This window comes from Streptomyces flavotricini (assembly GCF_020639365.1).
Classification (GTDB): domain Bacteria; phylum Actinomycetota; class Actinomycetes; order Streptomycetales; family Streptomycetaceae; genus Streptomyces; species Streptomyces flavotricini.
The window spans coordinates 6282687-6377935 of the sequence record NZ_JAINUL010000001.1; the positions used below are offsets into that span (position 1 = coordinate 6282687).

The window sequence follows — 95249 nt, forward strand, 5'->3', positions numbered from 1 at the left end:
GGCGCATCCCGCGCTGGTCGTGCTCCTCTACGACGAAGAGGTGGTCGCGCGGGTCCCGGAGGAACCGCACGACCACCCCGTTCAAGCGGTGGCCATCCCGGCCCGCGCGCGTGCGGCGTTCGCGAGGGCCCGCGCAGCGGTCAGAACGCCGGGCGTTCCGGGTCCAGGGCGGCTCGGCCCGCGGTGGGGGAGGAGGCTTCCGCGAAGCGGCGCTGGGGGATGCGGCCCGCGCGGTGCGCCAGCCGGCCCGCCGAGACCGCGTCACGCATGGCCGCCGCCATCAGGACCGGGAACTGGGCCCGGGTCACCGCGGACGCCAGCATCACCGCCGCGCACCCCAGCTCCATCGCCAGCGCCACGTCCGAGGCCGTGCCCGCCCCCGCGTCCAGGATCACCGGAACCCCGGCCCGTTCCGCGATCAGCTCGAAGTTGTGCGGGTTCCGGATGCCCATCCCCGAGCCGATCGGCGACCCCAGCGGCATGATCGCCGCGCAGCCCGCGTCCTCCAGCTTGCGTGCCAGCACCGGGTCGTCGTTCGTGTAGGGCAGCACCGTGAAGCCCTCGTCGACCAGCGTCTCCGCCGCGTCCAGCAGCTCCACCCCGTCCGGCAGCAGCGTCCGTTCGTCCGCCACCACCTCCAGCTTGATCCAGTCCGTGCCCAGCGCCTCCCGTGCGAGGCGCGCCGTCAGCACCGCCTCGCCCGCGGTGAAGCACCCCGCCGTGTTGGGGAGCACGGAGATGCCCAGGCGCGTGAGCACCGACAGGACGGAACCCTGCACCGTCGGGTCCAGCCGCCGCATCGCCACCGTCGTGAGCTCGGTACCGGACGCGACCAGCGCCCGCTCCAGGACGTCCAGGCTCGGCGCCCCGCCCGTCCCCATGATCAGACGGGACGAGAAGGTCCGGCCGCCCAGCTCGAAAGCGTCGTCCGCCATCGCGCTCAACCCCCCTGCACCGCGGTGAGGACCTCGACCCGGTCGCCCTCGCCCACCGCCGTGAGCGGCCACTGCCGGCGCGGGACCACGGTCTCGTTCAGTGCGGCCGCGACGCCGGACGGGGCCGCGGTCAAGGTGGCGACCACCGCGTCGAGCGTGGTGCCGGCCGCGATCTCGCGCGGCTCGCCGTTGACGGAGATGGTCATGCGTACGACTCCTGACGTGCGGTGGAGAACCGGCGCGGGGTGAACGGGCGGGCGATCTCGGGCAGCGTGCCGGTGGTCAGCAGCTGCGCCATCACGTCGCCGGTGAGCGGGGTCAGCAGTACCCCGTTGCGGTAGTGCCCGGTGGCCAGGTGGAGGCCGGGCAGGTCGGTCGGGCCCAGCAGCGGGGCGTTGTCCGGGGACCCGGGCCGCAGCCCGGCCCGGGTCTCGGTCAGTGGCAGCTCGGTGATGCCGGGCACCAACTCGTGTGCATCGCGAAGGAGTTCGTACACCCCGCCCGCGGTGACCGTGGTGTCCCAGCCGAGCTCCTCGCTGGTGGCCCCGATGACGAGCTCGCCGTTCTCGCGCGGCACCAGGTACACGTGGCTGCCGCGCACCACCGCCCGTACCGTCCGCGACAGGAACGGCGCGTACGCCCGCGGCACCGAGAGCCGCAGCACCTGGCCCTTCACGGGCCGCACGGGAGGCAGCACATGCGGTGGTACGCCGGCCAGCCGGCCGCTGAGCGAGCCCGCGGCCAGGACCACCTGGTCCGCGCGCAGCTCGGTACCGTCGTCGAGCCGTACGCCGACGGCCCGGTCGGCCGCGGTCAGCAGCCGCTCCGCGGCCGCCCGGCGGATCTCCACGCCCGCGCCCTCGCAGGCGGCCAGCAGCGCGGCCGCCAGCCGGCGCGGATCGACCTGGTGGTCCCCGTCCACGCGCAGGCCGCCCCGTACGCTCGGGGCCAGCATCGGCTCCAGGCGGCGGCACTCGCGGCCGGTGAGCCACTCGGACTCCAGGCCGCAGCGTCGCTGGAGGGCGTGCAGCTCGCGCAGGTGCAGCCGGTCGTCGGCGTCGAGGGCGACGGCGAGCGTGCCGCAGGCGCGGTATCCGATGTCCGCCACGCCACTGGCCTCGGCCAGCTCGGCGGCGAACTCCGGGTAGCGGGCGGCGGAGGCGAGGTTGAGCCCGAGCAGGGTCTCCTCGCCGTAGTGCAGCTCCGTGACGGCGGCGAGCATGCCCGCCGCGACCTGCGCCGCGCCGCCGCCGGGCGCGGGATCGGCGAGTACGGTCCGCAGCCCGTGCCGGGCCGCCCGCCAGGCGGTGACCAGGCCGATGATCCCGCCCCCGATGACGAGGACATCGGACCCTGCGGACCTGGTGGATCCGGTGGATCCGGTGGATCCCGCGTCGGATCCCTTTCGAGATGAGTGCATGGGCGTCCAGCCCCTCCCTTCGCCGGCATGACCCGGATCAGGTTCGTACGGTCGGAGGCCGCTCAGCCTCCCTCTCAGCCCGGTCCGCCCGGACTCCCGCGATAGGTACGGGCGCCAGCCTAACCCCGCCGCCGGGGGCGGGTAAGGCTGCCTCCCCGGCCGCCGCGCCGGGCCGCTGTTCCTGACGAGCCGTCAGATCGCTAGGCTGGGCGCCGTGAGCGAGCAGACGGAACAGACTCAGAGCGGCGTCGTCATCGTCGGCGCCGGAATGGCCGGAGTGCAGACCGCGGTCGCGCTGCGGGAGCAGGGGTGGCGCGGCCCGATCACCCTGCTGGGCGCCGAGCCCCACCAGCCGTACGACCGGCCTCCGCTGTCGAAGGCGGTGCTGCTCGGCAAGGCCGAGGACTCCGCGTTCGACGTGGACTTCGAGGGGCTCGGCGTCGTGCTCCGGCTCGGGGTGGAGGTCACCGGGCTGCGGGCCGCCGAGCGCGAGCTGGACACCGAGGCGGGACCGGTCCCGTACGACGTCCTGGTCCTGGCGACCGGCGCCGAACCGCTGACCCTGCCCGGGGCCGAAGGCGTCCCCGGCGTACACCTGCTGCGCACCCTGGACGACGCGGCCCGGCTGCGGCCGGTGCTGGCCCGGACGCCGTCGACCGTGGTGGTCGGGGCGGGCTGGATCGGCGCCGAGTTCGCCACCGCCGCGCGCGAGGTGGGCTGTGCGGTGACCGTGGTCGAGGCGGCTGACCGGGTGCTGGCCGGGGCGCTGCCCGCGGAGGTCGCGGCCCCCATGGCCCACTGGTACGAGGAGGCCGGGGCCGCCCTGCTGACCGGCGCGAAGGTCGCCTCGGTCCGGTCCGGGCGGGTCCTGCTCGCGGACGGGCGGGAGCTGCCGGCGGGAGCGGTGGTGGTGGGCATCGGGGCCCGGCCGGCGACCCGGTGGCTCGCGGACTCGGGGGTCGAGCTCGGGCCGGAGGGCGCGGTCACCGCGGACGAGTACCTGAGGACCACGGTGCCCGGGGTGTACGCAGTCGGCGACTGCGCCTCGTTCCCGTCGGCCCGCTACGGGGCGCGGCTGCTGGTGCACCACTGGGACAACGCCCTGCAGGGGCCGCGGGTGGTCGCGGCGAACATCCTGGCCGGGAGCGCGATGCAGGTGTACGACCCGGTGCCGTACTTCTGGTCGGAGCAGTTCGGGAGGTTCGTGCAGTACGCGGGGCACCACGCGGGCGCCGACGAGCTGGTGTGGCGCGGGAACCCCGCCGATGCGGGATGGTCGGTGTGCTGGCTCCGGGACGGGGCGCTGGCCGCCGTCCTGGCGGTGGGCCGGCCGCGTGACCTGGCGCAGGGGCGGAAGCTGATCGAGGCGGGTACCCCGGTGGACCCGGCCAAGATCGCCGACTCCGCGCTCCCGCTGAAATCGGCGCTGGTGTAGGGGTGCGGGGACCCGGACGGGTCGGCTCGGGTACCGGGTGCCGGTCCGAGGTGGCAGGCTTGTGCCCGTGACCGAGATTGACGCAAAGATCGACGCCCTTGTCCCCGCCTGGCTGTACGTCCCCGACATCGCCGAGATGCTCGACATCGAGGTGACCCGGGTCCGCCAGCTGGTCAAGGAAGGTCAGCTGATCGCCGTACGCCGGGGCGAGAACCGTTCGCTCCAGGTGCCCGCCCCCTTCATCGACGGCGACAAGATCGTCAAGGGCCTGCCCGGCCTGCTGACCGTGCTCCGCGACGACGGCTTCTCCGACGAGGAGATCCTGGAGTGGATGTTCACCCCGGACCCGACCCTGCCCGGCACCCCCGCGCAGGCGCTGAGCGAGAATCGCGGCACGGAGGTGAAGCGCCGCGCTCAGGCGCTCGCCCTCTGACCCGAGCCGCCTGATCCATCCGCGGTGCGCGGGCCCTGGACGGCCCGTGCACCGCATCCACCCCGGGGGTACCCATGTCCGCGATCGTGTCCGCGAGCGCCCAGCTGTCCGACGCCCGGCTCTACCTGTGCACGGACGCCCGCAAGCGGCAGGGGGACCTCCCCGAGTTCCTCGACGCGGTCCTGGCCGGCGGGGTGGACATCGTCCAGCTGCGCGACAAGGGCATGGAGGCCGGCGAGGAGCTCGAGCACCTGCGGGTGTTCGCCGACGCCGCCCGCCGGCACGGCCGGCTCCTCGCAGTGAACGACCGCGCCGATGTCGCCCACGCCATCGGCTCCGATGTCCTGCACCTGGGCCAGGGCGACATCCCGGTGCCCGCCGCCCGCGCGATCCTCGGCGAGTCCGTCCTCATCGGCCGGTCCTGCCACGCCGAGTCCGAGGTGGACGCGGCCGTCGCGGAACCGGGCGTGGACTACTTCTGCACCGGCCCCTGCTGGCCCACCCCCACCAAGCCCGGCCGGTACGCCCCCGGCCTCGGACTGGTCCGGTACGCGGCCTCGCTGGCCCCCGCCCGCCCCTGGTTCGCCATCGGCGGCATCGACGCCGGCAACCTCGACGAGGTCCTCGACGCCGGAGCCACCCGCATCGTCGTCGTCCGCGCGCTGACCGAGGCCACCGACCCGGGCGCGGCCGCCGCCGACCTGGCCAAGCGGGTCCGCGAGCGCGTTTCCGCCTAAGCCTTCACCGGCCGTCCGTGCAGGTGTCCAAAAACGTGTCCAAAAGGCGGACACGGCTTCGGGGACCGCGAAGGCGCGTCTAACCTGCCCGTATGGCCCTTGGTACCGCTTCCACCCGTACGGACCGTGCGCGCACGGTCCGCGACCTGCTGGCGTCCGGAAGCCCGTCGTACTCCTTCGAGTTCTGGGCCCCGAAGACGGAGAAGGGCGAGCGCAACCTCTGGAACGCGCTGCGCCGGATCGAGGCGGTGGGCCCGAGCTTCGTCTCCGTGACCTACGGGGCAGGCGGCTCCACCCGCGGCGGCACCGTCAAGGCCACCCAGGAGATCGCCGCCGACACCACCCTGACCCCCGTCGCGCACCTCACCGCGGTCGACCACTCCATCGCCGAGCTGCGCCACGTGATCGGTCAGTTCGCCGACGCCGGCATCCGCAACATGCTGGCCCTGCGCGGCGACCCGCCCGGCGACCCCATGGGCCCCTGGGTCGCGCACCCCGAGGGCGTCCACTACGCCGCCGACCTGGTCCGCCTGCTCAAGGAGTCCGGCGACTTCTGCGTGGGCGTCGCCGCCTTCCCCGACATGCACCCGCGCTCGGAGGACTGGGACACGGACATCCGGCACTTCGTGGACAAGTGCCGCGCCGGAGCGGACTACGCGATCACCCAGATGTTCTTCGATCCGGAGAATTATCTGCGGCTGCGCGACAGCGCCCAGAAGGCGGGCTGCGACACCCCGATCATCCCCGAGGTCATGCCTGTTGTGGGCATCAAGCAGCTCGACCGGCTGCCACAACTCAGCAACGCAGTCTTCCCCGCGGCCGTGAAAGAGCGCATGCTCGCCGTCAAGGACGATGCAGCCGCTGTACGCTCCATTGGGATCGAGTTCGCCACGGAGTTCTGCGCGCGGCTGCTGTCCGAGGGTGTCCCGGGGCTGCACTTCATCACGCTGAACAATTCCACGGCGACTCTCGAGATCTACGAGAACCTGGGCCTGCACCAGCGGGCCTGATCGGCCGGTCTCCGTTTTCCTGGCGGGGCGGCCGTACCGAGAGGTGCCACGCATGGGAATGACGGTCCTCTACATCGCGTTCGGTTTCGTCGCGCTGTGGCTGCTTGCCGAGGTCCTGATGCAGTACAAGGCCCGGCTGCGCTGGCGGTTGCTCGCGTTCGCCGGGTTCCTCGGTGTGGTCGCCGGGGTCGTCCTGCCGTCGGTGCCGGTCATCGGCCTCGGCGCGGCCGCGTTCGCCCTGGGCCAGACCCTGGTGACGCTTTCCTTCCGCAAGGGCTTCGAGGCCGGCTGGGCGCTGCGCCGCGGCGGCGAACCCGTACGCCAGCAGACCCGGCGCCGCAAGGCGGGCGGTGCGCGCCCCGAGCCCGCGCTGAAGGTGACCGGGCTGGAGTACGGACCCGGCGGGACGGAGCCGGACCCCGAGGACGCGGGCCGGGCCGACGAGCCCGACCGGGGGCGGCCGGAGCCGCAGTTCCATGCCGCCACCGAGGACTTCTACAGCCCGGAGCCGCTGCCCGAGGACACGGGCTCGTACGGGATACAGAGTTTCGCCCCCACCGCCGACGCCGGCCGGACGGCCGCTTTCGCCTCCCCGTTCCCCACGGCCGAGCAGGACGCCCACCAGTACGCGCCCCAGTACGACGGTCAGGGCTACGACGGGCAGGCCTACGGCGGGGAGGCCTACGCCCCGCAGGGCCAGGGCGGCTACGACTACTCCGCGGGCTATCCGGCGGGTGGCGAACAGCAGGTCTACGCCGCCTACTCGGACCCGTACATCGGCACCGGCGGGGCCGTGATCCCGCAACAGCCCTACGACTACACCCCGTACGCCGGCTACTCCGGCGCCGACCCGTACGCGAGCGCGGGCGGGCAGCAGCAGTACGCGATGGACACCCCGCCCGGCGGGGTGTGGGTGCCGCAGCAGCGGTCCACCGACGGGGCCGCCGCGGGCTATCCCGGGGACGACCAGAACCCGTACCCGCAGCAGCAGCAACCGCAGCAGTACCCGTACCAGGGCACCGGCGAGTACGAGCAGTACCGCTACTGACCTTCGCGGGCCGGCGGGGCGCGCGCGAGCCCCCGGGGAACGTTCCCCGGGGGCTCCGTCGTCACTGGGAGCCGCGGAAGCCGGCGCCCTCCACGATCAGCCCGGCCACCAGGGCCCCGGTCATCCCGGCGTGCGCGAGCCCGCCGCCGGGGTGGGCCCAGCCGCCCGCGAGGAACAGCCCGGGCAGGGCGGTGGTGTTGGCGGGGTAGAGCATCGCGCCGCCCGCTCCGGCCAGTGCGGGCGGGGGCACCGCGCCGCCCTGCGCCCCGGTGTCCGCCTCGATGTCCGCGGGCGTGCGCTCGTGCGTCCACAGCAGCCGCTCCCGCAGTCCGGGCACGGCCCGGGCCGCCAGGTCCAGCAGCTCCTGCGCCCGGGGCGCAGGGGCGCCCCCAGGGCCGCAGAGGGCGCTCACGGTGACCGCCTCGTGGTCCGCGTCGGGCCGCACGGCGGGGTCGTCGGGGCGCAGCACCGTCAGCTGGGCGGTGGGGGAGTGGACCAGGGTGCGGTGGACGGCGTCCGCGGGGCGCGCGCCGCGCAGCGCGAGCAGCAGGGTGATCCGCCCGGCCACCCCCGGCCCGCGGGCGGGGACGCCGCCGTCCGGCAGCGGGACCCGGAGCTGCCGGGGGTCGACCGCGCAGACCACGTGGTCGGCGGCGGCATCGGAGCCGTCGGCCAGCAGCAGCCCGGCAGCCCGGCCGTCCCGCTCCAGGACCTCCCGTACCGGCGTGTCGAAGACGAAGGCCACCTTCCGTTCGAGGCAGCGCTCGTACACGGCCGTGGCCAGCGCCCGCATCCCGCCGCGCGCGTACCAGCTGCCGAAGGTCTGCTCCATGTACGGGAGCACGGCCGCCGAGGCGGGCGCGGTGGCGGGGTCCACCCCGTACGCGCGCACCCGGGCGGCGAGCAGTTCGCCGAGCTCCCCGCCCAGCTCGCGGTCGGCCACCTCGGCGAGGGTCGGCGGGCGGCGGCGCAGCAGGCCGCTCCCCCGCAGTGCCGGGTACGGGTCCGCGCCCAGCACCTGCCAGTCGGGGCGCAGCGGCTCCTCGAGCAGGGGGCGCCGGGTCGCGTTCCAGGCGTCCCGGGCGCGGCCCAGGACCGCGTTCCAGCGCTCTCCCGCGCCGGCGCCGAAGGCCTGGTCGAGGACGGCGGCGGCGGCGCCGCGCGAGCCGCCCGGGAGGGTGACGGCGGTGCCGTCGGCGAGGACGTGGCGGACGGCGGGGTCGACCTGCACCAGATCGACGCAGTCCTCCAGGGGCCGCTTGCCGGTCTTGACGAACAGGTCGCGGTAGACGGCGGGCAGGTGCAGCAGGCCCGGACCGGTGTCGAAGGCGAAGCCGCCCCGTTCGTACCGGCCGACCGAGCCGCCGTAGGTGGACCCGCGCTCGTACACCGTCACCTGGTGCCCCGCCACGGCCAGCCGGGCCGCCGTAGCCATCGCGCCCATGCCGGCGCCGATCACCGCAATTCGTGCCATGCGGATGACCCTATCGAGCGGGATCGGGGGAGGCCGGGGGAGGTCGGCCGAGGTCGGCGGGGGGTCGGCCGAGGTCAGCGGGGTGGTAGCGCGGGCTCCACGGCCGCGAGCCGCCTCTCCTCGCGGCGCTGGGCCCGACGGCGCAGGAAGCGGCGGATGCGGCTCCACAGGAAGAAGAGTATGGCCAGACCGACCGCCAGCAGGAGGGCCGCGATGATCGCGGCGGCCTGGGGGTTGAACATCGCGAAAGTGACGATGCCCGCCACGCCGAGGTCCTCGGCGGTGCTCAGCGCGATGTTGCTGAACGGCTCCGGCGAGGTGTTGACGGCCATCCGGGTGCCGGCCTTGACGAAATGGCTGGCCAGCGCGGTGGAACCGCCGATCGCACCGGCGGCGATGTCGGAGAGCGAGCCGCTCTGGCCCGCCAGCAGGGCGCCGACCACCGCCCCGGCCACCGGCCGGATCACCGTGTGCACCGCGTCCCAGACGGAGTCCACGTACGGGATCTTGTCGGCGACGGCCTCGCAGAGGAACAGGACGCCGGCGACGATCAGCACGTCGGTGCGCTGGAGGGACGCGGGGACCTCGTCGGTCAGTCCGGTCGCGCCGAAGACGCCGAGCAGGAGGACCACGGCGTACGCGTTGATCCCGCTGGCCCAGCCGCTGGTGAAGACCAGGGGGAGCACACTCACCGGGCCATCATGCCGCAGGACCGTGCCGCGGCAGGGGCGATCGGGGAGAAGGGGCGGACCGGCGCGGCAGAGCCGTGAGGGGACGGCCGCGCAACGGCGGCCGTCCCCTCAACCATGTCTGCGGGGGCCTACTGCCCCTGTTCGTCGCGGCGGCGCTGCCACCGCTCCTCGATGCGGGTCATCATCGACCGACGCTGCCGGTTGCGGCCGTGGGCCGAACCGCCTGCACTGCCGGAGACGGGCTGCTCGCCAGGCTTGGGTGCCTTGCGCCAACCGGTGACCACGAGGACCGTACAGCCCAGCATGACGAGGAATCCCACCACGCTGACCCAGAGTACGTTCGGAATGATCACACCGGTCATGAGGAGCGCGATACCCACCACAATGCCTGCGACTGCCTGGTAAACCCGTCGCCGGGTGTACGTACGCAGTCCGCTTCCCTCAAGCGCTGTCGCGAACTTGGGATCTTCGGCGTACAGCGCTCGCTCCATCTGCTCGAGCATTCGCTGCTCGTGCTCCGAGAGCGGCACGGGAGTCCTCCTCATCCGTCGGTCGCGGGGGGTAGCGACCAGGGGTCCCCTTCAGGATAGGCGGGGAATCGCCCCCGTGATACCCGCCCTCTGCGCAAGGTTCCAAAACGCCGCCCGAAGAAGGCACCGCCCGAAAAGGCGCTGCCCGAGCAAACCTTGCGCGAAACCGTACCGCCGGGTGGGCGGTCATGGGGCGCTTATTCCCCACAGGCCCGTCCACCATGCCGGTCACTGCGCACGATCATACGGGGCCGGGCGTCTGAACGGAGGGTGTCCGGCGTACTCCGTGAGCGGAACTCCGCAGATCAGGCGCGCTTGCCGCCCAGGACGTGCAATTGCGTGGCGACCGCGTGGAAGGCCGGCAGCTCGGCGGCCGCCTCCTCCAGGCGCAGCAGCGCCTCGACCGCGCCCGGCTCGGTGTCGACCAGGACACCGGGGACGAGGTCGGCGAAGATGCGGACCCCGTGCACCGAGCCGACCTCCAGGCCGGCCCCGCCGACCAGCTCGGAGAGCTGCTCGGCGGTGAAGCGGCGCGGGACCGGGTCGCCCGCGCCCCAGCGGCCGGCCGGGTCGGTGAGCGCCGTACGGGCCTCGGTGAAGTGGCCGGCGAGGGCGCGGGCCAGCACGGCCCCGCCCAGGCCCGCGGCCAGCAGGCTGAGCGTGCCGCCGGGGCGCAGTGCGGCGACCGCGTTGGCCACGCCCTCGGCCGGTTCGTCCACGTACTCCAGCACGCCGTGGCAGAGCACCACGTCGTACGCCTCGCGCTCGACGACGTCCAGCAGGCCCTGGGCATCGCCCTGCACCCCGCGGACCAGGTCGGCCACGCCCTCCTCGGCGACCCGGCGCTCCAGCCCGAACAGCGCGTTCGGGCTGGGGTCGACCACGGTCACGCGGTGGCCGAGCCGGGCCACCGGCACGGCGAACTTGCCGGTGCCGCCACCGGTGTCCAGCACGTCCAGCACATCCCGCCCGGTCGCCTTCACCCGGCGGTCGAGGGCCTCCTTGAGGACCTCCCACACCACGGCGGTGCGAAGGGAGGCACGGGGGCGGGAAGTGTCCGACACGGCTGATGACTCCTCGGCGCGACAAGGGTGAGAGATGCGTGCCCCACCCTATTGCCTGGGAGGTGCCGTGCCGGTCACCCCGTGCCTGCTCAGCCCGCCTCCCGATGCTCCGGGTGCTCGGGGTGTCCGCAAAGTCCCGCCTGCCCCGCGGGCGCACGGCGCTACTTCGCGGACACCTCCTGGGAGCGGGGCTGCGGCAGCGTCTGCGCCACCGGCTGGAGGGCGAGCATCCGCTCCACCAGGCGCAGGAACATCTCCACGGCACGCACCAGATCGTCCGCGTCCCGGACCGTCGCCGCGTCGGGTATCCCCGCCTCGGCGCGCGCCCGGCGGTCGGCGCCGGAGGCGAACAGTGCGCTCCACTCCGTCAGCTCCGGGGCTATCTCCGGCAGTACCTCCCACGCGCTGCGGATCCGGGGCCTGCGCCGCGCGCCGACCGGCTCCGGCTTCCCGCGTGCGGCGAGCACCGCCGCGGCGGTGCGCAGTGCGGCGAGGTGGGCGGTGGCGTACCGCTCGTTGGGCCGCGTCAGCCGGACGGCCTCGGCCAGCCCGGAGCGGGCCTTGGCGAGCAGATCGAGCGCGGCCGGAGGTGCTGCCGACCTGCGCGGGACGGGGTGGACAGGGGACGGGGACGGTGTGGCCATGACGAACCTCCTGTCGTTGCGTACTGCTGTGTCTGTGTTTGTGCCTACCCCATCGTGACGGTCGCCACTGACAATCACGCCGACCTGCTGCTTTGTCCCCCTTCTCCGGTCAACTGCCCCCCGCCGCACGTCCGGTGCCGCCGAAGGTGCTAGTTTTTGAACTGACCGGTCAGTTCAAAAGAAGGGGGGCGCGGCGTGGACAGCCCGCACGGAGCGGCCGTCAAGGCCGAAAGCTTCGGACTCAAGGGCCCGCGCGGCTGGGTGTTCCGGGGAGTGCGCCTCGACGCGGAGCCCGGCTCGCTCATCGCCGTCGAAGGACCCTCCGGCAGCGGCCGGACCTGTCTCCTGCTCGCCCTCACCGGACGCATGAAGGCCACCGAGGGCCACGCCGAGGTCGCCGGCCACCGGCTGCCCCGGCACATGACCGCGGTCCGCCGGGTCGCGGCCCTCGGCCCGGTCACCGGGGTCAACGAGCTCGACCAGTCCCTCACCGTCGCCGAGCAGCTGCGCGAGGGCGCACTGCTCCAGCGCCGCTACGAGGGCCCCGTCCGCGCCCTGCTGCGCCCGCGCGGCGAACGCCGCACCGGCACCCGGGCCCGGATCGACGCCGCGCTGGCCGCCGCCGGGCTGGACCTCGCCACCCTGCCCAAGGGTCCGCGCACCTCCGTGCGCGACCTGGAGCGGCTGGAGGCGGTCCGGCTGTCCGTGGCCATCGCCCTGCTGGGCGCACCGCGGCTGCTGGCCCTCGACGACCTGGACCTCAAGCTCTCGGACGCCGAACGCGCCGAGGCGTGGACCCTGCTCCGCTCGATCGCCGCCGCCGGGACCACGGTCCTCGCGGTGTGCAGCGAGGCACCGGACGACGTGACGGTCCTGCGCACGGGCGCCGCCGAGGCCGAGCCGGCGGCCGAAGCGGCCAAGCCGGCCCAAGCGGCCAAGCCGGCCGAAGCCGGGCCCGCGGCCGGCGCGGACACGAAGTCCGAAGAGACCGAAGAGACCGAAGAGACCGAAGAGACCGAAGACACCACGAAGGGGGCGGACGATGCGCTCGCCGAAGCTGGCCGCGCTTGAGCTGAAGCGGTTCGGACGGGGGAAGCTTCCCCGGGCCGCCCTCGTCGCGCTGCTCCTGCTGCCGCTGCTCTACGGAGCCCTGTACCTCTGGTCGTTCTGGGACCCGTACAGCCGCCTCGACAAGGTCCCGGTCGCGCTCGTCAACGCCGACCAGGGAGCCAGCGTCGAGGGCAAGAGCATCGACGCCGGTGCCCAGATCACCAAGAAGCTGCACGCCAGCAAGACCTTCGAGTGGCACGACGTGAGCCCCGAGGAGGCGGCCAAGGGCCTGGAGGACGGGACGTACTACCTGTCCCTGACCATGCCCGCGGACTTCAGCGCGAAGATCGCCTCGAGTTCCGGCGCGGACCCCGCGACCAGCGCCCTGCAGGTGCGCACCAACGACGCGAACAACTACATCGTCGGCTCGATCTCCCGCACCGTCTTCGCGGAGGTCCGCTCGGCGGCGTCCGCCAACGCCTCACGCGGCTTCCTCGACAAGATCTTCATCTCCTTCTCCGACCTGCACGACAAGACCGCCGAAGCCGCCGATGGAGCCGACAAGCTCAAGGACGGCGCGAGCAAGGCCCAGCAGGGCGCCAAGGAGATCGCCGACGGCCTCGACACGGTCGAGGAGAAGAACGGCGAGCTGACCGGCGGGCTGACGAAGCTCAACACGGCCGCGGGCAAGCTGGAGACCGGTACGAAGGACGTCGCTGCAGGCACCCAGCAGGTAGCGGACAAGATCAACGGCACCGCCTCCCAGGTCCGCCCCTATCTGGACAACCCCAAGCAGCTCGCCGACGCCGCGCTGCTCGTCGCGGACACCGCCCACGTCGTCAACAACCACCTCGAGACCTTCGGCAAGAAGGCCCCCGCCGCGGCCAAGGTCAGCAAGCAGGCCGCGGCCCTGGCGGCCGACACGTACAGCCGCACCTGCACGGGCGCGGCCGCCAAGCCGCTGCCGGTGGCCTGCGCCGACCTGAAGAAGCTGAAGGACACCACCGCCGAGGCCGCCCAGCTCGCCGGCGATGTCGACGCCCTGGTCAAGGACTCGGGCGGCGATCTCGCCGAACTGCGGGGGCAGCTCACCGACCTGGAGAAGCAGGCCCGCAAGCTCGCCGCGGGCGCCCCCGGACTCGCCGGCAAGCTCGACCAGGCCGTCGCCGACGCGAACGCCCTCAACACCGGCGCGCACAAGGTCGCCACCGGCATGGCCCAGCTCCACACCGGCCTGGGCAAGGCCGCCGACGGTTCCGAGGCCATCGGGGCCGGAGTCGGCAAGATCGGCGACGGCGCGCACAGCCTCGACGGCGGCATCTACAAGCTCGTCGACGGCAACGGCGCCCTGGCCGACGGCCTGCACCAGGGCGTCGACAAGATCCCCGACTACGACCAGCAGCAGCGCGACGCCCGCACCGAGGTCATGGCCGACCCGGTCAAGCTCGCCAACCAGTCCCTGCACAAGGCGCCCAACTACGGCACCGGCTTCGCGCCGTACTTCATCCCGCTCTCCCTCTGGGTCGGCGCGATGGTCGCCTACATGCTGATCGCGCCGATGAACAAGCGGGCGCTGGCCGCGGGCGCCTCGCCCTGGCGGATCGCGCTGGCGGGCTGGCTGCCGGTGGCGGGGCTCGGGGCCGCGCAGGTGGGCGCGCTGATGTCCGTGCTCCACTGGGGCCTCGGCCTGGAGATGGCCCGCCCTGCCCTCACCATCGGCTTCCTCTTCCTGGTCACGGGCTGCTTCGCCGCGATCGTCCAGTGGCTCAACGCCAAGTTCGGCGCGGCCGGCCGCATCCTGGTCCTCGCCGTCCTGATGCTCCAGCTGACCTCGGCGGGCGGTACCTACCCCGTCCAGACCAGTCCGGAATTCTTCAACGCCATCCACCCGTACCTGCCGATGTCGTACGTCGTCGAGGGCCTGCGCCGCCTCATCACCGGCGGGGACCTCGCCCCGGTCTGGCAGGGCTGTGGGGTCCTGGTGGCCTTCACCGCGGGCGCCCTCGCCCTCACCGCGCTCGCCGCCCGCGGCAAGCAGGTGTGGACGATGGACCGCCTGCACCCGGAACTGAGCCTGTAGAGAGCGGGCCCGTGGAGATCGGTTGACCTGTGAGAATCAGCGCCATGGAACGCAGCAGCACCGGTACCGGCGGCGGCCGCCGGCAGGCGACCCGCCAGAAGCTCTACGAGGCGGCCGTCACCCTCATCGCCGAGCAGGGCTTCTCCGCGACCACGGTCGACGAGATCGCCGAGCGCGCGGGGGTCGCCAAGGGCACCGTCTACTACAACTTCGCGAGCAAGAACGAACTCTTCGAGGAGCTGCTGCGGCACGGGGTCGGGCTGCTGACGGCCTCGCTGCGCGACGCGGCCGAGGAGACGGAGCGGCGCGGCGGGAGCCGGGTCGAGGCGCTCGACGCGATGATCCGGGCCGGACTCGTGTTCATCGACCGGTACCCGGCCTTCACCCAGCTGTACGTCGCCGAGCTGTGGCGGACCAACCGGGCGTGGCAGTCCACGCTGATGGTGGTCCGGCGGGAGGCGGTGGCCGTCGTGGAGACGGTGCTGCGGGAGGGCGTGGAGCGGGGGGAGCTCAGCGCGGAGATCGACGTGCCGCTGACCGCCGCCGCGATGGTGGGCATGGTGCTGGTGGCCGCGCTGGACTGGCAGTCGTTCCAGAGCGAGCGTTCGCTCGACGACGTGCACTCGGCGCTGTCGCTGCTGCTGCGGGGCCGGGTCAGCGGGAACCGCTGAGAAGGCGGCCCGGGGGTCCCGGGTGACCCCCGATCGGCGGTGCCGCGGGGGTGCCGGGACGGCGTAGAACTGGGGGCGCCACCCGCTCCGCGTGAGTACGCGTACCTAGTCGCGGAAATGAGTAGCTGCGCGGATGGCCCCCACCTGCGCCGACGCCAGACTGGGGAGACGGACGGGGACCCGGTCCGGACCGCCGACACGGGGCGGCCGGTGCGGACCGGGTACCTGTTTCCACTGCGCGGCACGGCGGGGCTCGGGGGGAACGAGCCCCGCCGTTTCGCGTCCGAGGACGCCGCGGGGAGCAGGCGCCACGGGGCTACGGCCTCAGCCGCGGCCCCGCAGGGGGAGGCGGGCCCGGGTGCGGGACAGCAGCGCCGAAACGGGCGCAAGCCGGGCCGCGACGGCCGCCGTCAGGGCCGACCACCGCGCGGCCGCGGACCAGCGGAGCCGGGCCGCGGAGCGGGGGAGGAGCACCGCGCGCACGCGGCCGCCGCGGGTCAGCGGAGCCAGCAGCGCGGTGCGGGCCAGCAGGACGTCCGTCCCCAGCCCGGCGTACGTCGCCTCCGTGCCCGGCGGCGCGTACAGCGAGCGCTCCACCGCCTCCGCGACCCGGTGCACCGCGTCCGCCGCCTCCGGCGTCAGCCGGCCCAGCTCCACGATCCTCGCCGCCGCCCGGCGCGGGGACAGGGCCTCGTCCGGGGCGATGCCCACGTCCCAGGCCGCGTCCGCCAGCTCCTGCCAGGCCTGCAGGACCTGCCCCGCGGCCAGCCGCCGCTTGCGCAGCCGCGTACGCCACAGGAGCGGGAGCAGCGGGAGCGCCAGCAGGGCCGCGATCGACAGCGTCCAGGTCAGCACCGTCTGCGGCGACGGCCCGCCGCCACCGGAACCGGCCTTCGTCTGCGGCGCGGCCACCCCGCACTCGCCCAGCTTCTTCGCCTCCGGCGGGCAGTCGTCGCCCTTCGACGGCGCGGCCGACGGCTGCGCCGCTCCCTGCGAGGGCAGCGCCGTCGGCGCGGACGGCTGGGCCGCCGGGACCTCTGCCCGGGAGTAGTCCGGGATCGTGATGCCCTGGCGCGGCGTCGGCTCGAAGCGGGTCCAGCCCACGCCCTCGAAGTACAGCTCCGGCCACGCGTGCGCATCGCGCATCGACACGTTCACGCTGCCGTCCGACTGCTTCTCGCCGGGCGTGAACCCCACCGCCACCCGCGCCGGGATCCCGAGCGAGCGCGACATCGCCGCCATCGAGAACGCGAAGTGGATGCAGAACCCCTCCTTGTCGGCGAGGAACCGGGCGATGGCCTGCGACCCCGTACCCGAGGCCACCTTCGTGTCGTAGCGGAAGCCGCCGCTCACGGCGAAGTAGTCCTGGAGCTTCACCGCCCGCGTGTAGTCGTCCTTGGCGCCCTTCGTCACCTGGCGGGCCGTGTCGGCGACCACCGCCGGCAGATTGTCGGGGATCTTCGTGTACTCGGCCCTGATGAGGGGGTCCGGCGCCGGAGCCTCCTGCAGCTGCTCCGCCGTCGGCCGCAGCAGCAGGCTGCGCACCGTGTACATCGCGCCCTGGACGTTCTGGAACCTGTCCCGGCCCAGCTGGTCGCCGACCAGGGTCCGGCCGGCCGGCTCGAACCGCCACTTGCCCGGGATGTCCACGGACGTCGCCGGGTAGGGCATCGGCAGGTAGCGCTGCGCGTACGTGTCCGCGGCGGAGACGCTCGTCCGGACCTCGATCCCCGTCTGCCGGACCTGACCGCTCAGCCCCGGCGGGGCCGGCAGCCGCTCCGGCACGTCGGTCAGCGCCCGGCCCGAGGCCTCCCACTTGACGCCGTTGAACTCGTCCAGGGCCAGGATCCGCAGGTACTGCTCGCCGAGCTGCGGGCTGTCCGTCCGGTACTTCAGCACCACCCGGTTGTCCTGGGCGTTCAGGCTGCCCTGCAGGGAGACCAGCGGGTTGACCGCCGAGATCGTCCCGCCGACCCCCACGCCGCCGTCGCCCGACTCGCCGCCCTGCGCGCCCAGCAGCCCGCCGCCGAGCGCGGGCAGCACCGCCGGCACCGCCAGCGCGATGCCCAGCGCCACCGCGCCGATCCGCCGCCCGGTCCGTACGGGCGCCAGCGCCTGGCCGGAACCCGCGCCGACTCCGCCGTACCCCGAGCCCGACGCGGCCCGCGCGCTCGGGGCCGCGCCGAAGACCCGGCCCCACTGCGCGAGCCGGTCGCGGCCCTCGGCCAGCAGCAGCAACAGGTAGCCGCAGCCGGCCAGCAGGAAGGAGATCCAGGAGGCCCCGGAACCGCCGGAGAGCCCCGCGGCGACCGAGTACAGCGCGAGCAGCGGGAGCCCGGCCGCGGCCGCGGTCCGCAGCGTCACGGCCAGCAGGTCCACCAGCAGCCCGATCAGCAGCACCCCGGACAGCAGCAGCAGCCGGATGCCGTCCGTCAGCGGAGCCGGGATCGCGAACTCGCCCACGTCCTGGACGCCCTGCCGGAACAGGGCGCCGAAGTCCGTCACCAGGTAGGCCATCGGCCCGGTCCCGGTGGATTCGCCCTTGCCCGCGAACAGGAACATCAGCACCAGCAGCGACACCAGCACCTGGGACGCCACGGTGAGCGTGCGCCCCAGAGGCACCCGCCGGACCCCGGCCCCCACCGCGCTCTGCACGGCCAGCAGGGCCCCCGCCTCGAGCACCCATCCCGACGAGTCCACCAGCGCGGCCAGCGACCACGAGGTGAGCAGCGTCGCCAGCATCGCGAAGAGCGTCACGCGCGCCCGCCCGCTCATCCCCAACCTCCGGACGTACCCGTGCCGAGCGGAGCGTTGCCGGCCCGGCGCCACAGCTCCCCGTACGCCACCCCGGGCGGCACGGCCAGCGCCGTCCAGCCCGCGTCGCGCAGCCTGCCCACCCGTGCCTCCACCCGCGAGGGCCGGCCGTCCCACAGCGCGGAGTCCAGGACGAAGGCCACCGCGGCCCCGCAGCGCCCGCGCATCTTGGCCGCCACTTCCGTCTGTACGTCGTCCAGGTCCCCGAAGAAGGCGATGAGGAGCCCGTCACCGCCGGCTCCGGCGAAGCCCCCGCCGTGGCCGCCCCCGCTGCGCACCGCTTCGTACGCGCGCGTCAGGCCGGCGCCGTCGGAGTGCCCGACGACCGCGAGGGTGTCCATCATCAGCCCGGCGGCCTCCGCGGACTCCTGCCCGCCGGAGGAGAAGCCGCCGCCGTCGCCGGGCACCGAGGTGCCCGAGTCCGTCAGCAGCCGCGCCGAGAAGCCCTGTTCGAGCAGGTGCACCAGGGTGGACGCGGCCCCGGACACCGCCCACTCGAACGCGGAGTCAGGTCCGGCGCCCTCGAAGGCGATCCCGCGGGTGTCCAGCAGGACCGTGGCCTTGCTGCGCTGCGGCTGCTCCTCGCGGCGCACCATCAGCTCGCCGTAGCGGGCGGTGGAGCGCCAGTGCACCCGGCGCAGGTCGTCGCCGCGCCGGTAGCCGCGCGGGATCACGTCGTCGTCGCCGGCCAGGGCCAGCGAGCGGCGGCTGCCGTCACCGTATCCGGAGGTCTCACCGGTCAGCCGGACCGCGGGCAGGGCCTCGGTGCGCGGGATGACGGTGAGGGTGTCGTAGGCGCTGAACGAGCGGGTCAGCTCGACCAGCCCGAAGGGGTCGGTCAGCCGCAGCTGGAGCGGGCCCAGCGGATAGCGGCCGCGCAGGTCGGAGCGGACCCGGTAGGAGACCTCGCGGCGCCCGCCGGGCTCGACGCGGTCCAGGACGAAGCGGGGCCGGGGGCCGAGCACGTACGGGACCCGGTCCTGGAGCATCAGCAGTCCGGTGGGCAGCCGGGAGACGTTCTCCATGCGCAGCCGGACCCGGGCCTCGGAGCCCGCGGGCACGCGCATCGGGGTCAGCCGGCGGCTGCCGGAGACCCGGTGGCGGGTGCGGTGCAGGGCGAGGACGCAGATCAGCGGCAGGACGGCGAGCAGCAGCCCGACCCGGAGCAGTTCGCCCTGGCCGAGCACGTACGCACACAGGGCGGCGGCGACCCCGGCGGCCAGGAAGGACCGGCCGCGGGTGGTCAGTCCCGCCAGCGAGGCGCGCAGCCCGCCGCCGCCGCGGCCCTCGCAGCCCGCCGCCGCCGCGGCCCTCGCCGGCGCCGCGCGGGGCACCGGCGCTCATCAGAAGCCCCGGATGCCCGCGCCGGGCGGCATCTCGCCGCGGGCGTGCGCGGCGGGGACGGGGGTGCGCTGGAGGATGTCCTGGACGACCTGCTCGGCGGTGCGCCGGTTCAGCTGGGCCTGCGCGGTGGGCAGCAGCCGGTGCGCGAGCACGGGCGCGGCCAGCGCCTGCACGTCGTCGGGCAGGACGTAGTCCCGGCCGGACAGCGCGGCGGAGGCCTTCACGGCGCGCAGCAGGTGGAGCGTGGCGCGCGGCGAGGCGCCCAGGCGCAGGTCCGGGTGGCTGCGGGTCGCGGAGACCAGGTCGACGACGTAGCGCCGGACGGGCTCGGCGACGTACACCTCGCGGACGGCCTCTATCAGCTTGACGATGTCGTGGGCGTGCGCGACGGCCTGGAGGTCGTCGAGCGGGGAGATCCCGCCGTGTACGTCGAGCATCTGGAGCTCGGCGTCGGGGCTCGGGTAGCCGACGGAGACGCGGGCCATGAAGCGGTCGCGCTGGGCCTCGGGGAGGGGGTAGGTGCCCTCCATCTCCACCGGGTTCTGGGTGGCGACCACCATGAACGGGCTCGGCAGCGTGTACGTCGTGCCGTCGATGGTGACCTGGCGCTCCTCCATCGACTCCAGCAGCGCGGACTGGGTCTTCGGCGAGGCGCGGTTGATCTCGTCGCCGATGACGATCTGCGCGAAGATCGCGCCCGGCTTGAACTCGAACTCGCGGCGCTGCTGGTCGTAGATGCTGACGCCGGTGATGTCGGACGGCAGCAGGTCCGGCGTGAACTGGATGCGCTGCACCGAGCAGTCGATGGACTTCGCCAGCGTCTTGGCCAGCATCGTCTTGCCGACGCCGGGGACGTCCTCGATCAGCAGGTGTCCCTCGGCGAGCAGCACGGTCAGCGCGATGCGTACGACCTCGGGCTTGCCCTCGATCACGCTCTCGACGGAGTGGCGCACCCGCTCCGCCGTGCTCGTCAGATCCGCGAGGCTCGCTCGGTCGTCATACGTCGTCACCTGGTTCTCCTCGGCCCTTTCCGCAGGGCCGACGCTCTCGGCGCACTCCGGCCCACCCCGACACGGACGCCGGCCCGGACGGTTTTCCGGGCGGCGTCTTCCCGCATTCTTGACGGCGTTGTGGCCTTGTGTCACTCACGAGGCGGGATCGATCTCCCGCAGGAGTCCGGTGTGCACGTCGAAGACGAAGCCTCGCACATCGTCGCGGTGGGGCAGGAAGGGGTTCGTCCGGACCCGCTGCATGGACTGCCGGACGTCCTGGTCCACGTCCCGGAAGGCCTCCACGGCCCAGGCGGGGCGCTGGCCGACCTCGTCCTCGAGCTCGTGCCGGAAGTCCTCGGTCAGGCTTTCGAGACCGCATCCGGTGTGGTGGATCAGTATCACCGTGCGGGTGCCGAGGGCGCGCTGGCTGATGGTGAGGGAGCGGATGGTGTCGTCGGTGACGACGCCGCCCGCGTTGCGGATGGTGTGGCAGTCGCCGAGCTCCAGGCCGAGGGCCTTGTGCAGGTCGAGGCGGGCGTCCATGCAGGCCACGACGGCCACGTGGAGGACGGGGCGGGCGTCCATGCCCGGGTCCGTGAATTCCGCGGCGTACTCCCGGTTCGCCGCGACGAGCCGGTCCGTGACCGAGCCGCCGCCGGATGCCTGGTGGGTGGTCTCTGCGGGCAGGGATGCGGAAGTCGTCATGCATACGACGTTAGTGGTCACCGCTGGTAATGGCATGGAGTGAGGGTGGACAAAGAACGTCAACCCGCCTTGTTGTGAGCTAACCCACAGGGGTGAGGAGGCGGCGACCGTATGGGTGATTCGCGGCTTTCGGGGGTTCCGTCCGAGAGGGGCGCACGGCGCGCGGGGCGGTTCGTTGACCGCGGCGACCGTTGCACTAAAGTGACGCGAACCGGCCGGAGCCCGGCCCTGACCGGCCGCCCGGCCTCCTGGTAACACTCCGCGTGCGCGGCGCGGCGTATGCCTGCCGCGCCGTTATCTGAGAGGGCGCTTTGACTAGCGAGTCCCGACATGTCCCGGTGATGCTCCAGCGGTGCCTGGACCTGTTGGCCCCGGCGCTGGAGAGGCCCGGGGCCGTCGTCGTCGACTGCACCCTCGGCCTCGGCGGCCACAGCGAGGCCCTGCTGACCCGGTTCCCCGAGGCGCACCTGATCGGCCTCGACCGAGACAAGGAGGCCCTGCGGCTCTCCGGCGAGCGGCTCGCGCCCTACGGTGACCGCGCCACCCTCGTCCACGCCGTGTACGACGAGCTGCCCGACGTACTGGACCGGCTCGGCATCCCCGCCGTGCAGGGCGTCCTCTTCGACCTGGGCGTCTCGTCCATGCAGCTCGACGAGGCCGACCGCGGGTTCGCGTACGCGCAGGACGCGCCGCTGGACATGCGGATGGACCAGACGACCGGGATGAGCGCCGCCGAGGTGCTCAACACCTACCCGCCGGGCGAGCTCGTACGGATCCTGCGCCAGTACGGCGAGGAGAAGCAGGCCAAGCGGATCGTCTCGGCGGTCGTCCGCGAGCGGGAGAAGGAACCGTTCACGAACAGCGCGCGCCTGGTCGAACTGATCCGCGACGCGCTGCCGCAGGCCGCGAAGCGGACGGGCGGCAACCCGGCGAAGCGGACCTTCCAGGCGCTGCGCATCGAGGTCAACGGCGAGCTGTCGGTCCTGGAGCGGGCGATCCCCGCGGCCGTGGAGCGGATCGCGGTGGGCGGCCGGATCGCGGTGCTCTCGTACCACTCGCTGGAGGACCGGCTGGTCAAGCAGGTCTTCGCGGCCGGCGCGGCGTCGACGGCGCCGCCGGGGCTGCCGGTGGTGCCGGAGAAGTACCAGCCCAAGCTGAAGCTGCTCACCCGGGGCGCGGAGCTGCCCACGGAGGAGGAGATCGCCGAGAACCGGCGGGCCGCACCGGCCCGCTTCCGCGGGGTCGAGCGCATCCGGGAGGCGCGGCTGTGAGCAGAGCCGGGGGACTGGGGCGGCTGCGCGGCCCTTCGGGCGGCGGATCGGGCGGCTCCTCGGGGCAGGCGGCGCGGATGCCGTTCGTCCTGCTGGTGGTCGCGCTGCTGGCCGGTGGGCTGATCAGCCTGCTGCTCCTGAACTCGGCGCTCAACCAGGGGTCCTTCCAGCTGAGCAAGCTGAAGAAGGAGACCACCGCGCTCACGGACGAGGAGCAGGCGCTGCAGCGGGACGTGGACGGGTACTCGGCGCCCGATGCCCTGCAGCGACGGGCGCACGAGCTCGGCCTGGTCCCGGGCGGGAGCCCGGTCTTCATCGGCCAGGACGGCAAGGTGACGGGCACGGCGGCCCCCGCGGAGGCCCCGCCGCCGCCGACCCCGGCCGCGCCGGCCCGCCATTGCCGGGACCCAAGCAGCCGAAGGCCGTTCCGGTGGCGAAGGTCGCCACGGGTGTCGCCCCGGGATCCGCCCAGGGCGGCGCCCAGGCAGGCATTCCGGGCTCCGGCTCCGCACCGGCCGGTGCCCCCGGCCCGGCCCAGGGCGGAGCCGGCGCCCCGGCCTCCGCCCAGCCCGGGGCCCAGGGCTCCGCTCCGGCGGGCGCCCCGCAGGCCGGGCAGCCCGCCCCGGGCGGTGTCCCTCAGTCCAACCCGACCTCCGGAAGGTGACGTCGTGACGCGGACCCTCCCCCAGCTCCCGCCGGGGGCACCCCCCGCGGGACCCTCCTGCCGCACCGGTCCGTCCGCCCCCGCCGGCCCGCCGCTGCGCGGGGCCGCCCCCTCCCCGTTCCGCTCGGGCACGGCGGTGCCCGCGTGAGCGCCCCCGGCGGGCGGCGGGTGCCCGGGCCCGGGTCCAGGTCCGGGCCGGGACGGCCGCGGGCCGGTACACGGCCCGCGACCCGGCGGCCCGGCCCCGCGAGGCAGCCGCACACCATCCGGCTCGGGAGCCCGAAGCCGCGGCTGCGGCTCGTCGGCGTCGGGCTGACCCTCGTCATGCTGGCCTTCGTCGTCCGGCTGCTCCAGGTGCAGGCCGTCGACGCCTCCGCCTACTCCGCCAAGGCCTCCGAGAACCGCTTCGCCAGCTACACCCTCGCCGCCGAGCGGGGCGAGATCACCGACCGCAAGGGCGTCGCGCTCGCGACCAGCGTCGACGCGTACGACATCACCGCCGACCCGAAGATGTTCACCCCGCAGGACAGCAAGGCCCCGGACGCCCCCGAGCAGGCCGCCGCCCTCCTCGCGCCGATCCTCGGCAAGGACGCCAAGGAGCTCGCCGCCCGCCTCAAGACCAAGAACACCCGCTACGTCGTCCTGGCCCGCCGCCAGACCCCCCAGGTCTGGAACCAGATCAAGGACCTCAAGCGGGTCTTCGCCGACAAGGCCGCCGCCGACAAGAAGACCAACGGCCCCGGCGCCAACGTCCTCGCCGGCGTGTTCAACGAGGACAGCAGCAAGCGCGTGTACCCCAACGGGGATCTGGCCGCCGGGATACTGGGTTACGTCAACGCCGAGGGCAAGGGTGCCGGCGGCCTCGAGTCCTCCCTCGACAAGAAGCTGGCCGGCAAGGACGGCGCGATCACGTACGCCCAGTCCGGCGGCCGCCGCGTGCCCACCGCCGGGTCCAGCGAGAAGCCCGCCGTCCCCGGCGAGGACGTCGAGCTGACCATCGACCGCGACATCCAGTGGGCGGCGCAGAGCGCCATCAGCGAGCAGGTCGCCAAGTCCGAGGCCGACCGCGGCTACGTCGTCGTCCAGGACACCCGCACCGGCGAGGTCCTCGCCATGGCCAACGCCCCCGGCTTCGACCCCAACGACCTCTCGAAGGCCAGCTCCGCCGCCATGGGCAACGCGGCGCTCCAGGACGTGTACGAGCCCGGCTCCACCGCCAAGGTCATGTCGATGGCCGCCGTGCTGGAGGAGAAGAAGGCCACCCCCGGGACCCACGTCGAGGTCCCCAACCGGCTGCACCGCGGCGACCGGCTGTTCAAGGACGACATCGACCACCCGACCTGGTACCTGACCCTCAACGGGGTCCTCGCCAAGTCCTCGAACATCGGCACCATCCTGGCCACCGGCCAGCTCGGCGCCACCCAGCCCGAGGCCAACCGGGTCCTGTACTCCTACCTGAACAAGTTCGGCATCGGGCAGCCCACCGGCCTGAACTACCCGGGCGAGTCCCGCGGCATCCTCGCCCGGCCCGAGGCCTGGTCCACCTCCCAGCAGTACACGATCCCTTTCGGCCAGGGCCTGTCCCTCAACGCCATGCAGGCGGCCTCCGTGTACTCGACCATCGCCAACGGCGGCGTACGGATCGCGCCCACGCTGGTCCGCGGCACCAAGGGCCCCGACGGCCGCTTCACCCCGGCCCCGGCGCCCGAACAGACCCGCGTGATCAGCCCGGAGACCGCCAAGACCCTGTCCGAGATGCTGGAGTCGGTCGTCGACGACCAGGAGGGCACCGGCACCAAGGCCCGCATCCCCGGCTACCGGGTCGGCGGCAAGACCGGCACGTCCAACCGGGTGGATCCGGCCACCGGCCGCTACAAGGGCTACACGGCCTCCTTCGCCGGCTTCGCACCCGCCGACAACCCGCGGATCACCGTCTACTGCGCCATCCAGAACCCCACCAAGGGCAGCTACTTCGGCGGCCAGATCTGCGGCCCGATCTACAAGAAGGTCATGGAGTTCGCCCTCAAGACCCTCCAGGTCGCCCCGACCGGGACCGCCCCCGCCGGGCTCCCGGTCACCTTCGACGCCGGTCCCCCGCCCGCCCCCCAGCCCTCCGCAGCGCCCTCCGCACAGCCCAGCCGGCAGCCCGGCCAGTGACCCGGCGGGCCGGCCGGCCCGCCAGAAATCCGTGAGGCACCATCAGTGACAACGATCACCCCGAAACCCGGGAACCCGTCGGCCGCCGACCACGCGGCCGGGCCCTCGCTTCGCGAGCGGCCCGCCACGCCCGGTACGCTCACCGCCGTGCCCCACGCTGATCAGCCCAGAACCGCCCAGAAAGACGCCCCGGCAACGCCGCCGGGAGCGCCCCGGCCGCAGGCCGCCCGCCCGACACCCCTGGGCGAGCTGGCCGACCTGCTGGGCATCGAAGCCCCCGGCGCGGCCGCCGGTGCGCGGCCCCCGCAGATCACCGGGATCACGCACGACTCCCGTGCCGTGCGCCCCGGCGACCTGTACGCGGCCCTGCCCGGCGCCAAGCTGCACGGCGCCGACTTCGCCGCCCAGGCGGCCGCCCTCGGTGCCGCGGCCGTGCTGACGGACCCGGCGGGCGCCGAACGCGCCGCCGCGACCGGCCTGCCGGTCCTGGCCGTCGCCGACCCGCGCGGCCGGATGGGCGAGCTCGCCGCCACGATCTACGGCCGGCCCGGCGAGGGCCTGCTCCAGATCGGCATCACCGGAACCTCCGGCAAGACCACCACGGCGTACCTCGTCGAGGGCGGTCTGCGCGGAGCCGGTCGCTCCACCGGGCTGGTCGGCACCGTCGAGATGCGCATCGGCGACGAGCGCATCAAGTCGGAGCGCACCACCCCCGAGGCCACCGACCTCCAGGCCCTGTTCGCGGTCATGCGCGAACGCGGGGTCGAGGCCGTCGCCATGGAGGTCTCCAGCCACGCCCTGGTGCTCGGCCGGGTCGACGGATGCGTCTTCGACGTCGCCGTCTTCAACAACCTGAGCCCGGAGCACATGGAGTTCCACTCGGACATGGAGGACTACTTCCAGGCCAAGGCGCAGCTCTTCACCGAGCGCCGCGCCCGCCTCGGGGTGGTCAACATCGACGACGAGTACGGCCGCCGCCTCGCCAAGGAGGCCTCGATCCCGGTGGTCACCTTCTCCGCCGAGGGCGACGCGGCCGCCGACTGGCGTGCCGAGGACGTCGTGTTCGGGCACATGGACTCCACGCTGACCGTGGTCGGACCGGAGGGGCAGCGCGTGCGGGCCACGGCCCCGCTTCCCGGCCCGTTCAACGTCGCCAACACCGTCGCCGCGATCGCCACGCTCGCCGCCGCCGGCCTCGACCCGCAGACCGCCGCCGACGGCGTCGCAGCGGTCCCCGGGGTCCCCGGCCGGCTGGAGCGGGTGGACGCGGGCCAGCCGTACCTCGCCGTCGTCGACTACGCGCACAAGACGGACGCCGTCGAATCGGTGCTCCGCGCGCTGCGCGAGGTCACCACCGGCAAGCTGCACATCGTGCTCGGCTGCGGCGGCGACCGCGACACCACCAAGCGCGCCCCCATGGGCGCCGCCGCCGCCCGGTTCGCCGACACCGCCGTGCTGACCTCCGACAACCCGCGCTCCGAGGACCCCCTCGCGATCCTCGCCGCGATGTTCGGGGGCGCCGTCTCCGTACCCGCCGAAGAGCGCGGCACGGTCCTCGTCGACGCCGACCGGGCCGCGGCGATCGCCGCGGCCGTCGCCCGCGCCGAGCCCGGCGACACCGTGCTGGTGGCCGGCAAGGGCCACGAGCAGGGCCAGGAAACCGCGGGCGTCGTACGGCCCTTCGACGACCGCGCGGTGCTCCGCGCCGCGATCGAACGCCAGCAAGGCAGCAACGTCCGACAGGCCGAGGTGAACCAGTGATCGCCCTTTCCCTCGCCGAGATCGCCGACATCACCGGCGGGCGGCCCCACGACATACCGGATCCGTCCGTGCGGATCACCGGGCCCGTGGTCATCGACTCCCGCCAGGTGGAGGCCGGCAGCCTGTTCGCCGCGTTCGCCGGCGAGCACGTCGACGGCCACGACTACGCCGAGCGCGCGGTCGCCTCCGGAGCCGCGGCCGTCCTCGCCGCCCGGCCCGTCGGCGTGCCCGCGATCGTCGTGGCCGACGTCGAGAAGGCCCTGGGCGCCCTCGCCCGGGCCGTCGTCGGGCGTCTCGGCACCGACGTGGTGGCCCTGACCGGCTCCGCCGGCAAGACCTCCACCAAGGACCTCATCGCCCAGGTGCTCCAGGCCCACGCGCCGACCGTGTGGACCCCGGGCTCCCTCAACAACGAGATCGGCCTGCCGCTCACCGCGCTGCGCGCGACGGAGGAAACCCGGCACCTGGTGCTGGAGATGGGCGCCCGCGGCATCGGGCACATCGAGTACCTGACCGGCCTGACCCCGCCGCGCATCGGACTCGTCCTCAATGTCGGGACCGCGCACATCGGCGAGTTCGGCGGTCGCGAGCAGATCGCCCGGGCCAAGGGCGAACTCGTCGAAGCCCTGCCGGCCGAAGCCGACGGCGGAGTCGCCGTCCTCAACGCCGACGATCCGCTGGTGCGCGCGATGTCCGCCCGGACGAAGGCCCGTACGGTGCTGTTCGGCGAGGCCGACGATGCCGACGTACGGGCCACGGAAGTCCGTATGACACCGGCAGGACAGCCCTCCTTCACACTCCACACACCCACCGGGTGCGGCGAAGTGACCTTGCGCCTGTACGGTGAGCACCACGTGTCGAACGCGCTCGCCGCGGCCGCCGTCGCCCATGTACTGGGCATGTCCACCCAGGAGATCGCCACCGCGCTCTCCGGGGCGGGCACCTTGTCCCGGTGGCGGATGGAGGTCACCGAGCGGGCGGACGGCGTGACGATCGTCAACGACGCCTACAACGCGAATCCCGAGTCCATGCGGGCCGCTCTGCGCGCGCTAGCCGCGATGGGCGGCGCGGCCAGGGTCGACGGGGGACGTACGTGGGCGGTGCTCGGTCCGATGGCCGAGCTCGGGGACGCATCGTTGGCCGAGCACGACGCGGTGGGACGGCTTGCCGTCCGGCTCAACGTGAGCAAGCTCGTCGCAGTCGGGGGCAGGGAAGCGTCCTGGCTGCAACTGGGCGCATATAACGAGGGTTCGTGGGGTGAGGAGTCGGTGGTCGTGTCCGACGCGCAGGCGGCGATCGACCTGTTGCGCAGTGAACTGCGCCCGGGTGACGTCGTGCTGGTGAAGGCTTCCAGGTCGGTCGGCCTGGAGCGGGTCGCTCTGGCTCTGCTGTCCGCCGAGGGCGAGGTCGCCGACCGATGAGGCAGATCCTCTTCGCCGGTGTCATCGGCATGTTCCTGACCGTGGTCGGCACCCCGCTGCTGATCAAGCTGCTGGCCCGCAAGGGCTACGGCCAGTTCATCCGCGACGACGGCCCGCGCGGCCACGCCGGGAAGAAGGGCACGCCCACCATGGGCGGCATCTCCTTCATCCTGGCGACGATCATCGCGTACGCCCTGACGAAGGTGATCACGGGCAGCCCGGCCACGTTCTCCGGCGTGCTGGTGCTCTTCCTGATGTCCGGCATGGGCCTCGTGGGCTACCTCGACGACTACATCAAGATCGTCAAGCGTCGCTCGCTCGGTCTGCGGGCCAAGGCCAAGATGGCCGGCCAGCTGATCGTCGGCATCGCCTTCGCGGTGCTCGCGCTGCAGTTCAAGGACGGCCGCGGCAACGCCCCGGCCTCCACCAAGCTGTCCTTCGTCACGGACTTCGGCTGGTCGATCGGCCCGGTGCTGTTCGTCGTCTGGGCGTTGTTCATGATCCTGGCGATGTCCAACGGCGTGAACCTGACGGACGGTCTGGACGGCCTGGCCACCGGCGCCGCGGTGATGGTCTTCGGCGCGTACACGTTCATCGGCGTCTGGCAGTTCCAGGAGTCGTGCGCCAACGCGCAGACCCTGACGAACCCCAACGCCTGCTTCGAGGTACGAGATCCGCTGGACCTCGCGATCGTCGCCTCCGCGCTGATGGGCGCCTGCTTCGGCTTCCTGTGGTGGAACACCTCGCCCGCCAAGATCTTCATGGGTGACACCGGCTCGCTGGCCCTCGGCGGCGCCCTCGCCGGTCTCGCGATCTGCTCCCGCACGGAGTTCCTGATCGCCCTCCTCGGCGGCCTCTTCGTCCTCATCACCATGTCGGTCGTCATCCAGGTCGGCTCCTTCAAGCTGACCGGGAAGCGCGTCTTCCGGATGGCCCCGCTGCAGCACCACTTCGAACTCAAGGGGTGGTCCGAGGTCCTGGTGGTGGTCCGGTTCTGGATCATCCAGGGCATGTGCGTGATCGTGGGTCTCGGACTCTTCTACGCGGGATGGGCAGCCGACAAGTGAGCACCACCGACCTGGCCGGCCTGCTCGGCCCCGATGCCCTGGGCCGGTTCGGTCTGCCGGGCCGGATCACCGTGGCCGGCCTCGGCATCAGCGGCATCAGCGCCGCCCGGGCGCTGGCCGGTCTCGGCGCGACGGTGACCGTCGTCGACAACGGCGACGGCGACGCGCACCGCGCGAAGGCCGCCGAACTCGCGGAGCTGGGCATCGAGGTCCGCCTGGGACACCTGCCCGACGGGGCCCGGGCCGGGGAAGCCCTGCCCGAGGGCACCGAACTGGTCGTCACCTCGCCCGGCTGGCAGCCCGAGAGCCCGCTCTTCCGGGCCGCCGCCGAGGCGGGCGTCGACGTCGTCGGCGACGTCGAGATCGCCTGGCGGCTGCGCGGGGCCGGCGTGGAACTCCGCGCCGCCCGCCGGGTCGCCGCGGCGGACGCCGGCGAGGACGCCGAGGCCGAGCGGGCCCCGGCCGGGCCCGCCGAGTGGCTGGCGATCACCGGCACCAACGGCAAGACCACCACCACCCAGATGCTCGCGTCGATCCTGAAGGCCGCGGGTCTGAAGACCGCTGCCGTCGGCAACATCGGCACCCCGATCATCGACGTGGTGCTCGGCGAGGAGGAGTACGACGTACTCGCCGTCGAGCTCTCCAGCTACCAGCTGCACTGGGCGCCCTCGCTGCGCGCCCACTCGGCGGCCGTGCTGAACCTGGCCCCGGACCACCTCGACTGGCACGGCACGATGGAGGCGTACGCCGCCGACAAGGGCCGCATCTACGAGGGCAACACGGTCGCCTGCGTCTACAACGTCGCCGACCCGGCCACCGAGAAGCTCGTCGAGAACGCCGACGTCGAGGAGGGCTGCCGGGCGATCGGCTTCACGCTCGGCGCCCCCGGCCCCTCCATGCTCGGCGTGGTCGACGGCATCCTCGTCGACCGCGCGTTCGTCGAGAACCGGCAGAAGAACGCCCAGGAGCTCGCCGAGGTCGAGGACGTCAACCCGCCGGCCCCGCACAACATCGCCAACGCGCTCGCCGCGGCGGCCCTGGCCCGCGCCTTCGGCGTCGCGCCGCGCGCGGTCCGTGACGGGCTGCGCGACTTCCGCCCCGACGCGCACCGCGTCGCGTACGTGGACGAGGTCGCGGGGGTCACGTACATCGACGACTCCAAGGCCACCAACACGCACGCGGCCGAGGCCTCCCTGGCGGCCTTCGAGCCCGTCGTGTGGATCGCCGGCGGCCTCGCCAAGGGTGCGACCTTCGAGGAGCTGGTCCGGAACTCGCGCAAGCAGCTGCGCGCCGTCGTGCTGATCGGCGCCGACCGGGCGCTCATCGCCGAGGCGCTGGCGCGACACGCCCCCGAGGTCCCGGTCGTCGACCTCGACCGGACCGACACTGGGGCGATGCTCGCAGCGGTCCGGGAAGCGGCCCGGCTCGCAGAGCCCGGCGACACGGTTCTGCTGGCCCCGGCCTGTGCCTCGATGGACATGTTCGCGAACTACAACAAGCGCGGGGACGCATTCGCGGACGCGGTGCGCGAGCTGGCCGCCGAGGCCGCGTAGGTCCGGCCGGCCCGTTCCAGGTCGGCGAGTCCTCCCCGACCGGCTGCTCGCCTCGCACGAGTGGAGGGGAAGGTCACACATGCCGGCCAAGCAAGTGCTGCCGGGGCGGCGGCCGTCCGCGGTGAAGGCCGTCAAGTCCGTGAGCGGCGCCAGGTCCGCCAGGGCGGTCAAGGCGCAGGGCCGCAGGCGTCCGGCGGGGAGCGTGCGGCCGCCCGGCGGGCGCGGCCCGCTGGAGCGGCTCCGGCGTACGCAGCGGCAGTTGCGCAAGGCCTGGGACCGGCCCCTCACCGCCTATTACCTGATCTTCGGCAGCTCGCTGCTCATCACCGTGCTCGGCCTGGTGATGGTCTACTCGGCCTCGATGATCAAAGCCCTCCAGCTGGGGCTGGGCGACGCGTACTTCTTCAAGAAGCAGTTCCTGGCCGCCCTGATCGGCGCCGGGCTGCTGCTGATCGCCTCCCGGATGCCCGTCAAACTGCACCGGGCCCTGTCGTACCCCGTGCTCGCGGGAACCCTGTTCCTGATGGTCCTGGTCCAGGTCCCCGGGATAGGGGTGTCTATCAACGGCAACCAGAATTGGATCTCCCTTGGTGGTCCGTTCATGCTCCAGCCCAGTGAGTTCGGCAAGCTGGCACTGATCCTCTGGGGCGCGGACCTGCTGGCCCGCAAGGGCGAGAAGGAGCTGCTGAGCCAGTGGAAGCACCTGCTGGTGCCGCTGGTCCCGGTGGCCTTCCTGCTGCTCGGGCTGATCATGCTGGGCGGGGACATGGGCACCGCGATGATCCTCGGGGCCATCCTGTTCGGCCTGCTGTGGCTGGCGGGAGCCCCGACGCGGATGTTCGTGGCGGTGCTCGCCTTCGCGGGTGTGATCGTCGCACTGCTGATCAAGACCAGTCCGCACCGGATGGACCGGCTCGCCTGCCTCGGCGCGACGGATCCCGGCCGGGGCGACCTGTGCTGGCAGGCCGTGCACGGGATCTATGCCCTCGCATCGGGCGGATGGTTCGGTTCCGGTCTGGGTGCCAGTGTGGAAAAATGGGGACAACTGCCCGAAGCGCACACCGACTTCATCTTCGCCATCACCGGGGAGGAACTGGGTCTGGCGGGGACGCTGTCGGTACTCGCCCTGTTCGCGGCTCTAGGCTATGCGGGTATCCGCGTGGCCGGACGCACGGAGGACTCCTTCGTACGGTATGCCGCGGGAGGCGTGACCACCTGGATCACGGCGCAGGCCGTGATCAACATCGGTGCGGTGCTCGGTCTGCTGCCGATCGCCGGAGTCCCGCTCCCGCTGTTCTCGTACGGAGGGTCCGCGCTGCTGCCGACCATGTTCGCGGTCGGACTGCTCATCGCCTTCGCGCGGGAGGAGCCGGCGGCGCGCGCGGCGCTCGCGATGCGCCGGCCCAAGGCGGGCCGGAAGCGGACCGGGCAGAGATGGAAGTCGATGAGACGGAGCGTCAAGAGGCGTCCGTCCGGAGAGCGGTGAATTTCGGTGCATGTCGTACTCGCCGGTGGGGGGACCGCCGGCCACATCGAGCCGGCGCTCGCCCTCGCGGACGCCCTGCGCAGGCAGGACCCTTCCGTGGGCATCACCGCCCTCGGCACGGAGCGCGGGCTCGAAACCCGCCTCGTGCCCGAGCGCGGCTATGAGCTGGGACTGATCCCGGCCGTCCCGCTGCCCCGCAAGCCCACCCCCGAGCTCATCACCGTCCCCGGACGGCTGCGCGGGACGATCAAGGCGGCAGAGGAGATCCTGGAGCGCACCAAGGCCGACTGCGTGGTCGGCTTCGGCGGCTACGTGGCCCTGCCCGGCTACCTCGCCGCCAAGCGGCTCGGGGTGCCGATCATCGTCCACGAGGCCAACGCCCGGCCGGGACTGGCCAACAAGATCGGTTCCCGCTACGCGCACGCCGTCGCGGTCTCCACCCCCGACAGCAAGCTGCGCGGCGCCCGCTACGTGGGCATCCCGCTGCGCCGCAGCATCTCCACCCTGGACCGGGCCGCGGTCCGCCCGGAGGCGCGCGCGGCCTTCGGCCTGGACCCCAACCTGCCGACCCTGCTGGTCTCCGGCGGCTCGCAGGGCGCCCGCCGCCTCAACGAGACCATCCAGCAGGTCGCTCCGACCCTCCAGCGCTCCGGGATCCAGATCCTTCACGCGGTGGGCCCGAAGAACGAACTGCCGCGTGTCGACAACATGCCCGGGATGCCGCCGTATGTGCCGGTACCGTACGTGGACCGGATGGATCTCGCGTACGCCGCCGCCGACATGATGCTGTGCCGCGCGGGCGCGATGACCGTCGCCGAACTCTCCGCCGTCGGGCTGCCGGCCGCGTACGTCCCGCTGCCGATCGGCAACGGCGAACAGCGGCTCAACGCCCAGCCGGTGGTCAAGGCCGGCGGCGGCCTGCTCGTCGACGACGCGGAGCTGACGCCCGAGTGGGTGCTCAGCCAGGTCCTCCCGGTGCTCGCCGACCCGCACCGCCTGTACGAGATGTCCCGCGCCGCCGCCGAGTTCGGCCGCCGCGACGCCGACGACCTGCTCGTCGCGATGGTGTACGAGGCGATCGCCGCACACAGGAACCGCTAGCGCAGGAGGCACAGGAGTGGCCGGAGCGACGACCGCACAGCGCGGCAATTCCGGGCCCGCCCGGAAGGGCAAGGGCTCCGGCTCTCCCAAGCCGCCCAAGCAGCAGGGGTCGTCGGGGCCCTCAGGGGGGTCCGGCCCGCGGGGCCCCGGTGTCCAGCGCCTCGTCCGGCGCCTGCGGCACCGGGGCCCCGTGCTGCTCTGCCTCCTCGCCGCCGCCCTCCTCACGGGGGGCGGCAGCTGGGTCCTCTACGGCTCCTCCTGGCTCCGCGTCGAGAAGGTGACCACGAGCGGGACGCAGGTGCTGACCCCCGAGCAGGTGCTGGCCGCCGCGGCCGTACCGGTCGGGGCGCCCCTGGTGACCGTGGACACCGACGAGATCGCGGGCCGGGTCCGCGACCGGCTGCCCCGCGTCGATTCGGTCGACGTGGTGCGGGCCTGGCCGCACGGAATCGGGCTGAAAGTGACGGAGCGCAAACCCGTCCTGCTCATCAAAAAGGACGCCAAGTTCGTCGAAGTGGACGCTTCGGGTGTGCGATTCGACACGGCCGTGAAAGCTCCCGCAGGCGTTCCGGTCCTCGAATTGTCCGCGGCGCAGTCTCCGAGCGGCCGCCGCTTCGACGAGGAGCGGCTGCTGCGCGAGGCCGTCGGCGTCGCCGGAGACCTCCCCGAAGCGGTCGCCAAGGAGACGGTGCAGGTCAAGGTGGGCTCGTACGACTCGGTCGTACTGGAGTTGACCCGTGGCCGGACCGTGGTCTGGGGCAGCGGTGAGCAGGGCGGGGCGAAGGGGCGTGCGCTGGCGGCCCTGTTGAAAGCCGTGCCCAGGGCTGACCACTTTGACGTGAGCGTCCCCACCGCCCCTGCGGTGTCCGGGAGTTGACGCCGGGTCGAACAGCGACGCACCCTGGTTGGCCACCGATACGGGTGATCACATAGGGTGAAAAGAAAAACGGGAGGTTCGGCGTGTTCGTTGAACACGCGCTACTTGTCGACTTAGTGTCCTGTTCGGAAGAGTCCAAGGAACAGGCACATACTTAACCCTAAACTTCAGGGTTAGGGTTCGGGTCGGCGCGTTCGGACCGTCCCACATTTCGGCATCAGTCGTCGCAACGCAGGCCCGCGAGGCGGCGACACGTAACTCGAGGCGAGAGGCCTTCGACGTGGCAGCACCGCAGAACTACCTCGCAGTCATCAAGGTCATCGGTGTCGGCGGCGGTGGTGTCAATGCCATCAACCGAATGATCGAGGTCGGTCTCAAGGGCGTCGAGTTCATCGCCATCAACACGGACGCCCAGGCGCTGTTGATGAGCGACGCCGACGTCAAGCTCGACGTCGGCCGTGAACTCACCCGGGGCCTCGGCGCCGGCGCCAACCCGGCAGTCGGTCGCAAGGCGGCAGAGGACCACCGCGAAGAGATCGAGGAGGTCCTCAAGGGGGCCGACATGGTCTTCGTCACCGCCGGCGAGGGCGGCGGCACCGGCACCGGCGGCGCACCCGTCGTCGCCAACATCGCGCGCTCGCTCGGCGCCCTGACCATCGGTGTGGTCACCCGGCCGTTCACCTTCGAGGGCCGGCGCCGCGCGAACCAGGCGGAGGACGGCATCGCCGAGCTCCGCGAAGAGGTCGACACCCTCATCGTCATCCCGAACGACCGACTGCTGTCCATCTCGGACCGCCAGGTCTCGGTCCTGGACGCCTTCAAGTCGGCCGACCAGGTCCTGCTCTCGGGCGTCCAGGGCATCACCGACCTCATCACCACCCCGGGTCTGATCAACCTCGACTTCGCGGACGTCAAGTCCGTCATGTCCGAGGCCGGCTCGGCCCTCATGGGCATCGGCTCCGCCCGCGGCGACGACCGCGCGGTGGCCGCCGCCGAGATGGCGATCTCCTCGCCGCTGCTGGAGGCGTCCATCGACGGCGCCCGCGGTGTGCTGCTCTCCATCTCCGGTGGCTCCGACCTCGGTCTCTTCGAGATCAACGAGGCGGCGCAGCTGGTCAGCGAGGCCGCCCACCCCGAGGCGAACATCATCTTCGGCGCCGTCATCGACGACGCGCTGGGCGACGAGGTACGGGTCACCGTCATCGCCGCCGGCTTCGACGGCGGACAGCCCCCGGCACGCCGGGACAACGTCATCGGTGCCGCGTCCACCAAGCGCGAGGAGCCGGCCCCGGCGCCGGTCCGCGCGGCCGAGCCGGCCCGCCCGGCCTTCGGCGGACTGGGCACGGTCACCCCGCGCGAAGAGCCCCCGGCCCCGGTCGAGGCCGCTCCGGTCGAGACCGCGGCCCCCGCGCCGCAGGTCCCGACGGCCCGGCCGTACCAGGACAGCCCGGCCGAGGAGCTGGACGTCCCGGACTTCTTGAAGTGACGCTGGACCAGTACGAAGAGAACGGCGCCCACTTCGCCTTCACCGACCGGTGGGGCGGGGTGAGCGCCGTTCCGTACGAGGAGCTCAATCTCGGCGGCGCGGTCGGAGACGACCCCACCGCCGTTCTCGCGAACCGGGCCGCCGCCGCCGGTGCCCTCGGCATCGAGCCGGACCAGGTGGTCTGGATGAACCAGGTGCACGGCAGGGACGTGGCGGTGGTCCCCGGACCCTGGGGCGCCGCCGCCGACGTCCCGGCGGTCGACGCGGTGGTGACCGCCCGTCGGGGGCTCGCCCTCGCGGTGCTCACCGCGGACTGCACCCCGGTCCTGCTGGCCGACCCCGTCGCCGGGGTCGCGGGCGCGGCCCACGCGGGCCGGCCCGGGCTGGTCGCCGGAGTGGTGCCCGCCGCCGTGGAGGCGATGGTCGCCCTCGGGGCCGACCCCGGGCGGATCATCGCCCGTACCGGCCCCGCGATCTGCGGGCGCTGCTACGAGGTGCCGGCCGAGATGCGGGCCGCGGTCGCCGAGGCGGTACCGGCCGCGTACGGCGAGACGAGTTGGGGGACCCCGTCCGTCGACGTGGTCGCCGGGGTGCACGCCCAGCTCGCGGAGGCGGGGGTGGTGAAGTCGCACCGCTCGGCGGTCTGCACACTGGAGTCGCGGGAGCACTTCTCGTACCGCCGCGACCGGGTGACCGGGCGGCTTGCCGGATATGTCTGGTTGGACTAGGTAATGACGGACCGTAAGACGGAGCTCGCGGAGAACCTCGCGCGGGTGGAGGAACGTATCTCGTCCGCCTGCGCGGCTGCGGGGCGGGGACAGGACGAGGTGACGCTCATCGTCGTCACCAAGACCTACCCCGCGAGCGACGTACGACTGCTGGCGGACCTGGGCGTCCGTCATGTGGCGGAGAATCGCGACCAGGACGCCGCCCCCAAGGCCGCGGCCTGCGCGGATCTGCCGCTCACCTGGCACTTCGTGGGTCAGTTGCAGACGAACAAAGTCCGTTCCGTGGCGGGATACGCGCATGTCGTGCAGTCCGTCGACCGGCCGAAGCTCGTCACGGCGCTCTCGGTGGCCGCGGAGGGGGCCGGGCGCGAACTCGGCTGCCTCGTGCAGATCGCCCTCGACGCCGAGTCGGGGGAGCGCGGCGCCCGCGGCGGCGCCGCTCCGGAGCAGCTCGCCGGACTCGCGGACCTCGTGGCCGGGGCCCCGGGACTGCGGCTCGACGGTCTGATGACCGTCGCCCCGCTGGCCGGGGGCTACGCGGGACGCGAACAGGCCGCTTTCGAGCGGCTGGTGGAATTGTCATCCCGCCTGCGCGCGGACCATCCGACTGCCACGATGGTGTCGGCCGGGATGAGTGCAGACCTGGAACAGGCCGTTGCGGCCGGTGCGACACATGTACGCGTCGGCACTGCGGTACTCGGCGCGAGACCCCGGCTCGGGTAACGTCGCGAAGAAAGTCGGACCACAGCAGAAAATATGGTCATTCCCGCTGACGGGCGGACAGACCACGTGGATCGCGGGCAGTTGGTGACTTTGGTGACACAGCGACACCTGCGACAGGGCGATCCACCACAGAGCGGAGGATTCAGAGAATGGCCGGCGCGATGCGCAAGATGGCGGTCTACCTCGGCCTCGTGGAGGACGACCGGTACGACAACCCGGGGTACGACCCCGACGACGAGTTCGAGCCCGAGCCGGAACCGGAGCGGGACCGCCGGCGCCAGCAGGCCGTACACCAACCGCCCGTAACGGACGAACCGGTACGAGTTGCCCAGCCTCCGGCGCAACGGGAACCCATCCCATTGCCGGTGGAAAACGGACGTCCTGCGCGAATCGCCCCCGTGGCATCCATCACACCTGAACGCTCGAACCTGGAGAAGAACGCCCCCGTGATCATGCCCAAGGTCGTCTCCGAGCGGGAGCCGTACCGCATCACGACGCTGCACCCCCGGACCTACAACGAGGCCCGTACCATCGGGGAACACTTCCGTGAGGGCACTCCGGTGATCATGAACCTCACGGAGATGGACGACACGGATGCGAAGCGACTTGTCGACTTTGCCGCCGGTCTCGTCTTCGGCCTGCACGGCAGCATTGAACGCGTGACACAGAAGGTGTTCCTGCTGTCGCCTGCTAACGTCGATGTCACGGCGGAGGACAAGGCCCGCATCGCGGAGGGCGGGTTCTTCAACCAAAGCTAGACCGATCCGTCAGACACGGGGCCGGGGACAGAGCGAGAGCAGGGGAGAGGGAAGCGCGGGATGGGCGTCGCACTGCAGGTGGTCTACATCGCGCTGATGTGCTTCCTTATCGTGCTGATCTTCCGACTGGTGATGGACTACGTCTTCCAGTTCGCACGTTCATGGACACCCGGCAAGGCGATGGTGGTCGTCCTTGAGGCCACCTACACTGTCACCGATCCACCGCTCAAGCTTCTTCGGCGTTTCATTCCGCCGTTGCGTCTCGGGGGCGTGGCACTCGACCTGTCCTTCTTCGTTCTGATGATCATCGTTTACATCCTCATCAGTTTCGTGAGCACCGCTGCGAGAAGCGTGTGAACGATGAGCTTCCCCGCGAGCGCGGGGACAGTCCCGATACGGTCTTGCCGACTGCCGACGACTACGTAGAGGTGAAGAAGACATGCCGCTGACTCCCGAGGACGTGCGGAACAAGCAGTTCACGACCGTCCGCCTCCGAGAAGGCTATGACGAGGACGAGGTCGATGCCTTCCTCGACGAGGTCGAGTCCGAACTGACGCGCCTGCTGCGCGAGAACGAGGACCTGCGCGCCAAGCTGGCCGCCGCCACGCGTGCCGCCGCGCAGAACCAGCAGCAGCAGGGCATGCGCAAGCCGGAACCCCAGGATCAGCGCGGCCCCGGAGGCCCCGGCGCCCCCGTGCCCGCCGCCATATCCGGCCCGCCGGCGCAGCAGGGCCCGCCGCAGATGGGTCCGCCGCAGCTTCCGGGTGGCCAGCCGCAGCTTCCGGCCGGCCCCGGTGGACCTGGACCGCAGGGTCCGGGCGGCCCGGGCCCGATGGGCGGCCCCATGCACACCATGGGTGGCCAGCAGCAGATGGGCCAGCAGGGCATGGGCCAGCAGGGCATGGGCCAGCAGTCCATGGGCGGCCAGAACCCGCTCGGCCAGCAGATGCAGCCCATGGGCCAGCAGATGCAGCCGATGGGCCAGCAGATGCAGCCCATGGGTCAGCAGATGCAGCAGCAGCAGATGCAGCAGATGCAGCAGCCGCAGCTCCCGCAGCAGGGCCCCGGTGGCGACAGCGCCGCCCGCGTCCTGTCGCTGGCGCAGCAGACCGCCGACCAGGCGATCGCGGAGGCCCGTTCCGAGGCCAACAAGATCGTCGGCGAGGCGCGCAGCCGCGCCGAGGGCCTGGAGCGGGACGCCCGTGCCAAGGCCGACGCGCTGGAGCGGGACGCCCAGGAGAAGCACCGCGTCGCGATGGGCTCCCTGGAGTCCGCCCGCGCCACGCTGGAGCGCAAGGTCGAGGACCTGCGGGGCTTCGAGCGTGAGTACCGTACGCGCCTGAAGTCCTACCTGGAGTCGCAGCTGCGCCAGCTGGAGACCCAGGCCGACGACTCCCTGGCCCCGCCGCGCAACCCGGCCGGCCCGGCGCTGCCGCCGTCGCCGACCCCGTCGATGGCTCCGGCCGGAGCCATGGGCCACTCGATGGGCGCCCCGTCGCCCATGGGCGGTCCCGCGTCGATGGGCGGCCCGTCCCCGATGGGCGGCCCCTCGTACGGTGGCCAGCAGCAGATGTCTCCCGCGATGACGCAGCCGATGGCTCCGGTGCGGCCGACCGCCCCGCAGCCGATGCAGGCGCCGTCGCCGATGCGCGGCTTCCTGATCGACGAGGACGACAACTAGGCGGTACGCCCTCTGCGGCGCCGTCGGCAGTCACGGGCCGGGCCCGGTTCCCCCACGGGGGTACCGGGCCCGGCCCGTTTCCGCGTATCCGGGGGCCTGCGGGGGGCCGCTACAGTGGCCCCCGCAGCGGGTCGGTAGCGCAGAGGTCGTCGCGCCATTCTCCGCAGGAGGGAAGACGCCGGTTCGAATCCGGCTCGGCCCGCTGCGTGCGCGGAACGACGAACGGCGCCCCCCCCGTGAGGGAGGGCGCCGTTCGGTTCTTCCCGCTTACGCCTTGCGGAGGCGGAACGTCAGGCCGAGGGACTCGTCCGTGAACGGCTCGCCGTACGCGGCGTCCGCCTCGCCGGACGCGTAGTCCGTCGACAGGACCTCGTCCGCGATGAGCGCCGCGTGGTCCGTCAGAGCCGTCACCACCTCCGGGTCCGACGAGGACCAGCGCAGGGCGATCCGGTCCGCCACGTCCAGGCCGGAGTTCTTCCGGGCCTCCTGGATCAGGCGGATCGCGTCACGCGCCAGGCCGGCCAGCCGCAGCTCCGGGGTGATCTCCAGGTCCAGGGCCACCGTCGCGCCGGAGTCGGACGCCACCGACCAGCCCTCGCGCGGGGTCTCCGTGATGATGACCTCCTCCGGGGAGAGGGAGATCTCCTCGCCGTTCATCGAGATCACCGCCGAGCCGGAGCGCAGGGCCAGGGAGAGCGCCGCCGCGTCGGCCGCGGCCACCGCCTTCGCGATGTCCTGGACGCCCTTGCCGAAGCGCTTGCCCAGCGCCCGGAAGTTCGCCTTCGCGGTCGTGTCGACCAGCGAGCCGCCGACCTCCGACAGGGAGGCCAGGGAGGACACGTTCAGTTCCTCCGTGATCTGGGCCTGGAGCTCGGGGGACAGCGCGTCGAAGCCCGCCGCGCCGACCAGGGCCCGGGAGAGTGGCTGGCGGGTCTTCACGCCCGACTCGGCACGCGTCGCCCGGCCCAGCTCCACCAGACGCCGGACCAGCAGCATCTGCTGCGAGAGCCGGCCGTCCACCTGCGACGCGTCGGCCGTCGGCCACGTCGACAGGTGGACCGACTCCGGGGCGTCCGGGGTGACGGGGACGATCATGTCCTGCCAGACCCGCTCCGTGATGAAGGGGGTGAGCGGGGCCATGAGGCGGGTCACCGTCTCGACCACCTCGTGCAGCGTGCGCAGCGCGGCCGCGTCGCCCTGCCAGAAGCGGCGGCGCGAGCGGCGCACGTACCAGTTGGACAGGTCGTCCACGAAGGAGGACAGGAGCTTGCCGGCGCGCTGGGTGTCGTACGACTCCATCGCCTCCGTGACCTCGGTGGTGAGGGTGTGGAGCTCCGACAGCAGCCAGCGGTCCAGGACCGTGCGGTCCGCCGGGGCCGGGTCGGCCGCCGACGGGGCCCAGTTCGACGTACGGGCGTACAGCGCCTGGAAGGCGACCGTGTTCCAGTACGTGAGGAGGGTCTTGCGGACCACTTCCTGGATCGTGCCGTGGCCCACGCGCCGCGCCGCCCACGGGGAGCCGCCGGCCGCCATGAACCAGCGCACCGCGTCCGCGCCGTGCTGGTCCATGAGCGGGATGGGCTGGAGGATGTTGCCCAGGTGCTTGGACATCTTGCGGCCGTCCTCGGCGAGGATGTGGCCCAGGCAGACCACGTTCTCGTACGAGGACTTGTCGAAGACGAGCGTGCCGACCGCCATCAGCGTGTAGAACCAGCCGCGCGTCTGGTCGATGGCCTCCGAGATGAACTGCGCCGGGTAGCGCTTCTCGAAGATCTCCTTGTTCTTGTACGGGTAGCCCCACTGCGCGAACGGCATCGAGCCCGAGTCGTACCAGGCGTCGATGACCTCCGGGACGCGGACGGCGGTCAGGGAGCAGCCCTCGTGCGTGCACGCGAACGTGACGTCGTCGATGTACGGGCGGTGCGGGTCCAGGTCCGAGAGGTCCGTGCCCGTCAGCTCGCCCAGCTCCGCGCGGGAACCGATGCAGGTGAGGTGGTTCTCCTCGCAGCGCCAGATCGGCAGCGGGGTGCCCCAGTAGCGGTTGCGGGAGAGCGCCCAGTCGATGTTGTTGTTCAGCCAGTCGCCGAAGCGGCCCTGCTTGACCGAGTCCGGGAACCAGTTCGTCTTCTCGTTCTCCCGCAGCATCGCGTCCTTGACGGCGGTGGTGCGGATGTACCACGACGGCTGCGCGTAGTAGAGCAGGGCCGTGTGGCAGCGCCAGCAGTGCGGGTAGCTGTGCTCGTAGGCGATGTGCTTGAAGAGCAGGCCGCGCGCGTCGAGGTCGGCGGTCAGCTTCTCGTCGGCCTTCTTGAAGAAGACGCCGCCGACCAGCGGGACCTCCTCCTCGAAGGTGCCGTCGGGGCGGACCGGGTTCACGACGGGCAGGCCGTACGCGCGGCAGACCGCGAGGTCGTCGGCGCCGAAGGCGGGGGACTGGTGGACCAGACCGGTGCCGTCCTCGGTCGTGACGTACTCGGCGTTCACGACGTAGTGGGCGGGCTCGGGGAACTCCACGAGGTCGAAGGGGCGCTGGTAGGTCCAGCGCTCCATCTCCTTGCCCGTGAAGGTCTGGCCGGTGGCCTCCCAGCCCTCGCCCAGGGACTTCTCCAGCAGCGGCCGGGCGACGACCAGCTTCTCCTCGCCGTTCGTGGCGACGACGTAGGTGACCTCGGGGTGCGCGGCCACGGCCGTGTTGGACACCAGGGTCCACGGGGTCGTCGTCCACACCAGCAGGGCCGCCTCGCCCGCGAGGGGGCCGGAGGTCAGCGGGAAGCGGACGTAGACCGAGGGGTCGACGACCGTCTCGTAGCCCTGGGCCAGCTCGTGGTCGGAGAGGCCGGTGCCGCAGCGGGGGCACCAGGGGGCGACGCGGTGGTCCTGGGTGAGCAGGCCCTTGTTGAAGATCTCCTTCAGCGACCACCACACGGACTCCACGTACTCGGGGTCCATGGTCCGGTACGCGTCGTCCAGGTCGACCCAGTAGCCCATCCGGGTCGTGAGCTCGGCGAACGCGTCGGTGTGGCGGGTCACGGACTCGCGGCACTTGGAGTTGAACTCGGCGATGCCGTACGCCTCGATGTCCTGCTTGCCGTTGAAGCCGAGCTCCTTCTCGACGGCGAGCTCGACGGGCAGGCCGTGGCAGTCCCAGCCGGCCTTGCGGGCCACGTGGTAGCCGCGCATGGTGCGGAAGCGCGGGAAGACGTCCTTGAAGACGCGGGCCTCGATGTGGTGCGCGCCGGGCATGCCGTTGGCGGTGGGCGGGCCCTCGTAGAACACCCACTCGGGGCGGCCCTCGGACTGCTCCAGGGTCTTGGCGAAGGTCTTGCTCTCGCGCCAGAAGTCGAGAACGGCGTGCTCGAGGGCGGGCAGGTCGACCTGGGCGGGTACCGGGCGGTACTGCGGCGGTGTGGTCATGAGGCTGAACTCTTCCTCCGGCGGGGTGTCACTTCCGTCCGGAGGGACGAGAGCCGCCCTCGTTCCCAAGGACCTGCTGCTCCCGCGGTACCACCCTCCTTGGCCGCCGGACGGATCCGGTGGCCCCCTCATTGGGGTGCGAAGCCGGTTCTACTGGCCCCACGGGGATCCGTACGGGCTTTCTTCCGGCGGCTCAGGGGTGATCCTTCGCATCGCGCTCGCCCCCGGGCTCTCACCGTCCCCGGGTCGCTCCTGGCTGCGTCCGACGCTACTCGTCCCCGTCCATGCCTTTCGCTGGGCCCAGTGTACGGGGCGGGGGCGCGCTCGGCAGACCGGTTTACGGGGGGTCGGGTCGGGGGTCGCGGCGGGGCTCGGGACCGGGTTCGCGGCCGGGGCCGGGCGGGTGGCGGCGTGACCCGAATGGGCCGGTGCGCCGGTCCGGGCTCCGGTGGGACGGGAGTGGCGGATTACCGGGCTCCCTGCTGGGCACAACGGATGCAGGTTGGCATCGATGGACGCGTGCCCCGTTGCCGCGAGGCCGGAGTCGATTTATCGTTCCGGCACGATTCGCGAGCAAGATCACAGTATGTGAAGGGGCCGCGGCCATGGTGGCGAAGAAGACCGCCGGGAGAACTGCCGAGAAGGCTGTCGGAAAGGCCGTCGGGAAGGCCGCGGCGGCCGAGGGTGCGGCTCCGGCCCGGAAGAAGACGACCGCCGCCGGGAAGACGACGGTCGCGAACTCCACGACCCGGGCGCCGGCGAAGTCGGCGACGAAGGCCGTGGCCAAGGCCGTGGCCAAGGCTGTGGCGAAGGCGGCGGAGAAACCGGCGGCCAAGGCGGCCGACAAGGCGCCCGTCGAGAAGGCGAATGCCAAGAAGGTGCCCGCCAAGAAGGCGGGTGCCAAGAAGGCGACCGGCGTCGGGAAGACGACCGCGAGGAAGGCCACGGCCAAGGCGGCCGCGGCCGAGGGGGCGGCGCAGGCCGCGCAACAGACGGGAGCCCGGAAAGTGGTTGCCAAGAAGAGCACCGGCACGGCCAGGAAGACGGCTGCGGCCGCCACGAGCGGACTGCCGAAGGTCAGGGTCACGGCAGCAACGGCCCTGGCGCCGGGCGAGCTGGCCGTACGGCCCGGCGAGGACCCCTGGACCCCGGCGGAGGTGGCCGAGGCCCGTGCCGAGCTCCAGAGCGAGGTGCTGCGCCTGCGCGACGAGCTCCAGGCCTCCGACGCGGCCATCTCGGGCCTGATGCGGGACTCCGGCGACGGAGCGGGCGACGACCAGGCCGACACGGGCACCAAGAACATCACCCGGGAGTCCGAGCTGGCCCTGGCCGCGAACGCCCGCGAGATGCTCGAACAGACCGAGCGGGCCGTGGAGCGGCTGGACGCGGGCACGTACGGGCTCTGCGAGAACTGCGGCCAGCCCATCGGGAAGGCCAGGATGCAGGCCTTCCCGCGGGCGACGCTGTGCGTGGACTGCAAGCAGAAGCAGGAGCGCAGGCACTGAGGGGCCACGGGCCGGGCTGCCGCCGCGGGCGGACCCTGACGTACTCTCGTGTCTCGTCGGGGTCCAGGGGCCCGGCGGGGCCGTAGGGCCGCGTCGTCGGCGACCTGGTTCGAGCTAGTCGAGGGACTCACGTGGCAGAGGCGGAGAGCATCATCGGTACGCCGGAGGTCGGGGACGACGCCCAGCCGGAGTCCGCCGCGCCCAAGGGGCGTCGGCGGATCGTCGCGCTGCTCGTCGTCGCGCTGCTCGCCTACCTGCTCGACTTCGGCAGCAAGATGCTGGTCGTCGCGAAGCTGGAGCACGAGCCGCCGATCCGGATCATCGGCGATCTGCTGAAGTTCGAGGCGATCCGCAACCCGGGCGCCGCGTTCGGCTTCGGCGAGGCCTTCACCATCATCTTCACGTGCATCGCGGCCACCGTGATCATCGTGATCGTGCGGCTGGCCCGCAAGCTCTACAGCCTGCCGTGGGCGATCGCCCTGGGCCTGCTGCTGGGCGGCGCGCTGGGCAACCTCACCGACCGGATCTTCCGTTCGCCCGGGGTGTTCCGGGGGGCCGTGGTCGACTTCATCGCACCCGCCCACTTCGCCGTCTTCAACCTCGCGGACTCGGCGATCGTGTGCGGCGGCATCCTGATCGTGCTGCTGTCCTTCAGGGGTCTGGACCCGGACGGCACCGTCCACAAGGACTGATCGCGGGACGGGTGCACCGTCGAGTCCTGCATACTCGACAGGTGAGTACGATTCCCGAGATCCGCACCCTGCCCGTTCCCGATGGCCTCGAAGGCGAGCGCGTGGACGCCGCCATCGCCCGCATGTTCGGTTTTTCCCGGACGAAGGCGGCCGAGCTCGCCGCCGCGGGGAAGGTGTCGGTCGACGGCAGCGTCGTCGGGAAGTCCGAGCGCGTGCACGGCGGCGCCTGGCTCGAAGTCGAGATGCCCGCGCCGCCGCGGCCGGTCGAGCTCGTCGCCGAGCCGGTCCCGGGCATGGAGATCGTCCATGACGACGACGACATCGTCGTCATCATGAAGCCGGTGGGCGTCGCCGCCCACCCGAGCCCCGGCTGGACCGGCACCACCGTCATCGGCGGCCTCGCCGCCGCCGGGTACCGCATCTCCACCTCCGGCGCGTCCGAGCGCCAGGGCGTCGTGCACCGACTCGACGTCGGCACCTCCGGCCTGATGGCCGTCGCCAAGTCGGAGCGCGCGTACACCTCGCTGAAGAACCAGTTCCGCGAGCGGGTCGTGGACAAGCGCTACCACGCGCTCGTCCAGGGCCACCCCGACCCGATGAGCGGCACGATCGACGCGCCGATCGGGCGCCACCCCAGCGCGGACTACAAGTGGGCCGTGACCCAGGAGGGCAAGCCCTCCGTCACCCACTACGACCTGATCGAGGCCTTCCGCGCGGCCTCACTGCTCGACATCAAGCTGGAGACGGGGCGCACGCACCAGATCCGCGTGCACATGTCCGCGCACCGCCACCCCTGCGTCGGCGACCTCACGTACGGCGCCGACCCGACGGTGGCCAAGCGGCTGGGCCTGACCCGGCAGTGGCTGCACGCGGTGCGGCTCGGGTTCGAGCACCCGGCGGACGGCCAGTGGGTGGAGTTCGAGAGCACCTACCCGGCGGACCTGCAGCACGCGCTGGACGTGATCCGGGCCGAGAGCGAGTGACCGCTTTCACGGTCCGGGTGGCCGGGACGGAGACTGACCTGGCGGCGTGCTTCGCGGTGCGGACCGAGGTGTTCGTGGTCGAGCAGTCCGTACCGGAGTCGATCGAGTACGACGCGTACGACGCGGTCGCGGTGCACCTGCTGGCCGTGGGGTCCGACGGGGAGCCGCTGGGCACCGGCCGGCTGCTGCACGGACCGGCGGCGCAGGCCAAGACGGGCGGCGACCCGGCGGTCGGCTCGCTGGGGCGGCTCGCCGTACGCAAGGCCGCGCGCGGGCTGGGCGTCGGGGTGGCACTGGTCCGGGCGATCGAGGCGGAGGCGGCCCGGCTGGGCCTGACCGCCGTGGACCTGGGCGCGCAGACGCACGCGCTGGGCTTCTACGAGGGTCTCGGGTACGAGGCCTACGGCCCGGAGTTCGAGGACGCGGGCATCCCGCACCGGGCGATGCGGCGCGCACTGCCGTAGCCCCGGCCGCGAAGCCCTGCGCCGGGCAGGAGTCGGGTGCGCCGAGGGGCGCGGAGGCAGGGCCCCGGCCGCGCGGCACCGGCCCGCCCGCATCGTGCCCCGCCCGCGGTCGGCGTGCGGGGCAGCGTCCCGGCGCGGGCTCGCCCGGCTGGTGTGCCGACACGCGGAAGCGGCCTTCCGACCGCAGGGCCCAGCGGCAGCGGCCTGGCAGGGTGGGGGAGTGGATCAGCTTGCTCTGCTGTTCGTGCTGCTGCTCGGGGCCGTGGTCAGCGTCCCGCTCGGGGACCGGCTCGGGCTGCCCGCGCCCGTCCTGATGACCGTCGGCGGGGTCGCGCTCGCGCTGGTCCCGGCCGTGCCGAACGTCGACGTCCCACCCGAGTACATCCTGCCGCTCGTCCTGCCCCCGCTGCTCTACGCCTCGGCGCAGCGCACCTCCTGGCGGCAGTTCGCCGCCAACGTCCGGCCCATCCTGCTGCTCGCCGTGGCCCTCGTGTTCGTCACGACCGCCGCGGTCGCCGCCGTCGCGAACGCCGTCGTCCCCGGCCTGCCGCTCGCCGCCGCGGTCGCGCTCGGCGCGCTCGTGGCCCCGCCCGATCCCGTCGCCGCGACCGCCGTCGCCGGCGCCCTCGGGCTGCCGCGCCGCATGGTGTCGATCCTGGAGGGCGAGGGCCTGTTCAACGACGTCACCGCGATCGTGCTCTACCACGTGGCCATCTCCGCCGCCGTCAGCGGCAGCTTCTCCTGGCCGGACGCGCTGGGGGAGTTCGTGCTCTCCGCCGTGGTCGCCGTCGCCGTCGGGCTGGGACTGGGCTGGGCCGCCAACGCGCTCATGGGGCGGCTCGGCGATGCCACGCTCCAGATCGGGCTGACGCTGCTGGTGCCGTTCGTGTCGTACGTGGTGGCCGAGGAGCTCCAGGGGTCGGGGGTGCTGGCCGTGCTCACGACGGCCCTGTTCCTCGCGGAGTACGCCTCCGACGCGGACGACGTGCTCGGGCGGCTCGCCGGGCACACGTTCTGGGAGGTCGTGGACATGCTGGTCACGGGCGTGGCGTTCGGGCTGATCGGGCTGGAGCTGCACAACGTGTTCGGCGTCGCTGCCGGCCGCGAGTGGGAGATGGCGGGGTGGGCGGCCGCCGTGACCGCGGTCGTCGTCGGCGTACGGCTGCTGTGGCTGCTGCCGGCCGGCTGGCTGGCCAAGCGGCTGCACAAGCGGCGCGACTACGACGAGGAGATCCCGCTGAGCTGGCGGGAGAGCGTGGTGATGTGGTGGGCCGGGATGCGCGGGGTGGCCTCGGTGGCACTGGCGCTGGCCATTCCGCTGACGGTGGACGGCGGGGCGCCGTTTCCCGGGCGGGACCAGATCATCTTCATCGCGTTCGCCGTGATCATGGTGACGCTGGTCTGCCAGGGGCTGACGCTGCCCTGGCTGGTGCGGCTGCTGGGCGTGGAGGCCGACGAGGACGCCGAGCGGGAGACCGAGCGGAAGCTGGCGATCCGCGCGGCGAAGGCGGCGAAGCGGCGGCTGAAGGAGATCGAGGAGGTGGAGGACCTGCCGGAGGACCTGGTGGAGGTGCTGTACCGGCGGGCGTACGACGTGGGGGCGAGGATCAGCCCCGACATGGTGGACGAGGAGCGGCGGGAAGCGTACGCGAAGCGGGTGGAGCGGATCCGGGACGTCCAGCGGATCCAGCGGGAGATGATGTCGGCGGCGCGGCACGAGGTGCTGGCCGCGCGCAGTGAGCCGGGCGCGGACCCGGAGATCGTGGACCGGGTCCTGCGCCACCTGGACGTCCGCAGCCTCCGCAGCAGTTAGCGGGGGTGCGGCTCCGCCCGGGGGCGGGCGGAGCCGCACCCGGTCAGACCTGGTAGCGGGACGGGGCGAAGAGGTCGGGGTTCGAGGCGATCCAGTCCGAGGTGAGGGACAGGCCCCGCGTCAGGGAGACCCGCGGCGTCCAGCCCGCCCAGTCCCGGGCGCGGGAGTTGTCCGACAGCAGGCGGTGGACCTCGCTTCCCGTCGGGCGGAGCCGGGACGCGTCCACCACGACCTGCGCGTCGCGGCCCGACGCCGCGATCAGCGCCCGCGCCAGGTCGCCGATCGAGATCTCCTCGCCCGTACCGAGGTTGACCACCTCGCCCAGCGCCCGGTCGCACTCCGCCACCGCGAGGAAGCCCTCGGCCGTGTCCGTCACGTACGTGAAGTCCCGGGTCGGGGACAGGGAGCCGAGCCGGATCTCCCGCGCCCCCGCGTGCAGCTGCGCCAGGATCGTCGGGATCACGGCCCGCGCCGACTGGCGGGGGCCGTACGTGTTGAACGGCCGGACCACCGTCACCGGCAGCTCGAACGCGTGGTGGAACGACAGCGCCATCATGTCCGCGCCGATCTTGGACGCCGAGTACGGGGACTGCGGCTGGAGCGGGTGCGATTCCGCTATCGGGGCCGTCAGCGCCGTGCCGTAGACCTCGCTCGTGGACGTGTGCACCAGCCGCCGCACCCCGTGCCGCCGGCAGGCCTCCGCCATGTTCTCCGTACCCGTCACATTGGTCTGCACGTACGCGCCCGGCGAGGCGTAGCTGTACGGGATCCCGATCAGCGCCGCCAGGTGGAAGACGGTGTCGCAGCCCTCCACCGCGTCGCTGACCCGGCCCGCGTCGCGGATGTCGCCCGCCCACATCTCGACCGGGCCGTCGGGGTCGGCGAGGTGGTGCGCCAGGTGGCCCTTCTCCGCGTACGGCTTGTAGTGGACGAAGGCGCGGACCCGGGCGCCCCGCGCCACCAGCAGGTCGACCAGGGTGGAGCCGATGAACCCCTCGGCTCCGGTGACCAGGACCGTACGGCCCGTCCAGGGGTTCACGGTGTTCGTGTGGGTGTTCATATCCGCTCCAGGGTGGGAAGGGGGACGCCGGCCACGCGGAGGACCTCCGCCGCCAGCAGTTCGGCGGCCCGAGCGTGCGGGCCGGGGTCGGCGGCGCCGGCCATCGCGGCCAGCCGGGCCGGATCGGCCAGCAGCGGACCGAGCAGCACCGCAAGCCGGTCGGCGGTGGTCGCGGCATCCGGCAGCAGCAGGCCCGCGCCCGCGTCGACGAGGACCCGGGCGTTGTGGGTCTGGTGGTCGCCGGGGGCGTGGGGGTACGGGACGAGCAGGGCCGGGACCCCGGTCGCCGCCAGCTCCGCCACCGTCGCGGAGCCGGCCCGGCACACCACCAGGTCGGCGGCCGCGTACACGAGGTCCATCCGGTCCAGGTACGGCACGGCCCGGGCGACGCGCTGCCCGCCGCGGGCGGCGAGATCGGCGGCGGTGTCCGGCAGCGCCTTCGGACCCGTCTTGATCAGCATCTGTACGTCGTCCCGCCCCTGCCAGAGCCCGGCCAGCCCGACGGCGGCCGCGGTGAGCCGGGCGGCGCCCAGGCTGCCGCCGTTGAAGACGATCAGGCGGCGTCCGTCGGGGACGTGCAGGGCCCGCCGGGCCTCGGCGCGCAGGACCGCCCGCTCCGGCCGGGTCAGGCCGGCCAGCCGGGCGAGGGCGGCGGAGATCGGCATTCCGGTGGTCAGCGCGTGCGCCCCGCCCGCCAGATGGGCCCGGCTGCGGTCGAAGGCCACCGCGATGTGCGGGGTGAGCCGGGCCGCGAACTGGTTGGCGCGGCCCGGCACCGCGTTGGACTCGTGGATGACGGCCGGCAGTCCCGCCATCCGCGCCCCCAGCACGGCCGGCGCGCTCGGGTAGCCGCCCATGCCCACGACGGCGTGCGCGCCCTGGGCCCGGATCACTGAGCGGGCCTGTCCCGCCGAGCGCAGGAGCGCCGCCGGGAGCAGATAGCGCTTCGCTCCGAGCGAGGGGTCGAAGGGGATCATGTCGACGGTGTGCAGGCGGTACCCGGCGCCCGGAATCAGCTCGGTCTCCAGGCCCCGCTCGGTCCCGATGAACGAGACCACGGCATCCGGGACGGCCGCGCGCAGGGCCTCGGCGAGGGCGAGCCCGGGGTAGATGTGGCCTCCGGTGCCGCCCGCGCCGATCACCACGGACAGGGGCCGGAGGGAGGTGCGTCGTGTGGTCATGGACGCAGACTTCCGGTGCGCCCTAAGAACGTTCTAAGAGGTTCTCTCAGAACTCTTTGGCAGGCTTTGCCCATGAGCAGCACGAGCGGTACGGGTGGCACGGGCGCGCAGCGGATCCTGGTCGTGGACGACGAGCCCGAGGTGCGGGCCGCCGTCCAGGACGGGCTGGCCGTCGAGGGGTACGAGGTGCGGGGAGCCGGCGACGGGCTGGCCGCGCTGTCCGAGGTGGCCGGCTGGCAGCCGGACGCGGTGGTGCTCGACGTGATGATGCCCGTACTGGACGGGCTCGGGGTCTGCCGGCAGCTGCGCGCGCTGGGCGACCGTACGCCCGTACTCGTCCTGACCGCGCTGGACTCGGTGAGCGAGCGGGTCGACGGTCTGGAGGCGGGCGCCGACGACTACCTCGTCAAGCCGTTCGCGCTGGACGAGCTGGTGGCCCGGGTCCGGGCCCTGCTGCGGCGGGCCGCGCCCGATCCGGCCGGCGCGGAGGTGCTCGCCTTCGCGGACCTCGTACTGGACCCCGGGACGCGCACCGGAAGGCGCGGCGGGCGGCCGCTGGAGTTCAGCCGGACCGAGGCGGCGCTGCTGGAGCTGCTGCTGCGCCACCCCGGACAGGTGCTGCCGCGGGAGCTGATCCTGGAGCTGGTGTGGGGGCGGGACTTCGGACCGGACTCCAATTCCCTCGCCGTGTACGTCGGCTACCTGCGGCGGAAGCTGGAGGCGGGCGGCGAGCCGCGGTTGGTGCACACCGTCCACGGGGTCGGATACCGGCTGGGCCCGGCGTGAGCGCCGCCGGGCGGGGGCGGCGCCGGCTCGGCGCTCCCTGGCGCAGACGCCGGCCGCTGCGGACCCGCCTGGCGCTGGCGGTCACCTCGGCGGTGGCGCTGGTCGCGGTCGGGGTGTGCACGGCGGCCTTCTTCGTCGTGCGCAGCGCCCTGTACGAGCAGCTGAACCTGAGCCTGACCCAGTCCGCGCGGCTCGCGGCGCAGCGCAACCCTGACTCCGGGCCGGACACCCTGGCCGGGGAGTGCCGCTTCCTGGCGGCGCCCGCCTGCGCGGAGGTGGTGCCGGCCGACCCGGCGGACGATCCGGCCAAGCCCCGTCTGCTGCCGGTGGACTCCGCGACGCGGGCGGTGGCCGCCGGGCGGCACGCGCCGTTCTACACGGACATCGTGCACGCCGGGCACCCGACGCGGATGCTCACCACCGACTACGCGAAGGGCCGGGCGCTCCAGGTCGCGCTGCGGGCCGACACCGTCGAGAAGGGGATCGAGGAGGCGGCCTGGTGGCTGGCGCTGATCGGCGCGGCCGGGGTGCTGGTGGCCGCCGGGCTCGGGTACTGGGTGTCGCGGACCGGCCTGGCCCCGGTGACCCGGCTCACGGCCACCGCCGAGCGGATCGCGGCGACGCGGGATCCCCGGCACCGGATCGAACTGCCGCCGCCGGGGCCGCCGGGGAGGGAGGACGAGATCACGCGGCTGGCCGGGAGCTTCAACACCATGCTGGGCGAGCTGGAGCAGTCGGTCACGGCGCAGCGGCGGCTGGTCGCGGACGCGTCGCACGAGCTGCGGACCCCGCTGACGGCGCTGCGGACCAACGCGGAGCTGCTGGCGCGGGGGGAGCGGCTGACGCCGGCCCAGCGCGAGCGGGCCTCGCTCGCGCTGGGCCGGCAGTTGCGGGAGGTGACGGGGCTGGTGAACGACCTGATCGAGCTGGCCCGGGACGAGGAGCCGCAGCCGCTGGTGGAGCAGGTACGGCTGGCGCCGCTGGTGGAGCACTGCGCGGAGGCGGCGCGGGCGCACCGGCCGTCGGTCCCGGTGCGGGTGCGCGTCCGCGGGGCGGAGACGGTGGTGGTGCCGGGCGTACCGGCGCGGCTGACCCGGCTCGTGTCGAACCTGCTGGACAACGCGGCGAAGTTCAGCCCCGCGGGGGCGCCGGTGGAGGTGGAGCTGGTGTCGCCGGGCGGCGCCGGCCGGGCCGAGCTGACCGTACGGGACCACGGTCCGGGCATCGCGGCGGAGGACCTGCCGTACGTCTTCGACCGCTTCTACCGGGCCGGGGCGGCCCGCGCCCTGCCGGGCTCGGGGCTGGGCCTGGCGATGGCCCGCCAGATCGCCCGGGCGCACTCCGCGGAGCTCGTGGCGGAGCCGGCACCGGGCGGCGGAGCCCTGTTCCGCCTGACGTTCCGACCCGGGCCGGGGCCGGGCCCCGGTCAGAACGTCAGGACGGGCTCGGGCGCGGGTCCGCGGGGGAGGTGGCGATGCGGGGCAGGGCGTACGGGTGGTGGGCCAGGAGCCAGCTGATCAGGCGCTCGCGGACCTGGCAGCGGACGGTCCAGATGTCCGTCGCGTCCTTCGCCGTGACCACCGCCCGGACCTGGATGGTGTGCGGGGTCGTGTCGGTGACCGCCAGGGTTCCGGTGCGGCCGTCCCATTCCGGGATCTCCTCCAGGATCCCCAGGAGCTGCTCCCGCATCAGGTCGAGCGGTGCGCTGTGGTCCAGGTGCCAGAAGACGGTCCCGGTCATCTGCGCGCCTCCGCGGGACCAGTTCTCGTACGGCTTGCCTGTGAAATACGACACAGGCATCGTGATCCGGCGCTCGTCCCAGGTGCGGACCACCAGGAAGGTCAGGGTGATCTCCTCGACCGTCCCCCACTCCTCGTCCACGACCACCGTGTCCCCGATCCGCACCGTGTCGCCGAAGGCGATCTGCAGTCCGGCGAACAGGTTGCCCAGCGAGGACTGGGCCGCGATGCCCGCCACGATGCCGAGCACGCCCGCGGACGCCAGCATCGAGGCGCCGACCGCCCGCATCGGCGGGAACGTGAGCAGCATCGCCGCCACCGCGACCACCACGACCACCGCCGTGACCACCCGGTGGATCAGCGTCACCTGGGTGCGGACCCGCCGCACCCGCGCGTCGTCCGGGTTCTGGGCGGCGTAGCGGGCGTACGAGGCGTCCACGACCGCCGTCGCGATCCGTACCAGCAGCCACGCCGCCGAGCCGATCAGCACGAGGGTCAGGGCGCGGCCCACGGCGAAGACGTACTCCGGGCCGATCCCCATCCGCCGGTGGGATCCGTACAGCAGCGTCGCGCACAGCACGAGCTGGAACGGCAGCCGGCAGTGGCGCAGCAGCCCCCACAGCGGGGTCTCGCTGTGCCGGGCGTCGGCGCGGCGCAGCAGCAGGTCCAGCAGCCATCCGGCCAGCAGGGTGACGACCAGGGCGCCGCCGACGACGGCGATCGGGCGCAGAACGGTGTCCGTGTCCATGCACCTCAACGTAACCGGAAGCAGGGCTCGGGCCCTTCCCATCCGACGAATGGCACGATGGGGTACATGAACATCGTGCTCTTCCATTCGACGTACGGGCTGCGGCCCGCGGTGCACGCGGCGGCCGACCGGCTGCGCGCGGCCGGTCACCAGGTCCAGGTGCCGGACCTCTTCGAGGGACGCACCTTCGAGACCGTCGAGGAGGGCATGGCCCACCGGGACGAGATCGGCCGCGACGAGCTGCTCAAGCGCGCGGTGCTGGCCTCCGCCCCCCACTCCGACCAGGGTCTGGTCTACGCCGGCTTCTCCTTCGGCGGCTCCGTCGCCCAGCACCTCGCCCTGGCCGACGAGAAGGCGCGCGGGCTGCTGCTCCTGCACGGGACGGCGGACCTGGACGAGGACACCGCGGTCGACGAACTGCCGGTGCAGCTGCACATCGCGGACCCCGACCCGTTCGAGACGCACGACTGGCTGACGGCCTGGTACCTGCGGATGCAGCGCGCCGGGGCCGACGTGGAGGTGCACCGCTACCCGGGTGCCGGGCACCTGTTCACGGATCCGGACCTCGACGACTACGACGCGGAGGCCGCGGAGCAGACCTGGAAGGCGGCCATCGGCTTCCTCGACTCCCTGTAGCGCAAAGGGTGAGGGGCGGGGCACGAACCGCGTGCCCCGCCCCTCACCGTTTCACGTCACGTGGTGACTAGCCGCGGTACGCGCTCCACATGCTCTTCATACGGGACACCTGGCCCGCGGTGAACTGGTACATGCACGAGTCGTACGTGTAGTCCATGAAGTTGTGGATCGGGTCGACGCCCGTCTTGTTGGTGCAGCTGTCACGGCCGGTCGGGCACTCGAACGCGGCGCTCTTCTCGGCCGGGGTGTCGGAGACGGAGTCGCCGCTGCCCGAGCAGCCGCCCTGGAAGGTGTGGTAGAGGCCCATCCAGTGGCCGACCTCGTGGGTGCCGGTGTCGCCCTCGTTGTAGTTGGCGGCGGAGCCGCCCGGCAGCGAGGTGTTGAGGATGACCACGCCGTCCATCTTGGGCTGCGAGGCGTAGGAGCTCGGGAAGGTCGCCCATCCGAGCAGGCCGCCGCCGAGGTTGGCGGTGTAGAGGTTGAGCGCGTTCGCGCCGCCCTTGCGCAGGGCGTTCTTCATGTCCTTCTCGGCCTGGGTGCCGTCCGAGACGTTGTACCAGGCGGCGTTGTCGGTGTAGTCGGTGGAGACCAGCGAGAACTGGTAGCCCGAGTCGACGTTGCCGGTGCCCTTGCCGCTGTAGGCGGAGTTGAGGACCGCGATCTGGTTGTTGATGTCCGTGGCGGTCAGCTTGCCGGCGGTGCCCGAGGTGATGACGTGGACGTACACCGGGATGGTCGTCGCGGCGGTGGCCTCGGCGGCGCGCATCTGGCGCTGCGGGCCCAGCTCGGCGCTCTTCTTGGCCAGGTCGGCGTCCATGGCCTTGACCTGGGCGTCCGTCACCTCGTTGGGGTCGGCCGCGCTCTTGTCCTTCGGGCGGGCGACACGGGCGTTGGCGGAGGCGCCGGCGGTGCCGGCGTCGGCACAGGCCTCGGCGCCGGTCTTGGGTGCCGCGGCCACGGTCGTGGGGACCGTGAGCGGGGCGAACGCCAGGGTTCCGGCCAGGACGGCCGTACCCATGAGGCGGCGGCGGAGCATGGGGGATATGCGGGCGGAAGCGCGCACGTTGACTCCTCGCGAAGCGTGGTGGGGGGTGAGGGTTTTCCTCACGCTGGCGCGAAGCTTATGTGTCCATGTCATGCACTGAGCAAGCCCTTTACGTAAAAGATTTGTTGCTTCTGGTGCCGAAGGGGCGCCTGGTCTGCATCAGACGCCCCTCCGAGCAACAGAATTGACATACCGTCAGAAGATGATCAGCTCACCGGCTGGTACGACCGCTCCACCTTCTGCGTGCCGTTCGCCGTGCGGTAGGAACGGGACCACGCGGTGGTGGCGGCCGGATTCCGCTTGTCGGACACCACGTAGTAGTCCATCTGCGAGCGCTCGGCCGTCACGTCCAGCACCCCGTAGCCGTGTGCGTCCATGTCCAGCCACTTCACGTGCCAGTTGGCGGCCTTGACCGCGGCTTCCGCTACCAGCGACGCGGTGTCCGCCGGCACGTGCAGGAGATCGTCGATGTTGTCGGAGGTCACCGACGTCACCACGAACTCGGTGGCCGCCGTACCCGAGCCCGGGTAGGTCGCCATGTTCATCGGGACCTCGTTCGCCCACGCCATGTGGATGTCGCCCGTGAGGAAGACCGTGTTCTTGATCTTCTGGTCCTTGAGGTGGTTCAGCAGCTCCTTGCGGTCGTCCGTGTAGCCGTCCCACTGGTCCACGTTGATCGCGAGGCCGCCCTCGGGCAGGCCCAGCAGCTTCGTCAGCGGTGCCAGCAGGTGCGCGGGCAGCGAGCCGAAGGCGACCGGTGAGATCATCACCGAGGTCCCGACCAGCTTCCAGGTCGCGTTGGAGCTCGCGAGGCCCGACTTGAGCCAGTCCAGCTGGGCGCGCCCGGTGATGGTGCGCTCCGGGTCGTCGACCGCGCCGCTGCCCACCTTGACCTGCTGGGAGCGGAAGGTGCGCAGGTCAAGCAGGTGCAGATCGGCGAGGTTGCCGAAGCGCAGCCGCCGGTAGACGGTGCCGGCCGTGGAGGTGCGGACCGGCATCCACTCGAAGTACGCCTGCTTGGCGGCGGCCGCGCGGGCCGTCCAGTCGCCCTCGGCGCCCGGGGTGTGGTTCTCCGCCCCGCCCGACCAGGCGTCGTTGGCGAACTCGTGGTCGTCCCATATCGCCACGATCGCGTGCGCGGCGTGCAGCGCCTGGAGGTCGGCGTCGGTCTTGTACCTGCCGTGCCGGGTCCGGTAGTCGGAGAGGGTGAGGATCTCGTGCTTCGGCTCGTGCGCGCGTACGACGTACTTCGCCTCGGGGTAGGCCCCGTTCGCGTACTCGTAGATGTAGTCGCCGAGGTGCAGGATCGCGTGCAGGTCGGTGCGGGCCGCCAGGTGGCGGTAGGCCGAGAAGTAGCCGGCCTCCCAGTTGGCGCAGGACACCACGCCGAAGCGGACCCCGGGGGTGCTCGCGTCGTGGCCCGGGGCGGTCAGGGTGCGCCCGACCGGGGAGACGGCGCCGCCCGCGGTGAACCGGTAGAAGTACGGGGTCTGCGGCCGCAGTCCGCGGACGTCGGCCTTGACCGTGTGGTCGGTGGCGGCGCTCGCGGTGACGGAGCCGCTCGCCACGATCCGGGAGAAGGCCTTGTCCTCGGCGACCTCCCAGGTCACCTGGGTGGCCGGCCCGGCGCCGGAGCCGGGTGCGGCCTCGGGGGTCGGGGTGACGCGGGTCCACAGCAGGACCCCGTCGGGCAGCGGGTCGCCGGAGGCGACGCCGTGCAGGAAGGCGGGCCCGTTCGAGGCCGCCGACGCGGGGGAGGCGCCCAGGGCGGCCGCCGCGAAGGGCGCGAGGGCGGCGGTGGCCGCAGCGGCCTTGACGACCGTGCGGCGGCGCGGAGTTGCCGCAGTGGGGGAGGGGAGATGACTGGTCACGGCCGGCATATTACTGACGGGTAAAGCCGCTGGTACACCCCTCGGAAAGCAACGGGCGGGCGAACTCTCGGAGTTCGCCCGCCCGTTCCCGTGCCCGGGGCTTTCCCCGGTTCGGCCGATCAGCCCGCGATGGCCTTGTCGACCTCGGCCGTGAACTCCTCCGGGGTCATCTTGACTTCGATCTTCTTGCCGTCCATCTTCAGCGACGGGGTGCCCGTCATGCCGCTCTTGTCGAACACCTTCGACATCTCGATCGCCCAGCGGTTGTACGTGCCGTCCTCGACGGCCTTCTTGAACTCGGCGTTGCCCTTGAGCGCCGGCACCTGGTCCGCGATCTTCAGCAGGTAGTCGTCCTTGCCGAACTTGTCATCGCGCTCCTCCGGGTGGTTCTCCTTGGAGTACAGGGCGGTCTTGTACTCCAGGAACGCATCGGGGCTGACGTTCAGCGCCGCGCCCAGCGCGCTCAGGGCGTTCTTCGCGCCGGTGCCGCCGAAGCCCTTGTCGAGGAAGGTGGCGCCGATGTACTGGATCTTGTACTTGCCGGCGTCGACGTCCTTCTTGATCTGCGGGCCCACGGACTGCTCGAACTGGGAGCAGACCGGGCAGCGCGAGTCCTCGTAGACCTCCAGGGTCTTCTTGGCGTCGGCCTTGCCTATGACGACCGTGGTGCCGTTGTCGCCCGTGGTGTTCTTCGGGGCGACCAGCGTCGCGTCGGCCGCCTTGTCCCACTCGCCGGGCTGGTTGGCCTGCACGACCAGGTAGCCGACGCCGCCGGCCAGGGCGAGGACGGCGACGACGGCGCCGGCCACCAGCACCTGGCGGCGCGCCTTGGCCTTCTTCGCCTGCTTCTCGCGCTCGGCGCGCAGCCGCTCGCGGGCCGCCGCCTTGTTCGCCTGGCTGTTGCGTGAACTCATGGTGATCTCCGTGGGGTGTGACGCGGGAAAGGGGGACTGCCGTACGTGGGGTCGGTCAGGCGCAGACGAGTGCGCCGCGTACGGGAGGTCCCCGGCGTCCCACGGAGTGGGCGGGGAAGCGGGTACGGGCCCCCGCGCCCGGAAGGGCCGGGCGCGGCACGCGCCGCACCGGGGCGAAGGCGGCCGCCGCGCAGGCGCCGACCAGGAGCAGCGGCCGGAACGCGAAGGCGGCCACCGCGCGCAGCAGCTGGCCCAGCGCCCGTTCCCCGTACCGCAGCCAGGCCGCGGCGAGCAGCCCGACCGAGACGTGGGCGCCGAGCAGCAGCCACGGGGTCCAGGGGCCGGGCGAGGCCAGCAGGGCCACCGCGTCGGGGACGGCTCCGGGCACCTCGGCCAGCGGTCCGCCCAGCGGCGGTCCGCCGCACAGCTCGTCGAGGCCGAGTGCCCGCAGCGGCCCGGCGACGGGCCCGCCGGCCGGGCCGTAGCAGACGTGCTGTCCGGCGGTGAAGACCGTGTCGGCGGCCAGCTCCAGCGGAACCAGCAGCCCGGCGATGGGGCCGAAGCCCCGCTCGCGGCCGGCCAGCGCGTACGCGAGCAGGAACACGCCGGCGAAGGCCCCGGCCACGAGGGCGGGGGGCAGCGGGACGCGGGACATCAGGACGTGCGAGCCGGCCGAGAGCAGCACGACGAGTGCGCTGAACAGCGCGGCACGCAGCCCTCTCAGCCCTGCCCTGGATATGTCCATCGCCGCGAGTCTGCCACGAGTCCCTGTGAAGAGGGGTCCCAGGTCCCGGAACGGCCGGTTCCCACGACCCCTCCCCGTAGGGCTCAGTGCATGATGCGGCCGTTGCGGAACAGGTCCACGAAGATCTGGTGGTCGGCGCGCGCCCGGGCCCCGTACGCGTGCGCGAAGTCGACCAGGAGCTCCGCGAAGCCCTCCTCGTCGGCGGCGATCGCCGCGTCGATGGCCCGCTCGGTGGAGAACGGCACCAGCGACTGGCCGCTCTCGGCCTCGTCGGCCGACGCGTGCATGGTCGCCGTCGCCCGGCCCAGGTCCGCGACGACGGCCGCGATCTCCTCCGGCTCGTCCAGGTCCGACCAGTCCAGGTCCACCGCGTACGGGGAGACCTCGGCCACCAGCTGGCCCGAGCCGTCCAGCTCGGTCCAGCCCAGCCACGGGTCGGCGTGCGCCTGCAGGGCGCGCTGGGAGATCACCGTGCGGTGCCCCTCGTGCTGGAAGTAGTCCCGCACGGCCCGGTCGGTGATGTGACGGGACACGGCGGGGGTCTGCGCCTGCTTGAGGTAGATCACGACGTCGTTCTCCAGGGCGTCGCTGTGCCCCTCCAGCAGGATGTTGTAGGAGGGCAGGCCGGCCGAGCCGATCCCGACGCCGCGGCGGCCCACCACGTCCTTGACCCGGTAGGAGTCGGGCCGGACCAGGGACTCGTCGGGCAGGGTCTCCAGGTACCCGTCGAAGGCGGCGAGCACCTTGTAGCGGGTGGCCGCGTCCAGCTCGATCGAGCCCCCGCCGGAGGCGAAGCGGCGCTCGTAGTCGCGGATCTCGGTCATCGAGTCCAGCAGGGAGAAGCGGGTGCGGGAGCGGGCCGAGCGCAGGGCGCCGAGCAGAGGGCCCTCGGCAGTGTCCAGGGTGAAGGAGGGCACCTCCTCGTTCTTGGCGCCGGTGGCCAGGCGGTGGATCCGCTCGCGGTAGGCGCCCGCGTAGGTCCGCACCAGTTCGCTGATCTGCTCGTCGCTGAGCGCCTTGGTGTAGCCGATCAGGGCGACGGAGGCGGCGAACCGCTTGAGGTCCCAGGTGAAGGGGCCGACGTACGCCTCGTCGAAGTCGTTGACGTTGAAGATCAGGCGGCCGTTGGCGTCCATGTACGTGCCGAAGTTCTCGGCGTGCAGATCGCCGTGGATCCAGACCCGGCCGGTCCGCTCGTCCAGGTAGGGACCGCCGTGCCGGTCGCGCTCCAGGTCGGCGTAGAAGAGGCAGGCCGTGCCGCGGTAGAAGGCGAAGGCCGAAGCCGCCATCTTGCGGAATTTGACCTGGAAGGCCGCGGGGTCGGCGGCGAGCAGCTCACCGAATGCGGTGTCGAACACATCGAGTATCTGCTCGGCGCGCTGCTCGTTCGTCGTCTCGGGGACCGCCATGGCGGGGTGCCTCCTGGTGGCGCGGGGTGGTTCGTTTTTCGGACAGGTGTCCTTGGGTCTGCAACGGATGAAGGTACCGGTCGGTGCCCGGGTCGTGTCACTCCACCGACGTAGACTTCGAGGCTGCCCCCCTCGTTCCCCCCGGAGGTCTGCCACCGTGACCAAGCCGCCGTTCACGCACCTGCACGTACACACCCAGTACTCGCTGCTGGACGGTGCCGCGCGGCTCAAGGACATGTTCGCCGCCTGCAACGACATGGGCATGACGCACATCGCGATGTCCGACCACGGCAACCTGCACGGTGCGTACGACTTCTTCCACACCGCCCAGAAGGCCGGCATCACGCCGATCATCGGCATCGAGGCGTACGTGGCACCCGAGTCCCGGCGCAACAAGCGGCGCATCCAGTGGGGCCAGCCGCACCAGAAGCGCGACGACGTCTCCGGTTCCGGTGGTTACACCCACAAGACCATCTGGGCCTCGAACGCCACCGGCCTGCACAACATCTTCCGGCTGTCCTCCGACGCGTACGCCGAGGGCTGGCTCACGAAGTGGCCGCGGATGGACAAGGAGACCATCTCCAAGTGGTCCGAGGGCCTGATCGCCTCCACCGGCTGCCCGTCCGGCGAGGTGCAGACCAGGCTGCGCCTCGGCCAGTTCGACGAGGCCGTGCAGGCCGCCTCCGACTACAAGGACATCTTCGGCGCGGGCCGCTACTTCCTGGAGCTGATGGACCACGGCATCGAGATCGAGCGCCGGGTCCGCGACGGGCTGCTGGAGATCGGCAAGAAGCTCGGCATCCCGCCGCTGGTCACGAACGACTCGCACTACACGTACGCGAGCGAGGCCACCGCGCACGACGCCCTGCTGTGCATCCAGACCGGCAAGAACCTCTCGGACCCGGACCGCTTCCGCTTCGACGGCACCGGCTACTACCTCAAGTCGACCGACGAGATGTACGCGATCGACTCCTCGGACGCCTGGCAGGAGGGCTGCGCCAACACGCGGCTGGTCGCGGACCAGATCGACACCGAGGGCATGTTCAAGTTCCGGAACCTGATGCCGAAGTTCGACATCCCGGAGGGTCACACCGAGGTCAGCTGGTTCCGCGAGGAGACCATGCGCGGCATGCACCGCCGCTACCCCGGGGGCATCCCGGACGACCGGATGCAGCAGGCCGAGTACGAGATGGACACGATCATCTCGATGGGCTTCCCGGGATACTTCCTCGTCGTCGCCGACTTCATCATGTGGGCGAAGAACCAGGGCATCGCGGTGGGTCCGGGCCGAGGCTCCGCGGCCGGCTCGATCGTCGCCTACGCCATGGGCATCACCGACCTCGACCCGATCACCCACGGCCTGATCTTCGAGCGGTTCCTGAACCCCGAGCGCGTCTCCATGCCCGATGTCGACATCGACTTCGACGAGCGTCGGCGCGTCGAAGTGATCCGGTACGTGACCGAGAAGTACGGCGCCGACAAGGTCGCCATGATCGGCACGTACGGCACGATCAAGGCCAAGAACGCGATCAAGGACTCCGCGCGCGTCCTGGGCTACCCGTACGCCATGGGCGACCGGCTCACCAAGGCCATGCCCGCCGACGTCCTCGGCAAGGGCATCCCGCTCTCCGGCATCCTCGACCCGACGCACCCGCGCTACGGCGAGGCCGGCGAGATCCGCGGGATGTACGAGAACGAGCCCGACGTGAAGAAGGTCATCGACACCGCCCGCGGTGTGGAGGGCCTGGTCCGCCAGATGGGCGTGCACGCCGCCGGCGTCATCATGTCCAGCGAGACGATCACCGACCACGTGCCCGTCTGGGTACGGCACACCGACGGCGTCACCATCACCCAGTGGGACTACCCGAGCTGCGAGTCGCTCGGCCTGCTGAAGATGGACTTCCTCGGCCTGCGCAACCTCACGATCATGGACGACGCGGTCAAGATGGTGAAGGCCAACAAGGGGATCGACATCGACCTCCTGGCCCTGCCGCTCGACGACCCCAAGACCTTCGAACTGCTCGGCCGCGGTGACACCCTCGGCGTCTTCCAGTTCGACGGCGGGCCCATGCGCTCCCTGCTGCGCCTGATGAAGCCCGACAACTTCGAGGACATCTCCGCCGTCTCGGCCCTGTACCGGCCGGGCCCGATGGGCATGAACTCGCACACGAACTACGCCCTGCGCAAGAACAAGCAGCAGGAGATCACCCCGATCCACCCGGAGCTGGAGGGGCCGCTCGAAGAGGTGCTCGCGGTCACCTACGGCCTGATCGTCTACCAGGAGCAGGTCCAGAAGGCCGCCCAGATCATCGCCGGGTACTCGCTCGGCGAGGCCGACATCCTGCGCCGCGTGATGGGCAAGAAGAAGCCCGAGGAACTGGCGAAGAACTTCGTCATCTTCGAGGAGGGCGCCAGGGGCAAGGGCTTCAGCGACCAGGCGATCAAGGCCCTCTGGGACGTCCTGGTCCCCTTCGCCGGCTACGCCTTCAACAAGGCGCACTCGGCCGCGTACGGCCTGGTCTCCTACTGGACCGCCTACCTCAAGGCGAACTTCCCGGCCGAGTACATGGCCGGCCTGCTCACCTCGGTCAAGGACGACAAGGACAAGTCCGCGATCTACCTGAACGAGTGCCGGCGCATGGGCATCAAGGTGCTCCCGCCGAACGTCAACGAGTCCGAGCCGAACTTCGCGGCCCAGGGCGACGACGTGATCCTCTTCGGCCTCACCGCGGTGCGCAACGTCGGCCAGAACGTCGTCGAGTCGATCATCAAGACCAGGAAGGCCAAGGGGAAGTACTCCTCCTTCCCCGACTTCCTGGACAAGGTCGAGGCCGTCGTCTGCAACAAGCGCACCGTCGAGTCGCTGATCAAGGCCGGCGCCTTCGACGAGATGGGCCACACCCGCAAGGGCCTGGTCGCCCACCACGAATCGATGATCGACAACGTGGTCGCGGTCAAGCGCAAGGAGGCCGAGGGGCAGTTCGACCTCTTCGGCGGAATGGGTGACGAGGGCGCGAGCGACGAGCCCGGCTTCGGGCTCGACGTCGAGTTCTCCGACGTCGAGTGGGAGAAGTCCTACCTGCTCGCGCAGGAGCGCGAGATGCTCGGCCTGTACGTCTCCGACCACCCGCTCTTCGGCCTGGAGCACGTCCTGTCCGACAAGACGGACGCCGGCATCTCCCAGCTGACCGGCGGTGAGCACTCCGACGGCGCCGTCGTCACCATCGGCGGCATCATCTCGGGCCTCCAGCGCAAGATGACCAAGCAGGGCAACGCCTGGGCCATCGCCACCGTCGAGGACCTCGCCGGATCCATCGAGTGCATGTTCTTCCCCGCGACGTACCAGCTCGTCTCCACGCAGCTGGTCGAGGACACCGTCGTCTTCGTCAAGGGGCGCCTCGACAAGCGCGAGGACGTCCCCCGGCTCGTCGCCATGGAGATGATGGTCCCCGACCTCTCCTCCGCCGGGACGAACGCACCCGTGGTCCTCACCATCCCCACGGTCAAGGTCACTCCCCCGATGGTCACCCGGTTGGGCGAGATCCTGCGGCACCACAGGGGCAACACCGAGGTCCGCATCAAGCTCCAGGGACCGCGGTCCACCACCGTGCTGCGCCTCGACAAGCACCGGGTACAGCCCGACCCGGCGCTCTTCGGCGACCTCAAGGTGCTCCTCGGGCCGTCCTGCCTGGCCGGATAACGCCGGTCGCGGGGCCCTCGCAGGGGCCCGCACCCGTAGCCCAACGTGAAGAGGGGCGCGCCCAGAGCTCTGGGCGCGCCCTCGTGCGTGCTGCTCGCGGAGGCGTCAGTTGTGGCCGAACTTCTTCTGCTTGCCCTTGCGGGCCATGTCCATCGGACTCGGGGAGCCGCCCGAGGGCTCGGACACCGATTCCGTCGAGGTCTTCGCCGGATCCTGCGACGACGAGCGGGGCTGCTGCTTCTGTTCGTGCTGGCGGTTCTTGTTCTTGGCCATGGTGGAGCCTCCGTGAGGGTCTAGGGGCCAGGACCGCCTTCACCCTCACACGGCGCCACAAACCGCGCATTTTGGATCTTTACTGCGTGTAGTCGGCAGCCCGCCGCCCGGTGCCCGTGAAACATCCGCCACGCCGATGATCGAGTTCCGGCCGTCAACACCCTTGCGGTCGGGCAGACTCGGGGAACCCGCGACAAACACAGGGAATCCCCAGGGAAGAGGGTGGTACGCGTGGACCGCTGCGTCGTCCTGGTGGACGCCGGCTATCTGCTGGGCGCCGCCGCCAGTCTTCTCGCCGGGGAGCCTTCCCGCTCCCGCATCACCGTCGACCATGCCGCCCTCATCCAGGGCCTGCGCGAGCGCGCCCAGGCCGACACCGAACAGCCCCTGCTGCGCATCTACTGGTTCGACGGCGCACCCGACCGGGTGCCCCAGCCCGAGCACCGGCGGCTGCGCGTCATGCCCCGCGTCACCGTCCGCCTCGGCGCCCTGACCCGCAGCGACGGCCGCTGGGCGCAGAAGGGCGTGGACGCCGCCATGCACGCCGAGCTCACCGAGCTCGCCCGCAACCGGGCCTGCTCCGACGTCGTGCTCGTCACGGGCGACGGGGACCTGCTGCCCGGCCTGATGTCCGCCAAGGAACACGGGGTCGCGGTCCACCTGTGGGCCGTCCAGGCCGCCGACGGCGACTACAACCAGTCCGAGGACCTCGTCGCCGAGGCCGACGAGCGCCGCGTCCTGGACCGGGCCTGGATCACCCGGGCCGTCCGCGCCAAGGACCTCGCCGGACTGTGCGCCCCGCCGCCCGCGCCGCGCCCCGAGATCGCCGCCATCCTCTCCGCCCCGCTGCCCGAGGCGGCCCTCGCCGAGGCCGCCCGCAGCGCCGGCGCCAACGGGACCTCGGCCCCCGCCCCCGCCGAACCCGAGGCGAGCGGCGCCCCCGTGCCCGCCCCCGCCGCCGGGGGCAAGACCGTACCCACCCCCAAGGACCTCGCCGGCTCGCTGCGCGCCCCCGGCCAGCAGCCCGGCCCCGCGGGCCACGGCCACGGCAGCGCCCAGGCCGCGGCCGGCAGCGCCCTGCGCTGGTCCTCCGACAAGGGCTGGATCGACCGGGCCGGCCCGCTGGGCGAGCCCGCCGAGACCGCCTCACTGCCCACCCTCGCCCAGCTCACCAGCGCCGAGCAGCGCTGGGCGGACCGCGAGGAGGACATCACCACGGTCGGCGGCGACCCCTTCGAGGTCGGCCAGGTGTTCGCCCGGCGCTGGATGGAACGCCTCCCCGAAACCGTCCACCTGCAGAAGCTCGCCACCATGTACCCGCGGATCCCGCACCGCATCGACGGCGAGCTGCTGCGCTACGCGGCCCGGTTCGGGCTGCTGGCGCACAAGGACGACCAGATCGACGAGCACGACCGCTACGCGATCCGGGCCGGGTTCTGGCGGGAGATCGACGTCCGCGCGGCCGCCGAGCACGTCGCCGGCACCTCCTCCGCCGTACCCGCGGGACCGACGCCGCCCGGGGCCGAGTAGCGGCGCCGGGCAGCGCGTCGGGGCACCTCCCGGCGGTGGCCGGACGAAAGCCGCGTAGGCTGCTCCCTCGTGAGTACGGGCACAGCAGCAGCACAACCGAACACGGCAGTGGCCGCGGACGCGGCTTCCGACGTGGTCTGCGCGGTGCGTGACCTGGTCAAGACGTATCCCGCGGTACGCGGTCGGCGCGGGGCTCCCGCCCTGCCCGAGACCCGGGCCACCGACGGGGTCTGCCTGGACGTACGGCGCGGCGAGATCTTCGGCCTGCTCGGCCCCAACGGCGCCGGCAAGTCCACCCTGGTGCGCCAGCTCACCGGCCTGATGCGGCCCGACTCCGGATCCGTGACCCTGCTCGGCCACGACCTCGTGCGCCACCCCGAGCGGGCGGCCCGGCTGCTCGCCTACCTGGGGCAGGAGTCCACCGCCCTCGACGAGCTCACGGTGGCGCTGGCCGCCGAGACCACGGGACGGCTGCGCGGGCTCGGCGTCCGCCCGGCGCGCGCCGAGCGGGACGCCGTACTGGAGGAACTGGGGCTGACCGCGATCGCCGGGCGGCCCCTGAAGAAGCTCTCCGGCGGACAGCGGCGCCTGGCCTGCTTCGCCGCCGCACTGGTCGGCGAGCGGCCCGTGCTCGTCCTCGACGAGCCCACCACCGGCATGGACCCGGTCGCCCGGCGGGCCGTGTGGGCGGCCGTGGACCGCCGGCGCGCGCAGCACGGCGCCACCGTCCTGCTCGTCACGCACAACGTCATCGAGGCCGAGACCGTCCTGGACCGGGTCGCCGTCATCGACCAGGGCCGGGTCATCGCCTGCGACTCCCCGGCCGGACTGAAGGCCCGGGTCTCCGGCGAGGTCAGGCTGGAGCTGGTGTGGCGCACCGCGCCGCCGCTGGAGGTACCGGAGGTCGCGGCGCTCGCGCCGGCGGCCGCCGGGGCCGGGCGGCGGTGGGTGCTGCGGCTGGCGTCCGACGAGGCGCGGGCCGCGGTGGCCGCGGTGACCGGAGGGCCGGCCTTCGCCGCCCTCGACGACTTCACGCTGGCGACCCCGAGCCTGGAGGACGTCTACCTCGCGCTGGGCGGGCGCACCTCGAAGGGTCTGGTGAAGTCGTGAATACGACCGCCGCAGGGGTGCTGGCACCGCAGGCGCGGCTGCTGCCCGCGCTGGCCGCCGTGTACCGGGCGCAGCTGTCCCGGGCCCGGGTGTCGCGTATCCCGCTGCTGTTCGTGGCCACCTTCCAGTCCGTCGGGATCATGATCCTGATGCGGGGCGTGGTGGACGGGGGCTCGGAGGCCCGTGCCGTCGTCGCCGGCTCCTCCGTACTGGTCGTCGCCTTCGTCGCGCTGAACCTGCTCGCGCAGTACTTCGGGCAGCTGCGGGCCAGCGGCGGGCTCGACCACTACGCCACGCTGCCGGTGCCGCCGGCCTCGGTCGTGCTGGGCGCGGCGGCCGCGTACGCCTCCTTCACGCTGCCGGGCACGCTGGTGACGGCGGTGTTCGGATGCCTGCTGTTCGGGCTGCCGATGGGCGGGCTGTGGATCCTGGCCGCGGTGGTGCCGCTGGCCGGAGCCGCGCTGGCCGGGCTGGGAGCGGCGCTCGGGCTGCTGGCGCCGCGGCAGGAGCTGGCCACGCTGGCCGGGCAGCTCGGCATGTCGGCGGCGCTGCTGCTGGGGGTGCTGCCGCCGGAGCGGATGCCGGACGTGATCGTGTGGGCGCGGGACCTGCTGCCGTCCACGTACGGGGTGGAGGCGTTCGCGCGGACCTTCACCCCGCATCCGGACTGGGCGGCGGTCGGGCTGGACCTCGGGGTGTGCGGGGTGGTGGGCGTGCTCTCGCTGGCCGTCGCGACGTGGGCGTACCGGCGGGCGGCCGTCCGCTGAAGCGGCCGTCCGCCCCGGCGGCGGTCCTGCTGATGTCGGCGCCGTCGGCACCTGGCACGATGTGGGGGTGACCGAAGCCGTGACCACGCCCTCCCCGCACGAACCGCCGCTGCCGCCCGAGAAGCCGGGCGGCTCCGCCGGGCGCATCACCCCGGCGGACATCCGCGACGGGGCCGCCGCGGCCCTGCTGATCGGGGTGGCCGGTGTGCTGCTCGGCGTGCTGTGGGCGTGGCTGGCGCCGAAGGCCCAGTACGTCTCCAACGGCGAGGCCGTCTTCCTGAAGAACTCCGAGAGCGAGGCCCGGATCGGGGCCGACGGGACGTTCTTCCTGCTGTCGGTGGGGTTCGGCGTGCTGAGCGCGGTGCTCGTGTTCCTGTGGCGGCGCCGCGGCGGTGTCCCGCTGGTGATCGGGCTGGTGGTCGGATCCTGCTTCGCCTCGCTGGCCGGATGGCGGATGGGGCTGTGGCTGGGGCCGTCCGCGGACGTGGCCGCCGCCGCGGTGAAGGCGGGCAAGGGGGTGGCGTTCGACGCGCCGCTGCAGCTGTTGGCGCAGGGGGTGCTGCTGGTCTGGCCGATGGTCGCCGTGGCCGTCCACCTCGGCCTGACGGCCCTGTGGACCCCGCACGACCCGGACCCGTCCGAGGACGCGGACTGGGGGGGCTACCCCCCGCCCCACGTGCACTCGGCCCCGTCGGACCCGTCCGCGCCGGAGCCCCCGCGGGCCTGACCGCCGTCCGCGCCGGAGCCCGGGTCCCGCTACGCGCGGGCGATGGGGGCCAGGGTGGCCGCCGTCAACGTGGTCAGCGTGGCGGGCGGGAGTTCGACCTCCAGGCCCCGGCGGCCCGCCGAGACGCAGATCGTGGCGTGCGCCGTCGCCGACTCGTCCACCACCGTGCGGAGCCGCTTGCGCTGGCCCAGCGGCGAGATGCCGCCCCGCACGTACCCCGTCGTGCGCTCCGCCAGCGCCGGGTCGGCCATCGCCGCCCGCTTGCCGGACACCGCGGTCGCCAGCGCCTTCAGGTCCAGGCTCCCCGACACCGGGACCACCGCCACCACCAGGGCGCCGTCCACCTCGGCGACCAGCGTTTTGAAGACCCGCTCCGGGGAGACCCCCATGGCCTGCGCCGCCTCCTCGCCGTACGAGGGGTGCGCCGGATCGTGCTCGTAGGCGTGCACCGTGAACTGCGCCCGCGCGGAGTTCAGGGCCACGATCGCCGGAGTGCCCGCCGCAGTGGGGGCCTTCTTCTTCGCCATCAGTCCTTCGCCATCAGTTCGGGCTGGTCGGCGCGCGCGTCAGGTCCACCGCCGGCAGCGACGGGAGGTGGCGGATGACCGCCGTCTCCGCGCGCAGCAGTTTCAGTTCCTCCGCGAGCCGCGTCGCGGTGTCCGGCGCCTGGAGCAGCCGCTGCTTCGCCGGGATGTCCAGTACGGCCGCCGCCGCCACCAGGTACGAGACCACCGACGGCTCGTCCGGCAGGTCGGCGCCCGAGGTCAGGGACCGCTCCCGGGCTCCGGCCAGCCGCTTCTGGTAGTTCCGGAAGGCCCGCAGGACCCCTTCCGCCAGCGCGCCCGCGCCGTCGCCCGCGTCCTCCGGGAGCTCCTCCAGCTCCGCGACCAGGTACGGGCCCGAGGCGTCCACCGACAGCAGCCGCACCCGCGCCGTACCGGTGGCCAGGACCTCGAAGCTGCCGTCCTCCCGCTCCCGGATCGTCGCCGCGTCCGCGATGCAGCCCACCCGGTGGAAGGCCTGGACGGGGTCGGCCCCGAAGCCCGCCGTCGGGCCCCGCTCGGGCAGCGCCGTCTGGTCCGGCAGGCCCGGCGCGGTCGGCGCGACCTCCCGGCCGTCGCGGATCGCGACGACCGCGAAGCGGCGCGGCTCGTCCTCGCCCGTCTTCAGCAGCTCGCGCATCATGGCGCGATAACGCTCCTCGAAGACGTTCAGCGGGAGGACGAGTCCCGGGAACAGCACCGAGTTCAGCGGGAAGAGGGGAAGGCGAACGGTGGTCACGACGCACAGGGTAGTGGCCGGGGGCCAGGGCCTGTCACCTCGATTGTCCGCGCTCTGCGCGCTCACCCCCGCCGCAGCAGCCGCGAGGCTCCCGCCGCCACCGTCGTCGCCAGGGTCCAGCCCAGCAGGACCAGCGCCGCGGAGCCCCACTGCCAGCCGCCCTCCACCTTCCACTGGCCGTCCTGGCCGAGATCGATCACGGGGAGCAGCAGGTCCAGGGCGTAGAGCGCCGGGTCCCAGTGCGGGTGCTCGTCCCCCTTGATCGGCGGCGGCTCGTGCCGGGAGAAGAGCAGGGCGCCCGCCGCCCACAGCACCGCCATCCACAGCGCGGCCCGGCCCGGGCGGTACCCGTACGCCACCGTCCAGTCCTGGAGGTACCCCCAGGCCTTGAGCGCGGGCGGCAGGGTGGCCCGGCGCCGGCGCTGCTTGGCCAGCAGCACCTCGCGGGCGTCCGCGTCCTCGCCGCTCGCGCGCAGTACGGTGGCCAGCCGCTCGTACGGCTCCGGCGAGTACTCGGGGGTGGCCGCCGCCACCCAGTCCAGCCGGCGCGCGAGCGGGAAGTGGCCGCGGGGTGCGAGGTTCTCGTAGGCGAACCCCTCTATCGAGACCCCGCCCGGGCCGGGCCAGCTGGTGGAGGTGTCGACGAGCTTGACCACCTTCGCCCCCGACAGCACCACCCGCCCCTGCTCCGGCCGCTCCCCGACGAACCGCAGCTCCGGGGTCTGGATCCGGCGCAGCGAGACCTCCTGCCCGTCGGTCAGGACGAACCGGGCCCCGTAGAAGTCGACGGCGTCGCCGAAGCGTCCGTCGTCCAGGCGCAGCCCTCCCCGGCACTCGAAGCGCTGGGCCCGCTGCCCGCGCGTGGGCGTCTGGCCCAGCCCGTACGGGGGAGTGGAGGAGCCGGAGTCGCCGGGGACGTAGTCGAGGGCGATCGAGGTCAGGTACAGGGTCCGCTCGACGGTCAGCTGCGGGGCGTTCAGCGCGCGCCGCCCGTGCGGATTGCGCAGCCGGGCCCCGCGCAGGTTCATCGACACGCCGACCTTCGCCCCGCGCAGGCTCACCTCCCCGTCCGTCTCCAGCAGCTCGCCCTGGAAGTCCTGCGCGACCGACATCCCGTCGGCGGCTATGGCCCGGCCCTTGTTGTCCCGCCGCACCACGGCCTGGCTGATCAGCAGGTCGGTGCCGATCTGGGCGTCGGTCAGCCGGACCCCGCGGGCCACGCGGCAGCGCGGCAGGTGCAGGTCGCCCTCGGTGTGCAGCCGGGAGGCGTCCAGCCGCGGTATCGCGCAGTTGATCATGCGCAGGGTGATGAACCGCGTCTCGGACAGCTGGATCTCACTGTCGAAGCGACAGGACTGGAGTTCGACGTACGGCTGCACGGTCCCCCCGGACAGGTCGAGCCGCCCCGTGATCCGTACGCCGCGCAGCTTCAGCGCCGACACCCGGCCCGGCACCGGCGGCGGCCCGTGGAGCAGCAGCAGCGCCACCACCTGGGCGCGGACGCTGCGCGCGGCGCCCCAGGTCCGCCCGCTGTCGTGCGGATCGTCCTCGTTGGCGGCGCGGGCGCTGAGATCGCAGACGCTGCCCGTCCTGTACGCCTGCCACATGCGGCGTTCGGGATCGGTGAGATCCGCGGGCTGCTCGCCCGGCCGTGACTCCGCCATGGCGGCCCCCCTCCGCTGCGCATACGTGTAGGGGAACGCTAATGGGCACCGGTGACACCCGGGGCGTGTATCAGCCAGTGATACGGGCGAACGGTGGCGGGAGGCGGTCTGAGAGAATTGGGAGGTGATCTCTCGTATCGACCTGCGCGGTGACGCCCTCCCCGAGGGTGGCGCCCTGCGCGATCTGCTGCCCCGTGCCGAGTTCGACGTGGAAGCCGCCCTGGAGAAGGTGCGGCCCATCTGCGAGGACGTCCATCATCGCGGCACGGCGGCGTTGATCGAGTACGCACAGAAGTTCGACGGCGTCACGCTGGAGCAGGTCAGGGTCCCCGCCGAGGCCCTCAAGACCGCGCTCGCCGAGCTCGACCCGGCCGTCCGCGCCGCGCTCGAGGAGTCGATCCGGCGCGCCCGGATCGTCCACCGCGAGCAGCGCCGCGGCGAGCACACCACCCAGGTGGTCCCCGGCGGAACCGTGACCGAGAAGTGGGTTCCGGTCGAGCGCGTGGGCCTGTACGCCCCGGGCGGCCGCTCCGTGTACCCGTCCTCCGTCGTCATGAACGTCGTCCCGGCCCAGGAGGCGGGCGTCGAGTCGATCGCGCTCGCGTCCCCGCCGCAGAAGGAGTTCGGCGGCCTGCCGCACCCCACGATCCTCGCCGCCTGCGCCCTGCTCGGCGTGGACGAGGTGTACGCGGCCGGCGGCGCCGTGGCCGTCGCGATGTTCGCGTACGGCACCGAGGACTGCCTCCCCGTCAACATGGTGACCGGCCCCGGCAACATCTGGGTCGCGGCCGCCAAGCGCTACTTCACCGGCCGCATCGGCATCGACACCGAGGCGGGCCCCACCGAGATCGCGGTCCTCGCGGACTCCACGGCCGACCCGGTGCACGTCGCCGCCGACCTGATCAGCCAGGCCGAGCACGACCCGCTGGCCGCCGCCGTGCTCGTCACGGACTCCGAGGAGCTCGCGGCCGCCGTCGAGCGCGAGCTGGAACCGCAGGTCGCGGCCACCAAGCACGTCGAGGACCGGATCAAGCCGGCCCTCGCGGGCAAGCAGTCCGCGATCGTGCTGGTCGACAGCCTGGAGGACGGCCTCAAGGTCGTCGACGCGTACGGGGCCGAGCACCTGGAGATCCAGACCGCCGACGCCGCGGCCTGGGCCGCCCGCGTGCGCAACGCCGGCGCGATCTTCGTCGGCCCGTGGGCCCCCGTCTCGCTCGGCGACTACTGCGCCGGGTCGAACCACGTCCTGCCCACGGGCGGCTGCGCCTGCCACTCCTCCGGCCTGTCCGTGCAGTCCTTCCTGCGCGGCATCCACATCGTCGACTACACGCGCGACGCCCTCGCCGAGGTCACCCACCACGTGGTGACGCTGGCGGAGGCCGAGGACCTGCCGGCGCACGGCGCGGCCCTCAAGGCGCGCTTCGGCTGGAAGGTGCCCACCCAGTGAGCTTCGGGATCGACGACCTCCCCATCCGGGACGAACTGCGCGGCAAGAGCCCGTACGGCGCCCCGCAGCTCGACGTGCCCGTCCAGCTGAACACCAACGAGAACCCGTACGAGCTCCCCGCCGAGCTCGTCGCGCGGATCGCCGAGCGCGTCGCCGACGCCGCCCGCACCCTCAACCGCTACCCCGACCGGGACGCGGTCGAGCTGCGGACCGAGCTGGCCGCGTACCTCACCCGTACGGGCAAGCACCCGGTCTCCCGCGAGAACGTATGGGCCGCCAACGGCTCCAACGAGGTCATCCAGCAGCTGCTGCAGACCTTCGGCGGGCCCGGGCGGACCGCGATCGGCTTCGAGCCCTCGTACTCCATGCACGCGCTGATCGCGCGCGGCACCGGCACGGGCTGGATCTCCGGCCCGCGCCGCGAGGACTTCCGCGTCGACGTGGAGGCGGCCGAGCAGGCCATCGCCGAGAACGCGCCCGACGTCGTCTTCATCACCTCGCCCAACAACCCCACGGGTACCGCGGTCGAGGCGGAGACCGTCCTCGCCCTCTACGAGGCCGCGCAGGCGGCCAAGCCCTCCCTGGTGATCGTGGACGAGGCGTACGTGGAGTTCAGCCACCGGGACTCGCTCCTGCCGCTGATCGAGGGCCGCCCGAACCTGGTGATCTCCCGGACCATGTCCAAGGCCTTCGGCGCCGCAGGGCTGCGCCTGGGCTACCTGGCCGCCCACCCGGCCGTGGTCGACGCCGTCCAGCTCGTACGCCTGCCGTACCACCTGTCGGCCGTCACCCAGGCGACCGCGCTGGCCGCCCTGGAGCACACCGACACCCTGCTCGGCTACGTCGAACAGCTCAAGGCCGAGCGGGACCGCCTGGTCGCCGAGGTGCGGGCCATCGGCTACGAGGTCACCGAGTCCGACGCGAACTTCATCCAGTTCGGGAAGTTCGAGGACTCGCACACCGCCTGGCAGAAGATCCTCGACCAGGGTGTCCTGGTCAGGGACAACGGCGTACCGGGCTGGCTGCGGGTCACCGCCGGCACCCCGGCCGAGAACGACGCGTTCCTGGAAGCGGTTCGCGCACTGAAGAAGGAGCAGCACGCATGAGCCGCATCGGACGGGTCGAACGGACCACGAAGGAGACCTCGGTCCTCGTCGAGATAAACCTCGACGGCACGGGCAAGGTCGACGTCTCGACGGGTGTGGGCTTCTACGACCACATGCTCGACCAGCTCGGCCGCCACGGCCTCTTCGACCTCACGGTCAAGACGGACGGCGACCTGCACATCGACAGCCACCACACCATCGAGGACACCGCCCTCGCGCTCGGCGCCGCCTTCAAGCAGGCCCTCGGCGACAAGGTGGGCATCTACCGCTTCGGCAACTGCACCGTGCCGCTCGACGAGTCCCTCGCGCAGGTGACCGTCGACCTGTCCGGCCGCCCGTACCTCGTGCACACCGAGCCCGAGAACATGGCGCCGATGATCGGCGAGTACGACACGACGATGACCCGGCACATCTTCGAGTCCTTCGTCGCGCAGGCACAGATCGCCCTGCACATCCACGTCCCGTACGGCCGCAACGCCCACCACATCGTGGAGTGCCAGTTCAAGGCCCTGGCCCGCGCCCTGCGCTACGCGGCGGAGTTCGACCCGCGCGCCGCCGGCATCCTGCCCTCCACGAAGGGCGCCCTCTAGCCGTGAACGGCCTGAACACCATCCTGATCGTCTTCGGCCTCTTCCTGGCCGGCGGCGTCTACTCCTTCCAGAAGCAGAAGATGCCCAAGTCGGTCATCATCCTGCTCGCCATCGGCTCCGCGATGTGCCTCGCCGCCGGAGTCCTGCGGATCCAGGGGATTTGGGAATGAGCGCAGCCCGACCGACCAAGACGGTCGTGGTCTTCGACTACGGCTTCGGAAACGTACGTTCCGCCGAGCGCGCGCTGGCGCGGGTCGGGGCGGACGTCGAGATCACCCGCGACTACGACAAGGCCATGGACGCCGACGGGCTGCTCGTGCCCGGTGTCGGGGCCTTCTCGGCCTGCATGCGGGGACTCAAGGACGCCCGCGGCGACTGGATCATCGGCCGCAGGCTCTCCGGCGGACGGCCCGTCATGGGCATCTGCGTCGGCATGCAGATCCTCTTCGAGCGCGGCATCGAGCACGGCGTGGAGACGGAGGGCCTCGACGAGTGGCCCGGCACCGTCGAGCCGCTGCGCGCCCCGATCGTGCCCCACATGGGCTGGAACACCGTGGACGCGCCGGCCGACAGCCAGGCCTTCAAGGGCCTGGACGCCGACTCCCGGTTCTACTTCGTGCACTCGTACGCGGTCCGCGCCTGGAGCCTGGAGGTCACCAACCCCGCGATCCGCGCCCCCAGGGTCACCTGGGCCACGCATGGCGAGCCCTTCGTGGCGGCGGTGGAGAACCGGGCCCTGTGGGCCACCCAGTTCCACCCCGAGAAGTCCGGCGACGCCGGCGCCCAGCTCCTCACCAACTGGATCGAGACCCTCTGATGACCGCCAGCAAGCTCGAACTGCTGCCTGCCGTCGACGTCCGCGACGGCCAGGCCGTCCGCCTCGTGCACGGCGTGTCCGGCAGCGAGACCTCCTACGGGTCCCCGCTCGAGGCCGCCCTCGCCTGGCAGGCCTCCGGGGCCGAGTGGCTCCACCTCGTCGACCTCGACGCCGCCTTCGGCACCGGTGACAACCGCGCGCTCGTCGCCGAGATCACCGGCGCCATGGACATCAAGGTCGAGCTGTCCGGCGGCATCCGCGACGACGCCTCGCTCGCCGCGGCCCTCGCCACCGGCTGCACCCGCGTCAACCTCGGCACCGCCGCCCTGGAGACCCCCGAGTGGGCCGCGAAGGCCATCGCCGAGCACGGCGACAAGATCGCGGTCGGTCTCGACGTACGCGGTACGACCCTCAAGGGCCGCGGCTGGACCAGCGAGGGCGGGGACCTCTACGAGACCCTCGCGCGCCTGGACTCCGAGGGCTGCGCCCGGTACGTCGTCACCGACATCGGCAAGGACGGCACGCTGACCGGCCCCAACCTGGAGCTGCTGAAGAACGTCTGCGCCGCCACCGACCGGCCGGTCGTGGCCTCCGGCGGCATCTCCTCGCTGGACGACCTGCGGGCGCTGGCCGCCCTGGTGCCGGCGGGCGTCGAGGGCGCGATCGTCGGCAAGGCCCTGTACGCGAAGGCCTTCACCCTGGAAGAAGCCCTGAAGGTGGTCTCCGCATGAGCTCCGACGCAGTACGCCGCATCTCCTCCGGCGGCCCCTACGAGGACGTCATCGGGTACTCCCGCGCCGTGCGGCTCCCGAACGGGCTCGTGCTCGTCTCCGGCTGCACCGCCGGCGACGCGGGCGGTCCGTACGACCAGACCGTCGCCGCGTTCGGCGTCGCGTTCAAGGCCCTCGCCCAGGCCGGACTCGGCCCCGAGGACGTGGTGCGCACCCGCATGTACCTCACCCACGCCCGCGACGTGGAGGAGGTGGGCCGCGCCCACAAGTTGCTCTTCGACGGCGTCCGGCCCGCCGCGACGATGCTGATCGTCTCCGGCTTCGTCGACCCGTCGATGGTCGTCGAGGTGGAGGTCGAGGCGTACGGCCCGGTGCGGGAGGTGTCCGCATGACCCTCGCCGTACGAGTGATCCCCTGCCTGGACGTGGACAACGGCCGCGTCGTCAAGGGCGTCAACTTCCAGAACCTGCGCGACGCCGGTGATCCGGTGGAGATGGCCAAGCTGTACGACGCCGAGGGCGCCGACGAACTGACCTTCCTCGACATCACCGCGTCGTCCGGCAACCGCGAGACCACCTACGACGTGGTGCGGCGGACCGCCGAGCAGGTGTTCATCCCGCTGACCGTGGGCGGCGGCGTCCGCACCGCGCAGGACGTGGACAAGCTGCTGCGGGCCGGCGCCGACAAGGTCGGCGTGAACACCGCCGCCATCGCGCGGCCCGAGCTCATCCGGGAGATCGCGGAGCGGTTCGGCCGGCAGGTGCTGGTGCTGTCCGTGGACGCCCGGCGCACCGCGACCGGTTCCTTCGAGGTCACCACGCACGGCGGCCGCCAGGGCACCGGCATGGACGCCGTCGAGTGGGCGCACCGGGCGGCCGAGCTCGGCGCCGGGGAGATCCTGCTGAACTCGATGGACGCGGACGGCACCAAGGACGGCTACGACACCGAGATGATCGCGGCCGTGCGGAAGCACGTCAGCGTCCCGGTCATCGCCTCGGGCGGCGCCGGGCGGCTGGAGCACTTCGCCCCGGCGATCGCGGCCGGCGCCGACGCGGTGCTCGCCGCCTCGGTGTTCCACTTCGGCGACCTGCGGATCGGCCAGGTCAAGGAAACGCTGCGCGAGGCGGGCCACCCGGTCCGCTGACCGCCGCCGGGCCGTACCGGCCGGGACGACGCGGGGGCATCGCCCCCGGTCCCCGGCCGGCCGGCGCCCGGAGCGATCTAGCGGAAGTCGTCGAACGAGTCGGAGTCGTCCTGCTGCTCCGGCGCCTGCGGCTTCTCCTGCTTGTCGGCCTCCTGCTTGCCGGTCTGCCCCTGCTCGCGCACCTGGCGGAAGACCACCGCGGCGGCGTGGAAGTCACCGGCCTTGTCACCCGGCTGGAGGGTGGCGACCGGCTCGCCGGCGCAGTCCGCGTCCGCGAACAGCAGGGCCTCCGAGTCGGTCCTGTTCACGGCTTCGACGACCATCGACGAGGCGGACGGCAGCGCGTGACACTGGTCCGCGCCGACGTCCTTGATCTGGGCGTTCTTCTCGGCGTCGTGCTGGTCCACGTACACGTAGTCGAGGGCCTTGCCCTCGTCGGCGAACGCCTGGGCTCCGGCGGGGAGGACCAGTGCGAGGGCTCCGGCGAGCGCGGCTGCAGTGGTGCGAAGACGCATGGGGGTTCCGTTCCTTCCACGGTGACGACACCGAACCGGTCGGCATCCGTGACGGAGCGTAGGGAGGGGACGGGGTGCGGAAACCTTTCCCCCGGGGGGCGCCATGCCGTTTTCACCGGCCCGGCGGAACCGGCGCCCCGCGGCGCCCGCCCCGGACCCCCGTTCCTCAGATGCCGAGCTTGGCCGCCGTCAGCTTGGCGACGGCCTCTTTCGGGCCGTCCAGCTCCACCGCGGCCGCGTCCTGGCGGCCGAAGCAGAAGAGGGTCAGCTCGCCCGGCTCGCCGGTGACCGTCACCACCGGGGTGCCCTTGTGCGCCACCGCCGTCTGGCCGTTCGGGCGGCGCAGCACCAGGCCCACCGGTGAGCGGCGGCCCGTCAGCCGCGCCAGCTTCTCCAGACGGGACCACAGGGCGTCCGAGAACACCGGGTCCAGCGCGCGGGGCGACCAGTCCGGCTGGGCGCGCCGTACGTCCTCGGCGTGCACGTAGAACTCCACCGCGTTGGCGGCCTCGTCGATCTGCTTCACCGAGTAGAGGGACATCTTCGGCGGGCCGGTCCGGATCAGCTGGATCAGTTCCTCGTACGGCTTGGCCGTGTACTCGGCCATCGCCTTGTCCAGCCGGTCCTTCAGGACGTTCAGCAGCAGGCCGCCCGCCGCGTCCGGGCGGCGCTCCCGGACCACCACGTGCGCGGCCAGTTCCCGGGCCCGCCAGCCGTCGCACAGCGTCGGCGCCTCCGGCCCGACCGCTTCCAACAGGTCCGCCAGCAGCAGGCGTTCGCGCTTCGCATGGGTAGACATGGGGGCCACCCTACGACCGCGGGCCGTGCTTTGCCCGCCCATCAGGCGGACGGTGATCCTTCCCTGCCGTCCGGGCGCGGCACAATGGCCCCCATGAGTACGTCCTCCCTCGATCCCGCCATCGCCGCCCGCCTCAAGCGCTCCGCGGACGGCCTGGTCCCGGCCATCGCCCAGCAGTACGACACCGGTGAGGTGCTCATGCTCGGCTGGATGGACGACGAGGCCCTGCACCGCACCCTGACCACCGGCCGCTGCACCTACTGGTCCCGCAGCCGCCAGGAGTACTGGGTGAAGGGGGACACGTCCGGCCACTTCCAGCACGTGAAGTCCGTCGCCCTCGACTGCGACGCCGACACCCTCCTCGTCAAGGTCGACCAGGTCGGCGCCGCCTGCCACACGGGCGCCCGCACGTGCTTCGACGCCGATGTCCTTCCGCTGGCCGAATAGGTAGGTAGGGTCCCACCCCATGGATCTTGAGACGTTCCGCAAGCTCGCGGCGGACCGCCGCGTCATCCCCGTGAGCCGCAAGCTGCTGGCCGACGGTGACACCCCCGTCGGGCTCTACCGCAAGCTGGCCGCCGAACGCCCGGGCACCTTCCTCCTGGAGTCCGCCGAGAACGGCCGCTCCTGGTCCCGCTACTCCTTCGTCGGCGTCCGCAGCGCCTCCACGCTGACCGTCCGGGGTGGCCGCGCGCACTGGATCGGGACCCCGCCCGTCGGCGTCCCCACCGACGGCGACCCGCTCGACGCCCTGCGCGCCACCGTCCAGGCCCTGCACACGCCCCGCGACCTCGCCGCCGGGATGCCGCCCTTCACCGGCGGCATGGTCGGCTACCTCGGCTACGACATCGTGCGCCGCCTGGAGCGCATCGGCGAGCAGACCGCCGACGACCTGGAGCTGCCCGAGCTGACCATGCTGCTCACCTCCGACCTGGCCGTCATGGACCACTGGGACGGCACGGTCCAGCTCATCGCCAACGCCATCAACCACAACGACCTCGACACCGGCGTGGACGAGGCGTACGCGGACGCGGTGGCCCGGCTCGACGCGATGGAGGCCGACCTCGCGCGGCCCGCCCCGTACACGCCCACCCCGCTGCCCGCCTCCGAACTGCCGGAGTTCTCGGCGCTGTGGGGCGGCGAGAAGTACCAGGAGGCCGTCGAGGACATCAAGGAGCGGATCCGGGCCGGCGAGGCCTTCCAGGTCGTGCCCTCGCAGCGGTTCGAGACCCCCTGCGCCGCCTCCGCGCTGGACGTCTACCGGGTGTTGCGGGCCACCAACCCGTCCCCGTACATGTACCTGTTCCGCTTCGAGAACGGCTTCGACGTCGTCGGGTCCAGCCCCGAGGCCCTGGTCAAGGTCGAGGACGGGCGGGCCATGGTCCACCCGATCGCCGGAACCCGCCACCGCGGGGCCACCCCGCAGGAGGACCACGAGCTCGCCGAGGAGCTGCTGGCCGACCCCAAGGAGCGCGCCGAGCACCTGATGCTCGTCGACCTGGGCCGCAACGACCTGGGCCGGGTCTGCGAGCCGGGATCGGTCGAGGTGGTCGACTTCATGTCGATCGAGCGGTACTCGCACGTCATGCACATCGTCTCGACCGTCACCGGCCGGGTCGCCGAGGGCCGGACCGCCTTCGACGTGCTGACCGCCTGCTTCCCGGCGGGCACCCTCTCGGGCGCGCCCAAGCCGCGCGCCATGCAGATCATCGAGGAGCTGGAGCCCACCCGGCGCGGCCTCTACGGCGGCTGCGTCGGCTACCTCGACTTCGCCGGCGACTCCGACACGGCCATCGCCATCCGCACCGCGCTGCTGCGCGACGGCACGGCGTACGTCCAGGCGGGCGCGGGAGTCGTCGCGGATTCGGTGCCCGAGCTGGAGGACCTGGAGTGCCGCAACAAGGCCGCCGCCGTGCTGCGCGCGGTGGGAGCGGCGAACCGGCTGAACGGCTCGTGACCCGGTAGGGGATAGTGGGTACGTGAGTGCCGTACCCCCACCCCGAACCGACGCCGACGCCCCCGCCGCCCCGCAGGCCCCGGACGGCCGCGGCGGCCGCCGCAGCGTGGCCGTCGCCCTGCTGCTCGGCGCGCTCGGCGCCACCGTCGTCCTGCTCGCCTCCGGCCGCGTCTGGGCCCGGGGCACCGCCGCCGTCGGGGGCGGCTCGCTGCCGCTCACCGCGGACGGGCGGGCCGTCACCGGGCTGCCGGCGGCCCTGGCCATCGTGGGCCTCGCGGCCCTGGTGGCCGTGTTCGCCGTACGCGGCAGGAGCCGGCTGCTGGTCTCCGGGCTGCTCGCGCTGAGCGGCCTGGGAGCGGCCGTGGCGGCCGTACTGGGCGCCGACGACCGACGGGCCCTGGACGCGCAGGCCGCCCGTACGACGGCGGACACCGCGGCGCAGGTGGGGGCGCTGACCCACACGGCCTGGCCGTACGTCACGGCCGCCGGCGCGGCCCTGATCCTGGTCGCCGGACTGCTGGCCCTGCGGTTCGGCAGCGGCTGGCCGGCGATGGGCGGCCGCTACGAGCGGGACGGCAGCCCCCGGCCCCGCAAGGCGGCGGTGGTGGACCCCGACCGGCCCGAGGACCTGTGGAAGGCCCTGGACCGCGGCGAGGACCCCACCCGCTGACCGCGCATCCCGCCCGGTGCGGGACAATGAGCACCGAGCATTCGACGCAAGCCGTGTTCTGCGAACACCGCGCGTCTTCTGAACACCCTGCGACAGAGCAAACGAGGAGCAACTCATGGCGGGCACTAGCCACGGACACACCCCGGCCGCCTGGACCGGTGTCATCATCGCCTTCATCGGTTTCTGCATCTCCGGCGCCTTCATGGTGCTCGCCAACCCGCTCGGGTTCTGGGCCGGTCTCGTCGTCGTCGCGCTCGGCGGTGTGGTCGGTCTGGCGATGAAGGCCGCGGGCATGGGCATGCCGAAGCCCGCCCACGAGGACCTGGCCGTGGTCATCGCCGCGAACAAGGCCACCGCCAAGGTCTGACCGGCCGGGTGCCGGTGAACGGTTTCGAAAGGCGCGGCCCGGTTGGGCTGCGCCTTTTGTCATGAGCGGAGAGAATCAGCGCGTGGACGCCCCTCACAGCCCCTACGCCGTACCGCCCGCGCCCGCGCCCGCGCCCGCGCCCGCGCCGGTGCCGCCCGTGCCGCCGCGGGGCCGCCTCCGGCGGCTGGCCTCGCCGGGGCTGACACTGGCCGCGGCGGGGCTGGCGTTTGCGTACGTGGGCACCGTGGATCCCAATGAACCCGGCCACTATCCGGTCTGCCCGCTATTCCGGCTGACCGGAATCCTCTGCCCCGGATGCGGCGGTCTGCGCAGTGCGCACGCGTTCGCCCACGGCGACCTGATCACCGCTTTGGGGGCAAATGCCCTGGCCGTCGTCGGCTACTTCGTCTTCGCCGGGTTCATGATCCTGTGGCTGGTTCGCGCCGGCCGCGGCGGTCCGACCCCGCGTTTTGCCCTGCGGCGGCCGCACTGGTGGGCCGTCGGGGTACTGGCCCTGGTCTTCGTGGTGGTCCGAAACCTGCCCTTCGGGACCGCACTGGCCCCGTGAGGACCGGGAGATTTCCTATGAATCTCCGATTCCGAATGTCCATTCCATGGGACGCCGTCAACCGCGTGCGGAGGGCAAGGCCTCCTGCGGATACCATTTGATTGCTGACCTTGCAGTTGTACGTGTCTGCAAGGCGGCCGACCGTCATCGACCCGGAAGGGGGCCGCTCGCGTGAGTGTGCTCGACGAGATCATCGAAGGGGTCCGCGAAGACCTTGCCGAACGGCAGGCCCGCGTGAGCCTCGACGAGCTCAAGGAGCGTGCCGCCAAGGCGCCCCAGGCCAAGGACGGCGTCGCTGCCCTGCGCGGCGACAGCGTCAAGGTGATCTGCGAGGTCAAGCGCTCCAGCCCCTCCAAGGGCGCGCTGGCCGCCATCGCCGATCCGGCCGGGCTGGCCGCCGACTACGCGGCGGGCGGTGCGGCGGTCATCTCCGTCCTCACCGAGCAGCGCCGTTTCGGTGGCTCGCTGGCCGACCTGGAGGCCGTCCGCGCCCGCGTGGACATCCCGATCCTGCGCAAGGACTTCATCGTCACGGCGTACCAGCTGTGGGAGGCCCGCGCCTACGGCGCCGACCTCGTGCTGCTGATCGTCGCGGCCCTGGAGCAGGAGGCCCTCGTCTCCCTGATCGAGCGGGCCGAGTCCATCGGGCTCACCCCGCTCGTCGAGGTCCACGACGAGGACGAGGTCGAGCGCGCGGTTGCGGCCGGCGCCAAGATCATCGGCGTCAACGCCCGCAACCTCAAGGACCTCAAGGTCGACCGCTCCACCTTCGAGCGCGTCGTCGGCGAGATCCCGGCCCACATCGTCAAGGTTGCCGAGTCCGGCATCCGCGGGCCGCACGACCTGATCGCCTACGCCAACGAGGGCGCCGACGCCGTCCTCGTCGGGGAATCCCTGGTCACCGGACGCGACCCGAAGGCGGCCGTGGCCGACCTCGTCGCCGCCGGCGCCCACCCCGCCCTGCGCCACGGACGGAGCTGACCCGTCCCATGGCCCCCAACCGTCCCACCGTCCGCACCCGGCCGGGCCGCGGCCCGGCCGGCGTGCCGACGGCGTACGCGCCCCTGGCGCGCGGCTGCCGCCCCCGCGGCTGCCGCGCCCCGGCCCGGCGCGTGCACGGGCGGCGGGTCCGGTACGTGATCGGCTCCGAGCCCGGTCAGGTCAACGGCATGCGATGGCGCACCGCAGGCGCGCTGTAACGAGGACCGCCCCGGTCCGGTACGCCCGGCGCCACCGTTTCGTCTCCACGGTGCCGGCGTACCGCCCCCGGCGGTACTCGCTTACGGTCCGTCGCCCCGGGCCGCCGGCCCCGGGCACGGGCCGCTGCCCCGTACGCATCCCCACCCCCGCAGCGGGGTGCGCGTGCGGCGGGCCCGCGGCGCAATACGGTGCACCCATCCCATCGCACCCGTAGGAGTACTGGCCATGTCCAGCAACTCGTTCTTCATTCCGGACCCGGAGGGTCACACCCCGAACGCCGAGGGCTACTTCGGCGACTTCGGCGGCAAGTTCATCCCGGAGGCGCTCGTCGCCGCCGTCGACGAGGTCGCCGTCGAGTACGAGAAGGCCAAGGGCGACCCGGCCTTCGCGGCCGAGCTCAACGACCTCATGGTCAACTACACCGGCCGGCCCAGCGCCCTCACCGAGGTGCGCCGGTTCGCCGAGCACGCCGGCGGCGCCCGGATCTTCCTCAAGCGCGAGGACCTCAACCACACCGGCTCGCACAAGATCAACAACGTGCTGGGCCAGGCGCTGCTCACCAAGCGCATGGGCAAGACCCGCGTCATCGCCGAGACCGGAGCGGGCCAGCACGGCGTGGCCACCGCCACCGCCTGCGCCCTCTTCGGCCTCGAGTGCACCGTCTACATGGGCGAGATCGACACCCAGCGCCAGGCCCTGAACGTGGCCCGCATGCGGATGCTGGGCGCCGAGGTCATCGCCGTGAAGTCCGGCTCCCGGACCCTCAAGGACGCCATCAACGAGGCGTTCCGCGACTGGGTCGCCAATGTGGACCGCACCCACTACCTCTTCGGTACGGTCGCCGGCCCGCACCCCTTCCCGGCCATGGTCCGAGACTTCCACCGGGTCATCGGCGTCGAAGCCCGCCGCCAGATCCTGGAGCGCGCCGGCCGGCTGCCCGACGCCGTCGCCGCCTGCGTCGGCGGCGGCTCGAACGCCATCGGCCTCTTCCACGCCTTCATCCCGGACACCGGGGTCCGCCTGGTCGGCTTCGAGCCCGCCGGGCACGGCGTCGAGACGGGCGAGCACGCGGCCACGCTGACCGCGGGCGAACCGGGGATCCTGCACGGCTCCCGCAGTTACGTCCTCCAGGACGAGGAAGGCCAGATCACCGAGCCGTACTCGATCTCGGCCGGCCTGGACTACCCCGGCATCGGCCCGGAGCACTCCTACCTCAAGGACATCGGCCGCGGCGAGTACCGCGCGGTCACCGACGACGCCGCGATGCAGGCCCTGCGCCTGCTCTCCCGCACGGAGGGCATCATCCCGGCGATCGAGTCGGCGCACGCGCTCGCGGGCGCCCTCGACCTGGGCAAGGAACTCGGCGAGGACGGGCTGATCGTGGTCAACCTGTCCGGCCGCGGCGACAAGGACATGGACACGGCGGCCCGCTACTTCGGGCTGTACGACGGCGAGGGGGAGACCAAGTGAGCACCGGGAACATCCAGCTGCTGAGCGACACCCTCGCGAAGGCCAGGTCCGAGGACCGCGCGGCCCTCGTCGCCTACCTCCCGGCCGGGTTCCCGACCGTCGACGGCGGGATCGAGGCCGTCAAGGCCGTCATCGCGGGCGGCGCGGACGTGGTCGAGGTCGGCCTCCCGCACAGCGACCCGGTCCTGGACGGCGCGATCATCCAGACCGCCGACGACATCGCCCTGCGCGGCGGCGTCAAGATCGCCGACGTGCTGCGCACCGTGCGCGAGGCGCACGCGGCGACCGGGGCGCCGGTGCTGGTGATGACGTACTGGAACCCGATCGACCGCTACGGCGTGGACCGGTTCGCCGCCGAGCTGGCCGCGGCGGGCGGCGCGGGCTGCATCCTGCCCGACCTGCCGGTCCAGGAGTCCGCGCTGTGGCGCGAGCACGCCGACAAGCACGGTCTGGCGACCGTCTTCGTCGTCGCTCCGAGCAGCAAGGACGAGCGTCTGGCGACCATCACCGCCGCCGGTTCCGGATTCGTCTACGCCGCCTCGCTGATGGGTGTCACCGGCACCCGCGAGTCGGTCGGCAACGAGGCCCAGGAGCTGGTCCGCCGTACGCGCACCACCACCGAGCTTCCGGTCTGCGTGGGCCTCGGCGTCTCGAACGCGGTGCAGGCCAAGGAGGTCGCGGGGTTCGCCGACGGGGTGATCGTCGGCTCGGCCTTCGTGAAGCTGCTGCTGGACGCCCCGGACCTGCCGGCCGGGCTGGCGGCCGTGAAGGCGCTCGCCGGCGAGCTCGCGGAAGGCGTCCGCAGGGGCTGACGAGCTCGCCGGCGGAAGCGGGCGTTCGATCGGCGCCGCGAACCCGTGAGCGGGTTCTGTAGCCCGATCGGGTGGAAGTGGGAGCGGGGAGGCACGCGAGTGCCTCCCCGCTTCGTTTGGCCGAACGTGAGCGAGAAGAACGACGGTGCGAACCGCGAAGCGAAACGATCGGCCCGCGAGCGGCTCCAGGTGGAGCGCGAGCGCGAGAAGAAGAGGGAGAAGCGGCGGCGGACCCTCGTCGTGGCGTCGGCCGTGGTCGGCGTCCTCGGCCTGGCGGCCGTCGTCGGCCTGATCGCGGCCAACACCGGCAAGGGCGACAAGTCGGACGCCGCGGGCCCGGTGACCGCCCCCTCCGGGGCCACCGGCAAGGACGCGCTCGCCATCCAGGCCGGCAAGCCCGAGGCCAAGTCCACGCTGACGGTGTGGGAGGACTTCCGCTGCCCGGCGTGCAAGTCCTTCGAGACCAACTACCGGGACACGATCCACGAGCTGGAGGCCAAGGGCCTGCTCAAGGTCGACTACCACCTGGTCACCCTGATCGACGGGAACATGGGCGGCAGCGGCTCGCTGAAGGGCGCCAACGCGGCCGCCTGCGCGCAGGACGCCGGGAAGTTCCCCGCCTATCACGACGTCCTGTTCGAGAACCAGCCGCAGGAGACGGACGACGCGTACGGGAACAACGCGAAGCTGCTGGAGCTGGCCGGCAAGGTGGACGGGCTGGTCACCCCCGAATTCCGCAAGTGCGTCGAGGACGGGACGCACAACAGCTGGGTCAACAAGTCCTACGAGGCCTTCCGCGCCGGGAAGTTCCGGGGCACCCCGAGCGTGCTGCTGAACGGCAAGGACATCTTCGCCGACCAGGCCAACCCGGTGACCCCGCAGAAGCTCAAGGAACAGGTGGAGGCCGCCGCGAAGGGCAGCGGGGGCGGCAACGCCTCGGCGTCGCCGTCCTCGTCCGGATCCCCCTCGGCTTCGCGCTCCGCCTCGCCGAGCGCCTCCGCGAAGGGGTCGAAGAGCGGGGGTTCCGCGTCGCCGTCCGCCTCTTCCTCCACCGTGGCGAAGTCCTCCTCCACCGGAACGGGCTCGCGGGCGGGCTCGGCCGGCGTCGCGAAGGGGGCCGGCGAGGACTGATCGGCCATCTCGATTTGGCGCCAGGTTGCCGGGCGGGTTGCGGTCCGTACCGCCCGGCAGGGTAGCGTCGGCTCTGCCATGAACCTTGCCTATATCCCCAGCCCGTCGACCGGCGTGATCCATCTCGGACCGATCCCGCTGCGCGGCTACGCGTTCTGCATCATCATCGGCGTCTTCGTCGCCGTCTGGCTCGGCAACAAGCGGTGGATCGCGCGCGGCGGAAAGCCGGGCACCGTCGCGGACATCGCCGTGTGGGCGGTGCCGTTCGGCCTGGTCGGCGGTCGCCTCTACCACGTGATCACCGACTACCAGCTGTACTTCGGCGAGGGCCGCAACTGGGTCGACGCCTTCAAGATCTGGGAGGGCGGCCTCGGCATCTGGGGCGCGATCGCGCTGGGCGCGGTGGGCGCCTGGATCGGCTGCCGCCTGCGCGGCATCCCGCTGCCGGCCTGGGCCGACGCCCTGGCCCCGGGCATCGCGCTGGCCCAGGCCTGCGGCCGCTGGGGCAACTGGTTCAACCAGGAGCTGTACGGGCGGGCCACCGACCTGCCCTGGGCCGTCGAGATCAGCGACGGCCCGAACCGGATCGCCGGCACCTACCACCCGACCTTCCTGTACGAGTCGCTGTGGTGCCTCGGCGTCGCCGCGCTCGTGATCTGGGCCGACCGCCGCTTCAAGCTCGGCCACGGCCGGGCGTTCGCCCTGTACGTCGCCGCGTACTGCGTGGGCCGCGGCTGGATCGAGTACATGCGCGTCGACGAGGCGCACCACATCCTCGGCCTCCGGCTGAACGTGTGGACCTCGATCTTGGTCTTCATCCTGGCCGTGGTCTACCTCGTGCTGTCGGCGAAGCTGCGGCCGGGCCGCGAGGAGGTCGTCGAGCCGGACCGCGGGCCCGCGGCGTCGGACCCCGCGACCAAGGACGAGGCGGACGGCGAGGCGAAGGACGGGGCGAAGGACGGCGCCGTCGGGGCGAAGGACTCCCAGGACGGGGAATCCGGGCCGAAGACGGACGCCACGACCGACGTCAAGACCGAGGCCAAGACCGACGCCGAGGTCGCGGCCACGGCCGATGCCGAGGCCGCTTCCGACGGCGGGACCGGGGACGCCGTGACGGCGGCCGCCGAGGCTCCGAAGACCGCCAAGAAGCTCTGACCGGATCCTCCGGACCACACGGGAGGGGCGCCGCGCACACCGCGCGGCGCCCCTCCCGTTCCGCGTCCGGGGTCAGGACAGGACGGGGGACTCCCGCCTGGCGAGGGCGACGACCCGCTCCGCCCCCGCCAGCACCGCCGGGTCGACGAAGCGGCCGTCCGGCAGGGCCACCGCCCCCGGGGTGCGCCGGGCGGCCGCGACGATCTCCTCGGCCGCGGTGACCTCGGCGGGCCCGGGCAGGTAGGCCCGCTCGATCACCGGCAGCTGGCGCGGGTGGATCGCCGCCCGGCCCAGGAACCCCAGGGTCCGGCCGCGCGCGCAGGAGACGGCCAGCGCCTCCAGGTCCCGGATGTCGGGGAACACCGACTGCGCGGGCGGGGCCAGCCCCGCCGCCCGGGCCGCGACCACCACCCGCGAGCGGGGCCAGTCCAGACCCGCCTCCGCGCTGATGCCCAGATCGGCCCCGAGGTCGGCCTCGCCGAGTGAGAGCCCGCGCAGGGCGGGGTGCGCGCGGGCGATCTCGTACGCGCGCTCCACGGCCAGCGCCGACTCCAGCATGGCGTGGAGGGCCACCCCGCCGGTGCGGTCGGCGACCGCGGCGATCTGCTCCGGCGCCGTGATCTTCGGCAGCCGCAGCCCCGTCAGGCCGCGCAGCCCGGTCAGGGCGGTGAGGTCGGCGCCGGCCCAGGGGGAGTCCAGGGCGTTGACCCGTACGAACACCGGGACCTCGGGGCGCTCGGCCAGCCGTTCCGCGGTGGCGGCGCGGGCGTACTCCTTGCGGGAGGCCGACACCGCGTCCTCCAGGTCGAGGATCACGGCGTCGGCCCCGGAGCGCAGCGCCTTGGCGACCACCTCGGGGCGGTCGCCGGGTACGTAGAGCCAGGTCAGGATCACAGGGCCCCTTCCCTCCGCAGTGCGCTGATCTCGGCGTCGGACAGGCCGAGCTCGGTGAGTACCGCATCGGTGTCCGCGCCGTGCGGGCGGCCCGCCCAGCGGATCCCCCCGGGGGTCTCGGACAGCCGGAACAGGACGTTCTGCATCCGGAGCGGGCCGAGTTCGGGGTCCTCCACCTCGGTGACGGTGTCCAGGGCCGCGAACTGCGGATCGGCCATGACGTCCCGCACGTCGTAGACGAGGGCCACGGCGGCCTCGGCCTCCTCGAAGGCGGCGACCACGTCGTCGGCCTTGTGCCGCCCGATCCAGCCGCCGACCGCCTCGTCGAGGACGGGCGCGTGGGCGGCCCGGCCGGAGCCGCTCGCGAACCAGGGCTCGGTGATCAGCTCGGGCCGCCCGACGAGCCGCACGACGCGTTCGGCGATGGACTGGGCGGAGGCGGAGACGGCCAGCCAGCGGCCGTCGGCGCTGCGGTAGGTGTTCCGCGGGGCGTTGTTGGCGGAGCGGTTGCCGGTGCGCGGCTGGACGTAGCCGAGCTGGTCGTACCAGAGCGGGTGCGGGCCCAGCACGGTGAGGATCGGCTCGATGATGGCCAGGTCCACCACCTGCCCGTGGCCGGTGCGCGTGAGCCCGGCGAGGGCCGTCATCACGGCGTACGCGGTGGTCAGCGCGGCGATCGAGTCGGCGAGGCCGAAGGGCGGCAGGGTGGGCGGCCCGTCGGGCTCCCCGGTGATCGAGGCGAAGCCGCTCATCGCCTCCGCCAGGGTGCCGAAGCCGGGGCGGTGGGCGTACGGGCCCTGCTGGCCGAAGGCCGTGACGCGGGCCAGGACCAGCCGCGGGTTGGCGGCGGACAGCTCGGGCCAGCCCAGGCCCCACTTCTCCAGGGTGCCCGGGCGGAAGTTCTCGATGACCACGTCGGCGGTGGCGGCCAGCCGCAGCAGGGTGTCGCGCCCGCCGGGCGTGGAGAGGTCGAGGGTCATCGTCCGCTTGTTCCGGCCGAGGAGCTTCCACCACAGCCCGACGCCGTCCTTGGCGGGGCCGTGGCCGCGCGAGGGGTCCGGGCGCACCGGGTGCTCGATCTTCACCACGTCGGCGCCGAAGTCACCGAGCAGGGTGGCGGCGAGGGGCCCGGCGAAGAGGGTGGCGAGGTCCAGTACGCGCACGCCCTGCAGCGGCCCCTGGCCGGGGTTCACGCGCAGGCTCCGGGGAGGGTGCCGGCCGCGGCGAGGGCGTCCGTCTCGGCGCGGGCCGGCATCGAGTCCTGGGCCCCCGGACGCTGGACGGAGAGCGCGGCCGCGGCCGAGGCCCAGCGCAGCCCCTCCGGCATGGCGCGGCCCTCCCCGAGGGCCACCGCGAGAGCCCCGACGAAGGTGTCCCCGGCGGCGGTGGTGTCCACGGCCCGGACCCGGGGCGCGGGCACGGTCAGCGGCTCCCGTCCGCGGGCCGCGTACAGGGATCCGGCCGGGCCGAGGGTGATCACGACCTCCGGGACCTGGTGGAGCAGGGCCTCGGCGGCCTGGTACGAGTCGGTGAGCCCGGTCAGGGCGGCGGCCTCGTGCTCGTTGGGGACCAGCAGGTCGGTGGCGGCGAGGAGTTCCCCGGGCAGCGGCTGGGCGGGGGCCGGGGTGAGGACCGTACGGACGCCGTGGGCGCGGGCGGCGAGCGCCCCGGCGAGGACGGCGGACAGCGGGAGTTCGAGCTGCAGCAGGAGCGAGTCGGCGGCGCCGATGCGGGAGTCGTCGCCCGCCTCCAGGCCGGTGACGCGGGCGTTGGCGCCGGGGATGACGATGATGCTGTTTCCGCCCTCGTCGTCCACGGTGATGTGGGCGGTGCCGCTGGCACCCTCGACGGTGCGCAGGGCCGCCGTCTCGACCCCGGCCGCGGTGAGCGCGGAGCGCAGCCGTACGCCGAACCCGTCGGCGCCGACCGCGCCGATCATCACCACCTCCCCGCCGCCGCGGGCGGCGGCGACGGCCTGGTTGGCGCCTTTGCCGCCGGGGACGGTGCGGAACTCGCGGCCGGTGACGGTCTCCCCGAGGCGGGGGGCCTTGGGGACGTAGGCGACGAGGTCCATGTTGGTACTGCCGAGCACGGCGATGGCCGTCATGGGCGGGCTGCCTCCTGTGCGGTGAGTCGGGCGAGGGTGTCGAAGCCGATGCCGTCGAAGCCGGGGACGGTGGTGGCGAGGCGGTTCTTGAGGGGGGCGGACCAGCGGTGCGGGACGCCGTCCGGGTCGACGAGCGCGGCCAGGGAGCCGGCGGTGGCGCCGTTGGAGTCGGTGTCCCAACCGCCGGACACCGCACGGCAGACGGAGCGGGTGAAGTCCCCGTCGGCGTGGGTGAGGGCGGCGGCGACGAGGGCGGTGTTGGGGACGGCGTGGACCCAGTGGTAGTGGCCGTACCGCTCGTGGAGGTCGTCGACGACGCGGTCGAAGTCGGCGTGCCGCCCGGCCGTGTCGACGGCGTGGCGCACGGCCTCGGCGAGGCGCGAGCGGGGCGGTACGACGGCCAGCCCGGCCCGGAGCGCGGTGTGGACGTCGGCCCGGCCGCCGGCGGCCTCGGCCAGGGCGGCGGCCGCGAAGAGGGCGGCGTAGAGGCCGTTTCCGGTGTGGGTCAAGGTGGCGTCCCGGTAGGCCTGGGCCGCGGCGGCGGCCGGGTCGCCGGGGTTGGTCCAGCCGTGGACGTCGGCCCGGATGAGGGCGCCGATCCACTCGCGGAAGGGGTTGTGGTGGGTGGCGGTGGCCGGGGGCTCCAGCCCTTGGAGGAGGTTGCGGTAGGCGAGGCGCTCGGCGGTGAAGGTGCGGCCCGCGGGCAGCTCGTCGAGCCAGAGCCGGCCGAGGTCGGCGGTCGTGAAGCGCTTGCCGTGGCGCTGGAGCAGCCGGAGCCCGAGGAGGGGGTGGTTCAGATCGTCGTCCTCGGGCATGCCGTCGATGTTCTCAGCGAGGGAGGTGGCGGCGGAACGCCGGTTCCAGGGATGGGCGGCCAGGAGCTCCGCGGGCACGCCGCGTTCGGTGAACCAGTCCGCCAGGGGCCAGTTCCCGGCGGCCCGGCCCAGCGCCCGGATCGCGTGCAGCGGCAGCTTCTCGACGGGCTTGCCGAGCAGGCACCCCACGGCCCGCCCCGTCCAGGCGGCTTCCAGCCGGTCCCGCAGTGCGGCCGGCCGGCGCCGTGCCGCGCGGGCCGGGGCCGGGCCGTCCGGCCCGGCGTCCGCCCCCGTGACCCGCGCGGGACCGGTGCGCTGCGGGGCGGGGCGGTCCGGGCGGTGGGGTCCCTCGTGGCCGGGGACCGTGTCCGGCGGCTGCGTGGCGGGCGCGGGCCAGGTCGCCCGGATCTCGGGCCAGAGGGCGGGTTCGTGCGGGGACAGGGGGGACGGGAGGGCCGCGAGCTCGTCCAGCAGGCGGGAGGCCAGGGCCCGCAGCTCGGGCGGGGCCGGGACGGCGGAGGCGCCGGCCCGGTCGGGGGCCGGGGGCCCGCCCGCCGCGAGCCAGGCGCGGAGCAGCGGCCGCGCGTCCCGCCCGTCCTCGGCGGCCTGCCGCAGCTCGTGTCCGACCAGGTCCTCCGGCTGGACCCAGGTGAGCCGGACGGCCGGGGCGGGGCCCACCGGCGCGGGGCCCACCGGGGCGGGGTTCACCGGGACGGGGCTGGTCGGCGGGGCGGGGCTCATCGGGGGGCGGCGATCGCGGCGAAGGCCGACTCGTGGGCCCGGCGGCGCGCCCGGTCCCGCGTGAAGACCTCGCGGGCCACCACCGCCAGTGCCGTCGCCGGGGCGTGCAGGTCGAGGAGGCTGGCCTCGGCGACCTCCTTGGCCCAGGCCGGCGGGACCGCACCGGCGCCCGCCATGGCTCCGGCGATCGCCCCCGCCATCGTGGCGATGGAGTCGCAGTCCCGGCCGTAGTTGACGGCTCCGAGCACCGAGCCCTCGTACGCCCCGTCGGCGACGACCAGCATGCCGAGCGCGATCGGCAGTTCCTCGATCGCGTGGAGGCGGGAGGGGCGGCGGGCGCCGAGGGAGGGGGCGCGGTAGTCCGGGCCGACCGAGTCGTACGGGGCCACCGCCGCGCGCAGCGGGGCCAGGGCAGACTCGAAGTCCCGGTGGCGGGCGGCCGCTTCGCACACCGCCGAGATCGCGTCCCGCGTGCCGTCCTTGGCCAGCGCGAGGGCCGTGTCGACCACCGACGAAGCCGTCGCCCCCGGCAGGCAGGCCGCCGCCACCGCCGCCGCGAAGACGCCCGCCGCCTCCCGCCCGTACGAGGACTGGTGCGCTCCGGCGATGTCCAGGGCCTCCGCGTACGCCCCCACCGGATTCCCCGCGTTGACGATGCCGACCGGCGCCATGTACATCGCCGCCCCGCAGTTGACGATGTTGCCGCTGCCGGCCTCGCGCGGGTCGACGTGGCCGTAGTGCAGGCGGCTCACGATCCACTTCTCCGCGAGGAAGATCCGCTGCAAGGGCAGTGCCTCCGCCTCCAGTTCGGGGATCCAGCGCGGGTTGGTCATCAGGTCCGGGACGAGGTGCTCGGCGACCGCGTACGCGTCCAGGTGGTCCCGTACGGCCTCGTAGACCCGTACGAGCGCGTGCGTCATGAGGGTGTCGTCCGTGACGTGGCCGTCGCCCTTGTGGTACGGCGCGATGGGGCGGGCCGTGCGCCAGTCCTCGTGCCACGGGCCGACGATGCCGTGCACGCGGCCGCCGTGCCGTTCCACGATCTGGTCCGGGGACCAGCCCTCCACCGGACCGCCGAGCGCGTCGCCGACGGCGGCCCCGACGAGGCAGCCGGCCGCCCGGTCTTCGAGAGTGAGCGTCATGTCCGAATCATCCCTTGGGTGAGGTGAGTTCCGTACGAGCGAGCAGCGCGGCGAGTTCGACGAGATCGGTGCCGGCGAGGCGGGGCAGGGAGCAGCCGGAGAGGGTGCGGCAGGCCTCGCGCCAGGCGGCCGGGATCGAGTCGCCCCCGCCGAGGGCGCCGGTGAGCGCGCCGGCGAGGGCGGGGGCGGAGTCCGCGACGCGGGACAGGCAGGCGGCGGCCGGCACGGCCTCGGCGGCCCGGCCCCGGGCGGCGGTGGCGAGCGCGAGGGCGACGGGGACGGTCTCGGCGGCGGCGATGCCGTAGCTGTAGACGTGGTCCACGATCTCGTGTTCGAGGGTGGGGACGATGGCGAAGGCCCCGCCCTCGGCGTGGACGCGGGCGAGTTCGACGGCGTGGCGGGCGTTGCGGCCGATCTCGGTGGCTTCGGGGAGCTGGCCGAGGGCGGCGTCGACGGCGGTGTCGGTGTCGGCGCCGGCGAGGGCGGCCGCGATGGCGGCGGCCATGGCGCGGGCGCCGTGGACCCCGTCGCCGTCCTGGGTGTAGCGGGCGTCGAACTCGGCGAGGTCGGCGGCGGCGGCGGGGTCGCCGGGGTGGACGACGGCGAGCACGCAGGCGCGCACGCAGGCGGCGTCGTCGAAGTAGTGCGGGTTGTCGTGGCCGGTGGCGGGCGGGCGCAGGCCGGCGGCGAGGTTGCCGAGGCCGGCCCGGACGGAGATCCGGGCGCGCAGGGGCAGGACGGCGGACTCCACCTCGGGCGCGCGCTCCGCGGCCGCGGCGATCTCGCTGGCCAGGGCGTTCCAGGCGAGGTCGATGGCGGCCCGCATACGGCGGGACCGGCTGAGGTCGCTGAGCAGCACGCCGGCCGCGGTGAGCACGGATTCGGCGGCGAAGGCGGCCCATTCGGCGTCGTCGGAGGGGCCGAGGCGCAGGGGCTCCGGGGGCTGGTTGAGGGCGATCGGGACGGGCAGGGTGGTGGTCTGGTTGTGCTCGGCGAAGGTGTCGAGCTCGCGGGTCAGGCGGCGGGTCCACTCGGGCATGCGGCTGGCGCGGTGCCGGGCCGCGGGCCATCCGGCGGCATCGCCCGCGGCGAGCCCGAGCAGCACTCCTTCGATCCTCCGGACCCCGGCGGGGGGCGGGGGAGGCTCCGCGGCGGCCACGAGGATCCGGGGGCCGAGGGCCTGCGCGGCCCCCGCGGGGGCG

The 95249-nt window shown here is 72.9% G+C and carries 88 protein-coding genes, 1 tRNA gene, 2 pseudogenes and 1 riboswitch; of the genes and pseudogenes, 58 read left to right on the forward strand and 33 right to left on the reverse strand.

All coding sequences use genetic code 11. From position 1 onward, the window contains the following. Positions 1-112 (forward strand): annotated as a pseudogene (locus K7B10_RS28640) (5-formyltetrahydrofolate cyclo-ligase); the annotation flags it as partial. A 28-nt stretch (positions 113-140) separates the two neighbouring features. Here the strand turns inward: K7B10_RS28640 and K7B10_RS28645 are convergent. From K7B10_RS28645 to thiO, 3 genes are all read right to left on the reverse strand, one after another. After that, positions 141-935 carry a thiazole synthase gene (locus K7B10_RS28645; RefSeq protein WP_229340407.1) on the reverse strand — a complete coding sequence of 265 codons (795 nt, stop codon included), beginning with the start codon at positions 933-935 and terminating at the stop codon, positions 141-143. A gap of 5 nt (positions 936-940) precedes the next feature. Further along, on the reverse strand, positions 941-1141 hold the full coding sequence (gene thiS, locus K7B10_RS28650; protein ID WP_030863616.1) for a sulfur carrier protein ThiS: 201 nt from the start codon (positions 1139-1141) through the stop codon (positions 941-943). Continuing rightward, entirely contained in the window at positions 1138-2355 is a 1218-nt protein-coding gene (gene thiO / locus K7B10_RS28655; RefSeq protein WP_229340409.1) for a glycine oxidase ThiO, read from the reverse strand. The genes thiS and thiO overlap by 4 nt, the downstream gene beginning before the upstream one ends. Continuing rightward, a riboswitch (TPP riboswitch) is annotated at positions 2353-2465 on the reverse strand. It overlaps the preceding gene by 3 nt. A 104-nt stretch (positions 2466-2569) precedes the next feature. On the opposite strand from thiO, the gene K7B10_RS28660 reads away from it, so the two are divergent. From K7B10_RS28660 to K7B10_RS28680, 5 genes are all read left to right on the forward strand, one after another. Further along, entirely contained in the window at positions 2570-3790 is a 1221-nt protein-coding gene (locus K7B10_RS28660; protein WP_229340411.1) for an NAD(P)/FAD-dependent oxidoreductase, read from the forward strand. A gap of 67 nt (positions 3791-3857) precedes the next feature. Further along, complete coding sequence (locus K7B10_RS28665) at positions 3858-4223, forward strand: Rv2175c family DNA-binding protein (protein WP_030863625.1); 366 nt, start codon at positions 3858-3860, stop codon at positions 4221-4223. Between the two features lie 74 nt (positions 4224-4297). Beyond that, the gene (gene thiE / locus K7B10_RS28670; protein ID WP_229340414.1) at positions 4298-4960 is read left to right on the forward strand and encodes a thiamine phosphate synthase; all 663 of its coding nucleotides are present in this window, start codon (positions 4298-4300) and stop codon (positions 4958-4960) included. 92 nt (positions 4961-5052) lie between these two features. Next, positions 5053-5970: a methylenetetrahydrofolate reductase [NAD(P)H] gene (metF, locus tag K7B10_RS28675; RefSeq protein ID WP_229340416.1), complete on the forward strand. Its 918-nt coding sequence runs from the start codon at positions 5053-5055 to the stop codon at positions 5968-5970. A 52-nt stretch (positions 5971-6022) separates the two neighbouring features. Beyond that, the gene (locus tag K7B10_RS28680; protein WP_229340419.1) at positions 6023-7018 is read left to right on the forward strand and encodes a hypothetical protein; all 996 of its coding nucleotides are present in this window, start codon (positions 6023-6025) and stop codon (positions 7016-7018) included. Positions 7019-7079: 61 nt separating this feature from the next. Here K7B10_RS28680 and K7B10_RS28685 read toward each other — a convergent pair whose 3' ends face one another. The 5 genes from K7B10_RS28685 to K7B10_RS28705 all read right to left on the reverse strand — a co-directional run bounded on the left by K7B10_RS28685 (position 7080) and on the right by K7B10_RS28705 (position 11422). Next, complete coding sequence (locus K7B10_RS28685; protein WP_229340421.1) at positions 7080-8492, reverse strand: phytoene desaturase family protein; 1413 nt, start codon at positions 8490-8492, stop codon at positions 7080-7082. Between the two features lie 74 nt (positions 8493-8566). Then, positions 8567-9184 (reverse strand): DUF4126 domain-containing protein, encoded by a 618-nt coding sequence (locus K7B10_RS28690; protein WP_229340422.1) that lies wholly within the window; start codon positions 9182-9184, stop codon positions 8567-8569. Between the two features lie 128 nt (positions 9185-9312). Continuing rightward, positions 9313-9714: an SCO2097 family morphological protein gene (locus K7B10_RS28695; RefSeq protein WP_030156028.1), complete on the reverse strand. Its 402-nt coding sequence runs from the start codon at positions 9712-9714 to the stop codon at positions 9313-9315. Between the two features lie 305 nt (positions 9715-10019). Continuing rightward, a complete protein-coding gene (locus K7B10_RS28700) occupies positions 10020-10778 on the reverse strand; it encodes a methyltransferase (RefSeq protein WP_229340424.1) in 759 nt (252 codons plus the stop codon). Positions 10779-10939: 161 nt separating this feature from the next. Beyond that, positions 10940-11422 carry an SAV_6107 family HEPN domain-containing protein gene (locus K7B10_RS28705; RefSeq protein ID WP_229340427.1) on the reverse strand — a complete coding sequence of 161 codons (483 nt, stop codon included), beginning with the start codon at positions 11420-11422 and terminating at the stop codon, positions 10940-10942. Between the two features lie 195 nt (positions 11423-11617). On the opposite strand from K7B10_RS28705, the gene K7B10_RS28710 reads away from it, so the two are divergent. From K7B10_RS28710 to K7B10_RS28720, 3 genes are read left to right on the forward strand one after another with little or no spacing between them, the layout of a single operon-like run. Continuing rightward, on the forward strand, positions 11618-12493 hold the full coding sequence (locus tag K7B10_RS28710; RefSeq protein WP_229340429.1) for an ATP-binding cassette domain-containing protein: 876 nt from the start codon (positions 11618-11620) through the stop codon (positions 12491-12493). Then, complete coding sequence (locus K7B10_RS28715) at positions 12465-14552, forward strand: YhgE/Pip domain-containing protein (protein WP_229340431.1); 2088 nt, start codon at positions 12465-12467, stop codon at positions 14550-14552. Before K7B10_RS28710 ends, K7B10_RS28715 begins: the two co-directional genes overlap by 29 nt. A gap of 44 nt (positions 14553-14596) precedes the next feature. Beyond that, positions 14597-15223 carry a TetR/AcrR family transcriptional regulator gene (locus K7B10_RS28720; RefSeq protein WP_030156018.1) on the forward strand — a complete coding sequence of 209 codons (627 nt, stop codon included), beginning with the start codon at positions 14597-14599 and terminating at the stop codon, positions 15221-15223. A 324-nt stretch (positions 15224-15547) separates the two neighbouring features. Here K7B10_RS28720 and K7B10_RS28725 read toward each other — a convergent pair whose 3' ends face one another. From K7B10_RS28725 to K7B10_RS28740, 4 genes are all read right to left on the reverse strand, one after another. Continuing rightward, positions 15548-17998, reverse strand: a complete 2451-nt coding sequence (locus tag K7B10_RS28725; RefSeq protein ID WP_229340433.1) for a transglutaminase TgpA family protein — start codon at positions 17996-17998, stop codon at positions 15548-15550. Then, positions 17995-19371, reverse strand: a complete 1377-nt coding sequence (locus K7B10_RS28730; protein ID WP_229340435.1) for a DUF58 domain-containing protein — start codon at positions 19369-19371, stop codon at positions 17995-17997. Before K7B10_RS28730 ends, K7B10_RS28725 begins: the two co-directional genes overlap by 4 nt. Positions 19372-19380: 9 nt before the next feature. Continuing rightward, positions 19381-20391 carry an AAA family ATPase gene (locus K7B10_RS28735; protein WP_229340437.1) on the reverse strand — a complete coding sequence of 337 codons (1011 nt, stop codon included), beginning with the start codon at positions 20389-20391 and terminating at the stop codon, positions 19381-19383. Between the two features lie 135 nt (positions 20392-20526). Continuing rightward, positions 20527-21078 carry a beta-class carbonic anhydrase gene (locus K7B10_RS28740; RefSeq protein ID WP_229340439.1) on the reverse strand — a complete coding sequence of 184 codons (552 nt, stop codon included), beginning with the start codon at positions 21076-21078 and terminating at the stop codon, positions 20527-20529. A gap of 341 nt (positions 21079-21419) precedes the next feature. On the opposite strand from K7B10_RS28740, the gene rsmH reads away from it, so the two are divergent. The 17 genes from rsmH (at position 21420) to K7B10_RS28825 (ending at position 40014) form a co-directional block, all read left to right on the forward strand. Further along, a complete protein-coding gene (gene rsmH / locus K7B10_RS28745) occupies positions 21420-22349 on the forward strand; it encodes a 16S rRNA (cytosine(1402)-N(4))-methyltransferase RsmH (RefSeq protein WP_030863662.1) in 930 nt (309 codons plus the stop codon). Further along, positions 22346-23161, forward strand: a complete 816-nt coding sequence (gene ftsL, locus K7B10_RS28750; protein ID WP_308284642.1) for a cell division protein FtsL — start codon at positions 22346-22348, stop codon at positions 23159-23161. Before rsmH ends, ftsL begins: the two co-directional genes overlap by 4 nt. A 20-nt stretch (positions 23162-23181) precedes the next feature. Beyond that, complete coding sequence (locus K7B10_RS28755; RefSeq protein ID WP_372481569.1) at positions 23182-25170, forward strand: peptidoglycan D,D-transpeptidase FtsI family protein; 1989 nt, start codon at positions 23182-23184, stop codon at positions 25168-25170. Positions 25171-25215: 45 nt separating this feature from the next. Next, entirely contained in the window at positions 25216-26931 is a 1716-nt protein-coding gene (locus tag K7B10_RS28760; RefSeq protein WP_229340441.1) for a UDP-N-acetylmuramoyl-L-alanyl-D-glutamate--2,6-diaminopimelate ligase, read from the forward strand. Then, positions 26928-28352 carry a UDP-N-acetylmuramoyl-tripeptide--D-alanyl-D-alanine ligase gene (locus tag K7B10_RS28765; RefSeq protein WP_229340443.1) on the forward strand — a complete coding sequence of 475 codons (1425 nt, stop codon included), beginning with the start codon at positions 26928-26930 and terminating at the stop codon, positions 28350-28352. Before K7B10_RS28760 ends, K7B10_RS28765 begins: the two co-directional genes overlap by 4 nt. Continuing rightward, the gene (gene mraY, locus K7B10_RS28770; protein ID WP_030863669.1) at positions 28349-29419 is read left to right on the forward strand and encodes a phospho-N-acetylmuramoyl-pentapeptide-transferase; all 1071 of its coding nucleotides are present in this window, start codon (positions 28349-28351) and stop codon (positions 29417-29419) included. The genes K7B10_RS28765 and mraY overlap by 4 nt, the downstream gene beginning before the upstream one ends. After that, positions 29401-30972 (forward strand): UDP-N-acetylmuramoyl-L-alanine--D-glutamate ligase, encoded by a 1572-nt coding sequence (murD, locus tag K7B10_RS28775; protein ID WP_372481478.1) that lies wholly within the window; start codon positions 29401-29403, stop codon positions 30970-30972. The genes mraY and murD overlap by 19 nt, the downstream gene beginning before the upstream one ends. Before the next feature lie 79 nt (positions 30973-31051). Continuing rightward, complete coding sequence (gene ftsW / locus K7B10_RS28780) at positions 31052-32458, forward strand: putative lipid II flippase FtsW (protein WP_229340445.1); 1407 nt, start codon at positions 31052-31054, stop codon at positions 32456-32458. A 6-nt stretch (positions 32459-32464) separates the two neighbouring features. Beyond that, entirely contained in the window at positions 32465-33559 is a 1095-nt protein-coding gene (murG, locus tag K7B10_RS28785; protein ID WP_030863673.1) for an undecaprenyldiphospho-muramoylpentapeptide beta-N-acetylglucosaminyltransferase, read from the forward strand. Positions 33560-33575: 16 nt separating this feature from the next. Continuing rightward, entirely contained in the window at positions 33576-34436 is an 861-nt protein-coding gene (locus tag K7B10_RS28790; RefSeq protein ID WP_372481479.1) for a cell division protein FtsQ/DivIB, read from the forward strand. A 280-nt stretch (positions 34437-34716) separates the two neighbouring features. Further along, positions 34717-35922: a cell division protein FtsZ gene (gene ftsZ / locus K7B10_RS28795; RefSeq protein WP_132755925.1), complete on the forward strand. Its 1206-nt coding sequence runs from the start codon at positions 34717-34719 to the stop codon at positions 35920-35922. Then, complete coding sequence (pgeF, locus tag K7B10_RS28800; protein WP_229340447.1) at positions 35919-36650, forward strand: peptidoglycan editing factor PgeF; 732 nt, start codon at positions 35919-35921, stop codon at positions 36648-36650. The genes ftsZ and pgeF overlap by 4 nt, the downstream gene beginning before the upstream one ends. A gap of 3 nt (positions 36651-36653) precedes the next feature. Then, entirely contained in the window at positions 36654-37373 is a 720-nt protein-coding gene (locus K7B10_RS28805; RefSeq protein ID WP_229340449.1) for a YggS family pyridoxal phosphate-dependent enzyme, read from the forward strand. A gap of 149 nt (positions 37374-37522) precedes the next feature. After that, positions 37523-38131 (forward strand): cell division protein SepF, encoded by a 609-nt coding sequence (locus K7B10_RS28810; protein ID WP_048480482.1) that lies wholly within the window; start codon positions 37523-37525, stop codon positions 38129-38131. A 60-nt stretch (positions 38132-38191) separates the two neighbouring features. Further along, positions 38192-38488: a YggT family protein gene (locus K7B10_RS28815; protein WP_030155988.1), complete on the forward strand. Its 297-nt coding sequence runs from the start codon at positions 38192-38194 to the stop codon at positions 38486-38488. An 82-nt stretch (positions 38489-38570) separates the two neighbouring features. Continuing rightward, positions 38571-39812, forward strand: coding sequence for a DivIVA domain-containing protein (locus K7B10_RS28820; RefSeq protein ID WP_229340451.1), 1242 nt, complete (start codon positions 38571-38573; stop codon positions 39810-39812). 128 nt (positions 39813-39940) lie between these two features. Beyond that, a tRNA-OTHER gene (locus K7B10_RS28825) sits at positions 39941-40014 on the forward strand. A gap of 65 nt (positions 40015-40079) precedes the next feature. Here K7B10_RS28825 and ileS read toward each other — a convergent pair. Continuing rightward, on the reverse strand, positions 40080-43226 hold the full coding sequence (ileS, locus tag K7B10_RS28830) for an isoleucine--tRNA ligase (RefSeq protein ID WP_229340453.1): 3147 nt from the start codon (positions 43224-43226) through the stop codon (positions 40080-40082). A 605-nt stretch (positions 43227-43831) separates the two neighbouring features. Here ileS and K7B10_RS28835 point away from each other — a divergent pair. The 5 genes from K7B10_RS28835 to K7B10_RS28855 all read left to right on the forward strand — a co-directional run bounded on the left by K7B10_RS28835 (position 43832) and on the right by K7B10_RS28855 (position 48683). Beyond that, the gene (locus tag K7B10_RS28835; protein WP_229340456.1) at positions 43832-44731 is read left to right on the forward strand and encodes a TraR/DksA family transcriptional regulator; all 900 of its coding nucleotides are present in this window, start codon (positions 43832-43834) and stop codon (positions 44729-44731) included. 131 nt (positions 44732-44862) lie between these two features. Then, a complete protein-coding gene (gene lspA / locus K7B10_RS28840) occupies positions 44863-45423 on the forward strand; it encodes a signal peptidase II (RefSeq protein WP_030863691.1) in 561 nt (186 codons plus the stop codon). Positions 45424-45464: 41 nt separating this feature from the next. Beyond that, positions 45465-46406, forward strand: a complete 942-nt coding sequence (locus tag K7B10_RS28845) for an RluA family pseudouridine synthase (RefSeq protein ID WP_229340458.1) — start codon at positions 45465-45467, stop codon at positions 46404-46406. Next, complete coding sequence (locus K7B10_RS28850) at positions 46403-46870, forward strand: GNAT family N-acetyltransferase (protein WP_229340460.1); 468 nt, start codon at positions 46403-46405, stop codon at positions 46868-46870. Before K7B10_RS28845 ends, K7B10_RS28850 begins: the two co-directional genes overlap by 4 nt. Before the next feature lie 220 nt (positions 46871-47090). Then, positions 47091-48683: a Na+/H+ antiporter gene (locus tag K7B10_RS28855; RefSeq protein ID WP_229340462.1), complete on the forward strand. Its 1593-nt coding sequence runs from the start codon at positions 47091-47093 to the stop codon at positions 48681-48683. 43 nt (positions 48684-48726) lie between these two features. Here K7B10_RS28855 and K7B10_RS28860 read toward each other — a convergent pair whose 3' ends face one another. Next, positions 48727-49743 carry an SDR family NAD(P)-dependent oxidoreductase gene (locus K7B10_RS28860; RefSeq protein WP_229340463.1) on the reverse strand — a complete coding sequence of 339 codons (1017 nt, stop codon included), beginning with the start codon at positions 49741-49743 and terminating at the stop codon, positions 48727-48729. Then, on the reverse strand, positions 49740-50924 hold the full coding sequence (locus K7B10_RS28865; protein ID WP_229340465.1) for a UDP-N-acetylglucosamine--N-acetylmuramyl-(pentapeptide) pyrophosphoryl-undecaprenol N-acetylglucosamine transferase: 1185 nt from the start codon (positions 50922-50924) through the stop codon (positions 49740-49742). Before K7B10_RS28865 ends, K7B10_RS28860 begins: the two co-directional genes overlap by 4 nt. A 72-nt stretch (positions 50925-50996) precedes the next feature. Between K7B10_RS28865 and K7B10_RS28870 the strand changes: the two genes are divergently transcribed. Next, the gene (locus K7B10_RS28870) at positions 50997-51710 is read left to right on the forward strand and encodes a response regulator transcription factor (RefSeq protein WP_229340467.1); all 714 of its coding nucleotides are present in this window, start codon (positions 50997-50999) and stop codon (positions 51708-51710) included. Further along, the gene (locus K7B10_RS28875) at positions 51707-53227 is read left to right on the forward strand and encodes a sensor histidine kinase (RefSeq protein WP_229340469.1); all 1521 of its coding nucleotides are present in this window, start codon (positions 51707-51709) and stop codon (positions 53225-53227) included. The genes K7B10_RS28870 and K7B10_RS28875 overlap by 4 nt, the downstream gene beginning before the upstream one ends. Here the strand turns inward: K7B10_RS28875 and K7B10_RS28880 are convergent. Continuing rightward, entirely contained in the window at positions 53145-54197 is a 1053-nt protein-coding gene (locus tag K7B10_RS28880; protein WP_229340471.1) for a mechanosensitive ion channel family protein, read from the reverse strand. The genes K7B10_RS28875 and K7B10_RS28880 overlap by 83 nt on opposite strands. A 57-nt stretch (positions 54198-54254) precedes the next feature. Here K7B10_RS28880 and K7B10_RS28885 point away from each other — a divergent pair, with 57 nt between their 5' ends. Next, positions 54255-54833 (forward strand): dienelactone hydrolase family protein, encoded by a 579-nt coding sequence (locus K7B10_RS28885; RefSeq protein ID WP_229340473.1) that lies wholly within the window; start codon positions 54255-54257, stop codon positions 54831-54833. A gap of 67 nt (positions 54834-54900) precedes the next feature. Here the strand turns inward: K7B10_RS28885 and K7B10_RS28890 are convergent, their stop codons facing one another. The 5 genes from K7B10_RS28890 to K7B10_RS28910 form a co-directional block, all read right to left on the reverse strand. Further along, entirely contained in the window at positions 54901-55851 is a 951-nt protein-coding gene (locus tag K7B10_RS28890) for a zinc metalloprotease (RefSeq protein WP_229345486.1), read from the reverse strand. A 233-nt stretch (positions 55852-56084) separates the two neighbouring features. After that, the gene (locus K7B10_RS28895) at positions 56085-57758 is read right to left on the reverse strand and encodes an alkaline phosphatase D family protein (protein WP_372481480.1); all 1674 of its coding nucleotides are present in this window, start codon (positions 57756-57758) and stop codon (positions 56085-56087) included. A 110-nt stretch (positions 57759-57868) separates the two neighbouring features. Beyond that, positions 57869-58663, reverse strand: a complete 795-nt coding sequence (locus K7B10_RS28900) for a thioredoxin domain-containing protein (RefSeq protein WP_229340477.1) — start codon at positions 58661-58663, stop codon at positions 57869-57871. Positions 58664-58718: 55 nt separating this feature from the next. Next, entirely contained in the window at positions 58719-59408 is a 690-nt protein-coding gene (locus tag K7B10_RS28905; RefSeq protein ID WP_229340479.1) for a hypothetical protein, read from the reverse strand. Between the two features lie 83 nt (positions 59409-59491). Continuing rightward, entirely contained in the window at positions 59492-60817 is a 1326-nt protein-coding gene (locus K7B10_RS28910; protein ID WP_030863723.1) for a DUF2252 domain-containing protein, read from the reverse strand. 157 nt (positions 60818-60974) lie between these two features. On the opposite strand from K7B10_RS28910, the gene dnaE reads away from it, so the two are divergent. After that, the gene (dnaE, locus tag K7B10_RS28915) at positions 60975-64517 is read left to right on the forward strand and encodes a DNA polymerase III subunit alpha (protein WP_229340480.1); all 3543 of its coding nucleotides are present in this window, start codon (positions 60975-60977) and stop codon (positions 64515-64517) included. 105 nt (positions 64518-64622) lie between these two features. Here dnaE and K7B10_RS28920 read toward each other — a convergent pair whose 3' ends face one another. Further along, positions 64623-64790: a hypothetical protein gene (locus tag K7B10_RS28920; RefSeq protein ID WP_229340482.1), complete on the reverse strand. Its 168-nt coding sequence runs from the start codon at positions 64788-64790 to the stop codon at positions 64623-64625. A gap of 222 nt (positions 64791-65012) precedes the next feature. On the opposite strand from K7B10_RS28920, the gene K7B10_RS28925 reads away from it, so the two are divergent. The 4 genes from K7B10_RS28925 (at position 65013) to K7B10_RS28940 (ending at position 68924) form a co-directional block, all read left to right on the forward strand. Further along, positions 65013-66320: an NYN domain-containing protein gene (locus tag K7B10_RS28925; protein WP_229340484.1), complete on the forward strand. Its 1308-nt coding sequence runs from the start codon at positions 65013-65015 to the stop codon at positions 66318-66320. Positions 66321-66428: 108 nt separating this feature from the next. Then, complete coding sequence (locus K7B10_RS28930) at positions 66429-67430, forward strand: ABC transporter ATP-binding protein (RefSeq protein WP_229345488.1); 1002 nt, start codon at positions 66429-66431, stop codon at positions 67428-67430. Continuing rightward, positions 67427-68197, forward strand: a complete 771-nt coding sequence (locus K7B10_RS28935) for an ABC transporter permease (protein ID WP_229340486.1) — start codon at positions 67427-67429, stop codon at positions 68195-68197. The genes K7B10_RS28930 and K7B10_RS28935 overlap by 4 nt, the downstream gene beginning before the upstream one ends. 67 nt (positions 68198-68264) lie before the next feature. Beyond that, positions 68265-68924 (forward strand): DUF2567 domain-containing protein, encoded by a 660-nt coding sequence (locus K7B10_RS28940; protein WP_229340488.1) that lies wholly within the window; start codon positions 68265-68267, stop codon positions 68922-68924. A 29-nt stretch (positions 68925-68953) separates the two neighbouring features. Here the strand turns inward: K7B10_RS28940 and ybaK are convergent, their stop codons facing one another. From ybaK to K7B10_RS28955, 3 genes are all read right to left on the reverse strand, one after another. Next, positions 68954-69451 carry a Cys-tRNA(Pro) deacylase gene (ybaK, locus tag K7B10_RS28945; protein ID WP_229340490.1) on the reverse strand — a complete coding sequence of 166 codons (498 nt, stop codon included), beginning with the start codon at positions 69449-69451 and terminating at the stop codon, positions 68954-68956. Between the two features lie 13 nt (positions 69452-69464). Then, entirely contained in the window at positions 69465-70205 is a 741-nt protein-coding gene (locus K7B10_RS28950) for an LON peptidase substrate-binding domain-containing protein (RefSeq protein WP_229340492.1), read from the reverse strand. A gap of 62 nt (positions 70206-70267) precedes the next feature. Next, on the reverse strand, positions 70268-71869 hold the full coding sequence (locus K7B10_RS28955; RefSeq protein WP_229340494.1) for an oxidoreductase: 1602 nt from the start codon (positions 71867-71869) through the stop codon (positions 70268-70270). Positions 71870-71993: 124 nt separating this feature from the next. Here K7B10_RS28955 and hisD point away from each other — a divergent pair, with 124 nt between their 5' ends. The 8 genes from hisD to hisF are packed head-to-tail and all read left to right on the forward strand — an operon-like array spanning position 71994 to position 77704. Beyond that, a complete protein-coding gene (hisD, locus tag K7B10_RS28960; protein ID WP_229340496.1) occupies positions 71994-73316 on the forward strand; it encodes a histidinol dehydrogenase in 1323 nt (440 codons plus the stop codon). Continuing rightward, positions 73313-74422, forward strand: a complete 1110-nt coding sequence (locus tag K7B10_RS28965) for a histidinol-phosphate transaminase (RefSeq protein ID WP_229340498.1) — start codon at positions 73313-73315, stop codon at positions 74420-74422. Before hisD ends, K7B10_RS28965 begins: the two co-directional genes overlap by 4 nt. After that, positions 74419-75012: an imidazoleglycerol-phosphate dehydratase HisB gene (hisB, locus tag K7B10_RS28970; RefSeq protein ID WP_030155936.1), complete on the forward strand. Its 594-nt coding sequence runs from the start codon at positions 74419-74421 to the stop codon at positions 75010-75012. Before K7B10_RS28965 ends, hisB begins: the two co-directional genes overlap by 4 nt. 2 nt (positions 75013-75014) lie before the next feature. After that, positions 75015-75182 (forward strand): CG2302 family histidine operon protein, encoded by a 168-nt coding sequence (locus tag K7B10_RS28975; protein ID WP_229340500.1) that lies wholly within the window; start codon positions 75015-75017, stop codon positions 75180-75182. Further along, on the forward strand, positions 75179-75829 hold the full coding sequence (gene hisH / locus K7B10_RS28980) for an imidazole glycerol phosphate synthase subunit HisH (protein ID WP_229340501.1): 651 nt from the start codon (positions 75179-75181) through the stop codon (positions 75827-75829). Before K7B10_RS28975 ends, hisH begins: the two co-directional genes overlap by 4 nt. Further along, positions 75829-76560: a bifunctional 1-(5-phosphoribosyl)-5-((5-phosphoribosylamino)methylideneamino)imidazole-4-carboxamide isomerase/phosphoribosylanthranilate isomerase PriA gene (gene priA, locus K7B10_RS28985; RefSeq protein WP_229340503.1), complete on the forward strand. Its 732-nt coding sequence runs from the start codon at positions 75829-75831 to the stop codon at positions 76558-76560. The genes hisH and priA overlap by 1 nt, the downstream gene beginning before the upstream one ends. After that, positions 76557-76952 carry a RidA family protein gene (locus K7B10_RS28990; protein ID WP_229340505.1) on the forward strand — a complete coding sequence of 132 codons (396 nt, stop codon included), beginning with the start codon at positions 76557-76559 and terminating at the stop codon, positions 76950-76952. The genes priA and K7B10_RS28990 overlap by 4 nt, the downstream gene beginning before the upstream one ends. Further along, positions 76949-77704: an imidazole glycerol phosphate synthase subunit HisF gene (gene hisF / locus K7B10_RS28995; protein ID WP_229340507.1), complete on the forward strand. Its 756-nt coding sequence runs from the start codon at positions 76949-76951 to the stop codon at positions 77702-77704. Before K7B10_RS28990 ends, hisF begins: the two co-directional genes overlap by 4 nt. A 77-nt stretch (positions 77705-77781) precedes the next feature. On the opposite strand, the gene K7B10_RS29000 is transcribed toward hisF, so the two are convergent. Then, on the reverse strand, positions 77782-78219 hold the full coding sequence (locus K7B10_RS29000) for a hypothetical protein (RefSeq protein ID WP_229340510.1): 438 nt from the start codon (positions 78217-78219) through the stop codon (positions 77782-77784). A gap of 166 nt (positions 78220-78385) precedes the next feature. Continuing rightward, entirely contained in the window at positions 78386-79018 is a 633-nt protein-coding gene (locus K7B10_RS29005) for a TIGR03085 family metal-binding protein (RefSeq protein ID WP_229340512.1), read from the reverse strand. Between the two features lie 84 nt (positions 79019-79102). Between K7B10_RS29005 and hisI the strand changes: the two genes are divergently transcribed. The 11 genes and pseudogenes from hisI (at position 79103) to lgt (ending at position 88348) form a co-directional block, all read left to right on the forward strand. Continuing rightward, on the forward strand, positions 79103-79465 hold the full coding sequence (gene hisI, locus K7B10_RS29010) for a phosphoribosyl-AMP cyclohydrolase (protein WP_053786912.1): 363 nt from the start codon (positions 79103-79105) through the stop codon (positions 79463-79465). A gap of 19 nt (positions 79466-79484) precedes the next feature. Further along, positions 79485-80975 (forward strand): anthranilate synthase component I, encoded by a 1491-nt coding sequence (locus K7B10_RS29015; protein ID WP_229340514.1) that lies wholly within the window; start codon positions 79485-79487, stop codon positions 80973-80975. Positions 80976-80997: 22 nt separating this feature from the next. Next, positions 80998-81645, forward strand: a complete 648-nt coding sequence (locus tag K7B10_RS29020; protein WP_229340516.1) for a TIGR02234 family membrane protein — start codon at positions 80998-81000, stop codon at positions 81643-81645. A 115-nt stretch (positions 81646-81760) separates the two neighbouring features. Beyond that, positions 81761-82012 (forward strand): HGxxPAAW family protein, encoded by a 252-nt coding sequence (locus K7B10_RS29025; protein ID WP_229340517.1) that lies wholly within the window; start codon positions 81761-81763, stop codon positions 82010-82012. Positions 82013-82094: 82 nt separating this feature from the next. Continuing rightward, positions 82095-82580 (forward strand): DUF2752 domain-containing protein, encoded by a 486-nt coding sequence (locus K7B10_RS29030; protein ID WP_229340519.1) that lies wholly within the window; start codon positions 82095-82097, stop codon positions 82578-82580. Positions 82581-82751: 171 nt separating this feature from the next. After that, the gene (trpC, locus tag K7B10_RS29035) at positions 82752-83561 is read left to right on the forward strand and encodes an indole-3-glycerol phosphate synthase TrpC (RefSeq protein ID WP_229340521.1); all 810 of its coding nucleotides are present in this window, start codon (positions 82752-82754) and stop codon (positions 83559-83561) included. An 8-nt stretch (positions 83562-83569) separates the two neighbouring features. Beyond that, positions 83570-83779: a tryptophan biosynthesis modulator TrpM gene (gene trpM, locus K7B10_RS29040; protein ID WP_229340523.1), complete on the forward strand. Its 210-nt coding sequence runs from the start codon at positions 83570-83572 to the stop codon at positions 83777-83779. Positions 83780-84005: 226 nt separating this feature from the next. Next, complete coding sequence (gene trpB, locus K7B10_RS29045) at positions 84006-85250, forward strand: tryptophan synthase subunit beta (RefSeq protein ID WP_229340525.1); 1245 nt, start codon at positions 84006-84008, stop codon at positions 85248-85250. After that, positions 85247-86062: a tryptophan synthase subunit alpha gene (gene trpA / locus K7B10_RS29050; RefSeq protein ID WP_229340527.1), complete on the forward strand. Its 816-nt coding sequence runs from the start codon at positions 85247-85249 to the stop codon at positions 86060-86062. Before trpB ends, trpA begins: the two co-directional genes overlap by 4 nt. Positions 86063-86188: 126 nt before the next feature. Next, a pseudogene (locus K7B10_RS29055) lies at positions 86189-86980 on the forward strand (DsbA family protein); the annotation flags it as partial. A gap of 291 nt (positions 86981-87271) precedes the next feature. Next, positions 87272-88348, forward strand: coding sequence for a prolipoprotein diacylglyceryl transferase (lgt, locus tag K7B10_RS29060; protein WP_229340531.1), 1077 nt, complete (start codon positions 87272-87274; stop codon positions 88346-88348). Between the two features lie 72 nt (positions 88349-88420). Here lgt and K7B10_RS29065 read toward each other — a convergent pair whose 3' ends face one another. The 6 genes from K7B10_RS29065 to K7B10_RS29090 are packed head-to-tail and all read right to left on the reverse strand — an operon-like array spanning position 88421 to position 95206. Beyond that, the gene (locus tag K7B10_RS29065; protein ID WP_229340534.1) at positions 88421-89242 is read right to left on the reverse strand and encodes an HpcH/HpaI aldolase/citrate lyase family protein; all 822 of its coding nucleotides are present in this window, start codon (positions 89240-89242) and stop codon (positions 88421-88423) included. Further along, positions 89239-90435: a CaiB/BaiF CoA transferase family protein gene (locus K7B10_RS29070; protein ID WP_229340536.1), complete on the reverse strand. Its 1197-nt coding sequence runs from the start codon at positions 90433-90435 to the stop codon at positions 89239-89241. The genes K7B10_RS29065 and K7B10_RS29070 overlap by 4 nt, the downstream gene beginning before the upstream one ends. Next, positions 90432-91349, reverse strand: coding sequence for a ribokinase (rbsK, locus tag K7B10_RS29075; protein ID WP_229340538.1), 918 nt, complete (start codon positions 91347-91349; stop codon positions 90432-90434). The genes K7B10_RS29070 and rbsK overlap by 4 nt, the downstream gene beginning before the upstream one ends. Next, complete coding sequence (locus K7B10_RS29080) at positions 91346-92905, reverse strand: ADP-ribosylglycohydrolase family protein (protein ID WP_229340540.1); 1560 nt, start codon at positions 92903-92905, stop codon at positions 91346-91348. The genes rbsK and K7B10_RS29080 overlap by 4 nt, the downstream gene beginning before the upstream one ends. Beyond that, positions 92902-94047 carry an ADP-ribosylglycohydrolase family protein gene (locus tag K7B10_RS29085; protein ID WP_229340542.1) on the reverse strand — a complete coding sequence of 382 codons (1146 nt, stop codon included), beginning with the start codon at positions 94045-94047 and terminating at the stop codon, positions 92902-92904. Before K7B10_RS29085 ends, K7B10_RS29080 begins: the two co-directional genes overlap by 4 nt. Before the next feature lie 7 nt (positions 94048-94054). Next, complete coding sequence (locus tag K7B10_RS29090; protein ID WP_229345490.1) at positions 94055-95206, reverse strand: ADP-ribosylglycohydrolase family protein; 1152 nt, start codon at positions 95204-95206, stop codon at positions 94055-94057. Between the last annotated feature and the right edge of the window lie 43 nt (positions 95207-95249).

Excerpts from the sequence above, each read along its gene's own strand:
- K7B10_RS28920 (WP_229340482.1), bottom strand. The coding sequence starts at position 64,790 with ATGGCCAAGAACAAGAACCGCCAGCACGAACAGAAGCAGCAGCCCCGC.
- K7B10_RS28900 (WP_229340477.1), bottom strand. The coding sequence starts at position 58,663 with ATGAGTTCACGCAACAGCCAGGCGAACAAGGCGGCGGCCCGCGAGCGG.
- K7B10_RS28680 (WP_229340419.1), top strand. The coding sequence starts at position 6,023 with ATGGGAATGACGGTCCTCTACATCGCGTTCGGTTTCGTCGCGCTGTGG.
- priA (WP_229340503.1), top strand. The coding sequence starts at position 75,829 with ATGACCGCCAGCAAGCTCGAACTGCTGCCTGCCGTCGACGTCCGCGAC.
- metF (WP_229340416.1), top strand. The coding sequence starts at position 5,053 with ATGGCCCTTGGTACCGCTTCCACCCGTACGGACCGTGCGCGCACGGTC.
- K7B10_RS28720 (WP_030156018.1), top strand. The coding sequence starts at position 14,597 with ATGGAACGCAGCAGCACCGGTACCGGCGGCGGCCGCCGGCAGGCGACC.
- K7B10_RS28715 (WP_229340431.1), top strand. The coding sequence starts at position 12,465 with ATGCGCTCGCCGAAGCTGGCCGCGCTTGAGCTGAAGCGGTTCGGACGG.
- K7B10_RS28870 (WP_229340467.1), top strand. The coding sequence starts at position 50,997 with ATGAGCAGCACGAGCGGTACGGGTGGCACGGGCGCGCAGCGGATCCTG.
- thiE (WP_229340414.1), top strand. The coding sequence starts at position 4,298 with ATGTCCGCGATCGTGTCCGCGAGCGCCCAGCTGTCCGACGCCCGGCTC.
- hisF (WP_229340507.1), top strand. The coding sequence starts at position 76,949 with ATGACCCTCGCCGTACGAGTGATCCCCTGCCTGGACGTGGACAACGGC.
- K7B10_RS29085 (WP_229340542.1), bottom strand. The coding sequence starts at position 94,047 with ATGACGCTCACTCTCGAAGACCGGGCGGCCGGCTGCCTCGTCGGGGCC.
- K7B10_RS29015 (WP_229340514.1), top strand. The coding sequence starts at position 79,485 with ATGGATCTTGAGACGTTCCGCAAGCTCGCGGCGGACCGCCGCGTCATC.
- K7B10_RS28955 (WP_229340494.1), bottom strand. The coding sequence starts at position 71,869 with ATGGCGGAGTCACGGCCGGGCGAGCAGCCCGCGGATCTCACCGATCCC.
- lgt (WP_229340531.1), top strand. The coding sequence starts at position 87,272 with ATGAACCTTGCCTATATCCCCAGCCCGTCGACCGGCGTGATCCATCTC.
- K7B10_RS28645 (WP_229340407.1), bottom strand. The coding sequence starts at position 935 with ATGGCGGACGACGCTTTCGAGCTGGGCGGCCGGACCTTCTCGTCCCGT.
- thiO (WP_229340409.1), bottom strand. The coding sequence starts at position 2,355 with ATGCACTCATCTCGAAAGGGATCCGACGCGGGATCCACCGGATCCACC.
- K7B10_RS29005 (WP_229340512.1), bottom strand. The coding sequence starts at position 79,018 with ATGTCTACCCATGCGAAGCGCGAACGCCTGCTGCTGGCGGACCTGTTG.
- trpM (WP_229340523.1), top strand. The coding sequence starts at position 83,570 with ATGGCCCCCAACCGTCCCACCGTCCGCACCCGGCCGGGCCGCGGCCCG.
- K7B10_RS28910 (WP_030863723.1), bottom strand. The coding sequence starts at position 60,817 with ATGGCGGTCCCCGAGACGACGAACGAGCAGCGCGCCGAGCAGATACTC.
- ftsW (WP_229340445.1), top strand. The coding sequence starts at position 31,052 with ATGCCGGCCAAGCAAGTGCTGCCGGGGCGGCGGCCGTCCGCGGTGAAG.
- hisB (WP_030155936.1), top strand. The coding sequence starts at position 74,419 with ATGAGCCGCATCGGACGGGTCGAACGGACCACGAAGGAGACCTCGGTC.
- K7B10_RS28740 (WP_229340439.1), bottom strand. The coding sequence starts at position 21,078 with ATGACGACTTCCGCATCCCTGCCCGCAGAGACCACCCACCAGGCATCC.
- thiS (WP_030863616.1), bottom strand. The coding sequence starts at position 1,141 with ATGACCATCTCCGTCAACGGCGAGCCGCGCGAGATCGCGGCCGGCACC.
- ybaK (WP_229340490.1), bottom strand. The coding sequence starts at position 69,451 with ATGGCGAAGAAGAAGGCCCCCACTGCGGCGGGCACTCCGGCGATCGTG.
- K7B10_RS28725 (WP_229340433.1), bottom strand. The coding sequence starts at position 17,998 with ATGAGCGGGCGGGCGCGCGTGACGCTCTTCGCGATGCTGGCGACGCTG.
- K7B10_RS28805 (WP_229340449.1), top strand. The coding sequence starts at position 36,654 with ATGACGGACCGTAAGACGGAGCTCGCGGAGAACCTCGCGCGGGTGGAG.
- hisH (WP_229340501.1), top strand. The coding sequence starts at position 75,179 with ATGAGCGCAGCCCGACCGACCAAGACGGTCGTGGTCTTCGACTACGGC.
- K7B10_RS28880 (WP_229340471.1), bottom strand. The coding sequence starts at position 54,197 with ATGGACACGGACACCGTTCTGCGCCCGATCGCCGTCGTCGGCGGCGCC.
- K7B10_RS29000 (WP_229340510.1), bottom strand. The coding sequence starts at position 78,219 with ATGCGTCTTCGCACCACTGCAGCCGCGCTCGCCGGAGCCCTCGCACTG.
- K7B10_RS29080 (WP_229340540.1), bottom strand. The coding sequence starts at position 92,905 with ATGAGCCCCGCCCCGCCGACCAGCCCCGTCCCGGTGAACCCCGCCCCG.
- trpB (WP_229340525.1), top strand. The coding sequence starts at position 84,006 with ATGTCCAGCAACTCGTTCTTCATTCCGGACCCGGAGGGTCACACCCCG.
- K7B10_RS29025 (WP_229340517.1), top strand. The coding sequence starts at position 81,761 with ATGGCGGGCACTAGCCACGGACACACCCCGGCCGCCTGGACCGGTGTC.
- K7B10_RS28820 (WP_229340451.1), top strand. The coding sequence starts at position 38,571 with ATGCCGCTGACTCCCGAGGACGTGCGGAACAAGCAGTTCACGACCGTC.
- K7B10_RS28990 (WP_229340505.1), top strand. The coding sequence starts at position 76,557 with ATGAGCTCCGACGCAGTACGCCGCATCTCCTCCGGCGGCCCCTACGAG.
- K7B10_RS28685 (WP_229340421.1), bottom strand. The coding sequence starts at position 8,492 with ATGGCACGAATTGCGGTGATCGGCGCCGGCATGGGCGCGATGGCTACG.
- K7B10_RS28905 (WP_229340479.1), bottom strand. The coding sequence starts at position 59,408 with ATGGACATATCCAGGGCAGGGCTGAGAGGGCTGCGTGCCGCGCTGTTC.
- hisI (WP_053786912.1), top strand. The coding sequence starts at position 79,103 with ATGGCCCCCATGAGTACGTCCTCCCTCGATCCCGCCATCGCCGCCCGC.
- K7B10_RS28835 (WP_229340456.1), top strand. The coding sequence starts at position 43,832 with ATGGTGGCGAAGAAGACCGCCGGGAGAACTGCCGAGAAGGCTGTCGGA.
- K7B10_RS28810 (WP_048480482.1), top strand. The coding sequence starts at position 37,523 with ATGGCCGGCGCGATGCGCAAGATGGCGGTCTACCTCGGCCTCGTGGAG.
- rsmH (WP_030863662.1), top strand. The coding sequence starts at position 21,420 with ATGCTCCAGCGGTGCCTGGACCTGTTGGCCCCGGCGCTGGAGAGGCCC.
- K7B10_RS28860 (WP_229340463.1), bottom strand. The coding sequence starts at position 49,743 with ATGAACACCCACACGAACACCGTGAACCCCTGGACGGGCCGTACGGTC.
- mraY (WP_030863669.1), top strand. The coding sequence starts at position 28,349 with ATGAGGCAGATCCTCTTCGCCGGTGTCATCGGCATGTTCCTGACCGTG.
- K7B10_RS28885 (WP_229340473.1), top strand. The coding sequence starts at position 54,255 with ATGGGGTACATGAACATCGTGCTCTTCCATTCGACGTACGGGCTGCGG.
- ileS (WP_229340453.1), bottom strand. The coding sequence starts at position 43,226 with ATGACCACACCGCCGCAGTACCGCCCGGTACCCGCCCAGGTCGACCTG.
- K7B10_RS28865 (WP_229340465.1), bottom strand. The coding sequence starts at position 50,924 with ATGACCACACGACGCACCTCCCTCCGGCCCCTGTCCGTGGTGATCGGC.
- K7B10_RS28705 (WP_229340427.1), bottom strand. The coding sequence starts at position 11,422 with ATGGCCACACCGTCCCCGTCCCCTGTCCACCCCGTCCCGCGCAGGTCG.
- K7B10_RS28890 (WP_229345486.1), bottom strand. The coding sequence starts at position 55,851 with ATGGGTACGGCCGTCCTGGCCGGAACCCTGGCGTTCGCCCCGCTCACG.
- rbsK (WP_229340538.1), bottom strand. The coding sequence starts at position 91,349 with ATGACGGCCATCGCCGTGCTCGGCAGTACCAACATGGACCTCGTCGCC.
- K7B10_RS28895 (WP_372481480.1), bottom strand. The coding sequence starts at position 57,758 with ATGCCGGCCGTGACCAGTCATCTCCCCTCCCCCACTGCGGCAACTCCG.
- K7B10_RS28815 (WP_030155988.1), top strand. The coding sequence starts at position 38,192 with ATGGGCGTCGCACTGCAGGTGGTCTACATCGCGCTGATGTGCTTCCTT.
- murD (WP_372481478.1), top strand. The coding sequence starts at position 29,401 with ATGGGCAGCCGACAAGTGAGCACCACCGACCTGGCCGGCCTGCTCGGC.